The 112,372-nt window shown below is 65.4% G+C and carries 106 protein-coding genes and 1 pseudogene (1 of these 107 cut by a window edge); 47 read left to right on the forward strand and 60 right to left on the reverse strand.

What is annotated here, in order from left to right:
- Nucleotides 1-66: 66 nt before the first annotated feature.
- The 3 genes from AABA84_RS21410 to AABA84_RS21420 form a co-directional block, all read right to left on the reverse strand.
- A complete protein-coding gene (locus tag AABA84_RS21410) occupies nt 67-1,230 on the reverse strand; it encodes a TAXI family TRAP transporter solute-binding subunit (RefSeq protein ID WP_338309199.1) in 1,164 nt (387 codons plus the stop codon).
- 17 nt (nt 1,231-1,247) lie between these two features.
- Nucleotides 1,248-2,096, reverse strand: coding sequence for a hypothetical protein (locus AABA84_RS21415; protein WP_338309200.1), 849 nt, complete (start codon nt 2,094-2,096; stop codon nt 1,248-1,250).
- Nucleotides 2,097-2,411: 315 nt separating this feature from the next.
- Nucleotides 2,412-3,386 carry an NADPH:quinone oxidoreductase family protein gene (locus AABA84_RS21420; RefSeq protein WP_122400343.1) on the reverse strand — a complete coding sequence of 325 codons (975 nt, stop codon included), beginning with the start codon at nt 3,384-3,386 and terminating at the stop codon, nt 2,412-2,414.
- Between the two features lie 249 nt (nt 3,387-3,635).
- Between AABA84_RS21420 and AABA84_RS21425 the strand changes: the two genes are divergently transcribed.
- The 7 genes from AABA84_RS21425 to AABA84_RS21455 all read left to right on the forward strand — a co-directional run bounded on the left by AABA84_RS21425 (nt 3,636) and on the right by AABA84_RS21455 (nt 11,560).
- Entirely contained in the window at nt 3,636-4,475 is an 840-nt protein-coding gene (locus AABA84_RS21425; RefSeq protein ID WP_212243081.1) for an SDR family oxidoreductase, read from the forward strand.
- 118 nt (nt 4,476-4,593) lie between these two features.
- Nucleotides 4,594-5,241, forward strand: a complete 648-nt coding sequence (locus AABA84_RS21430; RefSeq protein WP_338309201.1) for an invasion associated locus B family protein — start codon at nt 4,594-4,596, stop codon at nt 5,239-5,241.
- Nucleotides 5,242-5,473: 232 nt separating this feature from the next.
- The gene (gene rlmN / locus AABA84_RS21435; protein WP_338309202.1) at nt 5,474-6,676 is read left to right on the forward strand and encodes a 23S rRNA (adenine(2503)-C(2))-methyltransferase RlmN; all 1,203 of its coding nucleotides are present in this window, start codon (nt 5,474-5,476) and stop codon (nt 6,674-6,676) included.
- A gap of 166 nt (nt 6,677-6,842) precedes the next feature.
- The gene (locus tag AABA84_RS21440; RefSeq protein ID WP_338309203.1) at nt 6,843-7,337 is read left to right on the forward strand and encodes a hypothetical protein; all 495 of its coding nucleotides are present in this window, start codon (nt 6,843-6,845) and stop codon (nt 7,335-7,337) included.
- Nucleotides 7,338-7,391: 54 nt separating this feature from the next.
- Nucleotides 7,392-8,168: a phosphatase PAP2 family protein gene (locus AABA84_RS21445; protein ID WP_212243075.1), complete on the forward strand. Its 777-nt coding sequence runs from the start codon at nt 7,392-7,394 to the stop codon at nt 8,166-8,168.
- Between the two features lie 92 nt (nt 8,169-8,260).
- The gene (gene argG / locus AABA84_RS21450; RefSeq protein WP_212243073.1) at nt 8,261-9,598 is read left to right on the forward strand and encodes an argininosuccinate synthase; all 1,338 of its coding nucleotides are present in this window, start codon (nt 8,261-8,263) and stop codon (nt 9,596-9,598) included.
- Nucleotides 9,599-9,802: 204 nt separating this feature from the next.
- The gene (locus AABA84_RS21455) at nt 9,803-11,560 is read left to right on the forward strand and encodes an alkaline phosphatase (RefSeq protein WP_338313024.1); all 1,758 of its coding nucleotides are present in this window, start codon (nt 9,803-9,805) and stop codon (nt 11,558-11,560) included.
- Between the two features lie 72 nt (nt 11,561-11,632).
- Here the strand turns inward: AABA84_RS21455 and AABA84_RS21460 are convergent, their stop codons facing one another.
- From AABA84_RS21460 to sdhC, 10 genes are all read right to left on the reverse strand, one after another.
- Nucleotides 11,633-13,783: an OmpA family protein gene (locus AABA84_RS21460; protein WP_338309467.1), complete on the reverse strand. Its 2,151-nt coding sequence runs from the start codon at nt 13,781-13,783 to the stop codon at nt 11,633-11,635.
- A 186-nt stretch (nt 13,784-13,969) separates the two neighbouring features.
- A complete protein-coding gene (locus AABA84_RS21465; RefSeq protein WP_338309468.1) occupies nt 13,970-14,212 on the reverse strand; it encodes a hypothetical protein in 243 nt (80 codons plus the stop codon).
- A gap of 83 nt (nt 14,213-14,295) precedes the next feature.
- Nucleotides 14,296-14,682 carry a VOC family protein gene (locus tag AABA84_RS21470; protein ID WP_212252122.1) on the reverse strand — a complete coding sequence of 129 codons (387 nt, stop codon included), beginning with the start codon at nt 14,680-14,682 and terminating at the stop codon, nt 14,296-14,298.
- A gap of 18 nt (nt 14,683-14,700) precedes the next feature.
- Entirely contained in the window at nt 14,701-15,525 is an 825-nt protein-coding gene (locus tag AABA84_RS21475) for an FkbM family methyltransferase (RefSeq protein ID WP_338313026.1), read from the reverse strand.
- A gap of 112 nt (nt 15,526-15,637) precedes the next feature.
- Nucleotides 15,638-17,593: an ABC transporter ATP-binding protein/permease gene (locus tag AABA84_RS21480; protein ID WP_338313027.1), complete on the reverse strand. Its 1,956-nt coding sequence runs from the start codon at nt 17,591-17,593 to the stop codon at nt 15,638-15,640.
- Nucleotides 17,594-17,646: 53 nt separating this feature from the next.
- A complete protein-coding gene (locus AABA84_RS21485; RefSeq protein WP_338313029.1) occupies nt 17,647-19,845 on the reverse strand; it encodes a hybrid sensor histidine kinase/response regulator in 2,199 nt (732 codons plus the stop codon).
- Nucleotides 19,846-20,034: 189 nt separating this feature from the next.
- A complete protein-coding gene (locus AABA84_RS21490; protein WP_212252128.1) occupies nt 20,035-20,817 on the reverse strand; it encodes a succinate dehydrogenase iron-sulfur subunit in 783 nt (260 codons plus the stop codon).
- 107 nt (nt 20,818-20,924) lie between these two features.
- Complete coding sequence (gene sdhA, locus AABA84_RS21495) at nt 20,925-22,775, reverse strand: succinate dehydrogenase flavoprotein subunit (RefSeq protein WP_212252130.1); 1,851 nt, start codon at nt 22,773-22,775, stop codon at nt 20,925-20,927.
- A 3-nt stretch (nt 22,776-22,778) separates the two neighbouring features.
- Nucleotides 22,779-23,183, reverse strand: a complete 405-nt coding sequence (sdhD, locus tag AABA84_RS21500) for a succinate dehydrogenase, hydrophobic membrane anchor protein (protein ID WP_212252132.1) — start codon at nt 23,181-23,183, stop codon at nt 22,779-22,781.
- Nucleotides 23,180-23,578: a succinate dehydrogenase, cytochrome b556 subunit gene (gene sdhC / locus AABA84_RS21505; RefSeq protein WP_212252134.1), complete on the reverse strand. Its 399-nt coding sequence runs from the start codon at nt 23,576-23,578 to the stop codon at nt 23,180-23,182. Before sdhC ends, sdhD begins: the two co-directional genes overlap by 4 nt.
- 517 nt (nt 23,579-24,095) lie before the next feature.
- On the opposite strand from sdhC, the gene AABA84_RS21510 reads away from it, so the two are divergent.
- Nucleotides 24,096-24,956 (forward strand): sulfite exporter TauE/SafE family protein, encoded by an 861-nt coding sequence (locus AABA84_RS21510; protein WP_338313031.1) that lies wholly within the window; start codon nt 24,096-24,098, stop codon nt 24,954-24,956.
- A 153-nt stretch (nt 24,957-25,109) separates the two neighbouring features.
- On the opposite strand, the gene AABA84_RS21515 is transcribed toward AABA84_RS21510, so the two are convergent.
- Complete coding sequence (locus AABA84_RS21515) at nt 25,110-26,639, reverse strand: malonate--CoA ligase (RefSeq protein ID WP_338313032.1); 1,530 nt, start codon at nt 26,637-26,639, stop codon at nt 25,110-25,112.
- 85 nt (nt 26,640-26,724) lie between these two features.
- On the opposite strand from AABA84_RS21515, the gene AABA84_RS21520 reads away from it, so the two are divergent.
- The 4 genes from AABA84_RS21520 to AABA84_RS21535 all read left to right on the forward strand — a co-directional run bounded on the left by AABA84_RS21520 (nt 26,725) and on the right by AABA84_RS21535 (nt 30,034).
- On the forward strand, nt 26,725-27,486 hold the full coding sequence (locus AABA84_RS21520) for an SDR family oxidoreductase (RefSeq protein WP_338309475.1): 762 nt from the start codon (nt 26,725-26,727) through the stop codon (nt 27,484-27,486).
- Nucleotides 27,487-27,873: 387 nt separating this feature from the next.
- Nucleotides 27,874-28,428, forward strand: coding sequence for a fasciclin domain-containing protein (locus AABA84_RS21525; protein WP_028139268.1), 555 nt, complete (start codon nt 27,874-27,876; stop codon nt 28,426-28,428).
- Between the two features lie 183 nt (nt 28,429-28,611).
- Nucleotides 28,612-29,241, forward strand: a complete 630-nt coding sequence (locus tag AABA84_RS21530; RefSeq protein WP_212252143.1) for a cytochrome b/b6 domain-containing protein — start codon at nt 28,612-28,614, stop codon at nt 29,239-29,241.
- Nucleotides 29,242-29,251: 10 nt separating this feature from the next.
- Entirely contained in the window at nt 29,252-30,034 is a 783-nt protein-coding gene (locus AABA84_RS21535) for a molybdopterin-dependent oxidoreductase (protein WP_338313033.1), read from the forward strand.
- Here the strand turns inward: AABA84_RS21535 and AABA84_RS21540 are convergent, their stop codons facing one another.
- Nucleotides 30,035-31,252: a YbfB/YjiJ family MFS transporter gene (locus tag AABA84_RS21540; protein ID WP_338313034.1), complete on the reverse strand. Its 1,218-nt coding sequence runs from the start codon at nt 31,250-31,252 to the stop codon at nt 30,035-30,037.
- A gap of 131 nt (nt 31,253-31,383) precedes the next feature.
- Between AABA84_RS21540 and leuB the strand changes: the two genes are divergently transcribed.
- On the forward strand, nt 31,384-32,496 hold the full coding sequence (leuB, locus tag AABA84_RS21545; protein WP_212252149.1) for a 3-isopropylmalate dehydrogenase: 1,113 nt from the start codon (nt 31,384-31,386) through the stop codon (nt 32,494-32,496).
- 195 nt (nt 32,497-32,691) lie between these two features.
- Here the strand turns inward: leuB and AABA84_RS21550 are convergent, their stop codons facing one another.
- Both AABA84_RS21550 and AABA84_RS21555 read right to left on the reverse strand, forming a co-directional pair.
- Entirely contained in the window at nt 32,692-33,081 is a 390-nt protein-coding gene (locus AABA84_RS21550; protein ID WP_212252151.1) for a hypothetical protein, read from the reverse strand.
- Nucleotides 33,082-33,237: 156 nt separating this feature from the next.
- The gene (locus tag AABA84_RS21555; protein WP_338313037.1) at nt 33,238-34,032 is read right to left on the reverse strand and encodes a hypothetical protein; all 795 of its coding nucleotides are present in this window, start codon (nt 34,030-34,032) and stop codon (nt 33,238-33,240) included.
- 116 nt (nt 34,033-34,148) lie between these two features.
- Here AABA84_RS21555 and AABA84_RS21560 point away from each other — a divergent pair, with 116 nt between their 5' ends.
- Nucleotides 34,149-35,183 (forward strand): aspartate-semialdehyde dehydrogenase, encoded by a 1,035-nt coding sequence (locus tag AABA84_RS21560; RefSeq protein ID WP_338313038.1) that lies wholly within the window; start codon nt 34,149-34,151, stop codon nt 35,181-35,183.
- 112 nt (nt 35,184-35,295) lie between these two features.
- Here AABA84_RS21560 and AABA84_RS21565 read toward each other — a convergent pair whose 3' ends face one another.
- On the reverse strand, nt 35,296-35,940 hold the full coding sequence (locus tag AABA84_RS21565; protein ID WP_212252157.1) for a carbonic anhydrase: 645 nt from the start codon (nt 35,938-35,940) through the stop codon (nt 35,296-35,298).
- A 169-nt stretch (nt 35,941-36,109) separates the two neighbouring features.
- On the opposite strand from AABA84_RS21565, the gene AABA84_RS21570 reads away from it, so the two are divergent.
- Nucleotides 36,110-36,991, forward strand: a complete 882-nt coding sequence (locus AABA84_RS21570; protein WP_212252159.1) for an HpcH/HpaI aldolase/citrate lyase family protein — start codon at nt 36,110-36,112, stop codon at nt 36,989-36,991.
- A gap of 3 nt (nt 36,992-36,994) precedes the next feature.
- Nucleotides 36,995-37,654 (forward strand): HAD hydrolase-like protein, encoded by a 660-nt coding sequence (locus AABA84_RS21575; protein ID WP_338313040.1) that lies wholly within the window; start codon nt 36,995-36,997, stop codon nt 37,652-37,654.
- Nucleotides 37,655-37,667: 13 nt separating this feature from the next.
- Here AABA84_RS21575 and AABA84_RS21580 read toward each other — a convergent pair whose 3' ends face one another.
- From AABA84_RS21580 to AABA84_RS21595, 4 genes are all read right to left on the reverse strand, one after another.
- Nucleotides 37,668-38,087 carry a hypothetical protein gene (locus AABA84_RS21580; RefSeq protein ID WP_212252163.1) on the reverse strand — a complete coding sequence of 140 codons (420 nt, stop codon included), beginning with the start codon at nt 38,085-38,087 and terminating at the stop codon, nt 37,668-37,670.
- Nucleotides 38,088-38,246: 159 nt separating this feature from the next.
- A complete protein-coding gene (locus AABA84_RS21585) occupies nt 38,247-39,032 on the reverse strand; it encodes a hypothetical protein (RefSeq protein ID WP_338313042.1) in 786 nt (261 codons plus the stop codon).
- 80 nt (nt 39,033-39,112) lie between these two features.
- The gene (gene leuD / locus AABA84_RS21590) at nt 39,113-39,718 is read right to left on the reverse strand and encodes a 3-isopropylmalate dehydratase small subunit (RefSeq protein ID WP_008539074.1); all 606 of its coding nucleotides are present in this window, start codon (nt 39,716-39,718) and stop codon (nt 39,113-39,115) included.
- A 124-nt stretch (nt 39,719-39,842) separates the two neighbouring features.
- On the reverse strand, nt 39,843-40,241 hold the full coding sequence (locus tag AABA84_RS21595; RefSeq protein ID WP_338313043.1) for a metallopeptidase family protein: 399 nt from the start codon (nt 40,239-40,241) through the stop codon (nt 39,843-39,845).
- A 156-nt stretch (nt 40,242-40,397) separates the two neighbouring features.
- Here AABA84_RS21595 and AABA84_RS21600 point away from each other — a divergent pair, with 156 nt between their 5' ends.
- Both AABA84_RS21600 and AABA84_RS21605 read left to right on the forward strand, forming a co-directional pair.
- The gene (locus tag AABA84_RS21600) at nt 40,398-40,679 is read left to right on the forward strand and encodes a hypothetical protein (protein WP_338313163.1); all 282 of its coding nucleotides are present in this window, start codon (nt 40,398-40,400) and stop codon (nt 40,677-40,679) included.
- A 46-nt stretch (nt 40,680-40,725) separates the two neighbouring features.
- Nucleotides 40,726-40,983 (forward strand): hypothetical protein, encoded by a 258-nt coding sequence (locus AABA84_RS21605; RefSeq protein WP_212252168.1) that lies wholly within the window; start codon nt 40,726-40,728, stop codon nt 40,981-40,983.
- Between the two features lie 4 nt (nt 40,984-40,987).
- On the opposite strand, the gene AABA84_RS21610 is transcribed toward AABA84_RS21605, so the two are convergent.
- Entirely contained in the window at nt 40,988-41,287 is a 300-nt protein-coding gene (locus AABA84_RS21610) for a DUF1330 domain-containing protein (RefSeq protein ID WP_212252170.1), read from the reverse strand.
- 179 nt (nt 41,288-41,466) lie between these two features.
- Here AABA84_RS21610 and AABA84_RS21615 point away from each other — a divergent pair, with 179 nt between their 5' ends.
- Nucleotides 41,467-42,009, forward strand: coding sequence for a hypothetical protein (locus tag AABA84_RS21615; protein WP_212252172.1), 543 nt, complete (start codon nt 41,467-41,469; stop codon nt 42,007-42,009).
- A gap of 54 nt (nt 42,010-42,063) precedes the next feature.
- Here AABA84_RS21615 and AABA84_RS21620 read toward each other — a convergent pair whose 3' ends face one another.
- The 7 genes from AABA84_RS21620 to ffh all read right to left on the reverse strand — a co-directional run bounded on the left by AABA84_RS21620 (nt 42,064) and on the right by ffh (nt 48,109).
- Nucleotides 42,064-42,273, reverse strand: a complete 210-nt coding sequence (locus tag AABA84_RS21620; RefSeq protein WP_212252174.1) for a hypothetical protein — start codon at nt 42,271-42,273, stop codon at nt 42,064-42,066.
- Nucleotides 42,274-42,367: 94 nt separating this feature from the next.
- Nucleotides 42,368-43,774 (reverse strand): 3-isopropylmalate dehydratase large subunit, encoded by a 1,407-nt coding sequence (gene leuC / locus AABA84_RS21625; protein ID WP_212252176.1) that lies wholly within the window; start codon nt 43,772-43,774, stop codon nt 42,368-42,370.
- Nucleotides 43,775-44,220: 446 nt separating this feature from the next.
- Nucleotides 44,221-44,601, reverse strand: coding sequence for a 50S ribosomal protein L19 (rplS, locus tag AABA84_RS21630; protein WP_212252178.1), 381 nt, complete (start codon nt 44,599-44,601; stop codon nt 44,221-44,223).
- A gap of 108 nt (nt 44,602-44,709) precedes the next feature.
- Complete coding sequence (gene trmD, locus AABA84_RS21635) at nt 44,710-45,465, reverse strand: tRNA (guanosine(37)-N1)-methyltransferase TrmD (protein ID WP_212252181.1); 756 nt, start codon at nt 45,463-45,465, stop codon at nt 44,710-44,712.
- Between the two features lie 117 nt (nt 45,466-45,582).
- Nucleotides 45,583-46,134, reverse strand: a complete 552-nt coding sequence (gene rimM, locus AABA84_RS21640; RefSeq protein ID WP_212252183.1) for a ribosome maturation factor RimM — start codon at nt 46,132-46,134, stop codon at nt 45,583-45,585.
- Between the two features lie 9 nt (nt 46,135-46,143).
- Nucleotides 46,144-46,476, reverse strand: coding sequence for a 30S ribosomal protein S16 (rpsP, locus tag AABA84_RS21645; RefSeq protein WP_008133080.1), 333 nt, complete (start codon nt 46,474-46,476; stop codon nt 46,144-46,146).
- A gap of 85 nt (nt 46,477-46,561) precedes the next feature.
- Nucleotides 46,562-48,109, reverse strand: a complete 1,548-nt coding sequence (gene ffh, locus AABA84_RS21650; RefSeq protein WP_338313046.1) for a signal recognition particle protein — start codon at nt 48,107-48,109, stop codon at nt 46,562-46,564.
- A 448-nt stretch (nt 48,110-48,557) separates the two neighbouring features.
- On the opposite strand from ffh, the gene AABA84_RS21655 reads away from it, so the two are divergent.
- Nucleotides 48,558-49,622 (forward strand): MBL fold metallo-hydrolase, encoded by a 1,065-nt coding sequence (locus AABA84_RS21655; protein ID WP_212252185.1) that lies wholly within the window; start codon nt 48,558-48,560, stop codon nt 49,620-49,622.
- Between the two features lie 157 nt (nt 49,623-49,779).
- Here AABA84_RS21655 and AABA84_RS21660 read toward each other — a convergent pair.
- Nucleotides 49,780-50,500 (reverse strand): annotated as a pseudogene (locus AABA84_RS21660) (SIMPL domain-containing protein).
- Nucleotides 50,501-50,505: 5 nt separating this feature from the next.
- The gene (locus AABA84_RS21665) at nt 50,506-51,285 is read right to left on the reverse strand and encodes a GyrI-like domain-containing protein (RefSeq protein ID WP_338313048.1); all 780 of its coding nucleotides are present in this window, start codon (nt 51,283-51,285) and stop codon (nt 50,506-50,508) included.
- A gap of 241 nt (nt 51,286-51,526) precedes the next feature.
- On the opposite strand from AABA84_RS21665, the gene dapF reads away from it, so the two are divergent.
- Both dapF and mtaB read left to right on the forward strand, forming a co-directional pair.
- Nucleotides 51,527-52,402 (forward strand): diaminopimelate epimerase, encoded by an 876-nt coding sequence (gene dapF / locus AABA84_RS21670; protein WP_338313051.1) that lies wholly within the window; start codon nt 51,527-51,529, stop codon nt 52,400-52,402.
- Complete coding sequence (gene mtaB / locus AABA84_RS21675) at nt 52,402-53,655, forward strand: tRNA (N(6)-L-threonylcarbamoyladenosine(37)-C(2))-methylthiotransferase MtaB (protein WP_338313052.1); 1,254 nt, start codon at nt 52,402-52,404, stop codon at nt 53,653-53,655. Before dapF ends, mtaB begins: the two co-directional genes overlap by 1 nt.
- Nucleotides 53,656-53,787: 132 nt before the next feature.
- Here the strand turns inward: mtaB and AABA84_RS21680 are convergent, their stop codons facing one another.
- Both AABA84_RS21680 and AABA84_RS21685 read right to left on the reverse strand, forming a co-directional pair.
- Nucleotides 53,788-54,897, reverse strand: coding sequence for a DUF2336 domain-containing protein (locus AABA84_RS21680; RefSeq protein WP_212252203.1), 1,110 nt, complete (start codon nt 54,895-54,897; stop codon nt 53,788-53,790).
- Nucleotides 54,898-55,050: 153 nt separating this feature from the next.
- Nucleotides 55,051-55,752, reverse strand: a complete 702-nt coding sequence (locus tag AABA84_RS21685) for an RluA family pseudouridine synthase (RefSeq protein WP_028139239.1) — start codon at nt 55,750-55,752, stop codon at nt 55,051-55,053.
- A 60-nt stretch (nt 55,753-55,812) separates the two neighbouring features.
- Here AABA84_RS21685 and ftsY point away from each other — a divergent pair, with 60 nt between their 5' ends.
- Both ftsY and AABA84_RS21695 read left to right on the forward strand, forming a co-directional pair.
- Nucleotides 55,813-56,760, forward strand: coding sequence for a signal recognition particle-docking protein FtsY (gene ftsY, locus AABA84_RS21690; protein ID WP_338313053.1), 948 nt, complete (start codon nt 55,813-55,815; stop codon nt 56,758-56,760).
- A 3-nt stretch (nt 56,761-56,763) separates the two neighbouring features.
- Complete coding sequence (locus AABA84_RS21695) at nt 56,764-57,366, forward strand: septation protein A (protein ID WP_028139237.1); 603 nt, start codon at nt 56,764-56,766, stop codon at nt 57,364-57,366.
- Nucleotides 57,367-57,502: 136 nt separating this feature from the next.
- Here the strand turns inward: AABA84_RS21695 and AABA84_RS21700 are convergent, their stop codons facing one another.
- From AABA84_RS21700 to ccmA, 5 genes are all read right to left on the reverse strand, one after another.
- Nucleotides 57,503-58,096, reverse strand: coding sequence for a DsbE family thiol:disulfide interchange protein (locus tag AABA84_RS21700; RefSeq protein ID WP_212252207.1), 594 nt, complete (start codon nt 58,094-58,096; stop codon nt 57,503-57,505).
- Nucleotides 58,093-58,272 (reverse strand): heme exporter protein CcmD, encoded by a 180-nt coding sequence (gene ccmD, locus AABA84_RS21705; RefSeq protein WP_212252355.1) that lies wholly within the window; start codon nt 58,270-58,272, stop codon nt 58,093-58,095. The genes AABA84_RS21700 and ccmD overlap by 4 nt, the downstream gene beginning before the upstream one ends.
- Nucleotides 58,272-59,066: a heme ABC transporter permease gene (locus AABA84_RS21710; RefSeq protein ID WP_338313055.1), complete on the reverse strand. Its 795-nt coding sequence runs from the start codon at nt 59,064-59,066 to the stop codon at nt 58,272-58,274. The genes ccmD and AABA84_RS21710 overlap by 1 nt, the downstream gene beginning before the upstream one ends.
- A 91-nt stretch (nt 59,067-59,157) precedes the next feature.
- Nucleotides 59,158-59,826, reverse strand: coding sequence for a heme exporter protein CcmB (gene ccmB, locus AABA84_RS21715; RefSeq protein ID WP_338309503.1), 669 nt, complete (start codon nt 59,824-59,826; stop codon nt 59,158-59,160).
- Between the two features lie 277 nt (nt 59,827-60,103).
- A complete protein-coding gene (gene ccmA, locus AABA84_RS21720) occupies nt 60,104-60,706 on the reverse strand; it encodes a heme ABC exporter ATP-binding protein CcmA (protein WP_338313056.1) in 603 nt (200 codons plus the stop codon).
- A gap of 240 nt (nt 60,707-60,946) precedes the next feature.
- On the opposite strand from ccmA, the gene acnA reads away from it, so the two are divergent.
- The 3 genes from acnA to AABA84_RS21735 all read left to right on the forward strand — a co-directional run bounded on the left by acnA (nt 60,947) and on the right by AABA84_RS21735 (nt 65,636).
- The gene (gene acnA / locus AABA84_RS21725) at nt 60,947-63,667 is read left to right on the forward strand and encodes an aconitate hydratase AcnA (protein WP_338313058.1); all 2,721 of its coding nucleotides are present in this window, start codon (nt 60,947-60,949) and stop codon (nt 63,665-63,667) included.
- Nucleotides 63,668-63,902: 235 nt separating this feature from the next.
- Nucleotides 63,903-64,679, forward strand: a complete 777-nt coding sequence (locus tag AABA84_RS21730) for a DUF1223 domain-containing protein (RefSeq protein ID WP_338313059.1) — start codon at nt 63,903-63,905, stop codon at nt 64,677-64,679.
- A gap of 588 nt (nt 64,680-65,267) precedes the next feature.
- Nucleotides 65,268-65,636 (forward strand): DUF2794 domain-containing protein, encoded by a 369-nt coding sequence (locus AABA84_RS21735; protein ID WP_212252217.1) that lies wholly within the window; start codon nt 65,268-65,270, stop codon nt 65,634-65,636.
- A 113-nt stretch (nt 65,637-65,749) separates the two neighbouring features.
- Here AABA84_RS21735 and AABA84_RS21740 read toward each other — a convergent pair whose 3' ends face one another.
- The 4 genes from AABA84_RS21740 to AABA84_RS21755 form a co-directional block, all read right to left on the reverse strand.
- A complete protein-coding gene (locus AABA84_RS21740; RefSeq protein ID WP_212252219.1) occupies nt 65,750-66,280 on the reverse strand; it encodes a GNAT family N-acetyltransferase in 531 nt (176 codons plus the stop codon).
- A 206-nt stretch (nt 66,281-66,486) separates the two neighbouring features.
- Complete coding sequence (locus tag AABA84_RS21745; RefSeq protein WP_183249416.1) at nt 66,487-67,278, reverse strand: Bax inhibitor-1/YccA family protein; 792 nt, start codon at nt 67,276-67,278, stop codon at nt 66,487-66,489.
- Nucleotides 67,279-67,559: 281 nt separating this feature from the next.
- Nucleotides 67,560-70,130 (reverse strand): ABC transporter permease, encoded by a 2,571-nt coding sequence (locus AABA84_RS21750; protein ID WP_338313060.1) that lies wholly within the window; start codon nt 70,128-70,130, stop codon nt 67,560-67,562.
- Nucleotides 70,127-70,849, reverse strand: a complete 723-nt coding sequence (locus tag AABA84_RS21755; RefSeq protein WP_212252222.1) for an ABC transporter ATP-binding protein — start codon at nt 70,847-70,849, stop codon at nt 70,127-70,129. The genes AABA84_RS21750 and AABA84_RS21755 overlap by 4 nt, the downstream gene beginning before the upstream one ends.
- A gap of 55 nt (nt 70,850-70,904) precedes the next feature.
- Here AABA84_RS21755 and AABA84_RS21760 point away from each other — a divergent pair, with 55 nt between their 5' ends.
- Entirely contained in the window at nt 70,905-71,549 is a 645-nt protein-coding gene (locus AABA84_RS21760) for an arylesterase (protein WP_212252224.1), read from the forward strand.
- Between the two features lie 174 nt (nt 71,550-71,723).
- Complete coding sequence (thpR, locus tag AABA84_RS21765) at nt 71,724-72,260, forward strand: RNA 2',3'-cyclic phosphodiesterase (RefSeq protein ID WP_038972614.1); 537 nt, start codon at nt 71,724-71,726, stop codon at nt 72,258-72,260.
- A gap of 59 nt (nt 72,261-72,319) precedes the next feature.
- Here the strand turns inward: thpR and AABA84_RS21770 are convergent, their stop codons facing one another.
- Entirely contained in the window at nt 72,320-72,574 is a 255-nt protein-coding gene (locus AABA84_RS21770) for a type II toxin-antitoxin system VapB family antitoxin (protein WP_038972613.1), read from the reverse strand.
- Between the two features lie 139 nt (nt 72,575-72,713).
- Here AABA84_RS21770 and zapE point away from each other — a divergent pair, with 139 nt between their 5' ends.
- The 10 genes from zapE (at nt 72,714) to AABA84_RS21820 (ending at nt 85,216) form a co-directional block, all read left to right on the forward strand.
- Nucleotides 72,714-73,898 carry a cell division protein ZapE gene (zapE, locus tag AABA84_RS21775; protein WP_338313062.1) on the forward strand — a complete coding sequence of 395 codons (1,185 nt, stop codon included), beginning with the start codon at nt 72,714-72,716 and terminating at the stop codon, nt 73,896-73,898.
- A gap of 189 nt (nt 73,899-74,087) precedes the next feature.
- Complete coding sequence (gene mdh, locus AABA84_RS21780) at nt 74,088-75,056, forward strand: malate dehydrogenase (protein WP_008145224.1); 969 nt, start codon at nt 74,088-74,090, stop codon at nt 75,054-75,056.
- A 206-nt stretch (nt 75,057-75,262) separates the two neighbouring features.
- Nucleotides 75,263-76,459: an ADP-forming succinate--CoA ligase subunit beta gene (sucC, locus tag AABA84_RS21785; protein WP_212252231.1), complete on the forward strand. Its 1,197-nt coding sequence runs from the start codon at nt 75,263-75,265 to the stop codon at nt 76,457-76,459.
- 4 nt (nt 76,460-76,463) lie between these two features.
- The gene (locus tag AABA84_RS21790) at nt 76,464-76,943 is read left to right on the forward strand and encodes a DUF1579 family protein (protein ID WP_212252233.1); all 480 of its coding nucleotides are present in this window, start codon (nt 76,464-76,466) and stop codon (nt 76,941-76,943) included.
- A gap of 36 nt (nt 76,944-76,979) precedes the next feature.
- A complete protein-coding gene (gene sucD, locus AABA84_RS21795) occupies nt 76,980-77,864 on the forward strand; it encodes a succinate--CoA ligase subunit alpha (RefSeq protein ID WP_212252234.1) in 885 nt (294 codons plus the stop codon).
- A 137-nt stretch (nt 77,865-78,001) separates the two neighbouring features.
- Nucleotides 78,002-80,983 (forward strand): 2-oxoglutarate dehydrogenase E1 component, encoded by a 2,982-nt coding sequence (locus tag AABA84_RS21800; protein ID WP_338313064.1) that lies wholly within the window; start codon nt 78,002-78,004, stop codon nt 80,981-80,983.
- Nucleotides 80,984-81,133: 150 nt separating this feature from the next.
- Entirely contained in the window at nt 81,134-82,378 is a 1,245-nt protein-coding gene (odhB, locus tag AABA84_RS21805) for a 2-oxoglutarate dehydrogenase complex dihydrolipoyllysine-residue succinyltransferase (RefSeq protein WP_212252237.1), read from the forward strand.
- A 64-nt stretch (nt 82,379-82,442) separates the two neighbouring features.
- Entirely contained in the window at nt 82,443-83,192 is a 750-nt protein-coding gene (locus AABA84_RS21810; RefSeq protein WP_338313066.1) for an SDR family oxidoreductase, read from the forward strand.
- A gap of 57 nt (nt 83,193-83,249) precedes the next feature.
- Entirely contained in the window at nt 83,250-84,650 is a 1,401-nt protein-coding gene (gene lpdA, locus AABA84_RS21815; RefSeq protein ID WP_212252241.1) for a dihydrolipoyl dehydrogenase, read from the forward strand.
- Nucleotides 84,651-84,685: 35 nt separating this feature from the next.
- The gene (locus AABA84_RS21820; protein ID WP_212252243.1) at nt 84,686-85,216 is read left to right on the forward strand and encodes a hypothetical protein; all 531 of its coding nucleotides are present in this window, start codon (nt 84,686-84,688) and stop codon (nt 85,214-85,216) included.
- Nucleotides 85,217-85,398: 182 nt separating this feature from the next.
- Here AABA84_RS21820 and AABA84_RS21825 read toward each other — a convergent pair whose 3' ends face one another.
- Nucleotides 85,399-85,989: a DUF4337 domain-containing protein gene (locus tag AABA84_RS21825; RefSeq protein ID WP_151646202.1), complete on the reverse strand. Its 591-nt coding sequence runs from the start codon at nt 85,987-85,989 to the stop codon at nt 85,399-85,401.
- Nucleotides 85,990-86,089: 100 nt separating this feature from the next.
- A complete protein-coding gene (locus tag AABA84_RS21830) occupies nt 86,090-87,055 on the reverse strand; it encodes a tyrosine recombinase XerC (RefSeq protein WP_212252246.1) in 966 nt (321 codons plus the stop codon).
- A gap of 111 nt (nt 87,056-87,166) precedes the next feature.
- Between AABA84_RS21830 and AABA84_RS21835 the strand changes: the two genes are divergently transcribed.
- Nucleotides 87,167-89,377, forward strand: a complete 2,211-nt coding sequence (locus AABA84_RS21835; protein WP_338313069.1) for a primosomal protein N' — start codon at nt 87,167-87,169, stop codon at nt 89,375-89,377.
- Between the two features lie 232 nt (nt 89,378-89,609).
- Here the strand turns inward: AABA84_RS21835 and AABA84_RS21840 are convergent, their stop codons facing one another.
- Complete coding sequence (locus AABA84_RS21840) at nt 89,610-90,110, reverse strand: septal ring lytic transglycosylase RlpA family protein (RefSeq protein ID WP_212252250.1); 501 nt, start codon at nt 90,108-90,110, stop codon at nt 89,610-89,612.
- 700 nt (nt 90,111-90,810) lie between these two features.
- Here AABA84_RS21840 and AABA84_RS21845 point away from each other — a divergent pair.
- From AABA84_RS21845 to AABA84_RS21870, 6 genes are all read left to right on the forward strand, one after another.
- Nucleotides 90,811-91,371 carry a F0F1 ATP synthase subunit delta gene (locus AABA84_RS21845; protein ID WP_212252252.1) on the forward strand — a complete coding sequence of 187 codons (561 nt, stop codon included), beginning with the start codon at nt 90,811-90,813 and terminating at the stop codon, nt 91,369-91,371.
- A complete protein-coding gene (gene atpA, locus AABA84_RS21850; protein WP_212252254.1) occupies nt 91,371-92,900 on the forward strand; it encodes a F0F1 ATP synthase subunit alpha in 1,530 nt (509 codons plus the stop codon). The genes AABA84_RS21845 and atpA overlap by 1 nt, the downstream gene beginning before the upstream one ends.
- Nucleotides 92,901-93,078: 178 nt before the next feature.
- On the forward strand, nt 93,079-93,954 hold the full coding sequence (locus tag AABA84_RS21855) for a F0F1 ATP synthase subunit gamma (RefSeq protein ID WP_212252256.1): 876 nt from the start codon (nt 93,079-93,081) through the stop codon (nt 93,952-93,954).
- 52 nt (nt 93,955-94,006) lie between these two features.
- The gene (atpD, locus tag AABA84_RS21860) at nt 94,007-95,449 is read left to right on the forward strand and encodes a F0F1 ATP synthase subunit beta (RefSeq protein WP_212252258.1); all 1,443 of its coding nucleotides are present in this window, start codon (nt 94,007-94,009) and stop codon (nt 95,447-95,449) included.
- An 87-nt stretch (nt 95,450-95,536) separates the two neighbouring features.
- On the forward strand, nt 95,537-95,944 hold the full coding sequence (locus AABA84_RS21865) for a F0F1 ATP synthase subunit epsilon (protein WP_212252259.1): 408 nt from the start codon (nt 95,537-95,539) through the stop codon (nt 95,942-95,944).
- Nucleotides 95,945-96,106: 162 nt separating this feature from the next.
- Nucleotides 96,107-97,753: an adenylate/guanylate cyclase domain-containing protein gene (locus AABA84_RS21870; protein WP_338313070.1), complete on the forward strand. Its 1,647-nt coding sequence runs from the start codon at nt 96,107-96,109 to the stop codon at nt 97,751-97,753.
- A gap of 288 nt (nt 97,754-98,041) precedes the next feature.
- Here the strand turns inward: AABA84_RS21870 and AABA84_RS21875 are convergent, their stop codons facing one another.
- The 10 genes from AABA84_RS21875 to proB form a co-directional block, all read right to left on the reverse strand.
- Complete coding sequence (locus tag AABA84_RS21875; protein WP_338313071.1) at nt 98,042-98,542, reverse strand: RNA pyrophosphohydrolase; 501 nt, start codon at nt 98,540-98,542, stop codon at nt 98,042-98,044.
- A gap of 62 nt (nt 98,543-98,604) precedes the next feature.
- Nucleotides 98,605-99,111: an RNA pyrophosphohydrolase gene (locus AABA84_RS21880; protein WP_212252265.1), complete on the reverse strand. Its 507-nt coding sequence runs from the start codon at nt 99,109-99,111 to the stop codon at nt 98,605-98,607.
- A gap of 76 nt (nt 99,112-99,187) precedes the next feature.
- Nucleotides 99,188-100,420: a divergent polysaccharide deacetylase family protein gene (locus tag AABA84_RS21885; RefSeq protein WP_212252267.1), complete on the reverse strand. Its 1,233-nt coding sequence runs from the start codon at nt 100,418-100,420 to the stop codon at nt 99,188-99,190.
- 158 nt (nt 100,421-100,578) lie between these two features.
- Nucleotides 100,579-101,937, reverse strand: a complete 1,359-nt coding sequence (locus AABA84_RS21890; RefSeq protein ID WP_212252269.1) for a S41 family peptidase — start codon at nt 101,935-101,937, stop codon at nt 100,579-100,581.
- On the reverse strand, nt 101,934-103,298 hold the full coding sequence (locus AABA84_RS21895; protein WP_212252271.1) for a murein hydrolase activator EnvC family protein: 1,365 nt from the start codon (nt 103,296-103,298) through the stop codon (nt 101,934-101,936). Before AABA84_RS21895 ends, AABA84_RS21890 begins: the two co-directional genes overlap by 4 nt.
- Nucleotides 103,299-103,330: 32 nt before the next feature.
- Entirely contained in the window at nt 103,331-103,813 is a 483-nt protein-coding gene (rlmH, locus tag AABA84_RS21900) for a 23S rRNA (pseudouridine(1915)-N(3))-methyltransferase RlmH (protein ID WP_212252273.1), read from the reverse strand.
- A 90-nt stretch (nt 103,814-103,903) separates the two neighbouring features.
- On the reverse strand, nt 103,904-104,275 hold the full coding sequence (gene rsfS / locus AABA84_RS21905) for a ribosome silencing factor (RefSeq protein ID WP_028139198.1): 372 nt from the start codon (nt 104,273-104,275) through the stop codon (nt 103,904-103,906).
- 223 nt (nt 104,276-104,498) lie between these two features.
- Nucleotides 104,499-105,143: a nicotinate-nucleotide adenylyltransferase gene (locus AABA84_RS21910; protein WP_212252275.1), complete on the reverse strand. Its 645-nt coding sequence runs from the start codon at nt 105,141-105,143 to the stop codon at nt 104,499-104,501.
- A gap of 22 nt (nt 105,144-105,165) precedes the next feature.
- Nucleotides 105,166-106,473, reverse strand: a complete 1,308-nt coding sequence (locus AABA84_RS21915; RefSeq protein WP_338313073.1) for a glutamate-5-semialdehyde dehydrogenase — start codon at nt 106,471-106,473, stop codon at nt 105,166-105,168.
- Between the two features lie 240 nt (nt 106,474-106,713).
- Nucleotides 106,714-107,835: a glutamate 5-kinase gene (proB, locus tag AABA84_RS21920; RefSeq protein ID WP_338313075.1), complete on the reverse strand. Its 1,122-nt coding sequence runs from the start codon at nt 107,833-107,835 to the stop codon at nt 106,714-106,716.
- A 205-nt stretch (nt 107,836-108,040) separates the two neighbouring features.
- Here proB and AABA84_RS21925 point away from each other — a divergent pair, with 205 nt between their 5' ends.
- Nucleotides 108,041-109,006 (forward strand): Bug family tripartite tricarboxylate transporter substrate binding protein, encoded by a 966-nt coding sequence (locus tag AABA84_RS21925; RefSeq protein WP_338313077.1) that lies wholly within the window; start codon nt 108,041-108,043, stop codon nt 109,004-109,006.
- Between the two features lie 70 nt (nt 109,007-109,076).
- Here the strand turns inward: AABA84_RS21925 and AABA84_RS21930 are convergent, their stop codons facing one another.
- The 3 genes from AABA84_RS21930 to AABA84_RS21940 form a co-directional block, all read right to left on the reverse strand.
- Nucleotides 109,077-110,711, reverse strand: a complete 1,635-nt coding sequence (locus AABA84_RS21930) for an alkaline phosphatase family protein (protein ID WP_338313078.1) — start codon at nt 110,709-110,711, stop codon at nt 109,077-109,079.
- A 224-nt stretch (nt 110,712-110,935) separates the two neighbouring features.
- Complete coding sequence (gene obgE / locus AABA84_RS21935) at nt 110,936-111,976, reverse strand: GTPase ObgE (protein WP_338309525.1); 1,041 nt, start codon at nt 111,974-111,976, stop codon at nt 110,936-110,938.
- A gap of 85 nt (nt 111,977-112,061) precedes the next feature.
- Nucleotides 112,062-112,372, reverse strand: partial view of a MaoC family dehydratase gene (locus AABA84_RS21940; protein ID WP_212252287.1) — the 3' portion only. Its footprint extends 172 nt past the window's final position; only the last 311 of its 483 coding nucleotides appear in the window; the start codon falls outside the window, past its right edge; the stop codon is at nt 112,062-112,064.

Below are 112,372 nucleotides of genomic sequence, written 5' to 3' on the forward strand. Positions count from 1 at the left end.
TGATCTGTCCGGGCTAAACACTTGACCGGGCGATGACACGGCGTGTGTGGAGACGAAACGCGCTCGCTACTTCTTCCCCGCCTCCACCCGCGCCTTCTCCGCGTCCCATGCCTGGAATTGCTTGAACAGCGCTTCCCTGTCCGCGTCGGACACGTTTGCGGCCGTGGGGCTCTGCTTCAGGAACGCCTCGAATCGTTGCCGTGTCACCGGCTCGACGCCGTGCTTGTCGAGCCATTGCTGCGCCACCGGCAATCTGTTCCAACCCGACAGGGGCGCCGCGAGCGAGACCTCCTTCCACTTGGGATGGAATGGCGGGTTCTGGAGCGCCGGGAATTTCGTGAAGAACGCGTCCACGAACAGCGCGAGCTTGCGATAGCGCTCGGTGTTGGGCGCCCAGTTGTAGGCAGCGAGCACCGCCGGCACGGCGATGGTGTCCACGCTCTCGCCCTCCTTGATCAGGTTCGGATAGTCCTTGGTCGTCAGCGTCGCCGGCAGATAGTCGCTCTGGAGCGGCTTTGCATAGTCGACCTTGGCAAGATGGAAGCGGCCGTCATTGCCGAAGGTCGAGACTGATTTGTACGGCTTGCCGCCGACCACGATGACGGCGTCGATCTCACCGGCCTTCAGCTTCTCCATCGCGATGCGCTGCTCGACATAGACGAACTTCGCCTTGATGCCGAGTCGCTCGAACACGGTGAGCGCGGTGACGAAGGTGCCGCCGTTGGGCAGGTCGACGCTAACCGTCTTGCCTTCGAGATCCTTCAGCGTCGCGACAGATTTCGGCGCGATCACCTGCATCTCTTCGTTGTAGAGCTTGGTCACATAGGTGAATTGCTTCTTGATGTCCTTGGCAAAACCCTTGCGCTCGAGATAGTCGAGCGTGTCGGCCCGCACGATGCCGAGATCGACGCCTTGCAGGAACAGGATGTCGGCGACGCTCTGCACCGAGCCACGGCCGACGATCGGCAGCACGCGGATCCTGTTGCCGTCGTCGAGCACCGAGGCCAGGTCGGCGCCGAACTGCACGTAGGTGCCGCCGATCGTGCCGGTGATCAGCGTGACGGTGTTGGCGTTCAACGACTGCTTGGTCGAGGTCGAGCCGAACTGGAAGATGGCCTTCAGGCTGTCCGAGACCTTGGCCGGATCGTATTCGGTCTGCTGCTCGGCACGTGCCGCGAAGGCACAGATCGTCATGATGGCGGCAAGCGCCATTCCCAAAGCGTTACGCATGATATCCTCTAAAGCGTCTAGTGCTGAAGCTGGGCGAGACGCTGCCGCGCCTCCACCGATCCAAGTGCCGCGGCCTTCCGATACCAGTCGCGCGCGGCGGTCGCGTCAGCGGCGATGCGCCGCGAATCGCTGGTGCCCAGCACGGCCGGGTCATAGCTCTGCGCCAGCAGAAGCGCGGCCGTCGCATCCTGCGCATTGGCCGCGCGTTCGAGCAGCAGGCGGGCCGCAACGATATCGCCGACCCCCAACAGGCTCTTCGCGCGCGTCATCAACCCGGCCAGCGTGTCGGCGTCGAGCGTCCTGACCGGCTCAGGCGGTGCAGGCTGTGCCGCGACGGGCGCCGGTGCCTGCACCGGCTCTTGTGCTTGCAGCGCAACCTGATAGGCGGTCACTATCGCTTCGCGGCTTGGCACCGGCGGCGCAGGGAGGTCCCGTGGGTCGGCGCTCGCCAACGTCGTGTTGGTCACGCGGTCCGGATCCTTGGGCGAGGTCTGCGGTCTGGCCGGTGCGCTGACCGACGCCATGGCCTGGTCCGCCGCGATACCCACCCAGCTACCGGCATTGGCGGCGAAGAAGCCGCGAAAGTCCGACTGAAACAGTACGGCCAGAACTGCCAGGGTGGACACCGCCAGAACGGCCGCGAGAACACGCGGCGCAATTCTGGAACGCAACTCCACCGGCGTATATTCGCGTGGGTCCGGCGCACCGAGCGGATCGGACAGAAACAGCGGAATCGGATCGTCCTGCGAAAGATCGGCCCGTGCGGCGCGCGCACGGATAAAGGACGCGGTCGGCGGATGTGATGCGGCTCGATTGGAGTCGAGCGCCCTCGACTCCGTCGACGGGCGATGCGCCGTCGTCTCCATGGTGATGCTCCCCATACTAACGCAACGCAGGGGCATTCCCGGCTTCAGTCTTCTTGCTTTTGTCCAGAAGTGTCCCGCAAATGGAACCGGTAAAACGCCGTTTGAATCAGCCTAAAAAACGACGGCGGTTTGCGCGAATCGGGAAATAGTTGGGTTTGATTGCGGCGAGGCGGAGGAATGCACCGCAATTCTGGCGGTGATGGTTGAGGAAGGTTCAACCAGACGGCGCCGCACGAAAAAGCCGGCGCAGCTTCAGCGTCGCCGGCGATTCGAGCGGTGACAGTTGTGTATGTGGCGATGGCGACGCCTGCATCCTCACGGATGCAGGATCACCTTGCCCATGGCCTGACGTCCCGCGAGCACCTTCAGTGCATCCGCGGTCTGCGCCAGCGGGAAGGTGCGGTCGACATGCGATGAGATCTTGCCTTCCGCGGTCCACTTCACGAGCTTCTCGAGATTGGCGCGGTTCTTCTCCGGATTCTGCCGGGTCCAGGCGCCCCAGAACACGCCGCGGATGTCGCAGCCCTTCAAGAGTGCGAGGTTCAGCGGCATCTTCGGAATGTCGCCCGCGGCAAAGCCGATCACGAGGAAGCGGCCTTCCCACGCGATCGAGCGCAGCGCCTGCTCGGCGTAGGCACCGCCCACGGGATCGAAGATGATGTCGACGCCCTTGCCGCCGGTGAGCTTGCGCAGGCCCTCCTTCAGATCTTCCTTGGCGTAGTTCAGCGTCAGCTCGGCGCCATGCGCCTTCGCGAATTCAAGCTTCTCGTCCGACGAGGCGCAGGCGATCACCTTCAGGCCCATCAGCTTGCCGAGCTCGCAGGCGGCAAGGCCGGTGCCGCCGGCCGCACCTAACACCGCAAGGGTCTCGCCCGGCTTCGGGCTGGCGCGATCTTCCAGCGCATGCAGCGCGGTGCCGTAGATGATGATGATGCCGGCCGCGCGGTCGTAGTCGAGATTGTCGGGGATCTTCACGATCGAGGCCGCCGGCAGCGCGATCTTCTCGCGCGCGCCGTTGTGGCCGCAGGAGGCGACCACGCGATCGCCGACTTTCAGATCGGTCACGCCGGCGCCGATGCTCTCGATCACGCCCGCGACTTCCGCGGCCGGCGAGAACGGGAACGGCGGCTTGATCTGGTACTTGCCCTGAATCATCAGGATGTCGAAGAAGTTCAGCGCCGCCGCCTTGATCGCGATCACCGCTTCGCCGGGACCGGCCACCGGATCCGGCACGTCGGCGAGCACGAGATCGTCGGGCTGGCAATATTGCGAGCAGAGGATGGCTTTCATGGCGGCACCTTGGGCGTTTCGAGTGGAATTATAGTTTGGCCGTTTCTGCCGGATTTAGCGCGACCGGACAATCCGGATTCTTTTGTCAGTGACCTTGCCGCAGCCTATCCTCGCGTCATTGCGAGCCAACGGGTCCGCGCGAAGCGCGGTCCGATGACAGGCTCCGCGAAGCAATCCAGACTATTTCCGCAGAACGGACTCTGGATTGCTTCGCTGCGCTCGCAATGACAAACGAGAAGGATTCAAACGATGTTTGAAACAGGTCTGCTCGCGGGCAAGCGCATCCTCGTCACCGGCGGCGGATCGGGCCTCGGCGCCGCGATGGGACGCCGCTTCCTCGCGCTCGGCGCCGAGCTTGTCATCTGCGGTCGCAAGCTCGACCGGCTTGAGACAACCGCAGCCGAGATGCGCGCGCAGACCGGTGGCAAGGTCGCCACCATCGCCTGCGACATCCGCGACGGCGCCGCCGTCGACAGCATGATGGAGCAGATCTGGCGCGAGGCGCCGCTCGACATCCTCGTCAACAACGCTGCCGCGACCTTCATCGCGCAGAGCGAGCATCTGTCGTTCCGAGCGGCCGATGCGATCCTGGCGCCGACGCTGCATGGCGCAATGTACTGCACGCTCGCCGCCGGCAGGCGCTGGATCGAGGACAAGCACGGCGGCGTCGTGCTCTCGATCCTCTCGACCTCGACCATCACCGGCCGCGCCTTCACCGTGCCGTCGGCGATGGCGAAATCGGCGCTGCTGGCGATGACCAGAAGTCTCGCCGTGGAATGGGGGCCGAAAGGCATCCGCACCGTCGCCATCGCGCCGGGTCCGTTTCCGACCGCGGGCGCGTCGGGGCAGCTCCGCCCCGAAGGCCGTGACGAGGGCTGGACCGCGCGCAATCCGCTTGGCCGGACCGGAGAGCATGGCGAGCTTGCCGATCTCGCCAGCTTCCTGGTCTCGGACCGCGCTGCTTACATCAATGGCGAGATGGTCGTCATCGACGGTGGCGCGCATTTGCGCAGTTCCGGCGCCGAGGATTTGTTGCGTTGGACCGAGACGCAATGGGCCGACCAGCGCGCCGCGCGATCCAAAGCTTAAGGCGGCGCTGATACCGCTAACTGCCTTCCCAAATTGGACTTTCCCGGCTATCCCTGCCGCGGGGACAAAGCGCGGCCGGGCCATCTTCCAGTCACAATATTGAGGGAACCACTCCAGCATGTGGCGGGTGCTGATTTTAGCTTTGATGACTGGCGTGGCGGCCGGGGGGATCGCCGATTCTGCGCGGGCGCAGACGGCGCAACCGGCGCCGAAGGCCGCGGCAAAGCCGGCGGCGCCGACCGCCAATCCGACCGCAAAGACCGCTGCAAAGCCGGAGAGCAAACCGGCGGCCCCGCCAGCGGCGGTTGCGGGTGGCGCGGAGCCGACCCTGATCGGCCAGTTCGGCACCTGGGGCGCTTATTCGGCGACGCCCAACGGCAAGAAGGTCTGCTTCGCGCTGGCAAAACCCTCGTCGTCGAAGACCAATCCGCCGAATCGGCCGCGCGATCCCGCTTATGCCTTCGTCTCGACCCGTCCGGCCGAGAAGGTGAACAACGAAGTCTCGGTCATGATCGGCTATGCGCTGAAGCCGGGCTCGGAATCGTCGGTCGAGGTCGGCGGCGCCGCCTTCGCCATGTACACGCAGGGCGACGGCCTCTGGATCAAGAACGCGGCCGAGGAGGAGCGGATGGTCGAAGCCATGCGCAAATCCGCCGAGCTCGTCGTCAAGGGTGTCTCGGCCAAGGGCACCGAGACGACCGACACCTTCTCGCTGAAGGGCCTCGCCCAGGCGCTGGACAAGATTTCGCAGGATTGCCGGCGGTAGGCCTCCAGGCTTAGTCCTTTAAGGCTAAGCGACAGCCACGGTCGCAATCGACTGTTCCGGTTGCTATATAGGGCCGGTTCCACAATTTCGGCCGTCATGGCCGGGCTAAAGCGCGAAGCGCGTCTTCGCACCAGATGTCCCGGCCATCCACGCGCTAACCGCAGGCGGAAAAGAACGTGGATGCCCGGGACAAGCCCGGGCATGACGAGACAGCAGCAACCTCAGGCAACCAATGCAACCGACGACCGAGCCGCATAACGCAATCCTGGTGGAGAAGACGCCACTTGAGACCTATGTGCCGCCAGCGAGGCCCTCGCTGATCGGCCTGTCGCGCAGCGAGCTTGCCGATCGACTCGGCGAGATCGGTGTCGCGCCGGCGCAGCGCAAGATGCGGGTGCAGCAGCTCTGGCACTGGCTCTATTTCCGCGGCGCCCAAAGCTTTGACGATATGACCTCGATCTCGAAGGGCATTCGCGCCGAGCTCGCGCAGCATTTTACGGTCGACCGGCCCGAAGTCGTGGCCGAGCAGATCTCCAACGACGGCACCCGCAAATGGCTGCTGCGCCTGCCGAGCGGCGACAATGTCGAGCGTGCTCATGAAGTAGAGTGCGTCTACATTCCCGAAACCGATCGCGGCACGCTCTGCGTCTCCTCCCAGGTCGGCTGCACGCTGAATTGCTCCTTCTGCCACACCGGCACGCAGCGCCTGGTGCGCAATCTCACCGCCGGTGAGATCGTCGGACAGATCATGGTGGCGCGGGATCGATTGAATGATTGGGCCGATCGCGAGGACGGCACGCGCCGCGTCACCAACATCGTGATGATGGGGATGGGCGAGCCGCTCTACAATTTCGACGCGGTGCGCGATGCGCTGCTGATCGTCGGCGACAATGAGGGCATCGGCATCTCCCGCCGCCGCATCACGCTGTCGACCTCCGGCGTGGTGCCGAACATCGTGCGCGCCGGCGAGGAGATCGGCGTCATGCTCGCGATCTCGCTGCACGCGGTGCGCGACGAGCTGCGCAACGAGCTGGTGCCGCTCAACCGCAAATATCCGATCAAGGAGCTGCTGCAGGCTTGCCGCGACTATCCCGGCGCCTCGAACGCGCGCCGCATCACCTTCGAATATGTGATGCTCAAGGGCGTCAACGATTCGCTCGACGATGCGAAACTGCTGGTGAAGATGCTCAAGGGCATTCACGCCAAGATCAACCTGATCCCGTTCAATCCCTGGCCCGGCACGGCCTATGAATGCTCGGACTGGGACCAGATCGAAAAATTCTCCGAATACATCTTCAATGCCGGCTATTCCTCGCCGGTGCGCACGCCGCGCGGCCGCGACATCCTCGCCGCCTGCGGCCAGCTCAAGTCGGAGACCGAAAAGCTCAGCGCGCGGGAACGCGAGGCGCTGCGCGCCATGGCGATGACGGATTGAGGATGACACCGTACTCGACGTTCGTCATGGCCGGGCTTGACCCGGCCATCTGCGTTTATGAGCTGTCATTCCGGGGCGCGCGTAGCGCGAACCCGGAATCTCGAGATTCCGGATTCGGTGCTGCGCACCGCTCCGGAATGACGGTGACACGCAACAGGTCCATCAGATGTCCCTGATCGGTCGCCTCGTCATCATCTTCATCGGCTTCCTCGCCGCCTGTTTCGTCGGCGGCATGATCGTCGTCGTCGCGCTGCTGTTTCCGGAATTTGCCGATCTCGGGGCCGGTCCCGTCGATCAGGGTGCGATCGACATTTTGCTAGGCTTCGGCTTCATCTTCGTCTCAGGTTTTGCGCTGGTGCCGGCGGCGGTGATCGTGGCGATCACCGAAGCGCTCTACATCCGCAGCGCGCTCGCTTATGCCGTGGGCGGCGGCCTCGTCGGGCTTGCCTGCTATCTCGGCCTCGTTCCCTTTCACTCCGACACGTTTCAGTTCGAAGGTATCGTGCGGCGCCACCTGGAGATCATGACCGGCGCCGGCATCGTCGCCGGGATCGTCTATTGGTTGATCGCCGGCCGCAATGCCGGCGCCTGGCGCATCCCGCCGCCCCCGCGCCAGCCACCTCCGCCGCTGCCGTCGAATTCAAGGCCGGACGCGCGATGAGTCGTGCCGCTTCCGGGGTTTCCATCCCCGTCCCACTCCGCTAAACCGCGCGCCATGAACCGGACTGGACTCTTCATCGCCCTGGCGCTGTGGCTCGTCATTGGTGTCGTTTTCGGCCTCTATCCCGAGCTCGATCTCAAGCTCGCGTCGCTGTTCTTCGACCCTGAAACGAAGACCTTTCCGCTCAAGCTGAACGACTGGGCGGGCTTTGCGCGTGACGCCGCGATGTGGGTCGCATGGGCCTTCGTTGCGCCGTCGCTCGTCGCGCTCGTGGTCAAGATGATCCGGCCCGACCGTCCCTTGATGGTGTCGGGACGTGCGATCGTGTTCCTGCTGGTCACGATCATCATGTCGGCCGGCATTCTCACCAATCTCACCTTCAAGACCTATTGGGGCCGGCCGCGCCCGGTGGTGGTGACGGAGTTCGCCGGCGACCAGCAGTTCGTGGCCTGGTGGGATCCGCGCGGCGGCTGCGTGCGCAACTGCTCGTTCTTCTCGGGCGAGGGCGCGACCGCGTTCTGGACGCTGGCGCCGGCTGCACTGGCGCCGCCGGCATGGCGGCCGCTCGCCTATGCCGGCGCGGTGGTGTTCGGCGCCGTCACCAGCGGGCTGCGGATGGCGTTTGGCGGCCATTTCTTCACGGATGTGGCGATCGCCGGTCTCGTCAGTTTCGTCGTGATCTGGTTTGCCTACGCGCTGATTTACCGCTGGCCACGGACCCGGTTCTCGGACGAGGCGGTGGACGCCGCCCTGACCCGGCTGAACATGCCCGCCTACCGGCTCCGCCGGCGCCTGTTCGGCCGCAAGACCGGTCCCGAACCCTCGGTTTAAGCCATTAAATGCGTGCCGAGCCCCGCGAAATTTGATATTCGCGCGGTCAACCCGTCCATGACATCAGCCCTTGAGACCCGATTGGAAGCGCCATGACCACGATCCTGAAAAGCCTGCCCAAGGGTGAGAAAGTCGGCATCGCTTTTTCGGGCGGTCTCGACACCTCTGCGGCGCTGCTCTGGATGAAGCAGAAGGGCGCGCGCTGCTACGCCTACACTGCCAATCTCGGCCAGCCGGACGAGGCCGACTACAACGAGATCCCGCGCAAGGCGATGGAGTTCGGCGCCGAGAAGGCGCGTCTGGTCGATTGCCGCACGCAGCTGGTCCACGAAGGCATCGCCGCGATCCAGTCCGGCGCCTTCCACATCTCGACCGGCGGCATCACCTACTTCAACACCACGCCGCTGGGGCGCGCGGTGACCGGCACGATGCTGGTCGCGGCGATGAAGGAAGACGGCGTCAACATCTGGGGCGACGGTTCGACCTTCAAGGGCAACGACATCGAGCGCTTCTACCGTTACGGCCTGCTCACCAATCCCGGCCTGAAGATCTACAAGCCCTGGCTCGACCAGCAGTTCATCGACGAGCTCGGCGGCCGCGCCGAGATGTCGGCGTTCATGACCGCGCAGGGCTTCGCCTACAAGATGAGCGCAGAGAAGGCGTATTCGACCGACAGCAATCTGCTCGGCGCCACGCACGAGGCCAAGGATCTCGAAAGCCTCGACAGCGGCATCAAGATCGTCAACCCGATCATGGGCGTGCCGTTCTGGCGCGACGACTGCAACGTCAAGGCCGAGAAGGTCGTGGTGCGTTTTGAGGAGGGCCAGCCGACGGCGCTGAACGGCCAGACCTTCTCTGATCCCGTCGCGCTGTTTCTGGAAGCCAACGCGATCGGCGGCCGCCACGGCCTCGGCATGAGCGACCAGATCGAGAATCGTATCATCGAGGCCAAGAGCCGCGGCATCTACGAGGCGCCGGGCATGGCGCTGCTGCACATCGCCTATGAGCGCCTCGTCACCGGCATCCACAACGAGGACACTATCGAGCAGTACCGCATCAGCGGCATGCGTCTCGGCCGCTTGCTCTATCAGGGCCGCTGGTTCGATTCGCAGGCCCTGATGCTGCGCGAGACCGCGCAGCGCTGGGTCGCGCGCGCCGTCACCGGCGAGGTGACGCTGGAGCTGCGCCGCGGCAACGATTATTCGATCCTCAACACCGAGAGCCCGAACCTCACCTATGCGCCGGAGCGGCTCAGCATGGAGAAGGTCGAGGATGCCGCGTTCTCGCCGGCCGACCGCATCGGCCAGCTGACCATGCGTAACCTCGACATCGCCGACACCCGGACCAAGCTCGGTCTCTATTCGAAGACCGGTTTGCTGTCGGGCAGCGAAGGCTCGCAGATATTCAAGCTCGAGAACGACAAGGGCTGAGGCCCTCGCTGCCGTAGGGTGGGCAAAGCAAAAGCGTGCCCACCATCTTTCCGCGACCGAGATAGCGGTGGGCACGGCGCTCACGCGCCTTTGCCAACCCTGCGATTGCGCGTAGCCCCCTTGGAGCTACGCGCTTAATGACGATGTCATGCTCGACCATTACGGTTCCGCTTCTGTTGGAAACGGAATCGCGGAGCATCGCGCATGGTCAAGGGATCGGCACTCGCCTCTCTCATCGTCCTTATTGGGACATCGTCATTGTCGGCGCAGACGATCTATCCGATCGATCGTGCCGAGATCCTGGCCGGCGCGCAGTTCGACTTCAAGGTCGAGTTTCCCGGGCCGGTCGATCCGGCCAAGCTGAAGGTGACGGTGAACGGCGCGGACTATGCGACCGCGTTCGGCCGTTCGGCGACCTTCATCGAGCGCGAGGACGGCAAGGAGCAGTCGGCGCTGATCCTGCGCGACGTCACGCTGACCACGCCGGGCAGCATTGCCGTCGATGTGGGCGACGGCACGCGCCAGCGCAGCGTCACATGGACGGTCTACGACACGGGTCCGCGCAAGGCCAAGAACGTCATCCTGTTCATCGGTGATGGCATGTCGCCGGCGCATCGGGTCGCAGCCCGAATCCTGTCCAAGGGCATTGCGGAGGGCAAGAGCCGCGGCAAGCTCGCCATCGACGACATGCCTCATATGGCCCTGGTGGCGACCGCAGGCTCGGACTCGATCATCACGGACTCCGCGAACTCGGCCAGCGCCTATGCGACCGGGCACAAGAGTGCCGTCAACGCCCTCGGCGTCTACGCGGATCGCACCGCAAGCCCGTTCGACGATCCCCGGGTCGAAACCATCACGAGCCTCGCGAGGAGGCGGCTGGGCATGGCGATTGGTGTCGTCACCAATACCGAGATCGAAGACGCAACGCCGGCCGCGATGGTCGCGCACACCCGCCGGCGCGCCGCCTATGACGAGATCGTCGAGCAGTTGTTTGCGGCCAAACCGGATGTGCTGATGGGCGGCGGCAGCGCGAATTTTCTGCCGAAGTCGGCCGCCGGCTCGAAACGCAAGGACGAGACCGACTACATCGCGAAGGTTCGTGATGCAGGCTATGAGGTCGCGACATCAGCCGGCGAGCTCGGCTCTGCCGCCGCAAAGCCGGAGACCGGCAAGCTGCTCGGCCTGTTCGCCGCCGGCAACATGGACGGCGTGCTCGACCGCAAATTCCTGAAGGGCGGCGGCGTGAAGAAGTTTCCCGAGCAGCCTGATTTGACCGAGCAGGTGCAGGCAGCGCTGAACATCCTGGCGAAGAACGAGGCCGGCTTCTTCCTGATGGTCGAATCCGGACTGATCGACAAATATGCGCATGTGCTCGACATGGAGCGGGCCGTCTATGACACGATCATGCTCGACAATGTGGTGCGCCAGACCCGCGAATGGGCGCGTGCGCGGGGCGACGATACCCTCATCCTGGTGCTCGCGGACCACAATCATCCCAACAGCCTTGTCGGCACGATCAACGACGACATGAGCGCCACGCCTAACGTTTCCTTGCGCGAGCGCGTCGGCGTCTACGAGCAGGCCGGATTTCCCAATTATCCGGCGCCCGATGCGGATGGCTATCCGTCACGCGTCGATGTCAGCCGCCGGCTCGCGATCTTCTCGGCCAGCCTGCCGGACCACTACGAGACGTTCCGCCCGAAGCTCGACAATCCGAACGAGCCCACCGTGAAGGCGGGCGACGACGGGACCTTCAAGGCCAACGACAAATACAAGGACGTCCCGGGCGCGGTGCTGCGCCCGGGCAATCTGTCGGCGATGATCGGCGCCAGTGTGCATTCGGGCGAGGACGTCATCCTCACGGCGACCGGGCCCGGCAGCGAGCGCGTGCACGGCTCGATGGACAATACCGAGGTCTTTCGCCTCATGGTCGACGCGCTCGGTCTGGCCGCCGGGCAGTAGCCGCCACGCGCGGTCCAAACAAAAATGGCCGGGATTGCTCCCGGCCATTTGCATTTGCGTTTGCGTTTCGCCTCAGCGCGGCGGCGCGGTGCCGGCCGGGGGCGGCGGCAGCGAGGCCTGGCCGCCGTTGAGCAACGGCGTGATGTTGCGGATGGTCACGCGACGGTTGATCGCGCTCGACCCCTGCGTCTGCTCCTTCAGGTACTGCTCGCCGTAGCCCTGCGACGTCAGGTTCTCCGCGGGCACACCGAACTGCTGCGTCAGCAGCTCGGCTGCGGATTGCGCACGACGATCCGACAGCGACAGATTGTCGACCTCGTTGCCGACCGCGTCGGTGTGTCCCTCGATCAGGAACACCTCGCGCGGATTGCGCTGGATCGCCTGGTTGAGGCCGTCGGCGATCACCTGCAGCCGGGCCGCCTGGTCCGGCGGGATGGTCCACGATCCCGTCTCGAAGATGATCGTGTTGACGTCGATGCTCGGCATCTGCATGCGAACATTGGGGCTGTAGCGGATCTCGTCGAGCGAGTACCGCCGATCGATCCGCTGCACCGGCGGTGCAACCATCGTTTGGTAGATCACGTCCGGCGACGCTTCCTGGGCGTCGACGATGTAGCGATCATAGGGAATGTTCACGACCGGCGGCGGCACGTCGACATAGAAGCCGCCGACCGCCCGCGGATCGCGGTAGGTGTTGTCGATGATGATGACCTCGCGCCCGCGGGGGTCCCTGCGGATTCGCCGCAGCAGCGAACCGTCCGCGCCGACCACGGTGATCACCTCGCTGCCGTCGGGACGGACCACGACGGTGCGGGTCTCACCGCCGACGGTGTCGGTGCGGATGTCGCGGGCGCCATAGCGGAAGCGATAGAGGTCGTTGCCGCGGACGTAAGCCTGCCCGCCCGGATCGCGGATGATGATGCGGTCCGGCTCGGTATAGACGGTGCGGCCGCCTTCGACGACCTCGCGTCGCTGGCTGTGCATGTCGGCAATGGTGGCGCCGATCACCGCGCCCGCCACCACGCCTGCACCAATCGCGAGCGGGGTCAGGTCGCGCTGCTGCGGGCGCGGCGGAGGCGGCAACGGCGCGGCGATCGTCGGGGCGGTCCGGAAGGCCGGCGCAACCGTCGGCGGAGTGTTCCGCACCCTGTCGGGCGGCGGGGTTGCGGCCGCCGAGCCCGGCACGATGCTCGGTGCCGCGACGCCGGCGGGAGGCGCCGGCGGCCGGGGCGGGGCACCAGCCTGCGGACCTGCAGCCGGGGTTCCGGCTGCGGGCGGCGTTCCACCCTGCTGGCCAGGAGTCGGCGTCGCAGTCGGGGCTGGAGTCGCGCCGGGGGCCGGCGTTGCCGAACCTGGGCGTCCGGGCGGCGGCGTCGGCGTTCCACCGGGAGCAGGCGCTGCCGTCGGAGCGGGCGCGGCACCAGGAGCCGGCGATCCTGCAGCCGGAGGCGTGCCGGGACGTCCGCCGGGTGGCGGTGCGCCGGGGCGGCCAGCGGGTGGTGCGCCGGGCGTGCTGCCCGGAGCCGGCGTTGCGGTCGGCGCAGGTGTTGTCGTTGGCGCGGGTGTCGCAGTCGGGGCAGGCGCGGCGGTCGGAGCAGGCGCTCCCGGCCGTGCCGTCGGCGCTGCGGGCGCCGGAGAAGGCGTCGCCGTGGGCGCCGGGCCGGGGCGGCCCGGAGGCGTTGCTGCAGGCGGCGGCGCTGGCGGCGTCGGGGCCGGACGTGCTGCGGGAGGCGGCGGCGTCGGCGCGTGCTGCGGGGCCGCGGCAGGAGGCGGTGCCGGCGGCGTGGGAGCCGGGCGTGCCGCTGGCGGCGGAGGCGGAGGTGTCGGGGCGTGCTGCTGCGGCGCCGCGGCCGGAGGCGGCGAGGGCTGCTTCGGTGCGGCAGGGGGCGGGGGTGGCGGCGGCGGCGCCGGACGGGCCGCAGGTGGCGGCGGAGGCGGTGGCGGCGCGGCGGGACGCGGCGGTGCGGCTGCCGGCGGCGGCGCAGCGGGCGGGTGGGGCGGTGCAGCGGCGGGCGGCGGAGCGGCCGGGCGCGCGGGCGCAGCAGGCGGCGCAGCCGCGGGACCCTTCGGCGGCTGCTTCGGTTTTCCGTCAGGGCCCGTGTCTTGAGGCTGCGCCTGCGCGACCACGAGCGGCGGCGCACTTTGCGCTTGCGATGCGGAGCTTGCGAATTGCATCGCGGTCAGAGCCGTCGTCGCGAGCAGCACGAAACGAAGATTGGTCATGGTGGTGAACTTCCCCGGAAGGTTCTTTGACGAAGTGTTGGGATGAACAGCTACGCGTTAGGCCGGATTGTGGCGGGCGAAGCGGTCGCGGCCCGATTTATTTCTGCACGGAAATCACGTCACTCCGGCAACGTTCATTGCGCATTCAGACGCTGGTTGCAATTGCCCCGCATGTGATCGGCCGCTTCACGCGTGCTTCCGCAGCGGAATTGCATCGGTCGCAGGATTCGGCGTCAGCGGCCCGTTCGGCCCGCGCGACGGAATCTCTTCGGGCATGCGGCCCGGCAATTCGTCGGGCCGCGGTGGCGAGCCGGGTTCGCGCACCGGCGGCGTGATTTCAGGCTGCGGATTGCCCGGCGGAATGCCGGGTGGCGGTTCGGCGGGAGTCCCCGGTGTTGCCGGCGGAATCTCGGGCGGTTCGATCGGCATCGGCATCATCGGGATCAGTTGTCCGGGGAAGGACAACGATGATGTGGCGCCGATGTTCCTCATCGCATCGCGCGGGCTCTGACTTATTCCGGCGCGTGGCACACGGCCTCGATGTTGTGACCGTCAGGGTCGAGCACGAAGGCGCCGTAGTAATTCGCATGGTAATGCGGGCGGATGCCGGGCGGGCCGTTGTCGCGTCCGCCGGCCGCGATGGCCGCCTTGTAGAAGGCATCGACGGTGGCGCGGTCGCGGGCCGAGATCGCGACATGCACCGGCTTGTTCATGGCGCCTTCGCCGCCGATCCAGAAGTCCGGCTTGCCGTCGGCGCCGAAGCCTGCGGCGGCAGCGTGGCCGGTCTGCTCCGCCGTGACTTCCATGATCAGGCCGTAGCCGAGCGGAGCCAGCGCCTTGGCGTAGAATGCCTTGGCGCGCTCATAGTCGGAGACGGAGAAACCCAGATGGTCGATCATCGTAACCTCCTTCGTCGTTCAGCGTGAGAGGAACGTATTGCTTCGTGTCTTGCGCATGATCGCGAATCCGCGCGCGACCATGTCGGCAATACAATCCTGCTGCCATTCGTTGTGTGACAGATGCTCGATGACGACCGCGCGCGGCCATAGCGGGGGTGGTGCATCGCGGAAGAAGCCGATCAGCACGCGGTCCTCAAAACCCTCGACGTCGATCTTCAGCGAGTCGATTTGCGTGACGCCGGCCTCGTCGAGAATGCGCGTCAGCCGCAGCGACGGCACCTTGATGGCCTCGGCGCTCGCCGTGCCGGTGACGACGTGCGTGGCGCCAAGGTTACCGCCGCCACTCTCGATCATCAGCTCGCCGTCTTCATCGCCCGCCGCGGCCTGCACCAGGCGCACCTGCGGCGTCTCCGATGCGGCGTGGTTGAACGAGAGCCGCGCGAACGTCATGGGATGCGGCTCGATCGCAACCACCTTGCCCCTGGTGCCGACCTGCCGCGCCATCACCAGCGCAAAAGTGCCGACATTGGCGCCGACGTCGACGAACACGCCGCCCGCGGGAGTGTGCTGGCGCAGAAAGTCGAGCTCGTCGAGATTGTAATCGGGATTGAACAGCGCGCCGCGCTCCGTCGCGCTGCCCTGGTGGTAGAAGCGGAACGATGCGCCCTGATATTGCACGTCGACAGGGCCGCCGCGCAGCAGGTTGACCAGCCGCGACATCCAGGGCCGGAACGCGCCGCGCTTCAGCCCCGACTGCTGTGCGAGGCGAATGATCGCAGCCTGCGCCGCATTGGGCGCAAACGCGCCGAACGGCGCGGACGAAGGGGCGTTGTCGGTCGTCAAGCAGGCGGTCCTCGTTGCAAGCGGCGCATGCATAGCCGGTTTTGATGCGGACTCCAACGCTCGATGCGAGCCGTAATCTCGCTGTCGTCGCCTGGGACGCGGGGAGAGAGTACTACGCCGCCTTCTTCGGGGCTTTGCGCTGCCGCAGAAATCGCCCGAGCAGCCTGCGCTTGCCCTTGCGCGGGATCAGCTCGATGTCGCTGACGAGCTTGGCGCCGCCCTTGCGGCGTTCCAGCACGATCTTGCGGCTGTGGAAGGCCTCCAGCTCGGCACGATGCGCGACGCTGACGATGGTCGCCTTCGGCAGCGCGTCGGTGACCGTCTTCATCATCTTGTCCTGGCTCTTCTCGTCGAGCGCCGAGGTCGCCTCATCCAGCACGACGATATCGGGGTTGTGCAGCAACAGCCGCGCGAAGGCGAGACGCTGTTTCTCGCCGCCTGACAGCGTTTGGTCCCACGGACCCTCTTCCTCGATCTTCTCCTTGAGATGATCGAGGCCGACCTTGTGCAAGGCTTCGCCGATCTCCTCCACGGTCCAGTGGTCGGCGGCGCCCGGATAGGCAACCGCGCGGCGCAGCGAGCCGGAGGGTACGTAGGGCCGCTGCGGCAGCATGAACAGGCGCCGGTCGGCATGGAAATTGACGCTGCCGCCGCCCCAGGGCCAGAGGCCTGCGATGGCGCGCACCAGCGTGCTCTTGCCGGTGCCGGATTCGCCGGCGACCAGCAGCCGTTCGCCCGACTCGATCACCACCTCGGTCTCGCCGACCACGGCCGTGCCGTCGTCGAGCGAGACCGACAGATCCTTCATCTCCAGGATGGCGTCGTTGCTGGTCTCGCCGCGCTTGATGCGGCCAAAACCGTCGCCCTGCTCGGCGCGTTCGAGTCCGTCGAGCGACATCATCAGCGAGGCGATGCGGCGCGCGCAGGCGTTCCAGTCGGCAAGCCGCGGATAATTGTCGACCAGCCAGCCGAACGCGCTCTGCACGATGGTGAAGGCGGAGGCCGCCTGCATCACCTGTCCCAGCGTCATGCTGCCGTCGAGGAATTTTGGCGCGCAGAGCAAAAGGGGCACGACCGGCGCAACCAGGCTCGAGCCCTGCGACACCAACGTGGTGCGCATGTGCTGACCGGCGAGCCGCGCCCATTGCCGGAGCACGCCGGCGAAGTTGCGGTCGATGCCGTCGCGCTCTTCCTCCTCGCCGCCCAGCAGTGCGATGCTCTCGCCGTTCTCGCGCACGCGCGTCAGCGTGTAGCGGAAATCGGCTTCGGCCTGGTTCTTGTCCTCGGAGACCTGCACGAAGCGCCGCCCGATCACCAGGATGGAGCCCGAGGCGATCGCGGCATAGAGCATCGCGGCGATCACGAGGAAGCCGGGAATGGTGAGCGTCGAGCCGCCGAACGTGACGGTGAGCGCGCCGCCGATGGTCCAGAGCACGACGATGAAGGTCGCGGCCGAGAGCAGCGCCGAGGTGACGCCGGCGAGGAAATCGACCGGCGAATCGGTGGCGACGCGCAGATCCTCCGCAATCCGGTATTCCGGATTTTCGTGGTCGCCGCGGACGAGGTTGAGCTGGTAGTAGCGCCCGTTCGTGAGCCAGCGCGTCAGCACGCTCGCCGTGAGCCAGGCCCGCCAGCGCCGCTGGATGCCCATGCGCGCGAACACCTGGATGACGCCGAGCACGATGCTGCCGATCGCGAGCGGGAAGAACAACGCGGTGAGATGGAAGACGGCGGTCGCATCGCGCTTCTCGATCGCGTCGAAGATCGCCCGGTTCCAGACATTGATGCCGTATTGGAAGCCGACGGTCAGGACGATCAGCACGCCGAGGCCGATCGAGAACGGCCAGGCCAGGCGATCGCCGTTGCGTCCCCAGAAGCTGCGCGCGCTGATCCAGAACCGCGTCAGCAGATAATCCTTGCGGGCCTGCTCGGCTTCCTCGGGTGAGAGCTCCGGGTCAGGCTCGAGCAATTCGGGCGGTGGTGCGGCGACCTCGTCGCCATTCTCGCCCTTGATCCCGACGATGGGCGGCTTAGGGCCCTGTTCGCGCTTGGCGGCCGGAGTGTGCATGAGCGGACAACGCGAAGGAAATCAATCGGTTCCCTCCAGTTCCGCATGGCACCTCATTCGGCGGCGCCGTCCCGGACGCGCCGGATCCGGGCCGCCCGGTGCAGAACGCGCGACAATTCCTCGATCGAATAGGGCTTTTGCACGAGCTCGAAACCGGTCACGCCCTCCTGCGACAGGGCCTGGCTGTAGCCCGTGGTCAGCACGACCGGCACGCCGATGCCACGGTCGCGGATCGCCTGCGCCAGATCTAGCCCTGTCATGCCCGGCATCACCACGTCCGAGAACACGACGTCGAAGCGATCCGCGTCCATGACGAGCTCGGCGAGTGCGTCGGTGGCGTTGTCGACCAGCGTGATGCTGTAGCCGAGCTCGGTGAGGCCATCGGCGGCGAAATTGGCAAGCTCGATATTGTCCTCGACCAGCAGCACCGACATGCCACTGCCGGCCACCGCCGGCGCCGTGTTCGGCGCCTGCCGCTGCGGCAGCAGGTCCGTCGGCACGCGTGGCAGATAGAGCGAGAAGGTGCTGCCGTGACCGACCTCGCTCGTAACCGTCACCTCGCCGCCGGATTGCCGGGCGAAGCCGAACACCTGGGACAGGCCGAGGCCGGTGCCATGGCCGACCTGCTTGGTGGTGAAGAACGGCTCGAAGATGCGCTCGAGTCGGGCGGCCGGAATGCCGATGCCGGTGTCGGTGACGGTCACGCGGATGAAGCCACGGTTTCCCAAGCTCTGGTTTTCCAAGTTCTGGTTTCCCAAGCTTTGGCTTTCCAAGTTCTGGCTGCCCGAGGCGTGGGCCAGCGTGTCCGGAACGGTCGCCGCGGCCTCGACCGTGAAAACGATCCTGCCCTTGCCCTGCATGGCGTCGCGCGCATTGGTCGCCATGTTGATCAGCGCCGTCTCGAACTGGCCGGCATCTGCATGGACGAGGCAGGGCTCGGTGGGCAGGCGCATGGCGATCTCGATGGCCGGCCCCAGCAGCGGCGCCAGCATGTCGTGCAGCGCCTGCATCCGCTCGCCGACGTCAAATACCTCCGGCTTCAGGGTCTGGCGCCGCGCAAAGGCGAGCAGCTGCGAGGTCAGCTTGGCCGCGCGCGCCACCGCGTCCGCAATGGCCGTGATGTAGCGCTGTCGCCGCTCCTCCGTCAGTTGCGGCCGGTTCAACAGGTCGACCGAGGCGCGGATCACCGTCAGCAGATTGTTGAAATCATGCGCGACGCCGCCGGTGAGCTGTCCGAGCGCCTCGAGGCGCTGGCTGTGCTTGAGCGCCTCCTCGGCCTCACGCCGCTTGGCAGCTTCGGCCTGAAGATGCTGGGTGCGCCGCAACGCCAGCGCCAACAGTAGAAACAGGAGCGCGGTGGCGGGAATGCCGAACACCAGATGCTGGCCCATGGTGGCGAGCCAGCGCGCGCGGATCGCCGAGGTCTCGAGCCCGGCGCTGACATAGATCGGATATTCGGCGACGCGCCGATAGCCGATGCGTCGCTCGATCCCGTCCGACGGCCAGACGACCGTGATGAGGCCGTGCTCCGGGTGGGCCGCGATTTCCCGGCCGACCGGTCCGGTCGGATCCAGCCGAATGTCACGGTCGAGCCGCGGGAAATGCGCAAGCAGCACGCCGTCCGTGCGTCCCATCGTGAAGAAGCTGCCGGCATCGGAACCGATCCGCGCATAAAAACTCTCGAAATATTCGGGCAGGACGGAGGCCTGGATCACCCCGATGAAGCTGCCGTCCTCGGAATCGCGGCGGCGGCTCACCCCGAAGAAGCGCGCGCCCTGATAAGGCGGACGGGGCGTCAGGGCCGTGCCGATGAAGCTGCCGATGGATTGGTCGACATGAGCGTAGAAATAGTCGCGGTCCGCAAAGCTGAGGTCCGGCGGCGGCGAGGCGAGGCTGTTGACCAGCGCTTTGCCGTCCGCGTCGAAGATCCAGGCCGATTTGAGCTGCGGCAGCGAATCGGTCAGCCGCCTCAGGCGGCGGTGCAGCGCCGGCTCGCGCGCGCGGATGGTGTCGTCGGGAAGGCCACGCACGACCTCGTTGAGTTCGGCCAGGCTGCGATCGATGGTTTCGAACACCTTGAGCGCGTGCTCATGCACGACGTCGAGCGTGCGCTCGATCTCCCGGTCGGCGGTGTCCCTGGTCGAGGTGTAGGAGATCGCCGAGGTGATGACGAACAGCGCAACCGGCAGCGCCAGGGATGCCGCCATCATCCACTGCAACAGCTTCAGCGAGTTGCGTTGCGCCCTCTGCACAGTCGCTCCGTCCCTGACGGGGAGCTTAACTGAATCTCGCGCAGGGAAGGAAGCAACTTGTGCCGGAACCGCTGGTTGTGCGCCTGGAACTTACGCGCAGTGCGGGTCGGAGAAAATTCTACTCGAATTGACCGCGATCTCGGAGCGTCCCGGCCGGTCCGGCCGGAACGCGAAGCATGAACTTCGTCTTTAGATCTGGCGCTCGACCATCTTGAGCTTAAGCTCGGCGATGGCTTCGGCCGGGTTCAGTCCCTTCGGACAGGCCTTGGTGCAATTCATGATGGTGTGGCAGCGGTAGAGCCGGAACGGATCCTCGAGATTGTCCAGCCGCTCGCCGGTCGCCTCGTCGCGCGAATCGGATACCCAGCGGTTGGCCTGGAGCAGTGCGGCGGGGCCGAGGTAACGATCGCTGTTCCACCAATAGCTCGGACACGAGGTCGAGCAGCAGGCGCACAGGATGCATTCATAGAGGCCGTCGAGCTTCTCGCGATCCTCGTGGGTCTGGCGCCATTCCTTCTGCGGCGTCGGCGAGGTCGTCTTCAGCCACGGCTCGACCGATGCATACTGTGCGTAGAAATTGGTGAGGTCGGGGACGAGGTCCTTCACGACCGGCTGGTGCGGCAGCGGATTGATCTTCACCGCGCCGTCCTTCACGTCGTGCATCGAGCGGGTGCAGGCGAGCGTATTCTGGCCGTCGATGTTCATGGCGCAGGAGCCGCAGACGCCTTCGCGGCAGGAGCGGCGGAAGGTCAGCGACGGGTCGATGTGGTTCTTGATCCAGATCAGGCCGTCCAGCACCATCGGACCGCAATCATTGGTGTCGACGTAATAGGTGTCGACGCTCGGATTCTTGCCATCGTCCGGATTCCAGCGATAGACGCGAAACTCGCGGGTCTCGGTCGCGCCTGCGGGCTTCGGCCAGGTCTTGCCGCCAGTGATCTTGGAGTTCTTCGGAAGTGCGAATTCAACCATTGCTCTAACCTTTCGTCATTCCGGGGCGATGCGCAGCATCGAACCCGGAATCTCGAGATTCCGGGTCTGGTCCTTCGGACCATCCCGGAATGACGGCTACTGTTCGATCAATACACACGCGCCTTGGGCGGGATGTACTGCACGTCGTTGGTCATGGTGTAGTCGTGAACCGGGCGGTACTCGATCTTGACCTTGCCGGCATCGTCCAGCCAGGCCAGCGTGTGCTTCATCCAGTTCTTGTCGTCGCGCTCGGAGAAGTCCTCGCGCGCATGCGCGCCGCGGCTCTCGGTGCGGTTGGCGGCCGAGTTCATCGTCACCACCGCCTGCGCGATCAGATTGTCGAACTCGAGCGTCTCGACGAGGTCCGAATTCCACACCAGCGAGCGATCGGACACGGCGATATCGGTGATGCCGCTATGGACCTTCTCGATCAAATTCTGGCCTTCGCTCAGCACTTCGCCCGTACGGAACACCGCGCAATTGCTCTGCATCACGTGCTGCATGCCTTCGCGCAGTTTTGCGGTCGGAGTGCCGCCGGAGGCGTAGCGGTAATGGTCGAGGCGGCCGAGCGCGAGCTCGGACGAGTTCGCCGGCAGCTCCGGCTGCTTGGCATTGGGCGTGAGCTTCTCGGCGAGACGGAGCGCCGCGGCGCGGCCGAACACGACGAGGTCGATCAGCGAGTTGGAGCCGAGGCGGTTGGCGCCGTGCACGGAGACGCAGGCGGCCTCGCCGATCGCCATCAGGCCGGGGATGATGGCGTTGTCGTCGCCGTCCTTCTTGGTCAGGACTTCGCCGTGATAGTTGGTGGGGATGCCGCCCATGTTGTAGTGCACGGTCGGCACGATCGGGATCGGCTCGCGCGTCACGTCGACATTGGCGAAGATCTTTGCGGATTCGGAGATGCCCGGCAGCCGCTCGGCCAGCACCGCGGGATCGAGATGGTCCAGATGCAGGAAGATGTGGTCCTTCTTCTTGCCGACGCCGCGGCCTTCGCGGATCTCGATGGTCATCGCGCGCGAGACGACGTCGCGCGAGGCGAGGTCCTTGGCCGACGGCGCGTAGCGCTCCATGAAGCGCTCGCCCTCGGAGTTGACGAGATAGCCGCCTTCGCCGCGCGCGCCCTCGGTGACGAGACAGCCCGAGCCGTAGATGCCGGTCGGGTGGAACTGCACGAACTCCATGTCCTGCATCGGCAGGCCGGCGCGCAGCACCATGCCGCCGCCGTCACCGGTGCAGGTGTGGGCCGAGGTGCAGGAGGCATAGGCGCGGCCGTAGCCGCCGGTCGCGAGGATCACGGTCTGGGCGCGGAAGCGGTGCAGCGTGCCATCGTCGAGCTTGAGCGCGATGACGCCGCGGCAGGTGCCCTGGTCGTCCATGATCAGGTCGATGGCGAAGAACTCGATGAAGAACTCGGCGGCGTGGCGCAGCGACTGGCCGTACATCGTGTGCAGCATGGCGTGGCCGGTGCGGTCGGCGGCGGCGCAGGTGCGCTGCGCCTGGCCCTTGCCGAAGTCCATGGTCATGCCGCCGAACGGGCGCTGGTAGATCTTGCCGTCCTCGGTGCGCGAGAACGGCACGCCCCAATGCTCGAGCTCGTAGACCGCGTCCGGCGCGTTGCGCACCATGTATTCGATCGCGTCCTGGTCGCCGAGCCAGTCCGACCCCTTCACGGTGTCGTACATGTGCCAGCGCCAGTCGTCCTTGTGCATGTTGCCGAGCGAAGCCGAGATGCCGCCCTGCGCCGCGACCGTGTGCGAGCGGGTCGGGAACACCTTGGTGATGCAGGCCGTGCGCAGGCCGGCCTCGCTGCAGCCGACCACGGCGCGCAGACCCGCGCCGCCGGCGCCGACCACGACGACGTCATAGGTGTGGTCTTCGATCGGATAGGCTTTGCCGTTGGTGGCGGGAGCGCCGTTGCCCGTGCCATTCGTTGTGGTGGCCGATGTTCCCGTAGCCATGGGTTACACTCCGGAGGACAGTTTCAGGATCGCGTAGGTCGAGGCGAGCGCCACGGCGACCGAGAAGAAATTGTTGAGCATGATCGAGACGAGCTTCAGCTTCTCGTTATGGATGTAGTCCTCGATCACCACCTGCATGCCGATCTTCATGTGCCAGGCGCTGGCGAAGATGAAGAGGAGCAGGATCACCGCGACGGGAATGGAGCTCAGGGTCTGCGCAGCGTAGACCTGGTTGCGGCCTAGCAGCATCACGATGATCACCAGCGCCGGGATCATCAGCAGCGTCATGGCGACGCCGGTGATGCGCTGGCGCCAGAAATCGGACGTGCCGGAATGCGCGGCGCCGAGATTGCGGACGCGGCCGAGCGGGGTGCGCAGGCTGCGCTTCGGCGTATCGGATGCGCTCATCGTCCACCTCCGTTCGCATAGGCGATGATCCAGATCAGCACGGTCAGCGCGATGCCGCCGATCAGGGCGCCCCAGGTCAGCGCTTCCCGCTCATTGGCCTTGAAGCCGTAGCCGAGGTCCCACACGAAATGCCGGATGCCGCTGAGCATATGGTGCATCAGCGCCCAGGTGTAGCCGAACACGATCAGCCGCCCGATGATGCTGCCGGCGAAGGCCTGGACGTGCGCGTAAGCGGCAGGGCCGGAAGCCGCGGCAACCAGCCACCAGACCAGCAGCAGGGTTCCGAAATAGAGGGCAACACCGGTGGCGCGATGGATGATGGACAGAGCCATCGTCAGCGTCCAGCGGTACACTTGCATGTGCGGCGAGAGGGGTCGTTCGATCCGTGCGGTCATGGGCTTTGATGTTTTATGGCGGCCCAGCAGGGGGCGCGCGGGGATCGGAAAGGTCGGCTCTATTTACGGAGTCGATTTGGCCTGCGCAATCTCCAAATTGCCATAAATCGAACGATCGTTCAGCTCTAGAGCCTTGATGATACAAGGCCAATCAGGGGCTTGGTATACCAGAGCGCCGGTCCGCCAGTGAAGTTCAGAATGAAAATTCATTGCTTCGTGGTGTGCGCAGGGCGCATTGAAATCACTATTGGAACGCCTCTAACCCTTGTCCGCCGCTTGCCGCTCGAATCAGCCGGGTCATGGCAGCCGCAGCCGTCCCCTCCAGGGCCGAAGCGACCGGCGCGCCGACGCTGGCTCGGTTTCCCTGGGACTGCGGATATGCGCAGCCTGCATTCCACCCCAGCCGGGACGTCCGGTGCGTCGACCGGGCACCCCAGATCGCCTAAAGCTGGGACCGCAGCCGTCTCCGACCGACGTCTAGCAGAGGTTGCGACGAGTCGCCGGGGGCAAGTCAGGGGTGATTGCAGGTCTTGATATCAAGGACATTGTCGAACTCGCGCTGCTGCTGATCGCAACCGGCGCGCTATCGGGATTCCTGGCCGGCGTGTTCGGCATTGGCGGCGGCGCGATTCTCGTGCCGGTGTTCTACGAATGCTTTCGCATCGCCGGCGTGCCGCTGGAGGTGCGCATGCCGCTCTGCATCGGCACCTCGCTCGCGGTGATCATTCCGACCTCGATCCGTTCGTTCCAGGCGCATTACAAGCGCGGCGCCGTCGACATGGCCATCCTGCGGGTGTGGTGGCTGCCGATCGTGATCGGCGTCGTCTCGGGGAGCGTCGTCGCGCGCTACGCGCCGGAGCGGCTGTTCAAGATCGTGTTCGTCTGCGTCGCCTATTCCGCGGCGGCGCGCCTCATCTTCGCGCGCCAAGGCTGGAAGTTCGGCGACGACCTGCCGAAGGGCCCGCTGATGCGCGCCTATGGCTTCTGCGTCGGCATCCTCTCGACCCTGATGGGCATCGGTGGCGGCCTGTTCTCGAACCTCTTGATGACGTTCTACGGCCGTCCCATCCATCAGGCGGTCGCGACGTCATCCGCACTCGCGGTGCTGATCTCGATCCCCGGCGCGCTCGGCTACATCTATGCGGGCTGGCCGGCGGCGGCGAACTATCCCGCCGTCGCAGCGCTGCAAGTGCCGTTCGCGCTCGGCTACGTCTCGCTGATCGGCGCCGTGCTGGTGATGCCGATGAGCCTCGTCACCGCGCCGCTCGGCGTGAGAGCCGCGCATGCGATGTCGAAGCGAACGCTGGAGGTTGCGTTCGGGTGTTATCTGTTGATCGTGGGCAGCCGGTTCGTGATGAGTCTGGTGGGCGGGCTGTAGTCGCCGCGTCCACCGTCATTCGAGCGCAGCGTCGTAGGGTGGGTTAGCGAAGCGTAACCCACCGCTTCTGCCGCCGCGGAACGCAAAGAGGTGGGTTACGCCTTCGGCTAACCCACCCTACGGCTTCATCCGCAAGGACGGCGAACGCCAGCCCTATTTCTTCGCGTAAATATCCTTGTACGTATCCCGCAAGACGTTCTTCTGCACCTTGCCCATGGTGTTGCGCGGCAGCTCGTCGACGACGAAGACGCGCTTGGGCATCTTGAATTTCGCCAGGCGCCCGTCGAGCGCCTTCAGGACTGAGGCCTCGCTCACGTCCGCGCCCTTGTTGCAGACCAGCACCGCCGTGACGCCCTCGCCGAAGTCGGCATGCGGTACGCCGATCACGGCGGATTCCACCACGCCGGGCATGGCGTCGATCTCGCTCTCGATTTCCTTCGGATAGACGTTGAAGCCGCCGGAGATCACGAGATCCTTGCCGCGGCCGAGGATGTGGACGTAGCCTTTGCCGTCGATCTTGCCGAGATCGCCGGTGATGAAGAAGCCGTCGTCGCGGAATTCGGACTTGGTCTTTTCCGGCATGCGCCAATAGCCCTTGAAGACGTTCGGGCCCTTGACCTCGATCATGCCGATCTCCTCGCGCGCCAGCTCCTTGCCCGTCTCGGGTTCGGTGACGCGCACGGAGACGCCGGGCAAGGGAAAGCCGACTGCGCCGGGCACGCGCTCGCCGTCATAGGGGTTCGACGTGTTCATGTTGGTCTCGGTCATGCCGTAGCGCTCGAGCACGGCGTGCCCCGTCCGCGCCGACCATTCGCGATGGGTCTCCGCCAGCAGCGGCGCCGAGCCCGAGATGAACAGCCGCATATGCTTCGTGGAGTCGCGCGACAGCGCAGAATTCTGCAGCAGCCGCGTGTAGAAGGTCGGCACGCCCATCAGCACCGTGGCGCGCGCCATCAGCTTGATGATCAAATCCGGATCGAGCTTCGGCAGGAAGATCATCGACGCCCGGGCGAACAGCGTCACGTTGGTCGCCACGAACAGGCCGTGCGTGTGATAGATCGGCAGTGCGTGGATCAAGACGTCCTTGTCGGTGAAGCGCCAGTAGCCCACGAGCGAGAGCGAGTTCGACGCCAGATTATCATGCGTCAGCATCGCGCCCTTGGAGCGGCCCGTGGTGCCCGAGGTGTAGAGGATGGCGGCGAGATCGTCGTTCGCCCGCGCGACGGTTGCGAATTCGCTGCTGGCTTTGTCGGCGGCTTCCGTCAGCGAGCCCTTGCCGTCAGCTCCGAGCGTCTCGACCTTGGCCTTCACCTTGGCGGCGATCGGCGCGAGGCCCTCCGCCTTGGAGGGGTCGCAGACCACCAGCGACGGCTCGGCATCGCCGATGAAGTAGTCGAGCTCGTTGAGCGTATAGGCGGTGTTGAGCGGAAGGTAGACCGCGCCGGCCCGCACCGTGCCGAGATACAGCACGATATTGGCGACGGATTTCTCGACCTGCACCGCGACGCGGTCGCCCGGCTTCACGCCGCGCGCGACCAGCACATTCGCCATCTGCCCGGCCCGCGCGATCAGATCGCCATAGCTGATATGGCCGCCATCATGCGTCTCGATCGCGAGGCGCTTCGGATCGTCCAGGCCGTCGAACAGGCGGGAGAACAGGTTGGCGTTGGCAGCTGGGTTCATGCAACATTCCTCGCCGGCGAAGGCCGGTCAAACCGAGGGCTGGATTAGCAAAAACCGCCCCGATGAAGCAACGGAGACAGTTTGCATGACAAAAGATGGGAAACGCGTGGCCTGGGTCACGGGCGGCGGCAGCGGGATTGGGGAGGCCGGCGCCGAGGCGCTGGCTGCCGACGGCTGGACGGTGGTGGTCTCGGGCCGGCGCAAGGACGCCCTGGATACCGTGGTTGCCAAAATCGGCAAGGCGGGCGGTGCGGCCGAGGCCATCGCGCTGGACGTGTCCAACGCTGCGGAAGCCCAGAAAGCCGCCGACCAGATCGTCGCCAGGCACGGCCGCATCGACCTCCTGGTCAACAACGCCGGCATCAATGTCCCCAAGCGGAGCTGGAAGGACATGGAACTGGAGGGCTGGGACAGACTGGTCCAGGTCAATCTCAACGGCGTGCTTTATTGCATGCGCGCGGTGCTGCCGACGATGCGCAAGCAGCAGGATGGCGCGATCATCAACGTCTCGTCCTGGGCCGGCCGCCACGTCTCGAAGATGCCGGGCCCGGCCTACACCACGACCAAGCATGCGGTGCTGGCGCTGACCCATTCCTTCAACATGGACGAATGCGTCAACGGCCTGCGCGCCTGCTGCCTGATGCCGGGCGAGGTGGCGACGCCGATCCTCAAGCTGCGCCCGGTGGTGCCGAGCGAGGACGAGCAGGCCAGGATGCTGCAATCGGAAGATCTCGGACGCACCATCGCGTTCATCGCGAGCATGCCGGCAAGGGTCTGCATCAACGAGGTGTTGATCAGCCCAACGCATAATCGCGGGTTCATCCAGACGCCGAACAACAGGGATTGAGGCGCAGCGCGCGCGTCAATCTCCGCTGTCGTCCCGGGGCGCGACAACGTCGCGAACCCGGGACCCATAACCACAGGGAGAAGACGTCGCGCGGGACGGGAACTCCGAGTCTTCGCCAAACCACTCCCTGTGGCTATGGGTCCCGGATCGGCGCTTCGCTTGTCCGGCACGACAGCGGAGTGGGCGGATCGTTCGTGCATCACACGAGCGTCCCCCCACATAGTTTCACGCATCACAAAGAATTTTTCCCCGAAACCACTTCGCCAACCCTCCCGTAGTTCGGTCCAACGACGGCGCTGCTGCTTCACGCCAAAAGGTCGCAGCCGCCGTTGTTGCCCCAACGCAAGACCGGCCATCGCCGGTTACAATTCAATCGGGAGACTTTCCATGTCGAAGCGCATTGCCTATCTCGCCGCCGCCGCCTTCAGCGCCCTGGCCATCACCGCGACCGTCGTCGCGCCTGTCCGCGCCGAGGAGAAGACCGTCATGGTCGGCGGCGCCGCGATGTTCCCGTCGAAGAACATCGTCCAGAACGCGGTCAATTCGAAGGACCACACCACGCTGGTGGCGGCGGTGAAGGCGGCCGGCCTGGTGCCGACGCTGGAAGGCAAGGGTCCGTTCACGGTGTTCGCGCCGACCAACGCCGCCTTCGGCAAGCTGCCGGCCGGCACCGTGGACAATCTGGTCAAGCCCGAGAACAAGGCGACGCTGACCAAGATCCTCACCTACCATGTCGTGCCCGGCAAGCTCGAGGCCTCGGACCTCACCGAGGGCAAGAAGCTGAAGACCGCCGAAGGCGAGGAACTGACGGTCAAGAAGATGGACGGCAAGACCTGGATCGTCGATGCCAAGGGCGGCACCTCGATGGTGACGATCTCCAACGTCAACCAGTCCAACGGCGTGATCCATGTGGTCGACACCGTGCTGATGCCGGCGACGTAACACCGCGCGATCCTGTTTCATCCCCCGAACAGGATGCGACGAAACGGCGAGCCGGGGGCACCCGGCTCGCTTTTTTGTGACCGCCATAGCCAGACGCTATCGATTCGATGGCGGACAGGGCGTAACGAAAGCGGGCGCATCGGCGTATAATCGGTGTCACACGACGTTCAGGACGGAACCATCATGTCGAGCCTCACAGTCACCGACGAGCAGGTCAGCGCCGCCCCGGCCAAAGTGATCCAGCCGGCCTGGGTCCGCGTCATGCACTGGGTCAATGCCTTCGCCATGATCCTGATGATCCTGTCGGGCTGGCAGATCTACAACGCCTCGCCGCTGTTCGGCTTCAGTTTCCCGCGCGAGTACACGCTCGGCGGATGGCTCGGCGGCGGCCTGCTCTGGCACTTTGCTGCGATGTGGCTGTTGATGATCAACGGGCTCGCCTATCTCGTCACGGGCTTCGCCACCGGCCGCTTCGCCAAGAAACTGCTGCCGATTACACCGTCGGGCGTGCTCCACGACGTCAGGGCAGCGCTGACCTTCAAGCTCGGCCATGACGACCTCACCGTCTACAATTACGTGCAGCGCGTGCTCTATGCCGGCATCATCGTGGTCGGCGTGCTGATCGTGCTCACGGGCTTAGGGATGTGGAAGCCGGTGCAGCTCTATTACCTCGTCACGCTGTTCGGCGACTACCCGACCGCGCGCTACATCCATTTCTTCTGCATGGCCGCGATCTGCGCGTTCCTCGTCGTTCACGTCCTGCTCGCGCTGCTCGTGCCGAAGAGCCTGCGCGCCATGATCATCGGCCGCTGAGGAGGAGAACATGGCGAAGCGTTCATTCCTGATCCCCGGCGTCGACAAGCGGCTCTTGATCAAGGACTCCATCAAGACCATGCCCGACGTCAGCCGCCGCCGCTTCATCGCGGGCGGCGCCAGCCTCGGCGCGCTGACGCTGCTCACCGGCTGCGATGTGATCGACTCCTCCTCGGCCGAGGAGATGCTGAAGCAGGTCTCGAAATTCAACGACGCGGTGCAGGCCTTCATCTTCAATCCCGACGCACTGGCACCGACCTTCCCCGAGAGCGCGATCACAAAACCGTTTCCGTTCAATGCCTATTACGATCTCGACGACGCGCCCGATGTTGCTGGCGCCGATTGGAAGCTCGAGGTTCGCGGCCTCGTCGACAACAAGAAGTCGTGGACGCTGGACGAGCTCTACAAGTTGCCGCAAGTCACGCAGATCACCCGCCACATCTGCGTCGAGGGCTGGAGCGCGATCGGCAGCTGGACCGGCACACCCTTGCGCGATTTCTTAAAACTGATCGGCGCCGACACGCGCGCCAGATACGTCTGGTTCCAGTGCGCCGACAAGGACGGCTACAATTCGCCCTTGGACATGCGCAGCGCGCTGCATCCGCAGACTCAGATGACGTTCAAATACGCGAACGAGATTTTGCCGCGCGCCTACGGCTTCCCCATGAAGATCCGCGTGCCGACAAAACTCGGCTTCAAGAACCCGAAATACGTCGTCTCGATGGAAGTCACCAACGACTACAAGGGCGGCTATTGGGAAGACCAGGGGTATAATTCGTTCAGCGGAAGCTAGCTACGGCACCATCTGTTTGACCGGCCCGACTTTCCGCTGGCACAGCGCCGCCACCGCCCCCAATGCCAACAACGCGGCCGACACATTGAGCGCGTAGCTCAGGCTCCCCAGCGCGTCCGTGATCGCGCCGACCACGATCGGCCCGAGCGTTTGCCCGACGCCGAACGAGATCGTCATCGCGGCGATCGCGGTCGGCCACATCGCCGGCGGATAGTTGAAGCGCACGAAGGCGGTGGTCGAGCCAACCACGGCGAAGAAGGCGACGCCGAACACGACGGCCGAGACCGCGAGCCATGCCGGCGAATGCCCGAGCATCGGCAGGGCCGCGCCAGCTGCGTTGGTGCCGAGGATGATGGCGGTGGCGAGCCCGCCGCGATCGAGCGCCAGCACGCCGCGCCAGGCCCAGGGTGTGACGAAGGCGCTGAGGCCGATCAGGCTCCAGAACGCGGCTTGCGCGGTGGCCCCGCCGCCGCCGTCGCGCACATAGGCGATCATGAAGGTCATGTAGGCGATGTAGCCGGCGCCGAACAGGAAGTAGCCGGCGAGGTAGATCAGCACGGGACGAATCGCGAAGGCGGCGTGGCTGCCTTCGGAGAAGCGGACGCTGCTCTCGATGCGGATCAGGAACAGCGGCACGGTCATCGCGGCCGACAGCAGTGTCAGCGCCCACCACACCATCCACCACGAGCCGGGCCCGAAATATTGCAGCGTGAACGGAGCGATCAGCCCCGAGGACAGAATGCCGATGCCGGGCCCGGCATAGAACAGGCTGAGCAGGAAATTGGCCCGCTCGGGGCGCGACTGGGCAATGGTCGCCGCCAGTGCGCCGCCGGCGACGAAGCCGGCCGCGGCCCCGATGCCCAGCACCAGACGCGCCAGGCTCAGCGCAACGAAATTTCCCGTCAGCGCGCAGGTCGCGAGCGCGGCGACGCAGGCCAGAGTTCCGCCGCGGATCGCCGCCGCCCAGCCGACGCGCTGGATCAGGCGCGAGGCCACCAGCGCGCCCACGAGATAGCCGACGGCGTTGATGGTGTTCATGAATCCAGCCACCGAATAGGACCAGCCGAGGTCCTCCCGCATATCGGGCAGCACCAGCGCATAGGCAAAGCGGCCAATGCCGAGCCCGACCGTGGCGGCCAGCGACAGCGTCAGGATCAGCCGCGCGGGATGCGCGTAGGGCGAGCGGCGGTCTTTAGGAAAGCAGTCTTGGGCGTGCAAGGGATACTCCGGCCTGCCCAGTGTGGCAGGCCCCGTCCGCCTTGCACAGCCGCACCCCGGCAATGGTGTCTTGCCAAGCGCGCAACGCCGCTCTAGCACTCCGGCCGAATTCGATCTCAGAGGATACGACCATGGCGACCCACAAACTGCTGCTGCTTCCCGGCGACGGTATCGGCCCCGAGGTGATGGGCGAGGTGAAGCGGCTGATCGACTGGCTCAATTCGGCCGGGATCGCCAAGTTCGAGACGGATACCGGCCTCGTCGGCGGCTCCGCCTATGACGCGCACAAGGTGTCGATCTCCGAGGGCGACATGGCCAAGGCGCTTGCCGCCGATGCCATCATCTTCGGCGCGGTCGGCGGCCCGAAATGGGACGCCGTTCCTTACGAGGTGCGCCCGGAAGCCGGCCTGCTGCGCCTGCGCAAGGATCTGGCTTTGTTCGCCAACCTCCGCCCCGCCGTGTGCTACCCGGCGCTGGCCGATGCATCGAGCCTGAAGCGCGAGGCCGTCGAAGGCCTCGACATCATGATCGTGCGCGAGCTCACTGGCGGCGTCTATTTCGGCGAGCCCAAGACCATCACCGATCTCGGCAACGGCCAGAAGCGCGCCGTCGATACCCAGGTCTACGACACCTATGAGATCGAGCGCATCGGCCGCGTCGCCTTCGAGCTTGCCAGGAAGCGCAAGAACAAGGTGACCTCGATGGAGAAGCGCAATGTCATGAAGTCGGGCGTGCTCTGGAACGAGGTCATGACCCAGGTCCACAAGCGCGAATATCCCGACGTCACGCTCGAGCACCAGCTCGCCGATTCCGGCGGCATGATGCTGGTGAAATGGCCGAAGCAGTTCGACGTCATCGTCACCGACAATCTGTTCGGCGACATGCTGTCCGACATCGCGGCGATGCTGACGGGCTCGCTCGGCATGCTGCCCTCGGCTTCGCTCGGCGAGGTCGACGTGAAGACCAAGAAGCGCAAGGCGCTGTACGAGCCCGTGCACGGCTCGGCGCCTGATATCGCAGGCCAGGGCCTCGCCAATCCCATTGCGATGATCTCGTCGTTCGGCATGGCGCTGCGCTATTCCTTCGACATGGGCGCGCTCGCCGACAAGGTCGACGCCGCGATCGCCGCCGTGCTCGCCAGCGGCCTGCGCACCGCCGACATCAAGTCGGAAGGCACCACGGCGGCCTCCACCACGCAGATGGGCGAAGCGATCCTGAAGGAATTGCAGAAGCTGCACGCGTAAGGCGGGCACAGCTCTCGTAGGGTGGGTTAGCCATGTGGACTGCGCGAAGCGCAGACCGCTTGGCGTAACCCACCTCTTTCGTCTCCGCGGAGACAAGCAGTGATGGATTACGCCTTCGGCTAATCCACCCTACGGCACCTTCCAAAACAAAATGGCCGGGCGTGAGCCCGGCCATTTTGATTCGGTGCCTACCGCTCAGTACAGCGGGAAATTCTGCGGATAGCCGCCGACGTCCTGCGGCGGCGAAAGCGGCTGGCGATCGATCGGGCGGTTGAGATTCTCGCGCGCGAAAGTCGGATAGCCCACCGCCGGCGGGAAGGCGTAGTCGGAGAACTTGCGGTCGCCCGGATTGACCTCGGTGCCGCCGTCGAGCCAGGAGCGCTTGCTGACATAGATGCGGGTGCGGCCCTGCTGGTAGACCGCGTTGGGGCCGCTCGGGCCGTAATAGTGGCGGCCGCGCTCGTCATAGCGCTTGGTCTTGTTGTCGGCCGAGGCCGGCGTCGCCAAACCAATGGCTGAGGACAGGGCAATCACAGCGCCCGCCGCAAACAAGGTTGCCAGTTTGGCAGAGAATTTCCAGCTCATCACGTCCCCTTCAGGCGGCGCACCGCCAGTCGATATCACCCCATACTAGCCCGGCCGGGGTGAGCGCAACTAGGTCTATTGGGTCACACCAGCTCGGAATAATCGTGCGCGCTGGCAAAAGTTGCATCAATACCAGCCACTTGAGCTTGATGCCGGTCAAAGCGCCCCGCGCAATTGCGCGTTGGCGGCGCCCAGCAGCCAGTCCGGCGAGCCCACGAGGTCACAGCCGCGGCGCTTCAGCTCGGCACGGGCGAACAATTCCGCCAGCTTCGGCTCGTTGCCGGAGGTCAGCAGCGTCAGCCGGTTCAGCGTGCAGGCAATCGCCGCACGCCGGGCGGGCATTGTGTCGCCCTGACAGGAGAAGCCGGAGATCTGCAAGCCTGGCTCCTCGTTGCGCTTGAGGTAGCCGAGGCAGGCCGGGCTCCCCTTGTCCGCGCCGACGGGCCGGAACAGCGCGACGGGGCCGAATTTCGTCTCGATCAGGCCGGCTTGCTCGAGCGGGGTCGCAGCCCCAAGGCCCATCTGGACGGCGAGGTCCATCATGGCCGGACGGGCCACATCGAATTCGCCGCCTTCCCGATATACCTCGAGCTCGGCCAGCGGCCGGTCTGCCGCGCTCGCCCAGCGCATCACGTCCCGGCGGCCGCCTTCGGGATGCCGAAGGATGGTGTAAGAGGCTGTTTTTTCTGATGAATCGATCCGGCTAAGGGCGAAGGCCGGGTGCGAGCGATCGGCCGTGCTCCAGCCCGGCTTCAGCGCGGGCTCATCATCCCGCCAGTCGGGCAGCTGTCCGAGCGCCGCGAGGGCGAGGATGGCAAACAGGGCGAGCGCCCCCACATAGGCGATCAGGCGCGCCAGCGTGCCGACCACCTCGTCGGCGAAGGCTGCCAGCGTCAGATAGAGATGGGTCCGGGTGGAGATTGCGGCCGTGCTGGCCTCGAGCGACTGCATCCACGGCCTTCAGGCATGGTCCAACGTTGTCTTGAGGCCGGTTCTCGCATAGAAGCGCTGCTCTTCCTGTTTAAGCGTCAGCTTCAGGAACGGGCTTTTTCATCGGAGAGTGAACGATGGGTTACAAAGTCGCAGTCGTCGGCGCGACCGGCAATGTCGGACGGGAAATGCTCAACATTCTCGACGAGCGCAAATTTCCCGCGGACGAGGTCGTGGCGCTGGCGTCACGCCGCAGCATCGGCGTCGAAGTCTCCTATGGCGACCGCACCCTGAAGTGCAAGGCGCTCGAGCACTTTGATTTCTCCGATGTCGACATCTGCCTGATGTCGGCGGGCGGCTCGGTGTCGAAGGAATGGTCGCCGAAGATCGGCGCCGCCGGGGCTGTCGTGATCGACAACTCGTCCGCCTGGCGCATGGATCCGGACGTGCCGCTGATCGTGCCGGAGGTGAATGCGGCTGCGACCGAAGGCTTCAAGAAGAAGAACATCATCGCCAACCCGAACTGCTCGACCGCGCAGCTCGTGGTCGCGCTCAAGCCGCTGCACGACAAGGCGACGATCAAGCGCGTCGTGGTCTCGACCTATCAATCGGTGTCGGGCGCCGGCAAGGACGCGATGGACGAGTTGTTCTCGCAGACCAAGGCCGTCTACACCAACAGCGAGATCATCAATAAGAAGTTTCCCGCGCGCATCGCCTTCAACGTCATCCCCCAGATCGACGTCTTCATGGAGGACGGCTACACCAAGGAAGAGTGGAAGATGATGGCGGAGACCAAGAAGATTCTTGATCCCAAGATCAAGCTCTCCGCCACCTGCGTGCGCGTGCCTGTCTTCGTCGGCCATTCCGAGGCCGTCAACATCGAGTTCGAGAATCCGATCAGCGCGGACGAAGCGCGCAACATCCTGCGCACGGCGCCGGGCTGCCTCGTCATCGACAAGCACGAGCCCGGCGGCTACGCGACTCCTTACGAAGCGGCCGGCGAGGACGCGACTTACATCAGCCGCATCCGCGAGGACGCGACGGTGGAGAACGGTCTCGTGCTGTGGTGCGTGTCCGACAATCTTCGCAAGGGCGCAGCCCTCAACGCGATCCAGATCGCGGAAGTGCTGATCAACCGCAAGCTGATCAGCGCGAAGAAGAAGGCGGCGTAACGCACGCTGCCGTAGGGTGGGCAAAGGCGCGAAGCGCTGTGCCCACCATTCTCTCGATTTCGATAAAGGTCGTGGGCACGCTTCGCTTTGCCCACCCTACGAGATCCGTGGTTTAACCCACGCTGCGCGCGTTCTTGAATTCCTTGCTCGCCTTGTCCAGCACGAACAGCGATCCCTCCGCGACGCCGAAATAGGCGCCGTGGGTCTGCATCTGGCCGGCATCGACCGCCTTCCGCACGAATGGGAACGTCATCAGGTTTTCCAGGCTGCGGAACACCGCGGCCTTCTCGATGCGCTCGACGAATTGCGCCATGGTCTCGCGCTCGCGCTGTTCCACCACTTCGCCCGGCTTGATGAACATCTGCATCCATTTGCCGATGAAGTCGCCGGGCGTCAGCGGCTCGATCTTGTCGACGAAGGCGCGGATGCCGCCGCATTGGGCGTGGCCGAGCACCACGATGTGCTTCACCTTCAGCACCGTCACCGCGTATTCCAGCGCGGCCGAGACGCCGTGCGCGTTGCCGTCGGGCTGATACACCGGCACCAGATTGGCGATGTTGCGGACCACGAACAATTCGCCGGGGCCGACGTCGAAGATCACCTCGGGCGAGACGCGGCTGTCGCAGCAGCCGATCACCATCACTTCCGGCGACTGCCCCTTCACCGACAGGTCGCGGTAGCGGGTCTGCTCGGTCGGCAGCCGCTGGGTGGCGAAGGCCCTGTAGCCTTCCAGCAAATGCTCTGGGAATGCGGTCATGGCCTATGCCTAAACATATACCGCCGGGGCGAACAAGCCTTTCGAATAGGCAGGCCAGATGTTATCGCCTGTGGCTGTTTGCTTGAGCATGATCCTTGCCGGAAAACCGCCGCACGCTTTTCCGGATCGTGCTCTACAACCGCCTCAGGAAACCGGAAGGAACGCTTGCATGACCCGCCCGCGCCGCAGCCATCTGTTCATGCCCGGCTCCAACCCCCGCGCGCTGGAGAAAGCGCGTAATCTCGCCGCCGACGGCCTGATCCTCGATCTGGAAGACTCCGTCGCCCCTGAGGCCAAGGCGGTGGCGCGTGACGGCATTGCCGCCGCGATCGCGGCCAAGGGCTTTGGCAAGCGCGAGATCCTGATCCGGACCAACGGCCTCGACACGCCCTGGTGGGCCGACGACGTCGCCATGGCGGCGAAGGCTTCGCCCGATGGCATCCTGGTTCCAAAAGTTTCAAGTATCGAAGATCTCGACATAATCGGCTTCCGTCTCACCGAGCTTGGTGCCGCGCCGACCGTGAAGGTCTGGGCCATGATCGAGACCGCCCGCGCCGTGCTGCATGCCGAGGAACTGGCCGAGGCCGGGCGCGATCCATCGCGGCGTCTGTCCGGCTTCGTGTTCGGTCCCAACGACATCTCGCGCGAGACGCGGATCCGGATGCTGCCGGGCCGCGCCGCGATGATCCCGATGATCACCCACTGCATCCTGGCGACGCGCGCCCATGGCCTCGAGATCCTCGACGGCCCCTACAGCGACATTGCCAACCCCGACGGTTTCGCCACCGAATGCGCGCAAGGCCGCGATCTCGGCTTCGACGGCAAGACGCTGATCCACCCCTCGCAGATCGACGCCTGCAACGCGATCTTCACGCCGCCCGAAGAGGAAGTCGCGCGCGCACGAAAGATCATCGCGGCGTTCGAATTGCCGGAGAACGCCTCGCGCGGCGCGATCCGCCTGGACGGCGCCATGGTGGAGCGCCTGCACGCCGACATGGCAAAGCGCACGATCGCCATCGCGGATGCGATCGCGGCGATGGGGAAGGGCTGAGGGGTGCCCCCGACCCGTTCCGTCCTCCTCGATCTCGACGGAACGCTGGTCGATTCCCGACCGGAAATCGTCGCGAGTTGCTCAGCGGCATTGCGTGCGCTCGGACATGATCCCGGCAACGCCCCCGACATAGCCATCGGGCCGCCGCTCGAAGACATCTTGCGGAGTTTGCTGCAGGCGTACGGGGACAACCGGATCGATGAGGCCGCTGTCGCGTATCGTCGGCACTACGGCGAAATTGGTCTGCTCGGAAGCGAGCCCTATCCCGGAATAAGCGACGCTCTTGCAGAGATGCGACGCGCTGGACTGCGGATCTATCTCGCCACCTCGAAGCGCGAAGTTTTCGCGCGACGAATTCTGGAAAACCTCGATCTCGCGACGCACTTCGACGGCATCTACGGTTCAGTGCCTGACGGCGAGCGGGATCATAAGCCCGAGCTGCTCGCCCATATCCTGTCCGATCAGGATATCTCCCCTTCGCGCAGCCTCATGGTCGGCGATCGCCGCCACGACATCATGGGTGCTCACGCAGTCAAGATGCGCAGCCTCGGCGTGCTCTGGGGATATGGCAGCCGGCACGAGATCGAAACGGCCGGCGCGGACCAATTGGTGGAACGACCTGCCGATCTCTCGCGCATCGTTCTATCCATGTTGAACGGATAGTCGCCATCGCAATTCAGCGCGGCGCAACGTCCGCGCGGTCGAGCGATTCCAGTGTCGCGGCATTGCCGCAATAGCCGTGATAATTCTCCGCGGCAGTGCCGTCGGCGAGATCGCGGTCGCATTGTCCCTTGTGATTGCAGAGCGAGCAGACCCGCTCCATGTCGCGGAGCAGCAGCGGCTGTGCGCGGCCGAGCCCTTCGGCGCTGATGCCGAGCTGTTCGAGCATCTTCGGCAACTCGTCGGCGGCGTGCTTGCCGTGGCGGACCAGTTCCTCGAGATCGTCAGGCGCGATCCGCAGGTCACTCGCGATCCGGTCGAAATCGGCGCGATCGAGCTGCCGCATCTCGTTCAGCTCGCGGCGATGCTTCAGCCAGCTCGCAAAGGAATCGATGAGGTCCTGGACGATGGGATATGGCCTGGTTGCGGTGCTCATGGAAAGCTCCCTTCGGACAGCGGAACTGGAGCGAATTAAGCACAATGATGCAGGGGCGCGTTGCGCTGGATCAAACTGGAAGAGGGCGGGGAAATAGAGCTCGTGTCCCGGACGCGGTGCGGCGCGAAGCGCCGCTCCGCAGAGCCGGGGCACGAGAAACTAGCCGAACCGCTCCGCCGCCCAGGCATACAGGCTGCCCGGAATCGGCTTTTCGCCGCCGCGGCCCTTGGGCGAGATGTGCAGGCCGATGATCTCGGGGCTGGTGACGAGGCCGAGATAGCTCGAGGGATCGAAGAACAGTTTTGGTTCGGCATGCACGGCGTAGAACGACTGCTTCGGCAGCGCGCAAGCGAGCTCACCGGTGCGGCGCGCCAGCGCGGTGAGTGCCGCGGGGCCGAAGATCGCGACGCGGATATCGGAGAGACGGTTCGAGCTGCCGCGCAGGCGGCGCATCATGAAGGTGATGCGATGGCGGACCGACAGCCAGTTCGGCGTCAACTCCTCCTGCTCCATCAGCTCCTCGAAGGCGGCGACGATGCCGTGCCGGGGCGGCAGGTAGATCACGGAATTGCCGAGCTGGCGCGGCCGCTCCCAGGCGAAGTAAGGCTTTGCCGGATCGATCTCGACGGGCTTCAAGAGCAGCACGTCGGCATCGAGCCAGAGGCCGAGATCCTTCGCCATCAGCTTCATGCGGAAGAAGTCGCTGAACTGCAGCGTGGTCCAGTCGCGCCAGCTTCCGTCCGGTTGCGGTGGCCGCAAGCGTTCCGAGAACGCGTGCGGCAGGATCGCTTCGGCGTCTGCGTTTGCGACGCCGGCGGGCAGGCCGGGAATGGTGTCGAAACTATAGACCGTGACCTTGTGGCCGGCAGCGAGCTGCGAGCGCAGACAGGTCTGGCGCAGCGCGTCCATCGGGCCATGCCAGAAGGTGACGATGTCGGGCAGCATGCGGCGAAGCTATTCGGGATAAGCGAGGCAAAGAAAAAGCCCCGGCGCAGTCGGCACCGGGGCTGAATGAAGACGCGAGATCAGGCCCAGGCGCGTTCGCGCTTGAGCTTGTCCTCATAGGTGTCGATCGAGGCCTTCTTCTCCATGGTCAGGCCGATGTCGTCGAGGCCGTTGATCAGGCAGTGCTTGCGGAACGGGTCGATCTCGAACTTGACCTTGCCACCGTCGGGGCCGCGGATCTCCTGGTTCGGCAGGTCGATCGTCAGCGTCGCGTTGGCGCCGCGCTCGGCGTCGTCGAACAGCTTGTCGAGGTCTTCCTGGCTGACGCGGATCGGCAGAATGCCGTTCTTGAAGCAGTTGTTGTAGAAGATGTCGCCGAACGAGGTCGAGATCACGCAGCGGATGCCGAAGTCGAGCAGCGCCCAGGGCGCGTGCTCGCGGCTCGAGCCGCAGCCGAAATTGTCGCCGGCGACCAGCACCTTCGCATTGCGATAGGCGGGCTGATTGAGGACGAAATCCGGATTCTCGCTGCCGTCGTCCTTGTAGCGCTGCTCGGAGAACAGTCCCTTGCCAAGGCCGGTACGCTTGATGGTCTTGAGGTACTGCTTCGGAATGATCATGTCGGTGTCGACATTGATGATCTTCAGCGGCGCCGCGACGCCTTCCAGCGTGGTGAACTTGTCCATGGTTGCGCTTTCCCGGATGGGTCTAGGGGAACAGGTATTTATCGTGATCGGGGCGGGAATCCTAGGCCGAATTCGGCAGGTCTAGTCTGCTTGGCGTGATCAAGCCACGGAGAAGGTGCGCTCCCTACTCCGCCCGCGCCTCAATCGCCGCCATATCGTCGTCCGAAAGACCAAAATGGTGGCCGATCTCGTGGATCAGGACGTGGCGGACGATGTGGCCGAGGCTTTCGTCGTGCTCGGCCCAGTAATCCAGGATCGGCCGGCGGTAGAGCCAGACCATGTTGGGCAGCCGCGCCACGTCGCCAAGGCTCTGCTGCGGCAGGCCGACGCCCTGGAACAGGCCGAGCAGGTCGAACTCGCTCTCGCATTCCATCTCGTCCAGGACCTCCTCGGTCGGGAAGTCGTCGACGCGGAGGATCACGCCCTCGCACAGCCTGCGAAACTCCGCCGGCAGGCGCTCGAAGATCTCGTGCGCCGTCGCTTCCATCTCGGCCAGTGAGGGCGCTTTCAATTCCGTCCACATGGGGCTGTCTTAGCGCGGGTTTCCCGCTGATGCATCCCGCTTTATAAAGCGCGGCGAGGTTGACGGGCGCCGTCAAAACGGGGAGCGTGGGCCTCGAACGGGACGTTTCAGGTGGGCGGAAAAATGCGAGCGAAAACAGCGCTGACGCTACTGTGCATGGGGTTGTTTTCGCAGTTTTGCGGTGACGCGGAGGCCCAGAGCGCGGCCCCCGGGGTCAGGCTGGCGCAGGCGGCCTCGCCGGACGACATCCCACCGCCGCGCAAGCGCCCGCCCCCGCGCCTGCGCGTCACGCCCTACTACAGCCCTGACGGCGTCTACCCGCGCTACAATCCCGGTCCCAATGCGGTCCGCGAATGCAATGCGACCTATGTGCAGGAATTCCGGCCGAGCGGCACCGTGATCGTGCCGCGTGTGAGCTGCTATTGGCGCCCCGGCTAATGCCGGTTCAACGCCGGTGCGCGACGGGGGGCCTCGAGGGGTGGCCATGGCGAGATGGGTTGCATGGGCCGTTGCCGCCGCGCTGGCCGCGGGCCTGCCTTGCGCGTCCGCAGCACCGAGGGTGACGGTTCCGGAGGCCTCGGCGGGGATCGCAATGTTCGATGTGCGACGGCCTGCGCGGACCTACGTCGTAGGGCATGCCGTGCGCCGTGATCCGCGCTATTACGCGCGGCCCGTCCACTACCGTCCCTATCCTTACCGCGTGCCCGCCCCCTTCGTGTTCGGCTACGGGCCATTCTGGTGACGCGCTAGCCGGCGGGCGCAAATCCCTTGACCAGCAGCACGGTCGCCTGCGCGCCCGCCTTGCGGTCGCGCGAGATCTCCTCGTAGTCGGGCGAGTTCGAGAAGGCGAGGAAGGCGGCCTCGTCGGGAAACGACATCATGACGAGCTTGTCGTGCGGCCACGCCCCCTCGAGCACGCGCGGCTGCTCGTCGGCGGCGAGCAGCCGTCCATTGAACTTCCTGAACACATCGAAGAATCGCGCCTGGTAGCGGTCATAGGCCGCGCGGTCCGTCATTTTCAGCTGCGCGATTGCGTAGACGGTCATCTTCCAAACTCCTCTCGTCGCGGCACCGCGTCGCATCGCAATTTGCCGGCCTCGTTCATTCATGGCGCGTTCACATCGCTATCCGCAATTTAATCCCGGGAGCGACTGCGATTGAACAGGGATGACGCGGGCCGGGAACGAGCATCGCCACTCCGCTGTCCAGATTCAGGGAGGAGTCCATGCTGAGGAGTTTGGGTCTCAGGGCAGGCCCGATGCGCCTGCTCGGGATTGCGGCCGCCACGACGCTGATGCTGTCGGCCGGAACCGCGCGTCGTGCTGAAGCGCTGAGCTTGATCAATCCGGCGACGTCACCTGCGACGAAGGCCGCGGCCGACGACCTCGTCACGCAGGTTCGCCACGGCGGCGGCGGACATGGCGGTGGCGGGCATTTTCACGGTGGTGGAGGCTTCCGCGGTGGCGGAGGACATATCGGCGGTTTCCGCGGCGGTGGATTCCATGGCGGCCATATCGGCGGCTTCCGCGCCGCACCGGCCTTCCATGGCGGCTATCGCTATGGCGGCGTTCACCGCTACGGCGGATTTCATCGCTACGGGATCTATCGGCCTCACTACGGCCATCGCCACTTCCACCGGCGCTATTATGTCGGCGGCTATTATCCCTACTACCATTATCCGCGCCGCTGCCGGGTCATCTGGACCTATTACGGCCCGCGCCGCATCTGCCGCTGGCATCGCTGGCACCATCCGTATCGGTATTGGTAAGCACGATCGAAGCGAAAAGGGCGCCTTAGCGGCGCCCTTTGTTTATCCGGTGGCCTAGAGCCAATCCTTCAGCTTCCACGATGCTGACTTCCACCGCATCAGGGTCTCGACCTTCCACTGCTTGAACATCGCGGGCGGCCAGCGGCTGAGCTTCGAGGTCTCCTCGACCTCGGGCTTGGCGACGATGTGCGAGCGTGGCGCGCGCCGGCGGTGCTGGCGCGTGGCCTCGCCGATCAGGTCGACATATTCAGGCTTGTTGGCCATGGCGCGCGTCCTCGCGAAAACCTCGCGAGGACGAGAGTGTCAGGCGATCGTTTAACGGCGGTTTGCCGCGATCGCTACAATTGCAGGGACCGGCTTAGCGCCAGTCCCTGACGTCGACGAAATGACCCGCGATCGCCGCCGCTGCCGCCATCGCCGGCGACACCAGATGGGTGCGGCCCTTGAAGCCCTGGCGTCCTTCGAAGTTACGGTTCGAGGTCGAGGCGCAGCGCTCTTCCGGGGCCAGCTTGTCCGGGTTCATGGCGAGGCACATCGAGCAACCGGGCTCGCGCCATTCGAAGCCGGCCTTGATGAAGATCTTGTCCAGACCCTCGGCTTCGGCCTGCTCCTTCACGAGGCCGGAGCCCGGCACGACCATGGCGTTGACATGCGCTGAGACGGTCTTGCCTTCGGCAATCTTCGCCGCCGCGCGTAAATCCTCGATGCGGCCATTGGTGCAGGAGCCGATGAAGATGCGGTCGACCTTGATGTCGGTGATCTTCGTTCCCGCGGTCAGGCCCATGTACTTCAGCGCGCGGTGCTTGGAGAGACGCTTGGCCTCGTCCGCGATCTTGTCGGGGTCGGGCACGATGCCGGTCACGGAGATGACGTCCTCAGGGCTGGTGCCCCAGGTCACGATCGGCGGCAGCTTGGCGGCATCGAGGCGCAGCTCGCTGTCGAAATGCGCGCCCTCGTCGGAGCGCAGCTTCTCCCAGTAGCGCATCGCCGCGTCCCAGTCCGCGCCCTTCGGCGCCTTGGGGCGGCCACGCAGGAAGTCGAACGCCTTCTGGTCGGGCGCGACCAGGCCGGCGCGCGCGCCGCCTTCGATCGACATGTTGCAGACCGTCATGCGGCCTTCCATGCTGAGCGCGCTGATGGCGTCGCCGGCGTATTCCAACACGTAGCCGGTGCCGCCCGCGGTGCCGATCTCGCCGATGATGGCGAGGATGATGTCCTTGCCCGTCACGCCGTCGGGCAATTTGCCGTCGACGGTGACGCGCATGTTCTTCGCCTTCTTCTGGATCAGCGTCTGCGTCGCCAGAACGTGCTCGACCTCGGAAGTGCCGATGCCGTGCGCGAGCGCGCCGAACGCGCCATGCGTCGAGGTGTGGCTGTCACCGCAGACGATGGTGGTGCCGGGCAGGGTAAAACCCTGCTCGGGGCCGATGACGTGGACGACGCCCTGGCGCTTGTCGAACTCGTTGTAATATTCGATGCCGAATTCCTTGGCGTTCTCGGCCAGCGCCTTGATCTGCTCGATGCTTTCAGGATCGGGATTCGGCTTGGTGCGATCGGTGGTCGGCACGTTGTGGTCGACGACGGCGAGCGTCTTTTCCGGCGAGTGGACCTTGCGGCCGGTGGCGCGCAGGCCTTCGAACGCCTGCGGCGAGGTCACCTCGTGCACCAGGTGGCGATCGATATAGAGCAGGCAGGTGCCGTCCTCGGCCTCGTGCACCAGATGGTCGTTCCAGATCTTGTCGTACAATGTGGTCGGCTTGGACATGAGCTTGAGCTCCGAAAGAATGTTGTGTCAGCGGATGGGCGCGCGCGGCGCGCGGGCAACAAAATCGTCAGCGCAGCTTTTAGGCTGCGCGGCTAAGCTCTGACGTTGCCGAGGTCGCGAAGCGTCCGAAGAACCGGCCGGGCAGCCGCGAGCGATCGTCGATGACGATGCGCTTGACGGGGGCGAGGCTGGTCGGATCTGGAAACATTCTAGAAGCTATATAGCACGCAGCGGTAAAAGCGCGAGGGCTTCAAGTTCGTGATTGCAAGCCACCGGGTCCGCGCGGAGCGCGGCCCGGTGACAGGCTCCGCGAAGCAATCCAGAAATGCATCTACGGGGGCAGTCTGGATTGCTTCGTCGCAAGGGCTCCTCGCAACGACGGTGGCCAAACAAAAAAGCGCGGAGCCGAGCCCCGCGCTTCTCGAAAACTTGCCTGATGGCGGACCTTACTCGTTGACGGCCTTGGCGTGCTCAGTCTTCTCGACGATGCGGGCCGACTTGCCGCGAAGGCTGCGGAGGTAATAGAGCTTGGCGCGACGCACCTTGCCGCGGCGCACCACCTTGATCGAGTCGATCATCGGCGACATCACCGGGAACACGCGCTCCACGCCCTCGCCGTAGGAGATCTTGCGGACGGTGAAGCTCTCGTTGAGCCCACCGCCGGAACGGCCGATGCAGACGCCTTCATAGGCCTGCACGCGGGTGCGGTCGCCTTCGACGACCTTCACGTTGACGATCACGGTGTCGCCGGGGCCGAATTCCGGAATGTCCTTGCCGGCGGACAGCTTGTCGAATTGCTCTTGCTCGAGCTGTTGGATCAGGTTCATGGGTAAATCTCCATCGGCGCGCCCAGCCGCAGATCGGGGGCTGCGCGAAATTCGTCTATCCAGCTATTGCGGATGTGGCCGCTCCTATAAGGCAAGCCGGAGCGTTTGTCACCCGTCTGTCTTGTTTTTTGGCGTTTTTTGGCGTCCGGCCCGATTCGGGGGCTTGGGTGGGATCTGGGCCCACAAATCCGGCCGCTGGGCCGCCGTCAGCGCCTCGGATTGCGCCCGCCGCCAGCTGGCCACCTTGGCATGGTCGCCGGAGGTCAGGATCTCCGGGATCGGCATCCCCTCGAACAGCTGCGGCCGGGTGTATTGGGGGTACTCCAAAAGGCCATCAGAGAAGCTTTCCTCGGTTCCCGAGGCCTCCTTGCCCATCACGCCCGGCAGCAGCCGCACACAGGCGTCGATCAGCGCCAAAGCGGCGATTTCGCCCCCGGACAGCACGTAATCCCCGATCGAGACCTCCTCCAGGCCCCGCCCGTCGATCACCCGCTGGTCGATCCCCTCAAAGCGCCCGCAGACGATCAGGGGGCCGGGGCCCCGGGCGAGCTCTGTGACGCGAGCCTGGGTCAATGGCCGACCCCTCGGGCTCATCAGCAGCCGCGGCCGCTCAGGGCCGATCTCTGCGGCATCGATCGCCGCGGCCAGAACATCCGCCCGCAGCACCATGCCCGGCCCGCCGCCGGCGGGGGTGTCGTCGACGCTGCGGTGGCGGTCGGTGGCGGACGCCCTGATATCCCGCGCCTCGATCTCCCACAGCCCGGACGCCAGCGCCCGGCCGGCCAGGCTCACGCCGAGCGGCCCCGGAAACATCTCCGGAAACAGCGTCAGCACCGTCGCGCGCCAGGGTGAGGGGGTTGTCATCGGATCTCAATTCTCGTCGTCCCGGACAAGCGCAGCGCAGATTCGGGACCCATAACCACCGCAGCCAGTTTTGCGATGGCTGGAGCCATCAGCTTAGCCAAAAACCACGGCCTGTGGTTATGGGTCCCCGCGTTCGCGGGGACGACTCGTGGAGGGATCATTGTCCTCGCCCTCGACCTCCTGCGGCAGCGCGATCACGACACGGCCGCCTTGGAGGTCGACCTCCGGCACCACCGCGTTCGTGAACGGCAGCAGCAGCGTCGTGCCTTTCGGCGGGGCGATTTCGATGATGTCGCCGGCGCCGAAATTATGGATCGCGAGCACGCGGCCGAGCGCATCGCCTTCCGTGGTGACGGCGGCGAGCCCGATCAGATCGGTGTGGTAATATTCGTCGTCGTCGGTCGCGGGCAGTTTTTCGCGCGCGACGTAGAGTTCGATGCCGTTGAGGCGCTCGGCCTCATCGCGGGTCGCGACGCCCTTGAACGTCGCGACCAGATGATCTTTGGCCTCGCGCGCCGTCGCGACCTCGAACTGGCGCTTGCCGTCCTTGGACAGCAAGGGACCGTAGCGCCTGACGGCAAAGGGATCCTCGGTGAAGGTCCACAATTTGACCGCACCGCGCACACCATGCGCGGCGCCGATCCGCGCGACGCAGACCAGCGCCGACATGATCTAGCCTTAGCCCTTCGCGGCGGCTTCGGCCTGCGCCTTGCGCTCCTTGCGCGGCACGGCCTTCTCGGGGTTGTTGCGCGCTTCGCGCTTCTTGACGCCGGCAGCATCGAGGAAACGCGCCACGCGGTCGGACGGCTGCGCGCCCTTGGCGAGCCAGGCCTTCACCTTGTCCATGTCGAGCTTCAGGCGGGTCTCGTTGTCCTTCGGCAGCAGCGGGTTGAAATAGCCGAGACGCTCGATGAAGCGGCCATCGCGCGGGAAGCGCGAATCGGCGACGACGACGTGATAGACGGGGCGCTTCTTGGTGCCTGCGCGGGCGAGGCGGATAACGACGGACATCTAGTTCTCCTTCAAAGTACAGTTTGTTCGGTTGATTGGTATTTTCGCGCCGCGCGGGACCGTGCGATCCCTCGTGACGAATTCCTCATTTCTTCTTGCCGGGAAAACCGCCGAGGCCCGGCAGCATCGGCTTGCCGCTGAGGCCCGTGAGCCCCGGCACATTCGGCAGGCCCTGACGCAAGCCGGCCGGCAAATCCTTCGGGAGGCTCGGCAGACCCTGTCCGCCGCCGCTCTGCATCTTCTCCTGCAGCGCCTTCATCTCTTCCGGCGAGGGCGGCTTCATGCCGCCGCCGAAGCCCATGGCCTGCGCGATGCCGGAGAGCGGGCCGCGCTTGCCCGAGCCCATGGCCTTCATCACATCAGCCATGTTCCGGTGCATCTTGAGCAGCTTGTTGACCTGCTCGACGCTCTGGCCGGACCCTGCAGCGATACGCTTCTTGCGGCTGGCCTTGAGCAAATCGGGATGACGGCGCTCGTCGCGCGTCATGGAATCGATCACCGCGACCTGGCGCTTCAGGATCTTGTCGTCGATCCCGGCGGCGGCGATCTGGTTCTTCATCTTGGCGATGCCGGGCATCATGCCCATCAGCCCGCTGATGCCGCCCATGCTGGCCATCTGCAGCAGCTGCTCGCGCATGTCGTTGAGGTCGAACTGACCCTTGCGCATGCGCTCGGCGGTGCGCGCGGCCTTCTCGGCGTCGATATTGGCGGCAGCGCGCTCGACCAGCGAGACCACGTCGCCCATGCCGAGGATGCGGCCGGCGATACGATCGGGGTGGAAATCTTCCAGCGCGTCGGTCTTTTCACCGGTGCCGATCAGCTTGATCGGCTTGCCGGTCACCGCGCGCATCGACAGCGCGGCGCCGCCGCGGCCGTCGCCGTCGACGCGGGTCAGCACGATGCCGGTGAGGCCGACGCGCTGATCGAACGCGCGCGCGAGGTTCACCGCGTCCTGGCCGGTGAGGCTGTCCGCGACCAGCAGCACTTCGTGCGGATTGGCCGCGGCTTTGATCGCCGCCGCTTCCGCCATCATGTCTTCGTCGAGCGTGGTGCGGCCGGCGGTGTCGAGCAGCACGATGTCGTAGCCGCCGAGCTTGCCGGCTTCCAGCGCGCGCTTGGCAATCTGCGGCGGCTGCTGTCCCGCCACGATCGGCAGCGTCGGAATGTCGAGGTCGCGGCCGAGCACGGCCAGCTGCTCCATCGCCGCCGGGCGATAGACGTCGAGCGAGGCCATCAGCACCTTGCGCTTGTCGCGCTGGACCAGGCGGCGGGCGAGCTTGGCGGTGGTGGTGGTTTTACCGGAGCCTTGCAGGCCGACCATCATGATCGGCACCGGCGGCACGGAATTGACGTCGATGGTCTGGCTTTCGGCGCCGAGCGTGTTGATCAGCTCGTCATGGACGATCTTGACGACCATCTGGCCGGGGGTGACCGACTTGACGACGGTGGCGCCGATCGCCTGCTCGCGGACGCGCTCGGTGAAGCTGCGAACCACCTCGAGCGCGACGTCGGCCTCCAGCAGCGCGCGGCGCACCTCGCGCATCGCGGCGTCGACGTCCTTTTCGGTCAGCGCACCGCGCCCCGTCAGACGATCGAGAATGCCACCAAGCCGTTCCGACAGATTGTCGAACAATGCCGTTGTCCTTTGTCCTGCTCGCGCAGGGTTGCCGCCTTCACCGCTGTCATGCCCCGCGCAGGCGGGGCATCCAGTACGCCGCGGCACCTCGATTCCAGCCGAGCTGCCTCTGGGATACTGGATCGCCCGATCAAGTCGGGCGATGACCGCTTCCTTGGCAGACGATCTTCCAAACACCTTCACGCCCGAGGGCGCACAGCGCTGTCGGGCGTTGACCTCCGGCCTCGAGGACCAGTCGGCGGGTCGAAAAGAAAGCCTTTCCGAGAAAGTGGCGGGGTTAAACGCCGCTCACGCCCAAAAGTCAAGGAAAGTTAGGGTGCCGGGGCGGCTTTGCCAGGGTAAGATCCTGAAAACAGGTCCCTTTTGGCGACCGGTTCCTTTTCCTTCGGGCCCGCCCATATAGGAGGTGATGACTTACCTCCGCCACCAGTCTTGAAGCCAGCCTGTGCCGATCACCCGCCGCCGCGTTTTCGGGCTGCTCGCCGGGGCCGGCGCCCTGGTCGGTCTCCCGTCCCTCTGGATGTCCCGCATGAAAACCTACGACGGTCCCGCCTCCGACCATTTCGACGGCCTGAACTTCTTCGATCCGGACGGCGCGCCGCCGAAATCGCTTCGCGAGGTGCTGCGTTGGCAGTTCAGCGGCAAGCGGCAGCGCGCCACCTGGCCCGACTGGGCGCCCAGCCCCCATGCCGACACCCCGCCGGAGCGGGTCGATGGCGACAAGGTGCGGCTGTCCTTCGTCGGCCATGCCAGCTGGCTGATCCAGACCGGCGGCCTCAATATCCTGGTCGATCCCGTCTGGTCGACGCGGGTCTCGCCGGTCGCCTGGGCCGGGCCGAAGCGGCACAACGATCCCGGCATCGCCTTCGAGAAGCTGCCGAAGATCGATGTCGTGCTGGTCTCGCACGGCCATTACGACCATCTCGACATCGCGACGCTGTCGCGGCTCACCAAGAATTTTGCCCCGCGCGTGGTCACCCCGCTCGGCAACGACGTGACGATGCGCAGCTGGGATTCCACGATCAAGGTGGAGGCATTCGACTGGCATGATCGCGTCGAGCTCGGCGGCGGCATCGCCGTGCATCTGGTGCCGACCCGGCATTGGACGGCGCGCGGCATGTTCGACCGCAACAAGGCGCTGTGGGCGAGTTTTGTGCTGGAGACGCCGGCGGGGAAAATCTACGTCGTCTGCGATTCCGGTTACGGCGACGGCCGGCACTTTCGCCGTGTCGCCGAGAGGCACGGCAAGCTGCGTCTCGCGATCCTCCCCATCGGCGCCTACGAGCCGCGCTGGTTCATGCGCGACCAGCACATGAATCCGGAGGACGCCGTGAAGGCGCTAGGAGATTGCGGCGCCGACGCCGCGCTCGGGCATCATCACGGCACGTTCCAGCTGACGGATGAAGCGATCGATGCGCCGGCCAAGGCGCTGGTGGATGCGCTCGATGCGGCGCAGATTCCGCAGCAGCGGTTCGTGGCGATGAAGCCGGGGCAGGTGGTGGAGATTTAGGTCTCTCCGCGCCCACAGCTCGTGCCCCGGACGCAGCGCAGCACGTAGTGGTGCGCTGCTGAGCCGGGGCCCATGTTGCCGTACATCCCGTGTTGCTTTCTGGGTCCCGGCTCTGCGCAGCATCGCTACGCGCTGCAGCGCGTCCGGGACACGAGACTTATTGCTCTTTGGGCTTGATCGCCCAGCTCACATTCACCGTGACGCGACAGCGTTTCCTCGCCGGGCGCAACCGCGGCTTGCGGCGCTGCCATCGGCGCTGTTGCCATCCGCGCCTTGAACAGCGGCACCGGGGCGCCGCCTTCGGAGACGCTCAGCGGCGCGCCCAGCGTCACGCCGGTGGCCTTGGCGTAGATTTCCGCCTTGCGGCGGGCGTCCGCGACTGCCTGCTCGCGCGCGTCGTCGAGCAGCTTTGAGGCCTGCGTCACCTCGAAGGAGATGTTGCCGATGTCGTTCGCGCCGGCGCTGACCAGCGTATCGATGATGCCGGCGACCTTGGTCACGTCGCGGATCTTCACGGTGACGCGGTTGGAGGCGCGGAAGCCGACCACTGGGGATGCCCCGGTGGATTTGTTCTGGCCGTATTGCGGCTGCAGCGACAGCCGCGAGGTCTGGTAGTCCTTCTCGGCGATGCCGGCGCCCTTCAGCGCCAGCAGCACCTTGCCCATCGCGGCGTTGTTGGCATCGGACGCTTCCTTCGCCGTCTTGGCGTCGTTGGCGACGCCGGCGTCGATCTGCGCGAGATCGGGCGCCGCGGAAATGTTGGCTTCGCCGCTCACCGTGATGGCGGATGGAAAGTCATCGGCAAGGGCGGGCGTTGTCAGCAGTGTGGCGGCGAAAGCGGCGGCAAGGGACGTAGCAAGTACGGCAGGCTTTTTCATTGATCTCACTTCAGCGGCACGAAAACATTGATCACGAGCTTGTCCTCAGCCGTCTTGAGGGGATCGGTGAGGTATTCCTCGATGAAGGTGTCCTTGGCTTCCAGCCTCTTGTCGTCGAGGTGGTTGGTGATCGCCTCGTAGGTGTTGTCCATGTTGTCGTAGGAACCGCGATGGACGAATTTCAGCACCTTGCCCTCCGGCGACTTGCCGATGCTCATGTCCTTAGACAGGTTCTTGGGATCCTGCTCGACCGGGATCTCGGCAAGGAAGGTGAAACCGGTGTCGTCGGTCGAGGTGTAGACGATCATCGCATTGCCGGCGTGCTTGATGCCCTGCTTGTCCAGCAGCGTGTTCAGCGCCTTGAAGGCGTCGATCAGCGTGTCGAAGGCCGAGTCCCAATTGGCGGTGCCCTTGACCATCACGACCTTTTTGGCCTCGAGCGAGGTCTCCAGGCCGAACGGATCGGCGGTCTGCACCGGCGCGGGGGTCGCGGCGGCGGCCGGTGGCGGGGCCGTCGGGCTGGGTGAGGCGCTGGCGGCGGGCGAGGGCGAATTTGTCGGGGCCGGCGACGCGCTGGCCGCAGGCGATGGCGCGGGTGAGGGCGTGGCTGCCGGCGCGGGCGACGCACTCGCGGCCGGGGCGGGAGAGGCCGACGGGGCGGGCGAGGGACTTGCCGAGGCGGCCGGTGCCGGGCTCGGGGTTTGCGCGAGAACCTCAGAGAGGCCGAGCGACAAGGCCGCCGCCGGGATCAGCGCGGCCAGAGCGAGACGACGAAACCTGAACATATTATTCTCCCCAAGGCCTTAGTCACCAAGGCCTGAACCACCAAGGCCTGCCCGGCTTTGCGCCCGGCCGCGCATCCCGCTTCGCGCCAACTTTCGCCGTTCTAACACGCAAGCGCCAAATTCGTCCCATGACAGATGCGTCATGACAGTTGTCCAGGCAGTCCTGCTGGCGCCCAGCGGCAAAACTCTGGCCAAGCCGGCAAGGATCGCCATATAAGACAGGCGAAATTCAGGAATTTTTATGAGCGCGCTGGCCAACCACGCATTTGCCAAGATGAACGGCATCGGCAACGAGATCGTCGTTGTCGACATGCGCGATTCCGCCGGGCCGGTGACGCCGGACGACGCCCGCGCGGTAGCGTCCGCGAATGGCGGCGTCGCCTACGACCAGCTCATGGTGCTGCAGAAGCCGCGGCTCGAGGGCACCGAAGCCTTCATCCGCATCTACAACAATGACGGCTCGGAAGCCGGCGCCTGCGGCAACGGCATGCGCTGTGTGGTGCGGCGCATCTTCGAGAAGAACGGGCAGACCAATGCGACGTTCGAGACCGCGGCCGGCCTGCTCAACGCCTGGCAGGGCCCGGCGCCCGATCTCTACACCGTCGACATGGGTGTGCCGAAGTTCGGCTGGCAGGACATTCCGCTGGCGGAAGAGTTCCGCGACACCCGCTACATCGAATTGCAGATCGGGCCGATCGACAATCCGATCCTGCATTCACCCTCCGTGGTCAGCATGGGCAATCCGCATGCGATCTTCTGGGTCGACGATGTCAGCGCCTATGATCTCGAGCGCTTCGGTCCCCTGCTCGAAAACCACCCTATCTTCCCGGAGCGCGCCAACATCACGCTCGCCCATATCGTCGACGACACGCACATCACCATCCGCACCTGGGAACGCGGTGCCGGCCTGACCAGGGCCTGCGGCTCGGCCGCCTGCGCCACGGCGGTCGCCGCAGCTCGCCTGAAGCGGGCCGAACGCAGCGTGGAGATCACGCTGCCCGGCGGCAAGCTCGGCATCGAATGGCGCGAGCGCGACGACCACGTGCTGATGACGGGTACGGCGACCTTCGAATACGAGGGCAAGTTCGATCCGGCGCTGTTCGCGCCGGCCGCCTGATGGCCGTCGACATCGTCACCTTCGGCTGCCGCCTCAACGCTTTCGAGGCCGAGGTGATCCGCCGCGAGGCCGAGGGCGCAGGGCTTTCAGACACCATCGTCATCAACAGCTGCGCCGTCACCAATGAGGCGGTGGCGCAGGCGCGGCAATCGATCCGCAAACTGAAGCGCGAGCGGCCCGAGGCGCGCATCGTCGTCACCGGCTGCGCGGCGCAGACGCAAGCCGCGATGTTCGCCGACATGACCGAGGTCGATCGCGTCGTCGGCAATGACGACAAGATGCGGTCATCCGCGTGGCGCGACGCCCGCAATGCCTTCGATCTCGGCGCCGGCGAGAAGATCGCCGTCAGCGACATCATGGCTATCAGGGAGATGGCGCCGCATCTCATCGACGGCTATGCGAGTGGCCTTCCGCGCGTGTTCGTGCAGGTGCAGAACGGCTGCGATCATCGCTGCACCTTCTGCATCATCCCGTTCGGCCGCGGCAATTCGCGCTCGGTGCCGATGGGCGCGGTGGTCGAGCAGGTGCGGACGCTGGCCGAACGCGGCCATGCCGAGATCGTTCTGACCGGCGTCGATCTCACCAGCTACGGCACGGACCTGCCCGGCACGCCGAAGCTCGGCATGCTGACGAAGCAGATTTTGCGGCATGTGCCGGAGTTGAAGCGCCTGCGCATCTCATCGATCGATTCGATCGAGGCGGATGACGATCTACTCGATGCCATCGCCGGCGATGCGCGGTTGATGCCGCATCTGCATCTGTCGCTGCAGTCCGGCGACGACATGATCTTGAAGCGCATGAAGCGGCGGCATTCGCGGCGGGACGCGATCGCATTCTGCGAGCAGGTCCGCCGCCTGCGCCCTGATGTCGCCTTCGGCGCCGACATCATCGCGGGTTTCCCGACCGAGACGGAAGAGATGTTCTCGCGCTCGCTCGATCTGGTTGAGGACTGCGGCCTGACATTCCTGCACGTCTTCCCCTATTCGCCCCGCCCCGGCACGCCGGCCGCGCGGATGCCGCAGGTTGCGGGCGGCGCGATCAAGGAGCGTGCGAAGCGGCTGCGTGCGGCTGGCGAAACAGCACTGCGCAAGCGGCTGCAAGCCGAGATCGGCGCGACGCGCGATGTGCTGATCGAGAGTGAGACGCAAGGCCGCACGGAGCATTACCTGCCGGTGGCGATTGCGGGCGAGCGGGTTGGCAGTGTGGTGCCGCTTAAGATTGCTGCCAGTGATGGCGAGCGTCTCACCACGTAGTCAGTGTCGTCGCCCGGCTCGACCGGGCGACCCAGTACGCCGCGGCTTCTCCGCATCTCAGTGACGTCTCTGGAATACTGGATCCCCGCCTTCGCGGGAATGACACCGTTGGCCTGGCGAATAGCGCCCGTCCTACGACGCTCGCACCTGCCAGAACCGCAGCGTCCGCTTTGCATTCTCCGGCGTCATGCGCGCGTAGTGCCCTTGCGCGCTTGCAAGATCTGCCGGCTTCATTGCACCTGTGGCAAAACGGCTTTCGAGCACGGCGGTGGTGGTCTCCCAGCTGAGCTGCGCCGCCTTGCACGGCACCAGCAAGCCGTCGTCGCGCAGGCTCTGCATCAGCGGGCGGATCACCTCGACGGTCGATCCGGACAATGCGGCCAGCGCTGCGGCGGTCTCTTCATAGCGCCGCTGCGTGGCGAAACCGAGCAGCGCCGCTTCGCTGAGTTGGCCGGTCGCCTTGAGCATTGCAATCGCCCGCTTGGCGCCTTCGAAATCGCGGACGCCCGACATCTCGCGATCGACGCCGACGGTGACGGCGGCGATCGCGCTCTGGATTTCCTCGAACAGATGCGGCGGCGCGCGTGACAGCAGGCGGGCGCGCACGGCATCGCTCGCCGAGCGCAGCAACCGGCGGCGCAGCTCCGAGGGCAGGTCGACGCGGACGCCGACGCTGACGGCAAGTTCGGGATCGGCCTCGGCCTGGGCGACCATGACGGCGAATCCATTTCCGGAGACGCGCGCGCCGGGATTGGCGGCGAGCCGCCGGCTGACGCTGGGATAGCGGCGCGCCAGCAAGGTGTCGGTGACGATCTCCTTCAGCCACCAGCGGCCGGCGATCGCGAGCAGATGCGGCTCGCCCTTGGATGATGCGATCTTCACCAGCTCGCCGTCGTCGAGGCGGGCGGATTCCTGCAGTACGGGACCGGCGATGCGGATCTCGTCATTGCTGGCGAGGCGGCGGATCACCGAGGGCGGCGCCTGCGCGATCGGCGCCAGCTGCGCGCTGATCTCGGCGAGCGCGATGCGTGCGCCCATGTCGGCAAGCGCGCGCAGCTCGATGGTGCCGATCAGGCGCTCGAGCACCTCGTCGAACAGCGCGATCTGCTCGTCGTCGAAACTGCCTGCGGAGGAGAGGAACAGATCGGTGACGCGCCGGGCGGTTTCCAGGCCCTTTTCCGCCGAGCCTGCGCGAATCGCGGATTCGACCTCTTCGATGATCGATAGCTCGGCCTTGGACATCACGCCTTGCTCGTCCTGAGCGGTTACAGAAGCTTGTTCTAAGCAACCGTCATCATTAGCGGCGAGCACTGAACGTTTCGTAAACCATGGGACGGGACCAGTAGGTGCAGCAGTCGCCGCGAAGGCGGTGGGCTCCCTCCCCCGCTTGCGGCGCTACTCCCCGTTCCAGCCGCAGGCGCGGAGCTTTTCGTGCATGTGGGGCGGGGCCGGCGCCACGACGCGAACGGGCTCCTTGTTCCGGGAGATCGGCACCACGATCTCGCGGGAATGCAGATGCAGCTTTGGCTCGCCGAAACGCGGGCCGTTGCCGTAAATGTTATCGCCGAAGATCGGCCAGCCGGTCGCGGCCGAATGCACCCGCAATTGATGGGTCCGCCCGGTCACCGGTTCCATGGCAAGCCAGGTGAAGCCGTCGCCCCGGCCCATCACTTTCCAGTTGGTGATCGCCTTCTGTCCCTCGGGATCGGGCTTCTGCCACCAGCCGCGTTCGGCGTTGAGCCGGCCGAGCGGCATGTCGATGGTGCCCTCGTCCTCGGCGGGGCCGCCTTCGACCACGGTCCAGTAGGTCTTGCCGATCTTGCCGTGCTTGAAGAGGAGGCCGAGCGAGGCCGTTGCCTTGCGGTGGCGACCGAGCACGAGGCAGCCGGAGGTGTCCTTGTCCAGGCGGTGAGCGAGCACCGGTGGCCGCGGCAGGCCGAAACAGAGCGCGTCGAACGAGGCCTCCAGGTTGGCGCCGCCCTTGGGCCCGCGATGCACGGGAAGGCCGGCCGGCTTGTCGATGATCAGCATCAGCCCGTCGCGATGGAGCACGCGCGCAAGGATCTCGTCGGCGGTCAATTGGGGAACATCGAGCAATTGCAGGACTTTCGGTCAAGACTTTCGTTTAACAGCGGGAACGGCTAACACACCGCCACCATGAACGATACCACGTCAGACCCCCCCAAGCTGAGCTGGTGGCGCCGCCTGTCCAACGGGCTGAAGCGCACCTCGTCCTCGCTCGGGACCGCGGTCGCCGACCTCGTCACCAAGCGCAAGCTCGACCGCGCCATGCTCGATGACATCGAGGACGTGCTGCTGCGCGCCGACCTCGGCACCTCCGTCGCGGTCCGGATCGCCGAAGCCGTCGGCACCGGGCGTTACGACAAGGCGATCTCGGCGGACGAGGTCAAGGACGTCGTCGCCACCGAGGTCGAGAAGGTGCTGGCGCCGGTGGCAAAGCCGCTCGAGATCGATACGGCCAACAAGCCGTTCGTGATCCTCGTGGTTGGCGTCAACGGCTCCGGCAAGACCACCACCATCGGAAAACTCTCGCAGAAATTCGCCTCCGAAGGCCGCAAGGTGATGCTGGCCGCCGGCGACACGTTTCGCGCCGCCGCCATCGAGCAGCTCAAGGTGTGGGGCGAGCGCACCAAGACGCCCGTGATCGCGGGCGCGCAGGGCTCGGATTCGGCGAGCCTCGCCTTCAACGCGCTGACGGCGGCGAAGGAGCAGGCCATCGACGTGCTCCTGATCGACACCGCCGGCCGGCTGCAGAACAAGGCCGAGCTGATGAACGAGCTCGAAAAGGTCGTGCGTGTGATCCGCAAGGTGGATGACACTGCGCCGCATGCCGTGCTGCTTGTGCTCGATGCGACCGTCGGTCAGAACGCGTTGTCGCAGGTCGAGGCCTTCCATCGCACCGCCGGGGTCACCGGCCTCGTGATGACCAAGCTCGACGGCACCGCGCGCGGCGGCATTCTGGTGGCGCTCGCGGAGAAGTTCAAACTGCCGGTGCATTTCATCGGCGTCGGCGAAGGCGTCGACGATCTCGCGCCGTTCACCGCGCGCGATTTCGCCCGCGCCATCGCCGGAATCGAAAGCTGAAGAATGGACAAGACCCAGCCGCATCCGCTGTTCAAGCTCGCGACCGAGCTCGGTCCGCTGCTCGTGTTCTTCTTTGTGAATGCGAAGTTCAATCTGTTCGCGGCGACCGGCGCCTTCATGGTCGCGATCGTCGCGGCGATGGTCGCCTCCTACGTGGTGACGCGCCACATTCCGATCATGGCGATCGTGACGGGCGTGATCGTGCTGGTGTTCGGCACGCTGACGCTGGTGCTGCACGACGAGACCTTCATCAAGCTCAAGCCGACCATCATCTACGGCCTGTTCGCCGCGATCCTCGGCGGCGGGCTGCTGTTCGGCCGCTCCTTCATCGCGGTCATGTTCGACCAGATGTTCAATCTGACGCCGCAGGGCTGGCGCATCCTCACGCTGCGCTGGGCGCTGTTCTTCGCCGGCATGGCGGTGCTGAACGAGATCGTCTGGCGCACCCAGAGCACGGACTTCTGGGTGAACTTCAAGGTGTTCGGCGTGACCCCGCTGACCATGGTCTTCGCCATCGCCCAGATGCCGCTGACCAAGCGCTACCACCTCGAGCCGGCGTCGCTGGAAGCGAGCGAGGCCGACGCGGGGGATGTCAGGAAGGGGTAAGCTCTCGTGTCCCGGACGCGCGAAGCGCGAGCCGGGACCCAGGCTCTTTCCGGCAATGCGGCCGTGGTGAGATGGGCCCCGGCTCTGCAGCGCATCGATGAAGGATCGCTGCGCTGCGTCCGGGGCACGAGCTGCCTTACGAGCCTGCCCCCAGCGCCTTCTCCATCTGCGGCAACAGCACCTTCTGCAGATTGTCCGGCGTGATCGGGCCGACCAGCTTGTAGACGATGGTGCCCTCGCGTCCCACGACGAAGGTTTCGGGCACGCCGTAGACGCCCCATTCGATCGAGGCGCGGCCGTTGGCATCCACGCCGACGCGGCCGAACGGGTTGCCGTAGCGCCCGAGGAAGCGGCGCGCATTGTCGGACGCGTCCTTGTAATTGATGCCGACGAGCTGGAAGCGCTTGTCCTTGGCGAGCTCGGTCAAAAGCGGCGCCTCGTCATGGCACGGCACGCACCAGGACGCCCAGACATTGACCAGGCTGACCTTGCCCTTGAACGCGGCGGGATCGAGGCCCGGCACCTGCGCGTTGTCGATCTGCAATCCCTCGAGCGGCGGCAGCGCCGTCTGCGGCGCCGGACGGCCGATCAGCGCAGAGGGAATCCGCGAGGGATCGCCGCTGCCGAGCCGGAACCAGAACAGCAGCGCAAGGCCGATGAAGGCGATCAGCGGCAGCACCATCAGGAAGGTGCGGCGCTGCGGCGCTGCGGAGGTCGATTGTTCGCTCATGACGCGTCCATGGCGCTGCGGCCGGAGCGGCGGGTGATGCCGCTGCGGTCGAGCTCGCGCAGGCGCTGCGTCTGGTTGCGATAGTCGAGCGCGATCCAGCCGATCAGGAGCGCGACCACGAGGGCCGCTGCGGCATAGGACGTCACGATGAAGGACGCATAAGGACCGAGCGACATCATCCTGCGGCCCCAATTTCGTTCGACGCGTTTTGTCCGCGCGAGGTGGCGCCCATCTCGTTCGAGAACGCCACGCGGCTCGCCTGCATCATCTGCAGGGAGCGGACCCGGCGGCGCAGGATCTCGTTGCGCATCGCCGCCAGATGCAGTGTGACGAACAGCAGCGTGAAGGCGATCGCCATCACCAGCAGCGGAATCAGGAACGACTTGTCGAGCGCCGAGCCGCCCATGCGCATCACCGAGGCGGGCTGGTGCAGCGTGTTCCACCAATCGACCGAGAACTTGATGATCGGCAAATTGAGCGCGCCGACCAGGGTCAGCACCGCGGCGGCGCGTGCGGCGCGCGAGGGATTGTCGACCGCGCGCCACAGCGCCATCAGGCCGAGATACATCAGGAACAGGATCAGCACAGAGGTGAGCCGCGCGTCCCACTCCCAATAGGTACCCCACATCGGCCGGCCCCACAGCGAGCCCGTCAGCAGTGCGAGGAAGGTGAAGGCGGCGCCGATCGGCGCTGCGGCCTTGGCGGCGACGTCGGCGAGCGGATGCCGCCACACCAGCGTGCCCAGCGAAGCGATGCTCATGACGCCCCAGACGAACATCGACAGCCAGGCATTGGGCACGTGGATGAACATGATCTTCACGGTCGCGCCCTGCTGGTAGTCGTCGGGCGCCAGCGCGGTTTGATAGAGACCGATCGCGAGCAGGAGCACGGTCGCGGCCGCGAGCCACGGCAAGACCCGCGCTGTCAGCGCGAGGAACCGCGTGGGGTTGGCGAGGTCGATCAGCGTCATGGTACCCTGATAATCATCGGTGGCCGCTCAGGCAATCAGCACGAAAGCGAGGAACGAAAGTTGATCGGGGTCAAGGTCAGTCGAGTGCATCTCAGTCGAGCCCGTGCCGCAGGCTCGCTGCGGCTGCGAATGGGCCGATCACGAGGCTGACCAGGGACAGCGCGCACAGGATCGAGAACGGCGCGCCGAACGTCATCGGGCCAACGATCACGGCCTGCGACGCCGCAACCCCGAAAATCAGGACGGGAATCGACAGCGGCAGCACCAGCACCGCCATCAGCAGCCCGCCGCGGTGCAGGGTCACCGCCAGCGCCGCGCCGATCATACCGGTAAACGTCAGCGCCGGGGTGCCCGCCAAGAGCGTCAGCGCCACCGCACCGGTCGCGATCATGTCGAGGTTGAGCAGCAGGCCGAGCACGGGGGTTGCGACAATCAGCGGCAGGCCGGCGGCCAGCCAATGCGCCAGCGCCTTGGCAGCACAGGCGAGTTCCAGCGGGGTCCGGCTCATCGTGATCAGGTCGAGCGAGCCGTCCTCATGGTCGGCCATGAACAGCCGGTCCAGGGTGAGCAGGCTCGCCAGCAGGGCGCCGAGCCAGAGGATGGCCGGCCCCAGCCGCGACAGCAGCGCCAGATCCGGCCCGACCGCGAACGGCATCAAGACCACCACGGTCAGGAAGAACAGCACGCCAATCAGCGCCCCGCCGCCAACGCGGAGCGCGATCCGGACGTCCCGGCGAATGAGGGCGGAGAGGGCGGTCATGGGGTGACTCCCGCGGCGAGGCGGCTATGGGAGCCCGGCTCCCGCCACAGGCACACTGCGCTCCCTCCCCCCTTGCGGGGGAGGGCGGGGGAGAGGGGTAGCCCCGGGTGAGATACTCGTTTGAGGCGAGCCGCCAGCAACAAAACGCCTGCCTCCGCAACGCCAGAACCGACAGGTCTTGCCGTGTGGCACCCCTCTCCCTGACCCTCCCCCGCAAGGGGGGAGGGAACGGAGAGGCCGGGGGCCAGCCGCTCGGAAAGCTGAGGGTCGATGCGAATCACGCCACACCCCCGATCCGCAGCTCCCGCGACCCGATCCCCAGCGGCGCATGGGTCGCCGCGATGATCATGCCGCCGCGCGAAAGGTGCTCGCGCATCAGGCCGCCGAACATGTCCTGGCCGGTCACGTCCAGCGCATTGGTCGGCTCATCCAGCAGCCAGACCGGGCGGCGGACGGTCAGCAGGCGCGCCAGCGACAGCCGGCGGCGCTGGCCGGCCGACAGGAAGCCGGCGGGCAGATGGGTGGCATGCTCGAGCCCCACCGTGGCGAGGCTCTCGGCGAAGTCAAGACGCTCGCCCCCAAGGAAATCGGCCCAGAACATCAGGTTTTCCGCGACGCTGAGCGCCGGCTTCAGGGCATCGCGATGGCCGAGATAGTGGCACTGCTCGGGCAGCGTCAGCTCGGCATCGCCGCCCTCCAGCGCGATCGTCCCGCCCGCCGGAACCAGCAGGCCGGCGATCAGCCGCAGCAGCGAGGTCTTGCCCGACCCGTTGCGGCCGACGACCGCCACCGCTTCGCCGGCGATAGCCTCGAAATCGAGCCCCGCAAACACCTCGCGGCCGCCGCGCACGCAAACGACCCCGCGTCCGGAAAGCTGCATCTTGCCTCGTGCCACCCCGCTCACCGCCGGGCCTCAGGAAAACTTGGGGTAGCGCATGGGAATTTTTGGCTCGCGTATGCTGCGGTACGGATTGTGGCTGTGGCGGCGCGGTTAGAAAGCTTCTATAAGCCCGGAACTACTTGATGCAGCAACTCAACCTGCCCCTGCAAGCGGCCCAGCCTGATACGCTGACGGTGTTAAAATACCCTGCCGGGTATAACTAACAATTGGGATTCCTACATGACCTCGCTCGACAGCTTCAAATGCAAAAAGACCCTCAAGGTCGGCGCTAAGACCTATGTCTATTACAGCCTGCCCACGGCCGAGAAGAATGGTCTGAAGGGAATTTCCAAACTTCCCTATTCGATGAAGGTCCTGCTCGAGAACCTCCTGCGCAACGAGGACGGCCGCTCGGTCAAGAAAGACGACATCGTCGCGGTCTCGAAATGGCTGCGCAAGAAGTCGCTGGAGCATGAGATCGCCTTCCGCCCGGCGCGCGTGCTGATGCAGGACTTCACCGGCGTGCCCGCAGTGGTCGACCTCGCGGCGATGCGCAACGCGATGCAGAAGCTCGGCGGCGATGCCGAGAAGATCAATCCGCTGGTTCCGGTCGATCTCGTCATCGACCATTCCGTGATCGTGAACTTCTTCGGTGACAACAAGGCGTTCGGCAAGAACGTCGCCGAGGAATACAAGCAGAACCAGGAGCGCTACGAGTTCCTGAAGTGGGGCCAGAAGGCGTTCTCGAACTTCTCCGTCGTGCCGCCCGGCACCGGCATCTGCCACCAGGTCAATCTCGAATATCTCTCCCAGACGGTCTGGACCAAGAAGGAGAAGATGACGGTCGGCAAGAAGACCGGCACCTTCGAGGTCGCCTATCCGGATTCGCTGGTCGGCACCGACTCCCACACCACCATGGTCAACGGTCTCGCCGTGCTCGGCTGGGGCGTCGGCGGCATCGAGGCGGAAGCCTGCATGCTCGGCCAGCCGCTGTCGATGCTGCTGCCCAACGTCGTCGGCTTCAAGCTGAAGGGCGCGATGAAGGAAGGCGTCACCGCGACCGACCTCGTGCTCACCGTCACGCAGATGCTGCGCAAGCTCGGCGTGGTCGGCAAGTTCGTCGAGTTCTTCGGCCCCGGCCTCGACAATCTCTCCGTCGCCGACAAGGCGACCATCGCCAACATGGCGCCCGAATACGGCGCGACCTGCGGCTTCTTCCCGGTCGACGCCGCCGCGATCGATTACCTCAAGACCTCCGGCCGCGCTCCGGCGCGCGTCGCGCTGGTGCAGGCCTATGCCAAGGCGCAGGGGCTGTTCCGCACCGCCAAGTCGGCCGATCCGGTGTTCACGGAGACGCTGACGCTCGACCTCGCCGACGTCGTTCCCTCGATGGCCGGTCCGAAGCGTCCCGAGGGCCGCATCGCGCTGCCGTCGGTCGCCGAAGGTTTTTCGCTCGCGCTCAACACCGAGTACAAGAAGGCCGGGGAACCGGCCAGGCGCTTCGCCGTCGAAGGCAAGAAGTTCGACATCGGTCACGGCGACGTCGTGATCGCCGCCATCACCTCCTGCACCAATACCTCGAACCCGAGCGTGCTGATCGGTGCCGGTCTGCTGGCACGCAACGCCGCGGCGAAGGGCCTCAAGGCCAAGCCGTGGGTCAAGACCTCGCTCGCCCCGGGCAGCCAGGTCGTCGCGGGCTATCTCGCCGATTCCGGTCTGCAGAAGGAGCTCGACAAGGTCGGCTTCAACCTGGTCGGCTTCGGCTGCACCACCTGCATCGGCAATTCCGGTCCGCTGCCTGAGGAGATCTCGAAGTCGATCAACGACAACGGCATCGTCGCCGCCGCCGTGCTCTCGGGTAACCGCAACTTCGAAGGCCGCGTCTCGCCGGACGTGCAGGCGAACTACCTGGCCTCGCCGCCGCTGGTGGTCGCGCACGCGCTCGCGGGCAGCGTCACCAAGAACCTCGCGGTCGAGCCGCTCGGCGAAGGCAAGGACGGCAAGCCGGTGTACCTCAAGGACATCTGGCCGACGACCAAGGAGATCAACGCCTTCATGAAGAAGTTCGTGACCGCGTCGATCTTCAAGAAGAAGTATGCCGACGTGTTCAAGGGCGACACCAACTGGCGCAAGATCAAGACGGTCGAGAGCGAGACCTATCGCTGGAACATGTCTTCGACCTATGTGCAGAACCCGCCCTATTTCGACGGCATGAAGAAGGAGCCGGAGCCGGTCACCGATATCGTCGAGGCGCGCATCCTCGCCATGTTCGGCGACAAGATCACCACCGACCACATCTCGCCGGCCGGTTCGATCAAGCTGACCTCGCCCGCTGGCAAGTATCTCAGCGAGCACCAGGTGCGTCCCGCCGACTTCAACCAGTACGGCACGCGCCGCGGCAACCATGAAGTGATGATGCGCGGCACCTTCGCCAACATCCGCATCAAGAATTTCATGCTGAAGGGCGCGGACGGAAATATCCCTGAAGGCGGTTTGACCAAGCACTGGCCCGACGGCGAGCAGATGTCGATCTACGACGCCGCGATGAAGTACCAGCAGGAGCAGGTGCCGCTGGTGGTGTTCGCCGGTGCCGAATACGGCAACGGCTCCTCGCGCGACTGGGCCGCCAAGGGCACCCGTCTGCTCGGCGTGCGCGCCGTGGTCTGCCAGAGCTTCGAGCGCATCCATCGCTCCAACCTGGTCGGCATGGGCGTGCTGCCGCTGACCTTCGAGGAAGGCACCTCCTGGTCGTCGCTCGGCCTCAAGGGCGACGAGAAGGTCACGCTGCGTGGCCTCGTCGGCGACCTCAAGCCGCGCCAGAAGCTGACCGCGGAGATCGTCTCCGGCGACGGTTCGCTGCAGCGCGTCTCGCTGCTCTGCCGCATCGATACGCTGGACGAGCTCGATTACTACCGGAACGGCGGTATCCTGCACTACGTGCTGCGCAAGCTCGCGGCCTAAGCGCGAATTTGTGAACGGTGGCTCACCGCGACGTGAGTAGAAGGTTAAACGAAGGCGGCCTATCACAAGGCCGCCTTCGTGCGTTTGCGGCATGCTCCAGATGGGCCCGCCCGGCGGAAAACCTCCTTTCGGACGGTCGGCCTGGACGGTCGAGTGTGTCGCGCCCCGTAAGACTACGGTGACCATCCGGCGATAAGATCTCCCTTTCCACGAGCAATGGTGTGCGGCGTTCGACATGACAACAATGACGGCTTCTCATCTGGTTTCACGTTGGTCCGGTGCCCTCTGGTCGGGAGCTCTCGGCATCTGTGCGATCGTCGCCGTCATCCGTCCTGCCGAGGCTGATCCCCGCGCCGTTGTCGAATTGTTTACCTCGCAGGGCTGCTCCTCCTGCCCGCCCGCCGACCAGATTATCGGCGATCTCTCCAAAGACCCGTCGATCATCGCGCTGAGCATGCCGATCGACTATTGGGACTATCTTGGTTGGAAGGACACGCTGGCGGATTCGCGCTTCTCTGCACGGCAGCGTGCCTACTCACGCATGCGCGGCGACCGCGAGGTCTACACGCCGCAGGTCGTGGTCAACGGCTCCACCCATGTCATCGGCAGCGATCGTGCCGGCATCGAGAGCGCGATCGGCAAGACCGACAAGGGCACGGGCGTGATGAGCGTGCCGGTGACGATGTCGCTCGCGGGCAAGCAGATCAACGTGTCGGTGGCGGCGAGCAACGAGCCGGGCGTCTCGCATGGCGAGGTCTGGATCTGTTCGATCGCCAAGTCGGTCCCGATCGCGATCACCCGCGGTGAGAACCGTGGACAGCAGGTCACCTATCACAACGTGGTGCGCAACCTGCTCAAGGTCGGCGACTGGACCGGGCGTTCGGAAAGCTGGACGGTGCCGATCGAGAACCTCACGCGCGACGGCGTCGACGGCGCGGTGGTCTATGTCCAGGACGGCAGCCGCGACAAGCCCGGCTCGATGCTGGGCGCGGCGTACACGTCGCTGCACTGATTCGGATTTCTCGCTAGAGTCGTACTGCTCTCAACCCTCATGGTGAGGAGCGCGTCCTTGCGCGCGTCTCGAACCATGAAAGGCCCCCGCTTATGCGGCTCGGCCTCGATCCTTCGAGACGCCGCTTCGCGGCTCCTCAGGATGAGGAGAGATAGTGTTCGCACGGATGTTAGGGGAGAAGGTCGATCGCGCCGGAAACATCCCGACACAAACAAAAAAGGACCAACTTGCGTTGGCCCTCCTTGCTGCGCGTACAGACCCGATCCTGTTCGACCCCGGGGGGCTGGGGGCTGAGGAATCCGGAACCGAAAGGACCGGGTCAACGCACGTGAGTCTTGTCGCAATGCAGGGCGGCAGTCGCTAGGCGGAAAAGCGGCGAGAGTATGATTCCTGCTAACGATCCCGTGACGGTTTGCCGCGAGGGAGTTCCACCATAGCGTGTGTACTGAGTCGCACCCGATTCGACCGGTTGAATCAGGAGCCTCTTGCGGCGGTGGCCGGTTGGCGCAATCATGCAGCTGTCATGATCCAGGTTCCCGGGACGGTCTTCGCGGATTCGGGTCATGCCGTGCGATGAGGAAGCGCTCCATGAGTCTGTCGGAGGATGCCGATCCGAGCGAGCAGCGCGCGGCGGCGCGCCCCGCCGCTGCGACGACGCAATTGAGCCGGGTGACGTTCAACCGGCTTGAGCTGCACCGTATTCTCAATCTCTACGGCCGCATGGTCGCGGACGGCGAGTGGCGCGATTATGCCATCGACTTCCTCAAGGACCGCGCCGTGTTCTCGGTCTATCGCCGTGCCTCGGAAGTGCCGATCTATCGCATCGAGAAGGATCCGCGGCTGGCGCGCAAGCAGGGCATGTACAGCGTGATCTCGGCGACGGGCCTGATCCTGCGCCGCGGCCACGAGCTGGAGCGCGTGCTGCTGGTGATCGATCGCAAGCTGGCGGTGGTGTAGCCAAGCGACCGGTGCCGTCGGGTGGCAAAGGCGCACCGCGCCGTGCCCACGTTCTTTCTCTATCGCGACGAATGGTGGGCACGCTTGCGCTTTGCCCACCCTACGAGACCGGATTATTTCCCCGGCACCGTGCTGGCGCCCTCGCCGAGGTCGCGCTGCATCATCACCGTGTCCAGCCAGCGGCCGAATTTCAGCCCGACATTGGGATGCGTGCCGATCATCTTGAAGCCGCCCTTGGTGTGGACGCCGATCGAGCCGGCATTGGCGGAATCGCCGATCACCGCGATCATCTGGCGGAAGCCGCGCGCCTCGCATTCGGCGACCAGCCGTTCCAGCAGCAAGGAGCCGACGCCGCGGCGGTGGAAGGAGGGATCGAGATAGATCGAGTTCTCGACCGTGAAGCGGTAGGCCGGGCGCGGGCGGTAGGCGCCGGCATAGGCATAGCCGGCCACGCGGCCGTCGAGGATGGCGACGAAATAGGGATAGCCGCCGTCGACCAGCGCGCGATAGCGGCGCGTCATCTCCGTGAGGTCGGGCGGCTCCAGCTCGAACGTCGCGGTGCCCTCGCGGACGGCCTGCTGATAGATGGCGGTGATGGCGGGAAGGTCGGCCTCGGTCGTGGGCCTGATTTCAGGTGCGGACATGGGAGAAGATTAGAGCCTTCCCGCGGCCGCTGGAAGGGGCAACGGTGTTGCCACACCCGTCATTGCGAGGGCAGCGAAGCAATCCAGTAATGCGTCTGCGGAGGGACTCAGGATTGCTTCGTCGCAATGACGAGGAGAGGCCACGGCTCAAACAAAAACCCCGGCCTTTCGGCCGGGGTTCGTGTCCGTTCGTCCTGGTCTATCGCTTAGTCGCGCTGGCCGAGGAGCTGCAGCAGCAGCGTGAACAGGTTGATGAAGTTCAGGTACAGCGACAGCGCACCGGTGATGGCCGCACGCTCCGCGATGTCGCCGCCGGCCGAGGCGTAGCCGTAGATGTAGTCGTTCTTCAGCCGCTGGGTATCCCAGGCGGTGAGGCCCGCGAACACCAGCACGCCGACCACCGACACGATGAACTGCAGCATCGAGCTCGCCAGGAACAGGTTCACCAGGCTCGCGATGATGATGCCGATCAGGCCCATGAACAGGAACGAGCCCATGCCGGTCATGTCACGCTTGGTGGTGTAGCCGTAGAGGCTCAGCGCACCGAAGGTGGCCGCGGTGATGAAGAACACCCGCACGATCGAGGTGTGCGTGAACACCAGGAAGATCGACGACAGCGAGATACCCATCAGCGCCGAGAACACCCAGAACAGGATCTGGGCGGTCGAGGGAGCGAGACGGTTGATCCCCGCCGAGATCACGAACACCATGGCGAGCGGCGCCAGCATGAACAGCCATTTCAGCGGGCTGACGAACATCGCGTAGCCGAACGGCGTCAGGAACAGCTTGCCGACGCGGACGGCGTCCGCGGTCGGCACGTCCGTCACGGCAGCCATATAGACGCCGAGCGCGGCAAGGCCGGTGATGGCCAGGCCAATGCTCATGTAGTTGTAGATGCGCAGCATGTAGGCGCGCAGGCCGGCATCGACCGTCGCGGCGTCAACACGCCCGGCGGCCCTGCCGAAAGGAGAAGCGTAGTTACGGTCTAGGTCCGACATGGTCGAATTCCCGTTGGTTGGTCCGGTCCGGCATGAGGGTCGCCATGCCGCCGGTTCGTCAAATTCTATCTCGGATACCAATGCCTGCCGACTAAATTTTGGCTAACATTCGGGGCTCCGAACCCATTCGATATGTGGGAAACTAACACATTCGCTGCAACCTTCCACGCGCGGCTGAATGTCGCCCTTGGCGGCAATCCTGACGCGAACCTGACGAGCAGTCGTGGTTAATCGCGGGAATCGTGCGATTCCGCTCTCCTGCGGCGACCCGCTACCATTTGTCACAAATTCCGCAACACCGTGGCGGGTTTTTTGTTCAACGCCAGCAGCGTGCCGGCAAGCCCGAGCCCGACCGTGACGACCAGAGCGGCCGCGACCACGCCGGCCGCGCTGCCGGCCTGCCAGACGAAGCTCAGCGTCATCAGGCGCGTCACGATCATCCAGGCCGCGATGCTGCCGGAGATCACGCCGAACACCGCGGTCGCGAGCCCGATCAGGAGGTATTCGAGCGCATAGGCGCCGAGCAGCCGCAACCGCGTCGCGCCGAGCGTCTTCAGGATCACCGCATCGTAGACCCGGTGGCGATGGCCGGCGGCGAGCGCGCCGCCGAGCACCAGGATCGCCGAGATCAGGGTCACGGCGCTGGCACCGCGGATCGCCAGCGCCAGATTGGTCACGACAGAGCCGACCGTCTCCATCACCTCGCGCACGCGCACGCTCGTCACCATCGGATAGGCGTCGGCGACCTCCTTGATGATCTTGCCGTCGCCGGCGGCAGTTCCGCCCGTTTCCGTCAGCGTCGCGATGTGTGTGTGGGGGGCGCCCTTGAAGGCGTTCGGCGAGAACACGAGAACGAAGTTGATGCCCATCCCCTGCCAGTCGATGGTGCGCAGATTGCCGATCTTGGCCGGGATGTCGCGGCCGAGCACATTGACGACGATCTCGTCGCCGAGCTTGAGGCCGAGCCCGTCGGAGATCTTCTTCTCCATCGAGACCAGCGGCGGGCCGGAATAATCCGCGCTCCACCATTCGCCCTCGACCACCTTGGAGCCTTTCGGCAGCTCGCCGGTATAGGTCAAGCCGCGGTCGCTCTGCAGCACCCATTCGGAATCGGTGGTCGGCTTGAGCTCCTCGGCGCGCACCCCGCGCGCGGCGACGATGCGCCCGCGCAGCATCGGCACGTCCTCGACCGTCGCGCCCGGCGCGATCCGGCGCAGATAACCGTCGAACTGCTCGGCCTGCGTGCTCGGGATGTCGATGAAGAAGAAGGACGGCGCGCGGTCGGGCAGCGCTGCGAGGAACTGCCGGCGCAGATTGCCGTCGATCTGGGTGATGGTGACGAGCACGGCGAGCCCGAGCCCGAGCGACAGCACCACCGAGGGCGTCAGCGCGCCCGGCCGGTGGATGTTGGCGATCGCCAGCCGCAGCATCGGCAGCCGGGTCCGCGGCAGCCGCCGCGCGATGGCCATCAGCAGCGCGGCGATGCCGCGCAGCAGGGCGAACACGACGACCGAGGAGGCCACGAACACCGCCGCGATGCGCTTGTCGAACGACAGTCCGATCACGACCGCGATCAGCAGCGCGATCACGATGGCCATGAACACGAGATAGCTCGCGCGCGGCCGATGCCATTCCGAGCTGATGGTGTCGCGGAACAGCGCGGCCACCGGCACGTCGTGGACGCGCCCGAGCGGCCACAGGCCGAAGGCGAGCGCGGTCAGGAGGCCATAGACGAAGGACAGCGCGAGCTCGTCGGCATGCACGGCCGGCACCACCGGCAGCGGCAGCAGCTTGCCGAACAGGCCGACGATCGCGAACGGCATCGCGGCGCCGAGTGCAAGGCCGATGATCGAGCCGATGCCCGCGAGCAGGAGAACCTGCGCAAGATAGATGCCGAACACGTCGCGCCCGGTGGCGCCGACGGCCTTGAGGGCCGCGATCACTTCGAGCCGGCGGTCGATATGGCTCTTCACGGCATTGGCGACGCCGACACCGCCGACCAGCAGCGCGGCAAGGCCGACCAGCGTCAGGAACTGCGTGAAGCGGTTGATGTTGCGTTCGAGCTGCGGCGAGGCGTTGGAGCGGCTGCGGATCTCCCAGCCCGCCTGCGGCGCGGCGCTCCGGGCGTCCGCGATGAAGGCTTCGGTAGCGCGCTCGTTGTTCGCAGCATCCGGCAGCTTGACCCGGTAGACCCAGCGCACCAGGCTGCCGGGCTGGATCAGGCCGGTGGCGCGCAGGCCCGCCTCGCTGATCAGGAAGCGCGGTCCGAAGCCGATGCCGGCGGCGAGCTTGTCGGGCTCGGCTTCGACCGTTGAGCGGATCTGGAATGTCGCCGCGCCAATGGTGACACGGTGGCCGGTCTTGAGCGAGAGCCGCGCCAGCAGCGTCGGATCGGCGGCGGCTCCGAATGCATCGTCACGTTCCGCAAGGACGTCGGACATCGCCAGCTGTGGCGCCAGCGTCAGCTGTCCCAGCATCGGATAGGTGTCGTCGACCGCCTTCATCTCGACCAGCGCGAGCTGGCCATCGGCTGCGCGCGCCATGCCGCGCAAGGTCGCCGCGGTCGAGACCGTGCCGCGCGAGCGCAGGAAGGCGACCTCTTCAGGTTTCGCTTCGCGCTGGAACAGCACGAAGGAGACGTCGCCGCCGAGCAGCGTGCGGCCCTCGCGGGCAAGACCGTCGGAGAGGCTCGCCGACACCGAGCCGACGCCGGCGATCGCCATCACGCCGAGCGCGATGCAGGCGATGAAGACGTAGAAGCCGCGCAGGCCGCCGCGCAACTCACGCAGCGCGTAACGCAGCGACAGCGCGATGCCGTTTGGCTTCGCGAACGGTTCGGCCGCGATGCTCATGCCGGTGCAGACTGGGTGTCGATGCGGCCCGAACGCAGGCGGATCACGCGATCGCAGCGATGCGCGAGCGAGGAATCGTGCGTCACCAGCACCAGCGTCATGCCGCGCTCGGCGTGCTTGCTGAACAGCAGGTCGACGATCTGCTTTCCCGTGGCCTCATCCAGATTGCCGGTCGGCTCGTCCGCGACCAGGATGGCGGGATCGGGCGCCAGCGCGCGGGCGAGCGCGACGCGCTGCTGCTCGCCGCCGGACAATTGCGTCGGATAGTGATGCAGGCGGTCGCCGAGCCCGACCGATTGCAGCTCCTCTGCCGCTCGCTTTGCGGCGTCGGGATTGCCGGCGAGCTCCAGCGGCACCGCGACGTTCTCCAGCGCCGTCATGGTCGGGATCAGATGAAAAGACTGGAAGACGATGCCGACCTGGCGGCCGCGGAAGCGGGCCAGCGCGTCCTCGTCGAGGGCATTGAAAGGCGTGCCCGATACCACCACCTCTCCGCTATCAGGACGCTCCAGCCCCGCCATCACCATCAGCAGCGTGGATTTGCCCGAGCCTGACGGGCCGATCAGGCCGATCGTCTCGCCCGAGGCGACCCGCAGGCTGATATCCTTGAGGATGTGAACGCGTGCCGCGCCCGTGCCCAATGAGAGATTGACGTTGGAGATGGCGATGGTGTCCGCCGAGGCGGCGGCAAGCGAAGAGGAATCTATGCGAGTGTCCATGGTCCGGTCATATGGCAACTCCGCTAGCGCGGTCGAGAGGCGTTACGGATTGTTCATGCACATAGCCGTGTTGATGCTCGGTTTGATGACGATCGCGACAGCGCCGTCGTTGCAGGCCCAGCCGGCGGCCAAGCCGGTCAGGCTCGTGGTCCTCGGCGATTCCTTGAGTGCGGGCCTTGGCCTTTCGGCCCAGGATGCGTTCCCGGCCAAGCTCAAAAAGTCTTTACAGGACAAAGGTATAGCCGTCGACATGACCAATGCCGGCGTGTCCGGCGACACTTCCTCGGGTGGCCGCGACCGGCTCGACTGGTCGGTCCCCGACGGAACCGACGGCGTCATCGTCGAGCTCGGCGCCAACGACGCCCTGCGCGGCATCGATCCCGATTTGACGCGCGCCGCATTGACCGACATCGTCCAGCGGCTGAAGGCGCGCAAGATCGCGGTGATGCTGTGCGGCATGCTGGCGCCGCCGAATTACGGCGCCGATTATGCCGCGCGCTTCAATTCGATTTATCCGGACCTGGCAAAGAAATTCGACGTGCCGCTCTATCCGTTCTTTCTCGACGGCGTTGCGGCCGACGCCAAGCTCAACCAGGCCGACGGCATTCATCCGACTGCTGAAGGCGTCGACATCATCGTCGGCAACATCATGCCCACCGCGGAGGCATTCCTGGGCGCGATCACTGAGCAACGCCGTTGAAAAGCAGGCAGCGCCAAGCCTCATACCCAGGGTTTTACCGGGGTGAGCCGCGCGATGCTTCGCAGAGTCACACAAACGCGATAGGAATCAGGGTACCGGTGATTCGTCACCGGCTCTAAAATTTGGATATGATCCTTCCCAGGGATCATGCCCAAGCATCGGGAGTGCGAAACGATGCCGCGTTTGTTCACTGGTCTGGAAATCCCGGCCGAAGTCAGCCAGACGCTTTCCAATTTGCGGGGTGGCCTTCCCGGCGCCCGCTGGATCGATCCCGAAAATTATCACGTCACCCTGCGCTTCATCGGCGATATCGACGGCATGTCCGCCAACGAGATCGCATCGATGCTGTTTCGCGTCGACCGCAAGCCGTTCGAGGTGAAGGTGCAGGGGCTCATGAGCTTCGGCGGCCGCAAACCGCGCGCAGTCGTTGCGACGATCGCGCCGAGCAAGCCGCTGATGGAATTGCAGGCCGAGCTCGAACGGATGATGCAGCGGATCGGTCTCAACCCCGAGGGACGCAAATACATCCCGCATGTAACGCTGGCCCGTCTGCACGATGCCAGCGATCGCGACGTCGCCGATTATCTCTCGCTGCGCGGCTACTTCCCGAGCAAGGCGTTCATGGCCGAGCGCTTCGTGCTGTTCTCGTCGCGGGCATCGACCGGCGGCGGTCCGTACGTGGTCGAGGACGCCTACGAGCTGTGTGAGTGAGAAGCGGCGCGCAAGAAGATGGGGCCGTATGGCGCGTAGACGCGTAGCGTCTATCGCCGTCAGAATGGCAATCCGTGTTTGTCATAGGCAACAATTTCGTCTGCCGTCTGGTCGGCTATCACCGGCAGCTCGCTCCAGCGTCGGCGGATCGCGGCCATATCGTCCAAGAGAGCAGTCTTGCGGCGCTGATTGTCGATCCGGCTAAGCCGCTCCTCGATAGCTCGCTTCGTTGCGGTCACAACTGTCTCGCCGGTGAGTTGCGTCAGCTTCCACGCGAGATGCTCAGTCTCGGGGTCCTCGATACTAAGAGTCATGTCAGGAACCTCAAAATAGCCGCTTAACTCTCTGATATTTCAATCATCCGCCCGCACCCGCGTAGATGAGGGTAAGCGCATACGCCCCTTGCGCCAATATACCGTTGCAATTTCCGTCCGTCTCTGGCGGTAAAGGGCCATGCTCTCGACCCCCAGTTCCCCCTTCAGCGAAGCGTATCAGGCCCAGATCGCGTCCGGCGCGATCGAGCCCGATGCCGCGCAGGCCGAGGTCGCCGAGGCCTATGCGGCGCTCGACCAGCGGCTCGCGGCTTACAAGCCCGCGCGCAAGCAGGGCCTGCTCGCTCGCCTGTTCAGCAGCGACAAGGATGAGGCGCCGCGCGGGCTCTACATCCATGGCGAGGTCGGCCGCGGCAAGACCATGCTGATGGATCTGTTCTTCCAGCACGCCTCGGTCGAGCACAAGCGGCGCGCGCATTTCCACGAATTCATGGCCGACGTGCATGAGCGCATCTATGACTATCGCCAGAGCATCGCGCGCGGCGAGATCGCCGACGGCGACGTCATCGCGCTGACCGCGAATGCGATCTTCGAGGAGAGCTGGCTGCTCTGCTTCGACGAATTCCACGTCACCGATATTGCGGACGCGATGATCCTCGGACGCCTGTTCGCAAAATTGTTCGAGCTCGGCACCGTCGTGGTCGCGACCTCCAACGTCGCACCTGACGATCTCTACAAGGGCGGCCTGAACCGGTCGCTGTTCCTGCCCTTCATCAAGCAGATCACCGACCACATGGACGTCGCGCGGCTCGATGCGCGCACCGACTTCCGCCTCGAAAAGCTGCAGGGCGTGCCGATGTGGCTGACGCCGGCGGACGCTGATGCGGACGCGGCGCTCGACCGCGCCTGGTCGCGGATGTCGGGCAGCGCCAAATGCCGCTCGCGCGACATTTCGATCAAGGGCCGCATCCTGCACGTGCCGTGCTCGGCCCATGGCGTGGCCCGGTTCACCTTCACCGATCTCTGCGAGAAGCCGCTGGGGGCATCGGACTACCTTAGGCTGGCGCACGACTATCACACCATCCTGGTCGACCATATTCCAGTGATGGACCTGTCCCAGCGCAACGCCGCCAAGCGCTTCATCACGCTGATCGACGCGCTCTATGACAATGCGGTGAAGCTGATGGCCTCGGCCGACGCCAACCCGATCTCGCTCTACCTGGCACATGAGGGCGTTGAGGCCATGGAGTTCAAGCGGACGGCCTCGCGCCTGATCGAGATGAGCTCGGAATCCTATCTGGCGCTGGCTCACGGCCGCAAGGATTCCACCGCCAGCGGCTCCACCAAGGGGCTGGTAGAGACTTAAGTCCTATTCCTATTCCAATTCCCCGTCATTCCGGGCTCGCGACTTTCGTCGCGCCCCGGAATGACGGGGTTGCGCTTGTATACGCGCCAAGCCCGACAAATGGGCATCCGGCGACTTGAACGGGGGAGGCGAAAGGGATAACCAGCCTCTCAGTTTTCCCCACCTTACGTGTCTAAAGGACAGGCTCACATGGCGCGCGACAAGATTGCTTTGATTGGCTCCGGTCAGATCGGCGGAACGCTGGCTCATCTCATCGGCCTGAAAGAGCTGGGCGACGTGGTGATGTTCGACATCGCCGAAGGCGTGCCGCAGGGCAAGGCGCTCGACATCGCGCAGTCCTCGCCGGTCGACGGTTTTGACGCCCACTACACCGGCGCCAACTCCTATGAAGCGCTCGACAATGCCAAGGTCTGCATCGTCACCGCCGGCGTGCCGCGCAAGCCCGGCATGAGCCGCGACGATCTTCTCTCCATCAACCTCAAGGTCATGGAGCAGGTCGGCGCCGGCATCAAGAAGTACGCCCCGGACGCCTTCGTCATCTGCATCACCAACCCGCTCGACGCGATGGTCTGGGCGCTGCAGAAGGCTAGCGGCCTGCCGCACAAGAAGGTCGTCGGCATGGCCGGCGTGCTGGATTCGGCGCGCTTCCGCTACTTCCTGGCCGATGAGTTCAACGTCTCGGTCGAAGACGTCACCGCCTTCGTGCTCGGCGGCCATGGCGACACCATGGTGCCGCTGGTGAAGTACTCCACCGTCGCCGGCATTCCGCTGCCGGACCTCGTCAAGATGGGCTGGACCTCGCAGGCGCGCCTCGACGAGATCGTCGACCGCACCCGCAACGGCGGCGCCGAGATCGTCAATTTGCTCAAGACCGGCTCGGCCTTCTACGCGCCGGCCGCCTCGGCGATCGCGATGGCCGAGAGCTATCTGCGTGACAAGAAGCGCGTGCTGCCCTCGGCCGCGTACCTGAACGGCGAATACGGCGTGAAGGACATGTATGTCGGCGTGCCCGTCGTGATCGGCTCCAAGGGCGTCGAGCGCGTCGTTGAGATCGAGCTCGCCGGCAAGGACCGCGAGGCCTTCGACAAGTCGGTCGGCGCGGTGCAGGGCCTGGTCGACGCCTGCAAGAAGATCGCCCCCGATCTTCTCGGCCGCTAAGGGTCAAGCACTTCCCGCCGAAGCCCGAAAACCGGTCTTCGGCGGTTTCATTTCCGGGGCCCGGTTGTCGGGACAGGCCCCGGGTCGGCAGTCCAGAGATCGATGTCAAAGAATCCCGGTTGCAGTTCCTGTGGTATATGGTATGCCAGCCACAAGACTGAGGTGGGCCCTAGAGGTCACCGCCCGCGGGTTCAGGGAGCGACCATATGAATATCCATGAATATCAGGCCAAAGCGCTGCTGGGTGAGTTCGGCGTGCCGATCTCCAAGGGCGTGCCGGTCCTTAAAGCCGCCGACGCCGAAGCCGCCGCGAAGGCGCTGCCGGGTCCGGTCTATGTGGTGAAGAGCCAGATCCACGCCGGCGGCCGCGGCAAGGGCAAGTTCAAGGAAGCCTCGGCCGGCGACAAGGGCGGCGTCCGCATCGCCAAATCGGCCGCGGAGGTCACCGAGTTCGCCAAGCAGATGCTCGGCGCCACGCTGGTGACGATCCAGACCGGTCCCGCCGGCAAGCAGGTCAACCGCCTCTACATCGAGGACGGCTCCGACATCGACAAGGAGTTCTATCTCTCGATCCTGGTCGACCGCGAGACCTCGCGCGTCTCCTTCGTGGTGTCGACCGAAGGCGGCGTCAACATCGAGGACGTCGCGCACAACAGCCCTGAGAAGATCGTGACCTTCTCCGTCGATCCCGCCACCGGCATCATGGGCCATCACGGCCGCACGGTTGCGAACGCGCTCAAGCTCTCCGGTGATCTCGCCAAGCAGGCCGAGAAGCTCACCGCGCAGCTCTACGCGGCGTTCGTCGCCAAGGACATGTCGATGCTGGAGATCAACCCGCTGGTCGTGACCAAGCAGGGCCAGCTCCGCGTGCTCGACGCCAAGGTGTCGTTCGACGACAACGCGCTGTTCCGTCACCCCGAAGTGCTCGCGCTGCGCGACGAGACCGAGGAAGACGCCAAGGAGATCGAGGCGTCCAAGCATGACCTCAATTATGTCACGCTCGACGGCAACATCGGATGCATGGTCAACGGCGCCGGCCTCGCCATGGCGACGATGGACATCATCAAGCTCTACGGCATGGCGCCGGCGAACTTCCTCGACGTCGGCGGCAGCGCCAGCAAGGAAAAGGTCGCGGCCGCCTTCAAGATCATCACCGCCGATCCCAACGTGAAGGGCATCCTGGTCAACATCTTCGGCGGCATCATGAAGTGCGACGTGATCGCCGAGGGCGTCACGGCTGCCGTTCGTGAAGTCGGCCTCAGCGTCCCGCTGGTGGTCCGCCTCGAAGGTACCAATGTCGAGCTCGGCAAGAAGATCATCAATGAATCGGGACTGAACGTGGTGCCCGCCGACAATCTCGACGACGCCGCGCAGAAGATCGTGAAGGCCGTCAAGGGAGGCTAAGGCCATGGCCCAGGACCATCTCGCCGCATCATCTCCGCTTCCCGAGCACGCGCGCCTCGCCGCGTTCGCCGGCGAATGGGATGGCGAAGAGGTGGTCTTCCCGTCGCGCTGGAATGCGGGCGGGCCGGCGACATCGCGCACCGTCGCGCGCATGGATCTCAATGGGTTCTATCTGATCCAGGACAGTGTCCAGATGCGCGACGGCAAGCAGATCTTCGCCACCCACGGCATCTTCACCTACGACCGCGACGACCGGACCTACAAACTGTTCTGGTACGATTCGCTCGGCTACACGCCGCCTTCGCCCGCCTCCGGCGGGTGGGTCGGCAAGACCCTGACGCTGGTGCGCGGCTCGCTCCGCGGCAATGCGCGCCACGTCTACGAAATCATCAATGAGGATTCCTACTCGTTGAAGATCCAGTTCTCGCCGGACGCGGAAGGCTGGGCCGACGTGCTCACCGGCGTCTACCGCCGCATCCACTGACCCTCTCACTCTGTTAGTTTCGCGAAAGCAGACCTCATGTCCATCCTGATCGACAAGAACACCAAGGTCATCTGCCAGGGCTTCACCGGCAAGAACGGCACCTTCCACTCCGAGGCTGCGATCGCCTATGGCACCAAGATGGTCGGCGGCACCTCGCCGGGCAAAGGCGGCGCGACGCATCTGGGCCTGCCGGTGTTCGACACCGTGCGCGATGCGCGTGAGAAGACCGGCGCCGATGCGTCGGTGATCTACGTGCCGCCGCCGGGTGCCGCGGATGCGATCTGCGAAGCCATCGACGCCGAGATCCCGCTGATCGTCTGCATCACCGAGGGCATTCCCGTCATCGACATGGTGCGCGTGAAGCGCTCGCTCGCGGCTTCCAAGTCGCGCCTGATCGGGCCGAACTGCCCGGGCGTCATGACCGCCGGCGAGTGCAAGATCGGCATCATGCCCGCCAACATCTTCAAGACCGGCTCGGTCGGCATCGTCTCCCGCTCGGGCACGCTGACCTATGAAGCCGTGTTCCAGACCTCCCAGGAAGGCCTCGGCCAGACCACCGCGGTCGGCATCGGCGGCGACCCGGTCAAGGGAACCGAGTTCATCGACGTGCTCGAAATGCTGCTCGGCGACCCCAAGACCGAGTCGATCATCATGATCGGCGAGATCGGCGGTTCCGCCGAGGAGGACGCCGCCCAGTTCCTCAAGGACGAGGCCAAGCGGGGCCGCAAGAAGCCGATGGTCGGCTTCATCGCCGGTGTCACCGCCCCTCCCGGCCGCCGCATGGGCCATGCCGGCGCGATCATCTCGGGCGGCAAGGGCGACGCCGGTTCCAAGACCGAGGCGATGAAATCGGCTGGGATTACAGTGTCTCCGTCGCCCGCCCGCCTCGGCCATACGCTTGCCGAAAAGTTGAAAGGCTAATTCACTTCTTCGTACTTTTCCGGGCGAAGTTTCGCAGCAAATAGGGTAAAGGGTGCCTGTCGCACCGAGCCTCTGCCGGGGAGCTCGGTGCCAGCGCCGTTTGTTATGCGCGAACCGAAATCGCCAGGAACTCCAGTATGTCTCGCCAGGACGCGAACGCAGCCTTTGCCTTGTCCTCCTTTTTGCAGGGCACCAACGCCACCTACATCGACGAAATCTACGCCCGCTACGAGAAGGACCCATCCTCGGTCGACGCCGAGTGGCAGGAGTTCTTCAAGAGCCTGAACGACCAGCCCGCTGACGTCCGGAAGAACGCCGCGGGCCCGTCCTGGGAGCGCACCAACTGGCCGCTGACCCCGCAGGACGATCTCACCTCCGCCCTCGACGGCAACTGGGCCGAAGTCGAGAAGGCGGTCGGTGCCAAGATCGCCGCCAAGGCGCAGGCCAAGGGAGGCGATAAGAGTGGCGACAAGGGCGCCGGCCTCTCCTCCGCCGACCTGCTCCAGGCGACGCGCGACTCCGTCCGCGCCCTGATGTTGATCCGCTCCTACCGCATGCGGGGTCACTTCCACGCCAAGCTCGATCCGCTCGGCATCGAGGCCCCGCGCAACCGCGAAGAGCTTGACCCCCGCACCTACGGCTTCAGCGAAGCCGATTTCGACCGCAAGATCTTCCTCGACCACGTGCTCGGTCTCGAATACGGCAGCTTGCGCGAGATCACCGCGATCTGCGAGCGCACCTACTGCCAGACGCTCGGCGTCGAGTTCATGCACATCAGCAACGCCGCGCAGAAGGCCTGGATCCAGGAGCGCATCGAGGGTCCGGACAAGGAGATCTCGTTCACCCGCGAAGGCCGCAGAGCCATCCTGACCAAGCTGGTCGAAGCCGAAGGTTTTGAAAAGTTCTGCGACACCAAGTTCACCGGCACCAAGCGCTTCGGTCTCGACGGCGCTGAATCGCTGATCCCCGCGCTTGAGCAGATCATCAAGCGCGGTGGCAATCTCGGCGTGAAGGAGATCGTGCTGGGCATGCCGCATCGCGGCCGCCTCAACGTGCTGACGCAGGTGATGGGCAAGGCGCACCGCGCCCTGTTCCACGAGTTCAAGGGCGGCTCGGCCAACCCCGACGCGGTCGAAGGCTCGGGCGACGTCAAATATCACCTCGGCGCATCCTCGGACCGCGAGTTCGACGGCAACCGCATTCATCTGTCGCTGACCGCCAATCCCTCGCATCTCGAGATCGTCGATCCCGTCGTGCTCGGCAAGGTGCGTGCGAAGCAGGACCAGCACGGCGATCCGCCGGACATGCGCATCTCCGTCATGCCGCTGCTGATGCACGGCGACGCCGCGTTCGCCGGCCAGGGCGTGGTCGCCGAGTGCTTCGGTCTGTCCGACCTGAAGGGCTACCGCACCGGCGGCTCCGTGCACTTCATCGTCAACAACCAGATCGGCTTCACCACCTATCCGCGTTACTCGCGCTCCTCGCCCTATCCGTCGGATGTGGCGAAGATGATCGACGCGCCGATCTTCCACGTGAACGGCGACGATCCGGAAGCCGTGGTGTTCGCGGCCAAGGTCGCGACCGAGTTCCGGCAGAAATTCCACAAGCCCGTCGTCATCGACATGTTCTGCTACCGCAGGCATGGCCACAACGAGGGCGACGAGCCGGCCTTCACCCAACCGGTGATGTACAAGCGCATCGCCGCGCATCCCTCGACGCTCGAGCTCTACGCTCGCCGCCTGATCGGCGAAGGCGTGATGACCCAGGGCGAGGTCGACAAGGCCAAGGCCGACTGGCGCGCGCGGCTCGATGCCGAGTTCGAGGCCGGCACCTCCTACAAGCCGAACAAGGCCGACTGGCTCGACGGCAAATGGGCGGGCTTCAAGATCGCCGACCAGGAAGAGGACGCCCGCCGCGGCGTCACCGGCGTCGATCTTCCGATCCTGAAGGACATCGGCCGCAAGATCACCAAGGTGCCGGACGGCTTCCGCGTCCACCGCACCATCCAGCGCTTCCTGGAAAATCGCGCCAAGGCGATCGACGGCAACGCGGGCATCGACTGGGCGACCGGCGAGGCGCTGGCGTTCTGCACGCTGCTGCACGAAAACCACCACGTCCGTCTGTCCGGACAGGATTCGGAGCGCGGCACCTTCTCGCAGCGCCACTCGGTCCTGATCGACCAGGAGGACGAGAGCCGCTACACGCCGTTCAACCATCTCGGCAACGAGCAGGGCCATTACGAGGTCATCAACTCGCTGCTGTCGGAAGAAGCCGTGCTCGGCTTCGAATACGGCTACTCGCTCGCCGAGCCGAACACGCTGACCCTCTGGGAAGCCCAGTTCGGCGACTTCGCCAACGGCGCGCAGGTCGTGTTCGACCAGTTCATCTCCTCGGGCGAGCGCAAATGGCTGCGCATGTCCGGCCTCGTCTGCCTCCTGCCGCACGGCTATGAGGGGCAGGGACCGGAGCACTCCTCGGCGCGACTCGAGCGTTACCTGCAGATGTGCGCCGAAGACAACATGCAGGTGGTCTACCCGACCACGCCGGCGAACTACTTCCACGTGCTGCGGCGCCAGCTTCATCGCGAGATCCGCAAGCCGCTGATCGTGATGACGCCGAAGTCGCTGCTGCGTCACAAGCGGGCAGTGTCGCGCATCGAGGAGCTTGCGAAGGACACGACCTTCCACCGCATCCTCTATGATGACGCCCAGATGCTGCCGAACGAAGCCATGAAGCTCGTTCCGGACGAGAAGGTCCGCCGCATCGTGCTGTGCTCCGGCAAGGTCTATTACGACCTCTACGAGGAGCGCGAGAAGCGCGGCATCGACGACATCTATCTGATGCGCGTCGAGCAGCTCTATCCGGTGCCGCTGAAGGCGCTGGTGGCCGAGCTGTCGCGCTTCAAGAAGGCCGAAGTGGTGTGGTGCCAGGAAGAGCCCCGCAACATGGGTGCCTGGCACTTCATCGAGCCCTATCTGGAATGGGTGCTGAACCAGGTGAACGGCGTGAGCCGGCGTCCGCGTTATGTCGGCCGCGCCGCTTCCGCCGCGACCGCCACTGGTCTGATGTCCAAGCATCAGGCGCAGTTGAAGGCGTTCCTGGACGAAGCACTGAGCTGAACTTTCTTAACTGCGTCATGCCCCGCTCGGAAGAGCGGGGCATCCAGTAGGTCGCGACTGCGAACGTCCCGGCTCGCTGGATGGCTTGCTTTTCGCGGGCCATTGACGACCGACTTATGACCGCACCGGCGATCCCTTAAGGAAAAGACCATGACTGAAATTCGTGTGCCGACGCTCGGCGAATCCGTCACCGAGGCCACCATCGGCCGCTGGTTCAAGAAGGCCGGCGACCCCGTCGCCGTCGACGAGCCGTTGGTGGAGCTCGAGACCGACAAGGTCACCATCGAGGTCCCGGCGCCCTCCGCCGGCACGCTGAGCGAGATCATCGCCGCCGATGGCGCCACCGTCGCGGTCGGCGCGCTGCTCGGCCAGATCACGGAAGGCGCCGCAGGCGCTGCCAAGCCGGCCGCCGCGCCCGCCAAGCCCGCCGCTGCCGCTCCTGCCGCCGCTGCTGCTTCCGCGCCGGCCCCGGCCGCGAAGGCGCCGCCGGCCGACGCGCCGCTCGCTCCGTCCGTGCGCAAGCTCTCGGCTGAGACCGGCGTCGATGCCTCCACCGTTCCGGGCTCCGGCAAGGACGGCCGCGTCACCAAGGGCGACATGTTGGCTGCGATCGAGCGTGCGGCCTCGGCGCCGACCCCGGTCAACCAGCCCGCCGCCGCCGTGCAGGTGCGCAGCCCCTCGCCGGCCGATGACGCCGCCCGCGAAGAGCGCGTCAAGATGACCCGGCTGCGCCAGACCATCGCGCGCCGCCTCAAGGACGTGCAGAACACCGCCGCCATGCTGACGACCTTCAACGAGGTCGACATGACCAACGTGATGGCGCTGCGTGCCCACTACAAGGATGCATTCGAGAAGAAGCACGGCTCCAAGCTCGGCTTCATGGGCTTCTTCACCAAGGCCGTCGTGCAGGCGCTGAAGGACATCCCGGCCGTCAACGCCGAGATCGACGGCACCGATTTGATCTACAAGAACTACTATCACATCGGCGTCGCCGTCGGCACCGACAAGGGCCTCGTCGTGCCCGTGGTGCGCGACTGCGACCACAAGTCGATCGCGGACATCGAGAAGGGCATCGCCGATTTCGGCCGCCGCGCCCGTGACGGCCAGCTCAAGATCGACGAGATGCAGGGCGGCACCTTCACCATCACCAATGGCGGCATCTACGGTTCGCTGATGTCGACCCCGATCCTGAACGCGCCGCAGTCCGGCATCCTCGGCATGCACAAGATCCAGGAGCGGCCGATGGTCGTCGGCGGCAAGATCGAGGTGCGCCCGATGATGTATCTGGCGTTGTCCTACGATCACCGCGTCATCGACGGCAAGGAAGCCGTCACCTTCCTGGTTCGCGTCAAGGAGAGCCTGGAAGATCCGGCGCGCCTGGTGCTCGATCTCTGATCCCTGATGCTCTGCGAGCGCCGTCGCCATTCGCGACGGCGCGTGTCGAACCATGGAGGCGCGCGTGACGGATAAAGTCGTTGTCATCACCGGCGGCAGCCGCGGCATCGGGCGGGCGACTGCGATTGCGGCGGCCGCGCGCGGCTTTCGTGTCGTGGTCGGTTACGCCAGCAACAAGAGGGCCGCCGACGAGGTGGTCGCGCTGATCGAGGCCAGCAATGGCAAGGCGATCGCGGTGAAATGCGATGTGGCCGAGGAAGGCGACATCCTCGAGCTGTTCAAGGCGGCCGACAAGTTCGGCACGTTAGGGGCGCTCGTCAACAATGGCGGCATCGTCGGCCAGAGTGGCGTGCGGGTCGACGAGATGTCGGCCGAGCGCATCCAGCGCGTCATGGCGGTCAACGTCACCGGGTCGATCCTCTGCGCGCGCGAGGCGGTGAAGCGGATGTCGACCAAGCACGGCGGCAAGGGCGGCGTCATCGTCAATTTGTCGTCGGTCGCCGCCAAGCTCGGCTCGCCCAACACCTATGTCGATTATGCGGCGTCGAAGGGCGCAATCGATTCTTTCACCGTCGGCCTCGGCCATGAGGTCGCGGGTGAGGGCATCCGCGTCGCCGCGATCCGTCCCGGCCTGATCGACACCGAGATCCACGCCGCCGGCGGGGAGCCCGACCGCGCCCATCGCCTGGCCCATCTGGTGCCGATGAAGCGCGTCGGCACATCAGATGAAATCGCCAACGCCATCGTCTGGCTGATGTCGGACGAGGCCTCCTATGTCACCTCAGCCATTCTCGATGTGTCCGGCGGACGCTGACGCACCGGCGGACGCTGACACATCCTCATCACGCCTAACTTTACGGGACTTTCTCTCATGGCTACCTACGATCTCGTCGTCATCGGCACCGGACCTGGCGGTTATGTCTGCGCGGTGCGCGCAGCCCAGCTCGGCATGAAGGTCGCCGTGGTCGAAAAGAACGCAACCCTCGGCGGCACCTGCCTCAATGTCGGCTGCATGCCGTCGAAGGCGCTGCTGCACGCGTCGGAGATGTTCGAGGAAGCCGGGCACTCCTTCGCGAAGATGGGCGTGTCGGTCTCCTCGCCGAAGCTCGATCTTCCCGCGATGATGAACTTCAAGCAGCAGGGCATCGACGGCAACGTCAAGGGCGTCGAGTTCCTGATGAAGAAGAATAAGATCGACGTGCTCAAGGGCACCGGCAAGATCCTGGGAACCGGCAAGGTGGAAGTCTCCGCCGACGGCAAGTCGCAGACGATCGACACCAAGAACATCGTGATCGCCACCGGCTCGGACATCGCGCGCCTCAAGGGCATCGAGATCGACGAGAAGCGCATCGTATCCTCGACCGGCGCGCTGTCGCTGGACAAGGTCCCCGGCAAGCTCTTGATCGTCGGCGCCGGCGTGATCGGCCTCGAGCTCGGCTCGGTCTGGCATCGTCTCGGCGCCGAAGTCGTCGTCGTCGAATTCCTGGATCGCATCCTGCCCGGCATGGACGGCGAGATCGCCAAGCAATTCCAGCGCATCCTGGAAAAGCAGGGCTTTGCGTTCAAGCTCGGCGCCAAGGTCACCGCGGTCGACAGCTCAGGCAAGACGCTGAAGGCGACCATCGAGCCCGCCGCCGGCGGCGCCGCCGAGACGCTGGAAGCCGACGTCGTTCTGGTCTGCATCGGCCGCGTGCCCTACACCGACGCGCTTGGCCTGAAGGAGGCCGGCGTCGCGCTGGACAATCGTGGCCGCGTGCAGATCGATCCGCATTTCGCCACCAGCCTGAAGGGCGTATATGCCATCGGCGACGTCGTCGCAGGCCCGATGCTCGCGCACAAGGCCGAGGATGAAGGCGTGGCGGTGGCCGAGATCATTGCCGGCCAGGCCGGCCACGTGAACTACGATGTGATCCCAGGCGTCGTGTATACCACGCCGGAAGTGTCCTCCGTCGGCAAGACCGAGGAGGAACTGAAGCAGGCGGGCGTGGCTTATACCGTCGGGAAATTTCCCTTTACCGCCAACGGCCGCTCCAAGGTCAACCAGACCACTGACGGCTTTGTGAAGATTCTCGCAGATGCGAAGACCGATCGCGTGCTCGGCGTGCACATTATCGGCCGCGAAGCCGGCGAAATGATCCATGAGGCCTGTGTTCTCATGGAGTTTGGCGGCAGTGCGGAAGATCTCGCGCGCACCTGCCACGCGCATCCGACCCGCTCGGAGGCCATCAAGGAAGCCGCGCTTGCAGTCGGCAAGCGGGCCATCCATATGTAGACACGCGCCCAGCGCTGAATCGGGGCGGGAAACACATGCTGCGCCGCCTTCTTCAACCGGTCTGGGTCCTGCTTGCGATCGTCTTCCTGATCGAAGCCTGGCTGTGGGACCATCTCGAGCCGATCGTTGCAAAGGTCGTCGCGGCCATCCCGCTGGCGCGCTTCAAGCAATGGCTGACGGAGCGCGTCGATGCGCTGTCGCCGGCCATGACGCTGATCGTGTTCGCGGTCCCCATCGTCCCGCTGTTTCCGCTCAAGCTGGTCGGCCTGTGGCTGCTCACGCATGAATACTGGACCAGCGCGGTCTTCACGATCGTTTTCGCGAAGATGCTCGGCGTCGGTGTCACCGCCTTCGTGTTCGACGTGACGCGCGACAAGCTCTTGGAGATGCACTGGTTCGAGCGGATCTACGCGTTGGTGCTGAAGCTGCGCGCCAAGGCCGCCGAGCTGGTCGACCCGATCAAGCGCCGCATCCGCGAGCTGATCGCCGGCAACGGCGAAGGCTGGTCGTCACGTACGCTGCGTCTGATCCAGCGTTTCAGGAAGAGCGTGCATCAGGCGCGGTAGCCGCCCGCACATTCAGTCTCTCACCCGTCACCCTGAGGCGGCCGCTCCTTCAGCGGCCCTCGAAGGGCGACGGCCCGGCTGCATCTCGGCCGTTCATCCTTCGAGGCTCCGGGCGTAGTGCCGATGCACTGCGCTCCTCGCACCTCAGGATTGACGGAGTTGGTGCAACGCTGCTGCTCCAACTAATGCAAATGCAGCAGATGCGGCCACCACAGGCCGAGCGCGGTCATGAGGATGCCGCCCAGCGTCAGAATGCCGGCGACATAGGCCAGCGCGAACATGCCGGTGATGATGGTGGCCGAAGCCAGCACGATGCCGATCTGGAAGGCGGCCGAGGCCAGCTCGAAGTGATGGTATTTCGCGGTCGCCTCGTCGCGCTCGTGCTCGGCATGCTTGGCCTTCTCGGCGAGCTGCTCGGTGCCTTCGCCGGTCTCGGGCTCGGAGCGGTAGCGCTGCGCGGTCTTGGTCCAGTCGTCGATCTGCTTCTGCACCGTCGCCTTCATGGCGTCGTCGGTGGTGCCGGCCAGCGTCAGCTTGCCCTGCTCGGCCGCGGTCACCACCACGGTACGGCGGATGCTCTTGGCCTGGAAGAACGCCCAGAGATTGGCGCCCTCGACGTTCTTGCTGATCGATTCGGTCTGCGCGCCCTTGCCGAGCGTCTCCGAGATCGCCAGGAACAGCGCCAGCACGGCGATCAGGAGCGCGATCTTCTTGTTCGAGCCGGACGCGTGTTCGGCGTGCTCGGCATGCTCCATGCTTTCATGTGCGCTCATAAGTCTCTCCTGCCTCGGTTCCACAACGATTGACCGAACCGCGCGGCGAGCGCAAGAGGCACGCTCGCTGTGACAGCTTCATGTCAGGAATCAGGGGCGTTCAGCGCCTTGGATGCGCGCTGGCATAGACTTCCAGCAGTCGCTCCGAATCGATGCCGGTATAGATCTGCGTGGTCGAGAGCGAGGAATGGCCGAGCAATTCCTGGATGGCGCGCAGATCGCCGCCGCGTGACAGAAGATGAGTGGCAAAGGAGTGCCGCAGCGCGTGCGGCGTGGCGCTGTCGGGCAGGCCGAGCGCGCCGCGCAGCCGCTCCATCGCGAGCTGGATGATGCGCGGGCTCAAGGGACCGCCGCGCGCGCCGACGAAGATCGGGCCTTCGGCGGGCAGCGGATACGGGCACATCGCAACGTATTCCTGCACGAGCTCGAGCACGTTCTGCAGCACCGGCACCATCCGGGTCTTGTTGCCTTTGCCTGTCACGATCAGCACGTCGCCCTCGCCGGGACGCGGCACCTCGCGGCGCTTCAGCCCGAGCGCTTCGGAGATGCGCAGGCCGGAGCCGTAGAGCAACGCCATCACGGCAGCGTCGCGCGCCAAAATCCAGGTCTCGCGATCCTCGCCGGCCCGCTCGTCGGCATCGGCAAGGCGCTTGGCCGATGCCATCGGCAGCGGCTTCGGCAAGGTCTTGGCCACCTTCGGCGCACGGATCGCCGAGAGTGCGCCGACCTTGCCCTTGCCCTCGCGCTCGAGGAAGCGGCCGAAGGAGCGCAGGCCCGCCAGCGCGCGCATCAAGCTGCGGCCGGCAATGTCGTCGGCGCGACGCATCGCCATGAAGGCGCGGACGTCGGTGGCTTCCAGCGCGGCGAAGCGCTTGAGCGTCACGCGTTCGCCCCAATGGCTGCAAAGGAAATCCAGGCACTGCCGCAAGTCGCGGCCATAGGCCTCCAGCGTCTTCGGCGACAACCGCCGCTCGGCGCCGAGATGCGACAGCCAGCGCGTCATCTCCTGCGCGATCGAGGGATCGGCGCTGGCGAGCTCGATAGGTGGGGCGACGGCTTTGCTCATGCGCACTGGACGTGGTGATTCCACTCAGTATATCGCATCACACTCGTTTATCGTTCGCTAAGGCTGCCTCAGGGCGCTAGCCTTGAGGCCCCCGGTTCCGATTCTTGGTTCATGGATCACACCTCGCGCAGCACCACCGCCCCCACCAACGCGACCGGCATGGTCGACGTGCTGGTGCCGGTCGCGCTCGACCAGACCTATTCCTACAAGGTGCCGCGCGGGATGGAGCTGAAGGCGGGCGATCTCGTCGGTGTGCCGCTCGGGGCGCGCGAGGTGCTGGGCGTGGTCTGGGGGGAAAACGCCAATCCTGATCCACGCCTGCACAACCGCCTCAAGGAGGTCAGCGAGAAGCTCGACATCCCGCCGCTCAAGCCCGAGCTGCGGGCGGTGGTCGACTGGGTCGCCAATTACACGCTGAGCCCGCGCGGCATGGTGCTGCGCATGTGCCTGCGCATGGGTGAGAATCTCGGCCCCGAGCGGGTCCGCCCCGGCGTGCGCCTGGTCGGCGATCCCCCGCGGCGGCTGACGCCGGCACGGCAGCGCGTGATCGAGGTGCTGTCGGACCGGCTGCTGCACGGCAAGTCGGAGGCGGCCAAGGAAGCCGGCGTCTCGGCCGGCGTGATCGACGGGCTCGTCGACGAGGGCACGCTCACGGTCGAGCCGATGCCGCCGCCTGCGCCGCCGCCCGTGCCCGATCCGGATTTCGGCCGGCCGGATTTCTCGCCGTTGCAGCGTGCCGGTGTGGACGCGATGCGCGCGCTTGCGGCCAACGGTACCTTTCACGTCGCGCTGCTCGATGGCGTCACCGGTTCGGGCAAGACCGAGGTGTATTTCGAGGCCATTGCTGAAACCATCCGTCGCGGCAAGCAGACTCTGATCCTGATGCCGGAGATCGCGCTCACCGGCCAGTTCCTCGACCGCTTCGCGCAGCGCTTTGGCGTACGGCCGATCGAATGGCATTCCGAGCTGACGCCGCGCACCCGCGCGCGCAACTGGGCGGCGATCTCCGCAGGCACCGCGCCGGTCGTGGTTGGCGCACGCTCGGCGCTGTTTCTCCCTTACGCCGATCTCGGCCTGATCGTCGTCGATGAAGAGCACGACCAGGCCTACAAGCAGGATGAGGGCGTGCACTATCACGCTCGCGACATGGCGGTGGTGCGCGCGCATATCGCCAGGATTCCGGTCGTGCTGGCCTCGGCGACGCCGTCGGTCGAGTCCGAAGTCAATGCGCGCAAGAACCGCTATCAGCGCATCGCGCTGCCCTCGCGCTTCGGCGGCCAGCACATGCCGCATATCGAGGCCATCGACATGCGCCGCGAGCCGCCCGCGCGCGGCCGCTTCATCTCGCCGCGGCTGGCCGGCGAGATCAGAGGCGCGATCGAAAAGCGCGAGCAGGCACTGCTGTTCCTCAATCGCCGCGGCTATGCGCCGCTGACGCTGTGCCGCGGCTGCGGCCACCGCTTCGCCTGCACCATCTGCGATGCCTGGCTGGTCGATCACCGCTTCCGTCAGCGCCTGGTTTGCCATCATTGCGGCTTCTCGATGCCGCGGCCGCATCTCTGTCCGAACTGCTCGGCCGAGGAATCGCTGGTGGCGGTCGGGCCCGGCGTCGAGCGCCTGCAGGAGGAGGCCGCCGCGCTGTTTCCGCAGGCGCGCACCATGGTGCTGTCGAGCGATCTCATCACCTCGATCGAGACCATGCGCAGTGAGCTTGCCGAGATCGCGGAGGGCCGGGTCGACATCATCATCGGCACGCAGCTCGTCGCCAAGGGCCACAATTTCCCGCGGCTCAATCTCGTCGGCGTGGTGGATGCGGATCTTGGTCTTTCCAACGGCGATCCGCGCGCGGCGGAGCGCACCTGGCAATTGCTCAACCAGGTGATCGGCCGCGCCGGCCGCGAGCAGGGCCGCGGTGTCGGCTATCTCCAGACCCACCAGCCCGATCATCCCGTGATGAAGGCGCTGATCGCCTGCGACCGCGAGGCCTTTTACGACAGCGAGATCGACTTACGCGAACGCACGCTGTATCCGCCGTTCGGCCGGCTCGCCAGCCTGATCATCTCCGCCGGCGACCGCCCGAGCGCCGAAGGCCTTGGCCGCCGCCTCGTCGCGCTCGCCCCGCGCGACGAGCGCGTCGTGGTGCTGGGACCGGCGGAGGCGCCGCTCGCCGTGATCAAGGGCCGCTACCGCTTCCGCATCCTGGTGAAATCGGCGCGCGGTTTCGACCTCTCGGACTATTTGCGCAATTGGCTCGCGGTCTGCCCGAAGCCGACGGGCAATCAGAAGCTAGAGGTGGACGTCGACCCGCAGAGCTTTTTGTAAGAGTCCGTCGCGGCCACATCCTCAGTCGTCATTCCGGGGCGCGCGAAGCGCGAGCCCGGAATCCATTTATCCGCCAATTCTGTCGCCCGATGGATTCCGGGCTCGCGACTTCGTCGCGCCCCGGAATGACGCAGGCAACAAAAAGCCCGCGGTCCCCCAAGACCGCGGGCTTGTTTCATGCGCGCATCAAACTGATGAAAACTGCGCGCTCGATGAGACGCTTTATCGCGCCTTAGGAGACGACTTCCGCGGTGACGCGGCCGACGCCGCGACTGGTGAGGCCGATGGCGCGGGCGGCACCCGTGGAGAGGTCGAGCACACGGCCGCGAATGAACGGCCCGCGGTCGTTGATGGTGACGACGACGCTCTGGCCGCCATGGGTGACGCGCAGCTTGGTGCCGAACGGCAGCGAGCGGTGCGCCGCGGTCAGGGCGTTCTGGTTGAAGCGCTGGCCCGAGGCCGTGCGGCTGCCGGACTCGTTGCCGTAAAAGGAGGCCATGCCGGAGAAGCTGTGGCCCGTGCCCGAGGTCGGCGTCATCGACGCATTGGCGTTGCGCCAATCGGAGGTCGCGTTGGTATCGGTCTGAGCGTGGTGGCGGTGATGATGATGCCGGTGATGCCGGGATTTGGCGGAAGCCTCGGTGGCAGTTCCACCGATGAGGAGAGTTGCGGCAATGAAAGCGATCGCCGTACGCGGCCGGGTCACAACGCCCAGCGTCTTCAAAGACAGCATTTAGTGGTCCCTAAGCTAGTATTGCCACATATGTGGCTAGTGGAGCCCCCATCAGTTTGTGAGCGAGTTGGCGTTTCGATTCCTAATGAGGCGTGAATTGGGCAGTAAATCCATTCTGTGTCGTCATGTAATATCTTGTTACCGGGACCAGATATTCAGACGATGTTCCGTAATCTTCGCCTTTAACGATTTGTTAACTTATGTATTACTTATGAATACTGTAAAACGAAGTTATCGCCGCGAGCGTTTAGAATTGGGTAAGTATTCGGCGAGTGGAGCTGACGAGGCCGGAATCACACCTCTGCGATCCGTGTTCATGGCCGCTATGCGCTGAGGGCAGGAACCAACAAGGGGGAGGCCGCGCTGAAGTCCCCCGCGACAATTCCGTGACGCGGCACCTCGTCACCCAAGGACTTGGTCAAGTTCTTGATCAGGTCCTTTGATACGGTGGTCGTATCGGTGGCGATCGCTGCATCCGGCGTGCGACGAACTGGCGACAGAACCCGGTGCCTTTAATTTGGCGTCATGTTGCACCTGCGCGCCTGCTATGTTAGCAAAGCCGCGATTTTAACGGATCCGGCACGTCCCGTGCCGGCCGGAAATCGAAGTCCCGCTTGAATTCCAAGGGCTTGGATCGCTTGGCGCCGCTTTGTGGCGACGGTTTTTCCCTTGCGAGTTTGACAGCAAAAAGAGCGCGTCTGTGGCTGCAGAAGATACGTCCGTTTCAGGTGTGTCCGGCCGTTATGCAACGGCCTTGTTTGAACTGGCCCGCGACCAGAAAGTGGTCGACGAGGTCAAAGCCGATCTCGAGAAATTCGAGGCCATGCTGAATGAGAGCGCCGATCTGAAGCGCCTCGTCCGCAGCCCGGTTTTCGCAGCCGATGCCCAGTCCAGGGCCCTCTCGGCCGTGCTGGCCAAGGCCGGCATCGCCGGCATCTCCGCCAATTTCCTGAAGGTCCTGACCGCCAATCGCCGCCTGTTCGTGGTGACTGACGTCATTCGCGCCTACCGCGCCCTGGTCGCCAGGTTCAAGGGCGAGGTGACGGCCGACGTCACCGTGGCGGAAACGCTTTCGGACAAGAATCTCGACGCCCTCAAGGTTGCCCTGAAGTCGGTGACCGGCAAGGACGTCGCGCTCAACGTGAATGTCGATCCCTCGATCATCGGTGGCCTCGTCGTCAAGCTCGGCAGCCGCATGATCGATAGTTCGCTTCGCACCAAACTCAATTCGATCAAGCACGCGATGAAAGAGGCAGGCTGATGGACATCCGCGCCGCGGAAATTTCCGCGATCCTCAAGGACCAGATCAAGAATTTCGGCCAGGAAGCTGAAGTCTCCGAAGTCGGACAGGTGCTGTCCGTCGGCGACGGTATCGCTCGCGTCTACGGTCTGGACAACGTCCAGGCCGGCGAAATGGTCGAGTTCGAGAACGGCACCCGCGGCATGGCGCTGAACCTCGAAACCGACAACGTCGGCGTCGTGATCTTCGGCGGCGACCGTGAGATCAAGGAAGGCCAGACCGTCAAGCGCACCCGCGCCATCGTGGACGCGCCGGTCGGCAAGGGCCTGCTCGGCCGCGTCGTCGACGGTCTCGGTAATCCGATCGACGGCAAGGGCCCGATCCAGGCCGACAAGCGCATGCGCGTCGACGTCAAGGCGCCCGGCATCATCCCGCGCAAGTCGGTGAGCGAGCCGATGGCGACCGGCCTCAAGGCGATCGACGCCCTGATCCCGATCGGTCGTGGCCAGCGCGAGCTGATCATCGGCGACCGTCAGACCGGCAAGACCGCGATCGCGCTCGACACCATCCTGAACCAGAAGCCGCTCAACGCGCAGCCCGACGAGAACATCAAGCTGTACTGCGTCTACGTCGCGGTCGGCCAGAAGCGTTCGACCGTCGCCCAGTTCGTGAAGGTGCTGGAAGAGCAGGGCGCGCTCGAATATTCGATCATCGTCGCCGCCACCGCGTCGGATCCGGCGCCGATGCAGTACATCGCGCCGTTCACCGGCTGCACCATGGGCGAGTATTTCCGCGACAACGGCATGCACGCCGTCATCATCTATGACGATCTGTCCAAGCAGGCCGTCGCCTACCGCCAGATGTCGCTGCTGCTGCGCCGCCCGCCGGGCCGCGAAGCCTATCCCGGCGACGTGTTCTATCTGCATTCCCGCCTGCTCGAGCGCGCGGCGAAGCTGAACAAGGACCAGGGCTCGGGCTCGCTGACGGCGCTGCCGGTCATCGAAACCCAGGCCAACGACGTGTCGGCCTACATTCCGACCAACGTCATCTCGATCACCGACGGTCAGATCTTCCTGGAAACCGACCTGTTCTTCCAGGGCATCCGTCCCGCGGTGAACGTCGGTCTGTCGGTGTCGCGCGTCGGCTCCTCGGCGCAGACCAAGGCGACCAAGAAGGTCGCCGGCAAGATCAAGGGCGAGCTCGCGCAGTACCGCGAAATGGCGGCGTTCGCGCAGTTCGGCTCCGACCTCGACGCCTCGACCCAGCGCCTGCTGAACCGCGGCTCGCGCCTGACCGAGCTCCTGAAGCAGCCGCAGTTCGCGCCGCTGAAGATGGAAGAGCAGGTCTGCGTGATCTGGGCCGGCACCAACGGCTATCTCGATCCGCTCCCGGTCAACAAGGTGCGCGCGTTCGAGGACGGCCTGCTGTCGCTGCTGCGCGGCAAGAACGTCGAGATCCTCAATTCGATCCGCGACACCCGTGACCTCTCCGACGACGTGGCTGCCAAGCTGAAGTCGGTTGTCGAAGGTTTTGCGAAGAGCTTCGCGTAAGAAAGAACCGTCGCGGCCGGGCTAAAGCGCGAAGCGCGTCTTCGCAATTGAAGTCCCGGCCATCCACGTCTAGCGACGTGTGAGGCGGCACGTGGATGCCCGGGACGAGCCCGGGCATGACGACTGGGATAGGCTAGCGGCTTGATCCAAGAGATCGAACCGCCGGGGTGAACGAAGAATGGCGTCACTTAAAGACATGCGCGTGCGCATCGCCTCCACCAAGGCGACGCAAAAGATCACCAAGGCCATGCAGATGGTCGCTGCGTCCAGGTTGCGCCGCGCCCAGCAGGCGGCCGAAGCGGCGCGCCCCTATGCCGACAAGATGAGCGCGGTGATCTCCAACATCGCCAGCGCTGCCGCCGGTTCGCCCGGCGCGCCGGCGCTGCTTGCCGGCACCGGCAAGGACCAGGTCCACCTGCTGCTGGTCTGCACCGGCGAGCGCGGCCTGTCCGGTGCCTTCAACTCCTCGATCGTGCGCCTCGCGCGCGAGCGTGCCCAGGCGCTGATGGCGCAGGGCAAGGAGGTCAAATTCTTCTGCGTCGGCCGCAAGGGTTACGAGCAGCTCCGCCGCCTGTTCGACAAGCAGATCGTCGAGCATCTCGATTTGCGCAGCGTTCGTCAGCTCGGTTTCGTCAACGCCGAGGACATCGCCAAGAAGGTGCTGGCCCGTTTCGAGAACGGCGAGTTCGACGTCTGCACGCTGTTCTACGCGCAGTTCAAGTCGGTGATCGCCCAGATCCCGACCGCGCAGCAGATCATTCCGCTGGTCGTGGAAGAGAAGGCGGCGAACGCGCCGACGACGTCCTACGAATATGAGCCGGAGGAGGACGAACTCCTTTCGGGCCTGCTGCCGCGCAACATCGCGGTGCAGATCTTCCGCGCGCTGCTCGAGAACAACGCTTCGTTCTACGGCGCGCAGATGAGCTCGATGGACAACGCCACCCGCAACGCCGGCGAAATGATCCGCAAGCAAACCCAGATCTACAACCGAACCCGTCAAGCCCAGATCACCAAGGAGCTGATCGAGATCATCTCCGGCGCCGAGGCGGTCTGACGCACGAATTCAACGACGGTCGTTCAAGTACAGAATTTCGAAGGAGAGCTTCATGGCTACAGCAGCTAACCCGGTCGGTCGCGTCACCCAGGTCATGGGCGCCGTCGTCGACGTTCAGTTCGAGGGCCACCTCCCGGCCATTCTCAATTCGCTGGAAACCAAGAACGGCAACATCCGCCTCGTGCTGGAAGTTGCGCAGCATCTCGGTGAATCCACCGTGCGCACGATCGCGATGGACGTGACCGAAGGTCTGGTCCGCGGCCAGGAAGTGACCGACACCGGTTCGCCGATCCGCGTTCCCGTCGGCGAAGGCACGCTCGGCCGCATCATCAACGTCATCGGCGAGCCGATCGACGAAGCCGGCCCGGTCAAGTCCGAAGGCCTGCGCGCCATCCACCAGGACGCGCCGAGCTATACCGACCAGTCGACCGAAGCTGAGATTCTGGTCACCGGCATCAAGGTCGTCGATCTCCTGGCTCCCTACGCCAAGGGCGGCAAGATCGGCCTGTTCGGCGGCGCCGGCGTCGGCAAGACCGTGCTGATTCAGGAGCTGATCAACAACGTCGCGAAGGCGCACGGCGGTTACTCCGTGTTCGCCGGCGTCGGCGAGCGCACCCGCGAGGGCAACGACCTCTATCACGAGTTCATCGAGTCCAAGGTCAACGCCGATCCGAAGAATCCGGATCCGAACGTGAAGTCGAAGTGCGCGCTGGTGTTCGGCCAGATGAACGAGCCGCCGGGCGCCCGCGCCCGCGTCGCGCTCACCGGCCTCACCATCGCGGAAGACTTCCGCGACAAGGGCCAGGACGTGCTGTTCTTCGTCGACAACATCTTCCGCTTCACCCAGGCCGGCTCGGAAGTGTCGGCGCTGCTCGGCCGTATTCCTTCGGCGGTGGGTTATCAGCCGACGCTCGCGACCGACATGGGCGCGCTGCAGGAGCGCATCACCACCACGCAGAAGGGTTCGATCACCTCGGTGCAGGCCATCTACGTTCCGGCCGACGACTTGACCGACCCGGCGCCCGCGACCTCGTTCGCGCATCTTGACGCGACCACCACGCTGTCGCGCTCGATCGCCGAAAAGGGCATCTACCCCGCGGTGGATCCGCTCGACTCGACCTCGCGCATGCTCTCCCCACTGGTCGTCGGCGAGGAGCACTACGCGGTTGCCCGTCAGGTCCAGCAGGTGCTGCAGCGCTACAAGGCGCTCCAGGACATCATCGCCATTCTCGGCATGGACGAGCTTTCGGAAGAGGACAAGCTGACGGTGGCGCGCGCCCGCAAGGTCGAGCGCTTCATGTCGCAGCCGTTCTTCGTCGCCGAAATCTTCACGGGATCGCCGGGCAAGTTCGTCGAGCTCGCCGACACCATCAAGGGCTTCAAGGGCCTGGTGGAAGGCAAGTACGACCACCTGCCCGAAGCCGCCTTCTACATGGTCGGCACGATCGAAGAAGCCGTCGAGAAGGGCAAGAAGCTGGCGGCGGAAGCCGCCTAAGCTGGCGAATAGCGAATAGGGAGTGGCGAATAGCTGCTCCCTGTTTCAAACAATCGCCATTCGCTACTCACCATTCGCAGGTTTGTTATGGCCACCTTCCACTTCGATCTCGTCTCTCCGGAAAAGCTCGCCTTCTCGGGCGAGGTCGATCAGGTCGACATCCCCGGCGTCGAGGGTGATTTCGGCGTGCTGGCAGGACATGCGCCGGTCGTGGCTGCGATCCGTCCGGGCATCCTCACCATCACCACCGGCGGCAAGCACGAGAAGATCATCGTGCTCGGCGGCCTTGCCGAAGTCTCCGAAAAGGGCTTGACCGTGCTCGCCGACGTCGCGACGTCGCTGGCCGAGCTCGACCGCGCCCAGTTCGCTGCGACCGTCTCGGAGATGGAAGAGGGGCTGAAGGAGCACGAAGGCGGCGAGCTCGATCAGGCGATCGAGCGGCTCGACCACTTCAAGAGCATCCAGCAGCAGCTCAGCTCGACGGCTATGCACTAAGCCCCGGGGCACCGCTCCGGGGCTCGAACGAGAAATCCTGCAACAAATTCCCTGGCCAAGTGCAGCGCTCGTCACACCCGTGGCGGGCGCCGAAACTTTGTTGCACCGCGCCGCCGGTAACGGCATTCTGCCTTGCGAATTTGTTCCCGGGGCGGGTCGCAGATGAAACGCAAGATCGCAGCGATTTTCGCAGCCGATATTGCCGGTTATTCGAGACTGGTTGCCGAAGACGAGGAGGAGACGCTGCGGCGTCTGGCCTCCTATCGCGAGGTCGTCGACGATTTCATCGCGAGGGCCGGCGGGCGCATCTTCAATACGGCGGGCGATGCCGTGCTCGCGGAATTCCCGAGCGCGGTCGATGCGGTGCGTTGCGCGATCGACATCCAGGAATCCCTGCGGACCCGCAATATGGCCTATCCGCCGAGCCGGCAGATGTCGTTCCGCATCGGTATCACCATCGGTGACGTGGTCGAGCGCGACGGCGATCTGCTCGGCGACGGCGTCAACATCGCCGCGCGCCTGGAGGGGCTCGCCGAGGTCGGCGGCATCTGCGCCTCGCGCGCGGTGCATGAGCAGGTCGCCAACAAGCTCTCGGTGCAGTTCGCCGATATCGGTGCGCAGGAGGTCAAGAACATCCCGACGCCGGTGCATGCCTACATGGTGGCGATGCGGCGCGAGGACGGCAGCTATACCAAGCCGCAGCTGAAGAAGGCGGGCTCACAGCTCGCCGCGGCGCCGGTGTGGATGTGGCCGCTGGTGGTCGCGGTCGTCTCGATCGTCGCCATCGGCGTCACCGGCCTCCTCTACAACACCAAGCTCAAGCAGACGGCGAATGTCGCGGCGACTCCGGCCGCAGCACCAAGCGCGTCCCCAAGCGCGGCGCCGACCCAGCTCGCCAAGGCGCCGATGTCGCCGATGGCGCCGCAGAATGCTGGCGCTGCGATGGCGCCGATGCCTGCGCCGTCACCCTCGGCCGCGCCGATAGCGGGCAAGTTTGCGGCCGACAGCGTGCCCTTCATCAACGAGCGCGTCCGCACCTTTCTTGCCGGAGACTATTCCACCGCCGGCGACTACAAGGCCTTCGCGCTCAATGTCGGCGGCTTCACCGGCTCGGCCCTGAACCAGCCGAACGAGGAGGCCGCGCGCAACACCGCGCTCGAGCAGTGCCAGAAGCGCGCCGATGCCGCGCAATCGCCGCGGCGCTGCGAGCTCTATGCGGTCGGCAACAACGTCGTCTACACGCACGGCAAGCCGCCGATGCCGCCGTCTCCCTATTTCCGGCACGACGCCATGACCGAACGGAGCTTCGCATCGAAGGAGTTTCCGATGGTGCGCGAACCGCAAAAGGTCCGGCTCGAGAACATGTTCGTGTCGGCGGCGAAATCCCGCTCGGTCGCGCTCGGCCCCGGCGGACAATATTTCATGGTGCTCGGCGCCTCATCCGCCGAAGATGCAGCGCGCCGTTCGCTGGAATCGTGCGGCGCGATTGCAGGTGTGGCGTGCCTCGTGGTCGCGATCGACGACAATTTCGTCGTTCCGATCCCGACGCTGTTTCGGATCACCGGCTTCTTCAATGCCGCCTCCAACGCCTCGATCATGGCGGATGCGCGCGGCGAGGTCGTGCGCAAGCTCGGTGACGCCATGGGCTGGAACGCGGTCGCGGTCGGCACCGCGGGCCGGCCGGGCCTCGGCCTCAAGGCCGCCGACGAGCAGGCCGCCGTCACCTCCGCACTCGCCGACTGCGCCAAGCGCGACAGCGGTTGCCACGTCATCGCGCTCGGCCCGTTCACGGTGGGACCGATCAATTAGCGCCGTTGTGGGATGAGGCCCGACTGGCGCGCCGACACAGGTGCTTCCCTCCCCCCTTGTGGGGGAGGGCTAGGGAGAGGGGTAGCCCAGCAAGAGGTGCCGATGTTGATCCTGATCCGAAGCGCGTGCGCGATCGATAGAGTCCCCGTGTGGCACCCCCCTCCCTGCCCCTCCCCCACAAGGGGGAGGGAATGAGAGATCTGGTGCCCCCTCACATGCAAACCGCCGGCAAAAATTCTTCAACCATTTCAACCCCATTCTACTGTGCATGGGGTTGTTTTCGCAGTTTTAGCTCGCGAAGGCCGCGAACTGCTTCGCCACCGCCTGATAAACCTCACGCCGGAACGGCACCACGACGTCGGCGACGCGGTCGAGGCGTTCCCAGCGCCAGGCGTCGAACTCTGCGGGCTGGCCGTTGCGCGGCGTCAGCGGGTCGATCTCGTCATCCTTGCCGGTGAAGCGCAGGGCGAACCATTTTTGCCGCTGGCCGCGAAACTTGGCCAGCCGATGCGTCTGCGGTCCGTCATAGGGGGGGAATTCGTAGGTGAGCCAGTCGGTCTCGCCGAGATAGTCCGCGCTCTTGACGCTGGTCTCCTCCCAGAGCTCGCGCAGCGCGGCATCGCGCAAATTCTCGCCCTCGTCGACGCCGCCCTGCGGCATCTGCCAGTCGAGCCCGGGCAGGATGATCTCGGGTCCGTCGCCCTTGAAGCGGTGGCCGATCAGCACGCGGCCGTCGGTGTTGAAGAGAGCGATCCCCACGTTGGGGCGGTAGGGCTTTTCATTCGTCACGCGTAAATCTCTCATCGTCATTCCCGGGTGCATTAGCACCGAAGCCGGGACGACAATTCGATTTATTGGTCTGCCAGCGCGGAAAATTCCTGCACCACGCGCTCATAGACCGGGCGCTTGAAGGGAATGATCAGCCCCGTCAGATTCTTCATCGGTTCCCAGCGCCAGTTCACGAATTCGGCCTTGTGGCCGCCGCCGCCGGGCCTCTCGACATTGATCTCGCTGTCCTTGCCGGTGAAGCGCACCGCGTACCATTTCTGGCGCTGGCCGCGGTAGCGGCCCTTCCAGGCGCGCCCGGCGACCGTGCGCGGAATGTCGTAAGTGAGCCAGTCCGGGACCTCGCCGAGCCGCTCGACCGAGCGCACGCTGGTCTCCTCGTAGAGCTCGCGCCTCGCGGCATCCCAGGTGTCCTCGCCGGGATCGACGCCGCCTTGCGGCATCTGCCAGACATGGGTGTCGTCGACATGCTCGATGCCGCCGGCGCGGCGGCCGATGAACACCAGTCCCTCTGTGTTGATCAGCATCACACCGACGCAGGTCCGGTAGGGCAGATCCTCGTAACGCGCCATTCCGCCAGACCTCTCGCATGCTGCTGGTTGCGGCTTGACCGGTCCCGCGGGACCCGTGCCGTACCAATCCGTTGATTTAGCTGGATTTTGATTTCAGCATCGCGGTTGTCAATGGCACCAAAAGGATACCTCGGTCGCCCAATGTCTTGGTCCAGGCGCCGATGCGCTCGATCGAGACGGGAAGGGCGCTAGCCGTGCCGACAGCCGCGCCGCGCTCGCGGGCCGTCGATTCGAGCTTGTTCAGGGCGCGGTCGATCTCGGTCGGGGTCGGCACCACGTCGATCGCGATGTCGCCCCTGCCGAACGGCATGGTCTGGTTCGCCGCGGCCTGGGCTGCGATGCTGCGGGGCGAGGAGCCGTCGTCGAAGAAGCCGAGGCCGCGCTTGGCCGCCTCGCGGATGATCGGCTGCATCGCCGGCTCCGTCGCGATGAAGCGGGCGCCCATGAAATTGGTGATGCCGGCATAGCCCTGCATCCGGCTGAAATGCCAGTACAGGCGGTCCATGTTCTGGTCGGCGCTGAGCGAGGTCAGCAGCGTCTGCGGTCCCGGATCATTGTCGGGGAAGTCGTAGGGCTCCATCGGGATCTGGAGGAAGATCTCGTGGCGCTGCGCGCGGGCCCGTTCGGCGAGCTTGCCGGGATCGGTGCCATAGGGCGTGAAAGCCAGCGTCACCGCCGCCGGCAGCCTCATGATGGCATCGGTGGTCTTGGCGGCGCCGACGCCGAGGCCGCCGATCACGATGGCGACCACGGGCATCTTGGCGGCCTTGGCGCGATCGGCGTCCGCCGCATAGACGTTGAACGGCTTCAGCCCGTCGGCGACCACCGGGATCATGCCGTAGCGTGACTTCTCCAGCAGCTTCGGATTGATCCCGGCCATGACCGGCGGCGGGGCCGAAGCGGCCCCGGCCTTGTCGCCTGCGTCCTCGCCGATCACCACGTCGTGGCGGGCGCCGGTGGAGCCGTCGATCATGGTGACGGTCTTCTGCTCGCCGGGGGCGGCCTGCTTCGGCGCCTCCTGGCTGTCGTGCTTGCCGTCCTGCTTGCTAGCTGGCTTGCTGTCCTGGCCGGCGGCGGGCTTCTCGTCGGCAGCCTTGTCGGCGCCCTTCTCGCTGATGGCGATCCGCGTCATCGGCTCGCCGCCGAGCGGATCCTTGTTGAAGATGGCGAAGCCGGCAAAGGCGAGGAGGAACAGGCCGAGCAGCACGGCGAGCGCCTGCATGGCCGTGAACGGCAGCCGCAGCCGGCGTTTCCGGCGCGGCTTGTCCTGTCCGAGCGGGGCGCTCAGATCATCGGCCGTTTCAGTCATGCGCGATCCCGAATCACTGCCAATGACGATACCACGCCGGGGTCAAGCGACGGCAGGCCGGGATAGGCCGGGGATGGCATGAGTTCCAAGCAAAAAGGGCGGCTCCGGGAGCCGCCCTATTCGTCAGATCGCGCGATGCGCCGCCTTGGTTCGCCGACTTAGTTCGCCGCCTTGGGCTTGTCGGTCGTGGTCTTGTTGTCGCTGCCCGGGGTGGGCGCGGCGGAGGCGCTGTTCTTGATGCCGTGGAGCAGGTCGTCGGCGAGCTTGAGCGCCTTGTCGTCCTTGGCGTCCGGCGGGACGTAGGACTGCGAGCCGGTCTTCTCGTCGCCGTCGTTCTTGAGATGGCCGCGCAGCGAAGCCTCGCCCTTGGTGTCGGTGCGCGACTTCAGCTCGTCCGGCACGTCCTGCAGCACTTCGATGTCGGGCACGATGCCCTTGGCCTGGATCGACTTGCCCGACGGTGTGTAGTAGCGCGCCGTGGTCAGCCGCAGCGCGCCATTGCCGCTTCCGAGCGGAATGATGGTCTGCACCGAGCCCTTGCCGAACGAGCGCGTGCCGACGATGGTCGCGCGCTTGTGGTCCTGCAGCGCGCCGGCGACGATCTCCGACGCCGAGGCCGAGCCGCCATTGACCAGCACGATGACCGGCTTGCCCTTGGTCAGATCGCCCGAATGCGCGGTGCGACGCTGGGTCTCCTCGGCATTGCGGCCGCGGGTCGACACGATCTCGCCCTTCTCCAGGAACGAGTCGGACACGGTGACCGCTTCCTCGAGCAGGCCGCCCGGATTGTTGCGGAGGTCGATGATGTAGCCCTTCAGCTTGTCGCCGATCTGATTCGAGAGGCTGGCGACCTCGCGCTTCAGGCCTTCGGTGGTCTGCTCGTTGAAGGTGGTGATGCGGATATAGGCGATGTCGTCGGCCTCGACGCGCGCGCGCACCGAGCGGACGCGGATGTTGTCGCGCACCAGGGTGACGTCGATCGGATTGTCCTGACCCTTGCGGATGATCTTGAGCTTGATCTTGGTGTTGACGGGGCCGCGCATCTTCTCGACCGCCTGGTTCAGGGTCAGGCCCTGCACCGCCTCGTCGTCGAGATTGGTGATGATGTCGTTGGCCATGACGCCGGCGCGCGAAGCCGGGGTGTCGTCGATCGGCGAGACCACCTTGATCAGGCCGTCTTCCATCGTGACCTCGATGCCGAGGCCGCCGAACTCACCGCGAGTCTGCACCTGCATGTCGCGGAAGCTCTTGGCGTCCATGTAGCTCGAATGCGGATCGAGGCCGGTGAGCATGCCGCTGATGGCGGATTCGATCAGCTTGGTGTCGTCGGGCTTCTCGACATAGTCGGAGCGCACGCGCTCGAAGACGTCACCGAACAGATTGAGCTGGCGATAGGTGTCTGCAGTGGCGGCTCGCGCGCTGGAGCCCATGAACACCGCGCGCGGCTGGGTCACGAACAGCATCAGCGCCGCGCCGGTGGCCGCGCTGAGGAGGATTACTGAAGTCTTGCGCATCATCCGCGAACCTTCTCGCCTTCATTTGCGGCCCACCATGGGCCTGGATCGATTGGAGTGCCGTCCTTACGGAACTCGACATACAGCACAGGTTGACTCGCGTTCGTCGCAAGAATGGAAGCGACCTGAGAGGTCGACCCCATGGTCGCGACCGGCTCCCCCGTGAGCACAAACTGTCCGATGTTGACCGAAATGCGCTCCATCCCGGCGATCAGGACATGATACCCGCCCCCGGCGTTGAGGATCAAGAGTTGTCCATAGCTGCGGAACGGGCCTGAATAGACCACCCAGCCGTCACACGGCGTTGTGACCTGGGAGCCGGGCTTGGTCGCCAGCGAAATGCCCTTCTGGACCCCGCCGACCCCGTCGGAACCGCCGAAATCCCTGATCTTGTTACCGTTAACCGGAAGAGGCAGGAGACCCTTGGCGGAGGCGAAGACGATCGCGGGGGTGGTCCGGGACCGGTCCTTGAACACGCCGGGGCCGGATTTGGCGCTGGCGCTGGCCGCCGCCTTGGCCTCGGTGGCGGCCGCCTTCGCCTCGGCCTGCCTTGCAGCCTCGGCTGCCTTCTCGGCGGCCTTGGCGGCGCTCTGCAGATCCTGCTCCATCTTGGTGATCAGGCCCTGGAGATCGCCGACCTGTCTCGAAAGCGCGATGGCGCGCGAATTCTCGGCATCGAGGTCCTTTTCGCGCGAAGCCTGCTGGCGCTGCCGCTCGTCGACGAGGGCGGTGAGCCGGGTCTGGTCGCTCCTGACCTTGTCGCGGTCGGAGGCGAGCTGGTCGCGCTCGGTGGCGATGGTCTTGCGCAAGGCCACGAGCTCGCCGAGTTCGCTTGCGATCTTCTCGGCGCGGCCGCGTAGCTCCGGCACCACGGCGCCGAGCAGCATCGCCGTGCGCAGCGATTGCAGCGCATCTTCGGGCCGCACCAGCAGCGCCGGCGGCGTGCGCCGTCCGGCCCGCTGCAACGCCGCCAGCACCTCGACGATGTCGGCACGGCGCGAATCGAGCGAGCTGCGCATCGCCTGCTCGCGTCCGTTGAGCGCGCGCAGCCGGGCTTCGGTCTCGTCGATCTTGGTCTCGACGCTGCGCACATTGGCGGCGGTGTCGATCAGCTGCTGATTGAGCTGGGTACGGTCCTGGCCGAGCGAGGTGATCTCGGCCTTGAGCTTGGCCTGGGCCTCTTCCGCGCTCTTCTGCCTGGCGCGCGCGGCTTCCAGCTCCTGCTCGCGCTGCTTGATGGCGTCGGGCGAGACGGCGGCGGTCTGCGGCGCGGGCGCAACTGACTGACCTTGCGTCTGAGCTTGCGCGAGGCTTGCGCCGGCAACGCTTGTGATCAGCAACAGGTTGAGGAGCGGCGCTCGCATCGTGTCGGCAAAGGTGCTCGTTGTGGCGCGCATCACGCGCGGTGATAGGGGTGGCCGGCCAGAATGGTGGCGGCCCGATAAAGCTGTTCCAGAAGCATGACGCGGACCATTTGGTGCGGCCAGGTCGCAGAGCCGAACGCGATCGCGAGCTTGGCCTTACGGCGCAATTCGGGCGAAAGTCCGTCCGCCCCTCCGATCACGAAGATAGTATGTCCGGCACCTTCGTCCCGCCAGCGCGACAGATGCCGTGCGAATACGGTGGAGTCGAGATTTTGCCCGCGCTCGTCCAGCGCCACCAGGATCGATTTGGCCGGGATATGCGCGGAGATTGCGGCGGCCTCTTCGGTCATCCGCGTCGCGGCGTCGCGCGCGCGGCTCTCGGGGATTTCGTGGACCAGGAGCTCGCGGAATCCGAGCTTGCGGCCGGCCTCGTCGAACCGCTCGAAATAGCGGTCGGCAAGCTCCCGTTCGGGGCCTTGCTTCAGCCGGCCCACCGCAATGACAGCAACGCGCATGATATCAGGGTCGTGTTTTCAAGACCGCGCGCAAATGGCGCGCGCGACGCTAGCATGCGCGTCAGCCGATTCGAAATCGGCTCGATGAGCCTAGATCGCCTTCGCCGCGATCGCCTTCGCAGCCCCTGGGCCCTGCGTGTACAACCGCTCGAGATTGTAGAACTCGCGGACCTCGGGTCTGAACACGTGCACGATCACGTCGCCGGAATCGATCAGCACCCAGTCGCAATTGGGCAAGCCCTCGACATGGATGTTCTTGATGCCGTTTTCCTTGAGGCCCTTGGCGACGTTTTCCGCGATCGCGCCAACGTGCCGGTTCACCCGGCCGGTGGTGACGATCATGTAGTCGGAGTACGCCGATTTGCCGCGAAGGTCGATGGTGACCGTCTCTTCCGCCTTCATGTCATCGAGGCGGGAGAGGATCAGGCTCAGCGTCTTGTCGGCGTCGGGTTGCGCCTTCAAGGCCGCAGCTTTGGTCGATGTCTTACGCGTCGGCTTGGCAACCTTGGGTGAAACAGACTTGGTTGAAGCTGACTTGGACAATACAGATGCGGTCAGGGACCATTCCTTTCACTGTATCGCGAACGCCGAATCCGGCGCTCACTGGTTACACTACATCATGTGGGGTTAAGGGTTTCAATATGCCAGAGAGCCCGAAACCCATACTACATCTGCACGCTCGTCCTCACATTGTACCTTTCCAGCTCCCGTCCGGGTTCCGTAAGCCGGTCGAGGACAGATTCAGCTTCATTCCGGTCAGGAAAACCCAGGCCGGCGCCGGCTGATCCGCAAGCAGCGCTGCCTTGTTCTCGGGCAGGCGATAGCGTGCCAGCGCCTGGGCGGCGGGGGAGGCGAGGGCGCGAAAACTCTGCGGCGGGCGGTCGATGACTGCAATCGGCACCTGGTCGGCGATGCGCCGCCAGTGCTGCCAACGATGGAATTGAGCGAGATTGTCGGCGCCCATGATCCAGACAAAGCGCAGGCCGCTGAGGCGGCGGCGCAAGGTGTTGATCGTGTCGATAGTGTAGCGCGTGCGGATGACGGATTCGAGACAGCTGACCTCGATCCTCGAATCGTTGGCGACGTCGCGCGCGGCCTGCATGCGCGCGCCGAGCTCATGCAGCTTACCGTTCTCCTTCAGCGGATTGCCCGGCGTCACCAGCCACCACACGCGGTCGAGCTGAAGGCGCTTCAGCGCGAACTGGCTGATCGCGCGATGCGCCTGGTGCGGCGGATTGAACGAGCCGCCGAGCAGGCCGATGCGCATGCCTTCGGTGTAGGGCGGTATCGCCTGCGCGAAGAAGCGGGGGGCGACGAAATTGTTACTCAATGTCCGCGCCCCGCGACGTTACTTACGGCCGTGTCTGTCCGGTGCCGTGAACGCGATATTTGAAGCTCGTCAGCTGCTCGGCCCCGACCGGGCCGCGGGCGTGGAAGCGGCCGGTGGCGATCCCGATCTCGGCGCCGAAGCCGAACTCGCCGCCATCGGCGAATTGCGTCGAGGCGTTGTGCAGCACGATCGCGGAATCGACCTCGCTGAGGAATTTCTTCGCAGCCGCCTCATCCGCGCTCACGATCGCATCGGTGTGATGCGAACCGTGGTTCTGGATGTGCGCGATTGCGCCGTCGACGCCGTCCACGACCTTCGCCGCGATGATCGCGTCGAGATATTCGGTGTCCCAATCGTCTTCGTTTGCAGGTTTTACGCGCGCATCCGTTCCTTGCACCGTCTCGTCGCCGCGCACTTCGCAGCCGGCCTCGATCAGCATCTCGACCAGCGGCTTCAGTGTTTTGCCGGCCGCAGCGCGATCGACCAGCAGCGTCTCGGCCGCGCCGCAGACCCCGGTGCGGCGCATTTTGGCGTTGAGCACGATCGACTTCGCCATGGCGAGGTCGGCGCTGGCATCGACATAGACGTGATTGACGCCTTCGAGATGCGCGAACACCGGCACGCGCGCTTCCTGCTCGACGCGCGCGACGAGGCTCTTGCCCCCGCGCGGCACGATCACGTCGACGGCACCGTTCAGACCAGAGAGCATCATGCCGACTGCCGCGCGGTCGCGCGTCGGCACCAGCGTGATCGCAGCTTCAGGCAGGCCCGCCTCGCGCAGGCCCTGCGTCAGGCATTCATGGATCGCGCGGCAGGACCGAAAACTGTCCGAGCCGCCGCGCAGGATCACGGCATTGCCGGACTTCAGGCACAGCACGCCGGCATCGGCCGCAACGTTCGGCCGGCTCTCGAAGATCACGCCGACGACGCCGAGTGGCACGCGCACGCGCTCGATGGTCATGCCGTTCGGCCGCTGCCAGCTCTCGGTGACGATGCCGACGGGATCGGCGATGCCGCGCACGATGCCGATGCCCTCGGCCATGCCCTCGATGCGGGCCGGCGTCAGCGTCAGGCGGTCGATGAAGGAGGAGGTGGCATTGCCGGAGGCGCGGGCTTCCGCGACGTCCTCGGCATTGGCGGCAAGGATCGCCGCAGAGCTCGCGCGGATCGCCCGCTCCATGGCCTCGAGCGCCCGGTTCTTCTGCTCCGGCGGCGCCAGCGCCAGCACGCGCGCGGCAGCGCGGGCGCGGGTCCCGAGATCGGACATCAGGGCCAAGAGATCGCTAGTCCGATCGGCGTTGCCGTCAACGGCTTTGAGGGGGGCGGCCATGGGGGTCAAAACCTTCTGCTAAGGCGGTGTCCTAGCACGGAAATCCCGCTTTTGCGAAGGGCGGGGAGGGTATGGCAGGGCTCCGCGAGTGAGTAGGACGTTTGGCCACTGATCCAGCCCCGGCTGTCCGCGGACCTTACTTGCGCTGTCATTCCGGGGCGGCGCGTCAGCACCGAACCCGAAATCTCGAGATTCCGGGTCTGGTCCTTCGGACCGTCCCGGAATGACGGAGGCGGCGTCTTACCCGCCCACCACCAGATCGTCACGGTGGATCATCTCCGAGCGCCCGCTGATGCCGAGGATGGCCATCACGTCCGGGGAGGAGCGGCCCTTGATCCGCTCGGCGACCTCGGCATCGTAGGCGATCAGGCCGCGGCCGACCTCGCTGGCATCGGGGCCGCGCACCACCACGGCATCGCCGCGGGCGAACTGGCCCTCGACCTTGATCACGCCGGCCGGCAGCAGGCTGGCGCCGGCGCGCAGCGCCGTCACCGCGCCGGCGTCGATCGTCAGCGTGCCCTTCGGCTCCAGCGTGCCCGCAATCCAGCGTTTGCGCGAGGTGATGGGGTTGGCGGGCGTCAGGAACCAGGTACAGCGGCCACCGTCGGCGATCGCCTGCAGCGGATGCTCGATCTTGCCGGAGGCGATCAGCATATGCGTGCCGCCGGTGGTGGCGATCTTGGCGGCCTCGACCTTGGTGCGCATGCCGCCGCGCGACAGCTCGGACTCGGCATCGCCTGCCACGGCTTCGATCTCCGAGGAGATGCTCTCGACCACCGGAATGAGCTTGGCGTTCGGATTGTTCTTCGGCGGGGCGTCGTAAAGCCCGTCGATGTCGGACAGCAGCACCAGCAAGTCGGCGCTCGCCATGGTGGCGACGCGCGCGGCGAGGCGGTCGTTGTCGCCGTAGCGGATCTCGTTGGTCGCCACCGTGTCGTTCTCGTTGATCACGGGGATCGCGCGCCACTCCAGCAGCTTGCCGATGGTGGAGCGCGCGTTGAGATAGCGGCGGCGCTCCTCGGTGTCCCCAGGCGTGACCAGGATCTGGCCGGCGCCGATGTCGTGGGCCCCGAGCACCTCGGACCAGATCCGCGCCAGCGCGATCTGGCCGACGGCGGCGGCGGCTTGGCTCTCTTCCAGCTTCAGCGGGCCGCGCGGCAGCTTGAGGCGGCTGCGGCCGAGCGCGATCGAGCCGGAGGAGACGACGAGCACGTCGCGCCCTTCCCTGTGAAGCTTGGCCATGTCGTCGGCAAGCGCGGCGAGCCAGGACGCCCGCACCTCGCCCTTGTCGGAATCGACCAGCAGTGCGGAGCCGACCTTGACGACGATGCGGCGGAATTGACTGAGTTCGGGGCTGGCCATGTGTGTATGTGTGTTGGCGCGCTTGGGCGATCTGCTCTGCGTTGGAAACGGCGGAGCGAGAAGCGGCGCCGATAGGCCCGCTTTTGCAGCAGGACGATGGCCGGCGCAAGGCGGCCAGAATGGTAAACGGCAAATGCCGGCCTTGTCCGGGGCGCTGCTCTGGTTCTAACTGATGCCAACTAAAATGGGGTCAAAGGGGAAACGCATGGATCGCCGCACATTCATGGCCGGATGTTTCGGCCTGCCGCTGCTGGCGCAGGCCGGTGGGGCGCAAGCGCAGGCCGGGCTGACCAAGATCATCTTTCCGTTTGCGGCGGGGGCCGGCGGCGACACGTTGTGCCGGCTGATCGCCCAGGAGATGGCGCCGGTGCTGCAACGGACCATCGTGGTCGAGAACCGCACCGGCGGCGATGGCCTGATCGGGATCAAGGCGGTGAAGGGCGCGAGCCCGAACGGCAGCACGGTGCTGGTGACGACGGGGCCGACCATGTACCTGCTGCCGATGGTGGAGACGGCGCCGAGCTTCGACACCGCCAAGGATTTCGTGCCGGTGTCGCTGCTGGCGCGGTTCGAGTTCGCGCTGGTGATCAACCCGGCGGTCGAGGCCGCCGATTTCAAGAGCTTCGTGGCGTGGCTGAAGGCGCATCCGGACAAGACCTCGTTCGGCGTGCCGAGCAACGGCACCATTCCTCATTTCATGGGCTCCAAGCTCGAGAAGGATCTCGGCATTCCCCTGACCCGCGTGCCCTATCGCGGCAGCGCGCCGATCCTCAATGATCTCGTCGGCGGCCACATTTCGTTCGGGATCACCACGCTGGCCGACGCGCTACCGCAGCATCGGGCCAAGGGCGTGAGGATCATCGCGGCGTCGAGCGCGGAGCGCTCGCCCTTCGCGCCCGAGGTGCCCACGCTGAAAGAGAGCGGCATCGATCTCGTTGCCGACGCCTGGTACGGCATGTGGCTTCCGGCCGGCAGTCCGCCGGACTTCGCGAGCAAGCTGGGAGCTGCCGCGAGCGCCGCGCTCGCCAAGCCCGAGGTGAGGGAGAAGCTTACCGCAATCGGCCTGATCCCGGTCGGCTCGACGCCGGAGGGATTGACGAAGGAGCTCGCTGCGAACATCGCGTTGTGGCAGCCAATCGTGAAGGCGACGGGATACAAGATCGAGAATTGAACTCCGATGGCGCCACATACTCAGCCGTCAAGCCCGGCATGACGAATGGAGAGAGCCTCGCTTTGCTCACTCACATCTTCGCGCGCTGCGCGATGCCGTCCTTGATCGCCGCGAGCTCGGTCTCATCCCAGATGCCGATCAAAACGCCGCCCTTCACCTGAAGCTGGTTATCGGCATAGGCCGCGATCTTCTCGCGCGGTGTGGTGATGTGGCCGTTCGGATGCAGCGCCCAGTCGAACAGCTCGGCCTGCAACCGCGCGATGACGGCGGCACACTCCGGGTCGTCACCGCGATCGACGAACTCCTGCGGATCGGTTTCGAGATCGTACAGCATCGGGCGGAAGCCGGAGGCGTGGATGTATTTCCAGCGGCCGTCGAACACCATGAACAGGCGGCAGCGCTCGATCGGCTGGTTCAGCTTCAGTCGCACGTCCTGCATGGCGTAGTCGTATTCGGAGAACGCGACCTTGCGCCAATCGGACGGCGTCGGCCCGCGCAGCAGCGGCAACAGCGAGCGTCCTTCGAGGATGTGGCCCGGCACCTTGCCGCCGAAATAATCGACGAAGGTCGGCGCGAGATCGATGCCTTCAACCAGCGCGTCGCTGCGGGTGCCGCGCGTGGCGTCGGCTTCCCTGGAGGGGTCGATGATGATCAGCGGGATTTTTGCCGACTGCTCGTGGAACAGGTCCTTCTCACCCATCCAGTGATCGCCGAGATAATCGCCGTGATCGGAGGTGAACACGATCATGGTGGTGTCCAGCAGATCGCGTTCGCCTAAGAACTTCATCAGCGCGCCCATCTGGTCGTCGATCTGGGTGATCAGGCCCATATAGGTCGGGATCACCTTCTCGCGGGCATCATTGCGCGCCATGTTGCGGGAGTAGCGCATGTCCATATAGGCGCCGAACACCGGATGGGGATTTTGCCGCTCGCGCTCGGAGCGGATCACCGGGATCATGTCGTCGGTCGAATACATGCTGGCGTAGGGCTCCGGCGCGATGTAGGGCCAGTGCGGCTTGATGTAGGACAGATGCAGGCACCAGGGCCGGCCGTCGGTCTCGGCCTCGTTGATGAAGTCCATCGCGCGGCGCGTCATGTAGGGCGTCTCGGAATGTTCGTCCGGCACGCGCGCGGCCTTGTCGGCATGCACCAGCAGCCAGCCGTTCTGCAACGAACCATCCTCCGCCGCGCCGGAATTGGCCCAATGCTCCCAGGGGTTGGTGGCTTCAAAACCTTGGCTGCGCAGATACTCGTCGTATTTCGGACGCGGTCGTCCGGTCGGATGCAGGCCGTCGTCGCGCTCATAGGGCTCGAAGCCGCACTCGGAGACATGCACGCCGATCATCGATTCCGGGGGAATGCCGAGCGCCTTCATGCCTTCCAGATCGGGCGCCATGTGGGTCTTGCCGACCAGCACGTTGCGCACGCCGATCTTTTTGAGGTGATCGCCGAGCGTGGGCTCGCCGACGCGCAGCGGCCAGCCGTTCCAGTGCGAGCCGTGCGAGCGCATGTAGCGGCCGGTGTAGAACGACATCCGCGACGGACCGCAGATCGGCGATTGCACATAGGCCTTGCTGAACAGCACGCCGCGCTTGGCCATGGCGTCGATGTTCGGCGTCTTCAACGTGGGATGGCCGGTGCAGCCGAGATAATCATAGCGAAGCTGGTCGCACATGATCCAGAGAACGTTCTTCGCGCGCGCCATGCCTCGCCCCTGCATTTTCTTGATTGTTTGATGCTGCGCTATCGCGCTAGCGAAGACAAGCCAGTGACGCGCGTGCCCGTAGTCTCACACTCCGCTGTCGTCCCTGCGAAAGCAGGGACCCATAACCACAGGGAGTGGTTTGGCGAAGATTCGTCGCTCGGGACTACAACCATCCGCATCGAGAGATCACGCGGTATGGGTCCCTGCGTGCGCAGGGACGACAATTACGCCGACCACGGCTCCGCTTCGGCGGCGCTCTTGGCCTTGGCCGACACCGGGGCCTCGCCGATCACCTCGACGAGCGCGCGCAGGGCTTCCTTGACGCCATCGCCGGTGATGCCCGACATCAGCAGCGGCGTCTTCTTGGCCGCGCGCTTCAGCCGGTCCTTCTGTTTCTTCAATTCGTCCGGCTCGACGGCGTCGATCTTGTTCAGCGCGACGATCTCGATCTTGTCCGTGAGCAGCCCGCCATAGGCGTCGAGCTCCTTGCGCACCGTCTTGTAGGCCTTGCCGGCGTGCTCGCAGGTTGCGTCGATCAGATGCAAGAGCACGCGGCAGCGCTCGACATGGCCGAGGAAGCGGTCGCCGAGGCCGGTGCCTTCATGCGCGCCCTCGATCAGGCCGGGAATGTCGGCGAGCACGAATTCGCGGCCGTCGGCATTCACGACGCCGAGCTGCGGATGCAGCGTGGTGAAGGGATAGTCGGCGATCTTGGGCCGCGCCGCGCTGACCTTGGACAGGAAGGTCGACTTGCCGGCATTGGGCATGCCGACGAGGCCGGCATCCGCGATCAGCTTCAGCCGCAGCCAGATCCAGCGCTCTTCACCGACCTGGCCGGGATTGGCGTTGCGCGGCGCGCGGTTGGTCGAGGTCTTGAAATGCGCGTTGCCGAAGCCGCCATTGCCGCCCTCGGCCAGCACGAACTTTTCGCCGACATCAGTGAAATCGTGGATCAGGGTCTCACGGTCCTCGTCGAAGATCTGCGTGCCCACGGGGACCTTCAGCACGATGTTCTTGCCGTTGGCGCCGTGGCGGTCCGAACCTGAGCCGTTCTCGCCCTTCTGGGCCTTGAAGTGCTGCTGGTAGCGGTAGTCGATCAGCGTGTTGAGGCCATCGGCGACCTCGATGATCACGTTACCGCCGCGGCCGCCATTGCCGCCGGAGGGACCGCCGAATTCGATGAACTTCTCGCGGCGGAACGCCACGCAGCCGTTCCCGCCGTCACCGGAGCGGATATAGACCTTTGCTTCGTCGAGGAATTTCATGGGCCATAGGTAGGCCAGCCGGCCCCCTCCGGCAACCCGGATAGACCCGCAAATCGGCCGAATTTCTCGCGATTTCGCCCCTTGCTTAACCAGTCGGCCGGCGCCGGATCAGGAATTTCTGCATCCCCTCCAGCACCAGCTCCTTGCGCTGGTTGAACACGGTGCTGCGAAGCGTCACCGCGCCGGTGGTGCGGCCCGGCACCAGCTCGGTGACCTCCAGCGCGGGATAGATGGTGTCATCGGCAAACACGGGTTTGAGGAACCGGCTCGATTGCTCGAGGAAGCCGAGCAGGGAGTCCTCCACCATGAACGGAAACAGGCCGGCGCCTGGCGCGGTGTGGATCAGCGTCTGGAAGCCGTGGGCGAGCAGGTGCGGCATGCCGCGGCTGCGGCAAT

It is taken from the genome of Bradyrhizobium sp. TM239, from assembly GCF_036247985.1.
Taxonomy (GTDB): domain Bacteria; phylum Pseudomonadota; class Alphaproteobacteria; order Rhizobiales; family Xanthobacteraceae; genus Bradyrhizobium; species Bradyrhizobium ottawaense.

Excerpts from the sequence above, each read along its gene's own strand:
- AABA84_RS21840 (WP_212252250.1), bottom strand. The coding sequence starts at position 90,110 with ATGCTGTCTTTGAAGACGCTGGGCGTTGTGACCCGGCCGCGTACGGCG.
- AABA84_RS21710 (WP_338313055.1), bottom strand. The coding sequence starts at position 59,066 with ATGACGCTGATCGACCTCGCCAACCCCACGCGGTTCCTCGCGCTGACA.
- ccmB (WP_338309503.1), bottom strand. The coding sequence starts at position 59,826 with ATGACCGCCCTCTCCGCCCTCATTCGCCGGGACGTCCGGATCGCGCTC.
- AABA84_RS21750 (WP_338313060.1), bottom strand. The coding sequence starts at position 70,130 with ATGAGCATCGCGGCCGAACCGTTCGCGAAGCCAAACGGCATCGCGCTG.
- leuC (WP_212252176.1), bottom strand. The coding sequence starts at position 43,774 with ATGTCCAAGCCGACCACATTGTACGACAAGATCTGGAACGACCATCTG.
- AABA84_RS21420 (WP_122400343.1), bottom strand. The coding sequence starts at position 3,386 with ATGAAAGCCATCCTCTGCTCGCAATATTGCCAGCCCGACGATCTCGTG.
- AABA84_RS21695 (WP_028139237.1), top strand. The coding sequence starts at position 56,764 with ATGGACAAGACCCAGCCGCATCCGCTGTTCAAGCTCGCGACCGAGCTC.
- rlmN (WP_338309202.1), top strand. The coding sequence starts at position 5,474 with ATGCAACCGACGACCGAGCCGCATAACGCAATCCTGGTGGAGAAGACG.
- AABA84_RS21790 (WP_212252233.1), top strand. The coding sequence starts at position 76,464 with ATGGCCCAGGACCATCTCGCCGCATCATCTCCGCTTCCCGAGCACGCG.
- AABA84_RS21930 (WP_338313078.1), bottom strand. The coding sequence starts at position 110,711 with ATGGCGCGCGCGAAGAACGTTCTCTGGATCATGTGCGACCAGCTTCGC.
- ccmD (WP_212252355.1), bottom strand. The coding sequence starts at position 58,272 with ATGTCGCTCGGTCCTTATGCGTCCTTCATCGTGACGTCCTATGCCGCA.
- sdhC (WP_212252134.1), bottom strand. The coding sequence starts at position 23,578 with ATGACCGCACGGATCGAACGACCCCTCTCGCCGCACATGCAAGTGTAC.
- AABA84_RS21440 (WP_338309203.1), top strand. The coding sequence starts at position 6,843 with ATGTCCCTGATCGGTCGCCTCGTCATCATCTTCATCGGCTTCCTCGCC.
- AABA84_RS21530 (WP_212252143.1), top strand. The coding sequence starts at position 28,612 with ATGTCGAGCCTCACAGTCACCGACGAGCAGGTCAGCGCCGCCCCGGCC.
- AABA84_RS21515 (WP_338313032.1), bottom strand. The coding sequence starts at position 26,639 with ATGAACCCAGCTGCCAACGCCAACCTGTTCTCCCGCCTGTTCGACGGC.
- sdhD (WP_212252132.1), bottom strand. The coding sequence starts at position 23,183 with ATGAGCGCATCCGATACGCCGAAGCGCAGCCTGCGCACCCCGCTCGGC.
- AABA84_RS21870 (WP_338313070.1), top strand. The coding sequence starts at position 96,107 with ATGAAACGCAAGATCGCAGCGATTTTCGCAGCCGATATTGCCGGTTAT.
- rplS (WP_212252178.1), bottom strand. The coding sequence starts at position 44,601 with ATGAACCTGATCCAACAGCTCGAGCAAGAGCAATTCGACAAGCTGTCC.
- AABA84_RS21595 (WP_338313043.1), bottom strand. The coding sequence starts at position 40,241 with ATGTGGACGGAATTGAAAGCGCCCTCACTGGCCGAGATGGAAGCGACG.
- AABA84_RS21885 (WP_212252267.1), bottom strand. The coding sequence starts at position 100,420 with ATGACTGAAACGGCCGATGATCTGAGCGCCCCGCTCGGACAGGACAAG.
- AABA84_RS21820 (WP_212252243.1), top strand. The coding sequence starts at position 84,686 with ATGCTGCGCCGCCTTCTTCAACCGGTCTGGGTCCTGCTTGCGATCGTC.
- AABA84_RS21835 (WP_338313069.1), top strand. The coding sequence starts at position 87,167 with ATGGATCACACCTCGCGCAGCACCACCGCCCCCACCAACGCGACCGGC.
- AABA84_RS21455 (WP_338313024.1), top strand. The coding sequence starts at position 9,803 with ATGGTCAAGGGATCGGCACTCGCCTCTCTCATCGTCCTTATTGGGACA.
- mdh (WP_008145224.1), top strand. The coding sequence starts at position 74,088 with ATGGCGCGCGACAAGATTGCTTTGATTGGCTCCGGTCAGATCGGCGGA.
- AABA84_RS21460 (WP_338309467.1), bottom strand. The coding sequence starts at position 13,783 with ATGACCAATCTTCGTTTCGTGCTGCTCGCGACGACGGCTCTGACCGCG.
- AABA84_RS21430 (WP_338309201.1), top strand. The coding sequence starts at position 4,594 with ATGTGGCGGGTGCTGATTTTAGCTTTGATGACTGGCGTGGCGGCCGGG.
- AABA84_RS21830 (WP_212252246.1), bottom strand. The coding sequence starts at position 87,055 with ATGAGCAAAGCCGTCGCCCCACCTATCGAGCTCGCCAGCGCCGATCCC.
- AABA84_RS21770 (WP_038972613.1), bottom strand. The coding sequence starts at position 72,574 with ATGACTCTTAGTATCGAGGACCCCGAGACTGAGCATCTCGCGTGGAAG.
- leuB (WP_212252149.1), top strand. The coding sequence starts at position 31,384 with ATGGCGACCCACAAACTGCTGCTGCTTCCCGGCGACGGTATCGGCCCC.
- AABA84_RS21550 (WP_212252151.1), bottom strand. The coding sequence starts at position 33,081 with ATGAGCTGGAAATTCTCTGCCAAACTGGCAACCTTGTTTGCGGCGGGC.
- AABA84_RS21895 (WP_212252271.1), bottom strand. The coding sequence starts at position 103,298 with ATGCGAGCGCCGCTCCTCAACCTGTTGCTGATCACAAGCGTTGCCGGC.
- AABA84_RS21470 (WP_212252122.1), bottom strand. The coding sequence starts at position 14,682 with ATGATCGACCATCTGGGTTTCTCCGTCTCCGACTATGAGCGCGCCAAG.
- AABA84_RS21730 (WP_338313059.1), top strand. The coding sequence starts at position 63,903 with ATGACAACAATGACGGCTTCTCATCTGGTTTCACGTTGGTCCGGTGCC.
- obgE (WP_338309525.1), bottom strand. The coding sequence starts at position 111,976 with ATGAAATTCCTCGACGAAGCAAAGGTCTATATCCGCTCCGGTGACGGC.
- AABA84_RS21610 (WP_212252170.1), bottom strand. The coding sequence starts at position 41,287 with ATGACCGTCTACGCAATCGCGCAGCTGAAAATGACGGACCGCGCGGCC.
- AABA84_RS21800 (WP_338313064.1), top strand. The coding sequence starts at position 78,002 with ATGTCTCGCCAGGACGCGAACGCAGCCTTTGCCTTGTCCTCCTTTTTG.
- AABA84_RS21615 (WP_212252172.1), top strand. The coding sequence starts at position 41,467 with ATGCTGAGGAGTTTGGGTCTCAGGGCAGGCCCGATGCGCCTGCTCGGG.
- proB (WP_338313075.1), bottom strand. The coding sequence starts at position 107,835 with ATGGCCAGCCCCGAACTCAGTCAATTCCGCCGCATCGTCGTCAAGGTC.
- AABA84_RS21700 (WP_212252207.1), bottom strand. The coding sequence starts at position 58,096 with ATGAGCGAACAATCGACCTCCGCAGCGCCGCAGCGCCGCACCTTCCTG.
- AABA84_RS21755 (WP_212252222.1), bottom strand. The coding sequence starts at position 70,849 with ATGGACACTCGCATAGATTCCTCTTCGCTTGCCGCCGCCTCGGCGGAC.
- AABA84_RS21600 (WP_338313163.1), top strand. The coding sequence starts at position 40,398 with ATGGGGTTGTTTTCGCAGTTTTGCGGTGACGCGGAGGCCCAGAGCGCG.
- AABA84_RS21480 (WP_338313027.1), bottom strand. The coding sequence starts at position 17,593 with ATGCACACTCCGGCCGCCAAGCGCGAACAGGGCCCTAAGCCGCCCATC.
- AABA84_RS21560 (WP_338313038.1), top strand. The coding sequence starts at position 34,149 with ATGGGTTACAAAGTCGCAGTCGTCGGCGCGACCGGCAATGTCGGACGG.
- ftsY (WP_338313053.1), top strand. The coding sequence starts at position 55,813 with ATGAACGATACCACGTCAGACCCCCCCAAGCTGAGCTGGTGGCGCCGC.
- odhB (WP_212252237.1), top strand. The coding sequence starts at position 81,134 with ATGACTGAAATTCGTGTGCCGACGCTCGGCGAATCCGTCACCGAGGCC.
- AABA84_RS21740 (WP_212252219.1), bottom strand. The coding sequence starts at position 66,280 with ATGTCCGCACCTGAAATCAGGCCCACGACCGAGGCCGACCTTCCCGCC.
- rpsP (WP_008133080.1), bottom strand. The coding sequence starts at position 46,476 with ATGTCCGTCGTTATCCGCCTCGCCCGCGCAGGCACCAAGAAGCGCCCC.
- sdhA (WP_212252130.1), bottom strand. The coding sequence starts at position 22,775 with ATGGCTACGGGAACATCGGCCACCACAACGAATGGCACGGGCAACGGC.
- AABA84_RS21665 (WP_338313048.1), bottom strand. The coding sequence starts at position 51,285 with ATGTTCAGGTTTCGTCGTCTCGCTCTGGCCGCGCTGATCCCGGCGGCG.
- AABA84_RS21890 (WP_212252269.1), bottom strand. The coding sequence starts at position 101,937 with ATGATGCGCAAGACTTCAGTAATCCTCCTCAGCGCGGCCACCGGCGCG.
- AABA84_RS21925 (WP_338313077.1), top strand. The coding sequence starts at position 108,041 with ATGGATCGCCGCACATTCATGGCCGGATGTTTCGGCCTGCCGCTGCTG.
- zapE (WP_338313062.1), top strand. The coding sequence starts at position 72,714 with ATGCTCTCGACCCCCAGTTCCCCCTTCAGCGAAGCGTATCAGGCCCAG.
- AABA84_RS21535 (WP_338313033.1), top strand. The coding sequence starts at position 29,252 with ATGGCGAAGCGTTCATTCCTGATCCCCGGCGTCGACAAGCGGCTCTTG.
- AABA84_RS21825 (WP_151646202.1), bottom strand. The coding sequence starts at position 85,989 with ATGAGCGCACATGAAAGCATGGAGCATGCCGAGCACGCCGAACACGCG.
- thpR (WP_038972614.1), top strand. The coding sequence starts at position 71,724 with ATGCCGCGTTTGTTCACTGGTCTGGAAATCCCGGCCGAAGTCAGCCAG.
- argG (WP_212243073.1), top strand. The coding sequence starts at position 8,261 with ATGACCACGATCCTGAAAAGCCTGCCCAAGGGTGAGAAAGTCGGCATC.
- AABA84_RS21490 (WP_212252128.1), bottom strand. The coding sequence starts at position 20,817 with ATGGTTGAATTCGCACTTCCGAAGAACTCCAAGATCACTGGCGGCAAG.
- sucC (WP_212252231.1), top strand. The coding sequence starts at position 75,263 with ATGAATATCCATGAATATCAGGCCAAAGCGCTGCTGGGTGAGTTCGGC.
- AABA84_RS21865 (WP_212252259.1), top strand. The coding sequence starts at position 95,537 with ATGGCCACCTTCCACTTCGATCTCGTCTCTCCGGAAAAGCTCGCCTTC.
- atpD (WP_212252258.1), top strand. The coding sequence starts at position 94,007 with ATGGCTACAGCAGCTAACCCGGTCGGTCGCGTCACCCAGGTCATGGGC.
- rlmH (WP_212252273.1), bottom strand. The coding sequence starts at position 103,813 with ATGCGCGTTGCTGTCATTGCGGTGGGCCGGCTGAAGCAAGGCCCCGAA.
- trmD (WP_212252181.1), bottom strand. The coding sequence starts at position 45,465 with ATGACAACCCCCTCACCCTGGCGCGCGACGGTGCTGACGCTGTTTCCG.
- AABA84_RS21580 (WP_212252163.1), bottom strand. The coding sequence starts at position 38,087 with ATGAGCACCGCAACCAGGCCATATCCCATCGTCCAGGACCTCATCGAT.
- AABA84_RS21555 (WP_338313037.1), bottom strand. The coding sequence starts at position 34,032 with ATGCAGTCGCTCGAGGCCAGCACGGCCGCAATCTCCACCCGGACCCAT.
- AABA84_RS21525 (WP_028139268.1), top strand. The coding sequence starts at position 27,874 with ATGTCGAAGCGCATTGCCTATCTCGCCGCCGCCGCCTTCAGCGCCCTG.
- leuD (WP_008539074.1), bottom strand. The coding sequence starts at position 39,718 with ATGGACAAGTTCACCACGCTGGAAGGCGTCGCGGCGCCGCTGAAGATC.
- AABA84_RS21855 (WP_212252256.1), top strand. The coding sequence starts at position 93,079 with ATGGCGTCACTTAAAGACATGCGCGTGCGCATCGCCTCCACCAAGGCG.
- AABA84_RS21620 (WP_212252174.1), bottom strand. The coding sequence starts at position 42,273 with ATGGCCAACAAGCCTGAATATGTCGACCTGATCGGCGAGGCCACGCGC.
- dapF (WP_338313051.1), top strand. The coding sequence starts at position 51,527 with ATGAGCGCGCTGGCCAACCACGCATTTGCCAAGATGAACGGCATCGGC.
- AABA84_RS21565 (WP_212252157.1), bottom strand. The coding sequence starts at position 35,940 with ATGACCGCATTCCCAGAGCATTTGCTGGAAGGCTACAGGGCCTTCGCC.
- mtaB (WP_338313052.1), top strand. The coding sequence starts at position 52,402 with ATGGCCGTCGACATCGTCACCTTCGGCTGCCGCCTCAACGCTTTCGAG.
- AABA84_RS21745 (WP_183249416.1), bottom strand. The coding sequence starts at position 67,278 with ATGTCGGACCTAGACCGTAACTACGCTTCTCCTTTCGGCAGGGCCGCC.
- AABA84_RS21445 (WP_212243075.1), top strand. The coding sequence starts at position 7,392 with ATGAACCGGACTGGACTCTTCATCGCCCTGGCGCTGTGGCTCGTCATT.
- rimM (WP_212252183.1), bottom strand. The coding sequence starts at position 46,134 with ATGTCGGCGCTGGTCTGCGTCGCGCGGATCGGCGCCGCGCATGGTGTG.
- lpdA (WP_212252241.1), top strand. The coding sequence starts at position 83,250 with ATGGCTACCTACGATCTCGTCGTCATCGGCACCGGACCTGGCGGTTAT.
- AABA84_RS21570 (WP_212252159.1), top strand. The coding sequence starts at position 36,110 with ATGACCCGCCCGCGCCGCAGCCATCTGTTCATGCCCGGCTCCAACCCC.
- AABA84_RS21520 (WP_338309475.1), top strand. The coding sequence starts at position 26,725 with ATGACAAAAGATGGGAAACGCGTGGCCTGGGTCACGGGCGGCGGCAGC.
- AABA84_RS21415 (WP_338309200.1), bottom strand. The coding sequence starts at position 2,096 with ATGGAGACGACGGCGCATCGCCCGTCGACGGAGTCGAGGGCGCTCGAC.
- acnA (WP_338313058.1), top strand. The coding sequence starts at position 60,947 with ATGACCTCGCTCGACAGCTTCAAATGCAAAAAGACCCTCAAGGTCGGC.
- AABA84_RS21410 (WP_338309199.1), bottom strand. The coding sequence starts at position 1,230 with ATGCGTAACGCTTTGGGAATGGCGCTTGCCGCCATCATGACGATCTGT.
- AABA84_RS21915 (WP_338313073.1), bottom strand. The coding sequence starts at position 106,473 with ATGGCCGCCCCCCTCAAAGCCGTTGACGGCAACGCCGATCGGACTAGC.
- AABA84_RS21465 (WP_338309468.1), bottom strand. The coding sequence starts at position 14,212 with ATGCCGATCGAACCGCCCGAGATTCCGCCGGCAACACCGGGGACTCCC.
- AABA84_RS21680 (WP_212252203.1), bottom strand. The coding sequence starts at position 54,897 with ATGTCCAAGGCCGAGCTATCGATCATCGAAGAGGTCGAATCCGCGATT.
- ccmA (WP_338313056.1), bottom strand. The coding sequence starts at position 60,706 with ATGCAGCTTTCCGGACGCGGGGTCGTTTGCGTGCGCGGCGGCCGCGAG.
- AABA84_RS21605 (WP_212252168.1), top strand. The coding sequence starts at position 40,726 with ATGGCGAGATGGGTTGCATGGGCCGTTGCCGCCGCGCTGGCCGCGGGC.
- AABA84_RS21760 (WP_212252224.1), top strand. The coding sequence starts at position 70,905 with ATGCACATAGCCGTGTTGATGCTCGGTTTGATGACGATCGCGACAGCG.
- AABA84_RS21735 (WP_212252217.1), top strand. The coding sequence starts at position 65,268 with ATGAGTCTGTCGGAGGATGCCGATCCGAGCGAGCAGCGCGCGGCGGCG.
- AABA84_RS21880 (WP_212252265.1), bottom strand. The coding sequence starts at position 99,111 with ATGGCGCGTTACGAGGATCTGCCCTACCGGACCTGCGTCGGTGTGATG.
- atpA (WP_212252254.1), top strand. The coding sequence starts at position 91,371 with ATGGACATCCGCGCCGCGGAAATTTCCGCGATCCTCAAGGACCAGATC.
- AABA84_RS21425 (WP_212243081.1), top strand. The coding sequence starts at position 3,636 with ATGTTTGAAACAGGTCTGCTCGCGGGCAAGCGCATCCTCGTCACCGGC.
- AABA84_RS21585 (WP_338313042.1), bottom strand. The coding sequence starts at position 39,032 with ATGCTGCCCGACATCGTCACCTTCTGGCATGGCCCGATGGACGCGCTG.
- sucD (WP_212252234.1), top strand. The coding sequence starts at position 76,980 with ATGTCCATCCTGATCGACAAGAACACCAAGGTCATCTGCCAGGGCTTC.